This is a genomic window from Paractinoplanes pyxinae (assembly GCF_026626335.1).
Classification (GTDB): domain Bacteria; phylum Actinomycetota; class Actinomycetes; order Mycobacteriales; family Micromonosporaceae; genus Actinoplanes; species Actinoplanes pyxinae.
In genome coordinates this window covers 1-113273 of sequence record NZ_JAPNTZ010000014.1, presented here as the reverse complement: position 1 = coordinate 113273, position 113273 = coordinate 1, and the positions used below count along the sequence as shown (strand labels likewise).

109 protein-coding genes are annotated in these 113273 nt (G+C 70.1%); 58 read left to right on the top strand and 51 right to left on the bottom strand.

What is annotated here, in order from left to right; genetic code table 11:
- Nucleotides 1-51: 51 nt before the first annotated feature.
- On the top strand, nt 52-408 hold the full coding sequence (locus OWR29_RS34450) for a response regulator (RefSeq protein ID WP_267567613.1): 357 nt from the start codon (nt 52-54) through the stop codon (nt 406-408).
- On the opposite strand, the gene OWR29_RS34445 is transcribed toward OWR29_RS34450, so the two are convergent.
- Nucleotides 386-1030, bottom strand: a complete 645-nt coding sequence (locus OWR29_RS34445; protein WP_267567830.1) for a response regulator transcription factor — start codon at nt 1028-1030, stop codon at nt 386-388. The two genes, OWR29_RS34450 and OWR29_RS34445, sit on opposite strands and share 23 nt — an antisense overlap.
- Before the next feature lie 99 nt (nt 1031-1129).
- On the opposite strand from OWR29_RS34445, the gene OWR29_RS34440 reads away from it, so the two are divergent.
- Nucleotides 1130-1396 (top strand): DUF5999 family protein, encoded by a 267-nt coding sequence (locus OWR29_RS34440; protein ID WP_267567611.1) that lies wholly within the window; start codon nt 1130-1132, stop codon nt 1394-1396.
- Here the strand turns inward: OWR29_RS34440 and OWR29_RS34435 are convergent.
- Nucleotides 1378-1767 carry a winged helix-turn-helix transcriptional regulator gene (locus OWR29_RS34435; RefSeq protein WP_267567609.1) on the bottom strand — a complete coding sequence of 130 codons (390 nt, stop codon included), beginning with the start codon at nt 1765-1767 and terminating at the stop codon, nt 1378-1380. The genes OWR29_RS34440 and OWR29_RS34435 overlap by 19 nt on opposite strands.
- 102 nt (nt 1768-1869) lie before the next feature.
- Between OWR29_RS34435 and OWR29_RS34430 the strand changes: the two genes are divergently transcribed.
- Nucleotides 1870-2235, top strand: coding sequence for a DoxX family protein (locus OWR29_RS34430; RefSeq protein ID WP_267567607.1), 366 nt, complete (start codon nt 1870-1872; stop codon nt 2233-2235).
- Here OWR29_RS34430 and OWR29_RS34425 read toward each other — a convergent pair.
- Both OWR29_RS34425 and OWR29_RS34420 read right to left on the bottom strand, forming a co-directional pair.
- A complete protein-coding gene (locus tag OWR29_RS34425; protein ID WP_267567606.1) occupies nt 2185-3603 on the bottom strand; it encodes an ATP-binding protein in 1419 nt (472 codons plus the stop codon). The genes OWR29_RS34430 and OWR29_RS34425 overlap by 51 nt on opposite strands.
- Nucleotides 3604-3612: 9 nt before the next feature.
- The gene (locus OWR29_RS34420; protein WP_267567605.1) at nt 3613-4434 is read right to left on the bottom strand and encodes a DeoR/GlpR family DNA-binding transcription regulator; all 822 of its coding nucleotides are present in this window, start codon (nt 4432-4434) and stop codon (nt 3613-3615) included.
- A gap of 108 nt (nt 4435-4542) precedes the next feature.
- Here OWR29_RS34420 and OWR29_RS34415 point away from each other — a divergent pair, with 108 nt between their 5' ends.
- From OWR29_RS34415 to OWR29_RS34390, 6 genes are all read left to right on the top strand, one after another.
- Nucleotides 4543-5835: an alpha-glucosidase/alpha-galactosidase gene (locus OWR29_RS34415; RefSeq protein ID WP_267567603.1), complete on the top strand. Its 1293-nt coding sequence runs from the start codon at nt 4543-4545 to the stop codon at nt 5833-5835.
- Between the two features lie 136 nt (nt 5836-5971).
- A complete protein-coding gene (locus OWR29_RS34410) occupies nt 5972-6850 on the top strand; it encodes an SIS domain-containing protein (RefSeq protein ID WP_267567601.1) in 879 nt (292 codons plus the stop codon).
- Between the two features lie 94 nt (nt 6851-6944).
- Nucleotides 6945-8249, top strand: a complete 1305-nt coding sequence (locus OWR29_RS34405; RefSeq protein ID WP_267567600.1) for an ABC transporter substrate-binding protein — start codon at nt 6945-6947, stop codon at nt 8247-8249.
- Entirely contained in the window at nt 8249-9181 is a 933-nt protein-coding gene (locus OWR29_RS34400; RefSeq protein WP_267567599.1) for a carbohydrate ABC transporter permease, read from the top strand. The genes OWR29_RS34405 and OWR29_RS34400 overlap by 1 nt, the downstream gene beginning before the upstream one ends.
- Entirely contained in the window at nt 9181-10002 is an 822-nt protein-coding gene (locus tag OWR29_RS34395; protein ID WP_267567597.1) for a carbohydrate ABC transporter permease, read from the top strand. Before OWR29_RS34400 ends, OWR29_RS34395 begins: the two co-directional genes overlap by 1 nt.
- Nucleotides 10003-10062: 60 nt before the next feature.
- On the top strand, nt 10063-10611 hold the full coding sequence (locus tag OWR29_RS34390) for a DUF6518 family protein (protein WP_267567596.1): 549 nt from the start codon (nt 10063-10065) through the stop codon (nt 10609-10611).
- Between the two features lie 39 nt (nt 10612-10650).
- On the opposite strand, the gene OWR29_RS34385 is transcribed toward OWR29_RS34390, so the two are convergent.
- Both OWR29_RS34385 and OWR29_RS34380 read right to left on the bottom strand, forming a co-directional pair.
- On the bottom strand, nt 10651-11385 hold the full coding sequence (locus OWR29_RS34385; protein ID WP_267567595.1) for a hypothetical protein: 735 nt from the start codon (nt 11383-11385) through the stop codon (nt 10651-10653).
- 133 nt (nt 11386-11518) lie between these two features.
- Nucleotides 11519-12424, bottom strand: coding sequence for a carbohydrate kinase family protein (locus OWR29_RS34380; RefSeq protein ID WP_267567593.1), 906 nt, complete (start codon nt 12422-12424; stop codon nt 11519-11521).
- A gap of 200 nt (nt 12425-12624) precedes the next feature.
- Between OWR29_RS34380 and OWR29_RS34375 the strand changes: the two genes are divergently transcribed.
- From OWR29_RS34375 to OWR29_RS34365, 3 genes are all read left to right on the top strand, one after another.
- The gene (locus OWR29_RS34375; RefSeq protein ID WP_267567592.1) at nt 12625-13935 is read left to right on the top strand and encodes a 1-phosphofructokinase family hexose kinase; all 1311 of its coding nucleotides are present in this window, start codon (nt 12625-12627) and stop codon (nt 13933-13935) included.
- Complete coding sequence (locus tag OWR29_RS34370; RefSeq protein WP_267567591.1) at nt 13929-14774, top strand: class II fructose-bisphosphate aldolase; 846 nt, start codon at nt 13929-13931, stop codon at nt 14772-14774. The genes OWR29_RS34375 and OWR29_RS34370 overlap by 7 nt, the downstream gene beginning before the upstream one ends.
- Before the next feature lie 149 nt (nt 14775-14923).
- The gene (locus OWR29_RS34365; RefSeq protein WP_267567590.1) at nt 14924-15910 is read left to right on the top strand and encodes a LacI family DNA-binding transcriptional regulator; all 987 of its coding nucleotides are present in this window, start codon (nt 14924-14926) and stop codon (nt 15908-15910) included.
- Nucleotides 15911-15916: 6 nt separating this feature from the next.
- On the opposite strand, the gene OWR29_RS34360 is transcribed toward OWR29_RS34365, so the two are convergent.
- The 5 genes from OWR29_RS34360 to OWR29_RS34340 all read right to left on the bottom strand — a co-directional run bounded on the left by OWR29_RS34360 (nt 15917) and on the right by OWR29_RS34340 (nt 17587).
- Nucleotides 15917-16327, bottom strand: a complete 411-nt coding sequence (locus OWR29_RS34360; RefSeq protein ID WP_267567589.1) for a hypothetical protein — start codon at nt 16325-16327, stop codon at nt 15917-15919.
- Between the two features lie 9 nt (nt 16328-16336).
- Complete coding sequence (locus OWR29_RS34355; protein ID WP_267567588.1) at nt 16337-16540, bottom strand: hypothetical protein; 204 nt, start codon at nt 16538-16540, stop codon at nt 16337-16339.
- 11 nt (nt 16541-16551) lie between these two features.
- Entirely contained in the window at nt 16552-16740 is a 189-nt protein-coding gene (locus OWR29_RS34350) for a hypothetical protein (protein WP_267567586.1), read from the bottom strand.
- A 96-nt stretch (nt 16741-16836) separates the two neighbouring features.
- On the bottom strand, nt 16837-17166 hold the full coding sequence (locus OWR29_RS34345) for an ArsR/SmtB family transcription factor (RefSeq protein WP_267567585.1): 330 nt from the start codon (nt 17164-17166) through the stop codon (nt 16837-16839).
- The gene (locus OWR29_RS34340) at nt 17153-17587 is read right to left on the bottom strand and encodes an SRPBCC domain-containing protein (RefSeq protein WP_267567584.1); all 435 of its coding nucleotides are present in this window, start codon (nt 17585-17587) and stop codon (nt 17153-17155) included. Before OWR29_RS34340 ends, OWR29_RS34345 begins: the two co-directional genes overlap by 14 nt.
- 139 nt (nt 17588-17726) lie before the next feature.
- Here OWR29_RS34340 and OWR29_RS34335 point away from each other — a divergent pair, with 139 nt between their 5' ends.
- Nucleotides 17727-18413, top strand: a complete 687-nt coding sequence (locus tag OWR29_RS34335; RefSeq protein WP_267567583.1) for a PRC and DUF2382 domain-containing protein — start codon at nt 17727-17729, stop codon at nt 18411-18413.
- On the opposite strand, the gene OWR29_RS34330 is transcribed toward OWR29_RS34335, so the two are convergent.
- Nucleotides 18385-19449, bottom strand: a complete 1065-nt coding sequence (locus OWR29_RS34330; RefSeq protein ID WP_267567581.1) for a class I SAM-dependent methyltransferase — start codon at nt 19447-19449, stop codon at nt 18385-18387. The two genes, OWR29_RS34335 and OWR29_RS34330, sit on opposite strands and share 29 nt — an antisense overlap.
- Before the next feature lie 105 nt (nt 19450-19554).
- On the opposite strand from OWR29_RS34330, the gene OWR29_RS34325 reads away from it, so the two are divergent.
- Nucleotides 19555-23940, top strand: coding sequence for an ATP-binding protein (locus tag OWR29_RS34325; protein WP_267567579.1), 4386 nt, complete (start codon nt 19555-19557; stop codon nt 23938-23940).
- On the opposite strand, the gene OWR29_RS34320 is transcribed toward OWR29_RS34325, so the two are convergent.
- Nucleotides 23937-24284 carry a VOC family protein gene (locus OWR29_RS34320; RefSeq protein WP_267567577.1) on the bottom strand — a complete coding sequence of 116 codons (348 nt, stop codon included), beginning with the start codon at nt 24282-24284 and terminating at the stop codon, nt 23937-23939. The genes OWR29_RS34325 and OWR29_RS34320 overlap by 4 nt on opposite strands.
- A 71-nt stretch (nt 24285-24355) precedes the next feature.
- On the opposite strand from OWR29_RS34320, the gene OWR29_RS34315 reads away from it, so the two are divergent.
- Both OWR29_RS34315 and OWR29_RS34310 read left to right on the top strand, forming a co-directional pair.
- On the top strand, nt 24356-24877 hold the full coding sequence (locus tag OWR29_RS34315) for a Rossmann-fold NAD(P)-binding domain-containing protein (protein WP_267567576.1): 522 nt from the start codon (nt 24356-24358) through the stop codon (nt 24875-24877).
- 22 nt (nt 24878-24899) lie between these two features.
- Entirely contained in the window at nt 24900-25118 is a 219-nt protein-coding gene (locus OWR29_RS34310) for a hypothetical protein (RefSeq protein WP_267567575.1), read from the top strand.
- Nucleotides 25119-25353: 235 nt separating this feature from the next.
- Here OWR29_RS34310 and glpK (OWR29_RS34305) read toward each other — a convergent pair whose 3' ends face one another.
- Nucleotides 25354-26844, bottom strand: a complete 1491-nt coding sequence (glpK, locus tag OWR29_RS34305) for a glycerol kinase GlpK (protein WP_267567574.1) — start codon at nt 26842-26844, stop codon at nt 25354-25356.
- Between the two features lie 9 nt (nt 26845-26853).
- Complete coding sequence (locus OWR29_RS34300) at nt 26854-27606, bottom strand: IclR family transcriptional regulator (RefSeq protein ID WP_267567572.1); 753 nt, start codon at nt 27604-27606, stop codon at nt 26854-26856.
- A gap of 138 nt (nt 27607-27744) precedes the next feature.
- Between OWR29_RS34300 and OWR29_RS34295 the strand changes: the two genes are divergently transcribed.
- From OWR29_RS34295 to OWR29_RS34280, 4 genes are all read left to right on the top strand, one after another.
- Complete coding sequence (locus tag OWR29_RS34295) at nt 27745-28599, top strand: MIP/aquaporin family protein (RefSeq protein WP_267567571.1); 855 nt, start codon at nt 27745-27747, stop codon at nt 28597-28599.
- Nucleotides 28592-30109 (top strand): glycerol kinase GlpK, encoded by a 1518-nt coding sequence (gene glpK, locus OWR29_RS34290; protein WP_267567570.1) that lies wholly within the window; start codon nt 28592-28594, stop codon nt 30107-30109. The genes OWR29_RS34295 and glpK (OWR29_RS34290) overlap by 8 nt, the downstream gene beginning before the upstream one ends.
- Nucleotides 30110-30150: 41 nt before the next feature.
- The gene (locus OWR29_RS34285; RefSeq protein ID WP_267567829.1) at nt 30151-31860 is read left to right on the top strand and encodes a glycerol-3-phosphate dehydrogenase/oxidase; all 1710 of its coding nucleotides are present in this window, start codon (nt 30151-30153) and stop codon (nt 31858-31860) included.
- A 120-nt stretch (nt 31861-31980) separates the two neighbouring features.
- Nucleotides 31981-32859, top strand: coding sequence for an arginase family protein (locus tag OWR29_RS34280; RefSeq protein ID WP_267567569.1), 879 nt, complete (start codon nt 31981-31983; stop codon nt 32857-32859).
- 1 nt (nt 32860) lies between these two features.
- Here OWR29_RS34280 and OWR29_RS34275 read toward each other — a convergent pair whose 3' ends face one another.
- The 4 genes from OWR29_RS34275 to OWR29_RS34260 are packed head-to-tail and all read right to left on the bottom strand — an operon-like array spanning nt 32861 to nt 36358.
- Nucleotides 32861-33466: a hypothetical protein gene (locus OWR29_RS34275; RefSeq protein WP_267567568.1), complete on the bottom strand. Its 606-nt coding sequence runs from the start codon at nt 33464-33466 to the stop codon at nt 32861-32863.
- A 42-nt stretch (nt 33467-33508) separates the two neighbouring features.
- Complete coding sequence (locus tag OWR29_RS34270; protein WP_267567566.1) at nt 33509-34201, bottom strand: hypothetical protein; 693 nt, start codon at nt 34199-34201, stop codon at nt 33509-33511.
- 11 nt (nt 34202-34212) lie between these two features.
- Entirely contained in the window at nt 34213-35169 is a 957-nt protein-coding gene (locus OWR29_RS34265; RefSeq protein WP_267567565.1) for a DUF4261 domain-containing protein, read from the bottom strand.
- 25 nt (nt 35170-35194) lie between these two features.
- Nucleotides 35195-36358 carry an outer membrane protein assembly factor BamB family protein gene (locus tag OWR29_RS34260; protein WP_267567564.1) on the bottom strand — a complete coding sequence of 388 codons (1164 nt, stop codon included), beginning with the start codon at nt 36356-36358 and terminating at the stop codon, nt 35195-35197.
- Between the two features lie 141 nt (nt 36359-36499).
- Between OWR29_RS34260 and OWR29_RS34255 the strand changes: the two genes are divergently transcribed.
- Together OWR29_RS34255 and OWR29_RS34250 are read left to right on the top strand one after the other, a co-directional pair.
- On the top strand, nt 36500-37171 hold the full coding sequence (locus OWR29_RS34255) for a 2-phosphosulfolactate phosphatase (RefSeq protein ID WP_267567563.1): 672 nt from the start codon (nt 36500-36502) through the stop codon (nt 37169-37171).
- A gap of 76 nt (nt 37172-37247) precedes the next feature.
- The gene (locus OWR29_RS34250; protein ID WP_267567562.1) at nt 37248-38333 is read left to right on the top strand and encodes a heme-binding protein; all 1086 of its coding nucleotides are present in this window, start codon (nt 37248-37250) and stop codon (nt 38331-38333) included.
- Here the strand turns inward: OWR29_RS34250 and OWR29_RS34245 are convergent.
- The 4 genes from OWR29_RS34245 to OWR29_RS34230 are packed head-to-tail and all read right to left on the bottom strand — an operon-like array spanning nt 38330 to nt 42369.
- Entirely contained in the window at nt 38330-39466 is a 1137-nt protein-coding gene (locus OWR29_RS34245; protein ID WP_267567561.1) for an RNA polymerase sigma factor, read from the bottom strand. The two genes, OWR29_RS34250 and OWR29_RS34245, sit on opposite strands and share 4 nt — an antisense overlap.
- Entirely contained in the window at nt 39463-39870 is a 408-nt protein-coding gene (locus tag OWR29_RS34240) for a YciI family protein (RefSeq protein WP_267567560.1), read from the bottom strand. The genes OWR29_RS34245 and OWR29_RS34240 overlap by 4 nt, the downstream gene beginning before the upstream one ends.
- Nucleotides 39871-39910: 40 nt before the next feature.
- Entirely contained in the window at nt 39911-40786 is an 876-nt protein-coding gene (locus OWR29_RS34235) for an LLM class flavin-dependent oxidoreductase (RefSeq protein WP_267567559.1), read from the bottom strand.
- Nucleotides 40783-42369, bottom strand: a complete 1587-nt coding sequence (locus tag OWR29_RS34230) for an FAD-binding oxidoreductase (protein WP_267567557.1) — start codon at nt 42367-42369, stop codon at nt 40783-40785. The genes OWR29_RS34235 and OWR29_RS34230 overlap by 4 nt, the downstream gene beginning before the upstream one ends.
- An 80-nt stretch (nt 42370-42449) precedes the next feature.
- On the opposite strand from OWR29_RS34230, the gene OWR29_RS34225 reads away from it, so the two are divergent.
- Both OWR29_RS34225 and OWR29_RS34220 read left to right on the top strand, forming a co-directional pair.
- Entirely contained in the window at nt 42450-42920 is a 471-nt protein-coding gene (locus OWR29_RS34225) for a MarR family winged helix-turn-helix transcriptional regulator (protein WP_267567556.1), read from the top strand.
- A 28-nt stretch (nt 42921-42948) separates the two neighbouring features.
- On the top strand, nt 42949-44553 hold the full coding sequence (locus OWR29_RS34220; RefSeq protein WP_267567555.1) for a serine/threonine-protein kinase: 1605 nt from the start codon (nt 42949-42951) through the stop codon (nt 44551-44553).
- A gap of 585 nt (nt 44554-45138) precedes the next feature.
- On the opposite strand, the gene OWR29_RS34215 is transcribed toward OWR29_RS34220, so the two are convergent.
- Nucleotides 45139-45570 (bottom strand): MarR family winged helix-turn-helix transcriptional regulator, encoded by a 432-nt coding sequence (locus tag OWR29_RS34215; protein ID WP_267567554.1) that lies wholly within the window; start codon nt 45568-45570, stop codon nt 45139-45141.
- A gap of 103 nt (nt 45571-45673) precedes the next feature.
- Between OWR29_RS34215 and OWR29_RS34210 the strand changes: the two genes are divergently transcribed.
- Together OWR29_RS34210 and OWR29_RS34205 are read left to right on the top strand one after the other, a co-directional pair.
- A complete protein-coding gene (locus OWR29_RS34210) occupies nt 45674-46378 on the top strand; it encodes a dioxygenase family protein (RefSeq protein WP_267567553.1) in 705 nt (234 codons plus the stop codon).
- Between the two features lie 103 nt (nt 46379-46481).
- Complete coding sequence (locus OWR29_RS34205; RefSeq protein ID WP_267567552.1) at nt 46482-47267, top strand: SDR family NAD(P)-dependent oxidoreductase; 786 nt, start codon at nt 46482-46484, stop codon at nt 47265-47267.
- Between the two features lie 359 nt (nt 47268-47626).
- Here the strand turns inward: OWR29_RS34205 and OWR29_RS34200 are convergent, their stop codons facing one another.
- The gene (locus tag OWR29_RS34200; protein WP_267567550.1) at nt 47627-48355 is read right to left on the bottom strand and encodes an alpha/beta fold hydrolase; all 729 of its coding nucleotides are present in this window, start codon (nt 48353-48355) and stop codon (nt 47627-47629) included.
- A 168-nt stretch (nt 48356-48523) separates the two neighbouring features.
- Here OWR29_RS34200 and OWR29_RS34195 point away from each other — a divergent pair, with 168 nt between their 5' ends.
- Together OWR29_RS34195 and OWR29_RS34190 are read left to right on the top strand one after the other, a co-directional pair.
- Nucleotides 48524-51448 (top strand): M36 family metallopeptidase, encoded by a 2925-nt coding sequence (locus OWR29_RS34195; protein ID WP_267567549.1) that lies wholly within the window; start codon nt 48524-48526, stop codon nt 51446-51448.
- Nucleotides 51449-51572: 124 nt separating this feature from the next.
- Nucleotides 51573-52274 (top strand): GTP pyrophosphokinase, encoded by a 702-nt coding sequence (locus tag OWR29_RS34190; protein WP_267567548.1) that lies wholly within the window; start codon nt 51573-51575, stop codon nt 52272-52274.
- Here the strand turns inward: OWR29_RS34190 and OWR29_RS34185 are convergent.
- The 3 genes from OWR29_RS34185 to OWR29_RS34175 all read right to left on the bottom strand — a co-directional run bounded on the left by OWR29_RS34185 (nt 52271) and on the right by OWR29_RS34175 (nt 56282).
- A complete protein-coding gene (locus OWR29_RS34185) occupies nt 52271-54121 on the bottom strand; it encodes a M48 family metallopeptidase (protein WP_267567547.1) in 1851 nt (616 codons plus the stop codon). The two genes, OWR29_RS34190 and OWR29_RS34185, sit on opposite strands and share 4 nt — an antisense overlap.
- Nucleotides 54122-54201: 80 nt before the next feature.
- Nucleotides 54202-55008 (bottom strand): SAM-dependent methyltransferase, encoded by an 807-nt coding sequence (locus OWR29_RS34180; RefSeq protein WP_267567545.1) that lies wholly within the window; start codon nt 55006-55008, stop codon nt 54202-54204.
- Nucleotides 55009-55121: 113 nt separating this feature from the next.
- Nucleotides 55122-56282 (bottom strand): epoxide hydrolase family protein, encoded by a 1161-nt coding sequence (locus OWR29_RS34175; RefSeq protein ID WP_267567544.1) that lies wholly within the window; start codon nt 56280-56282, stop codon nt 55122-55124.
- 309 nt (nt 56283-56591) lie between these two features.
- Here OWR29_RS34175 and OWR29_RS34170 point away from each other — a divergent pair, with 309 nt between their 5' ends.
- Nucleotides 56592-57326 carry an MIP/aquaporin family protein gene (locus tag OWR29_RS34170; protein ID WP_267567543.1) on the top strand — a complete coding sequence of 245 codons (735 nt, stop codon included), beginning with the start codon at nt 56592-56594 and terminating at the stop codon, nt 57324-57326.
- Here OWR29_RS34170 and OWR29_RS34165 read toward each other — a convergent pair.
- Nucleotides 57302-58084 (bottom strand): SDR family NAD(P)-dependent oxidoreductase, encoded by a 783-nt coding sequence (locus tag OWR29_RS34165; protein WP_267567542.1) that lies wholly within the window; start codon nt 58082-58084, stop codon nt 57302-57304. The genes OWR29_RS34170 and OWR29_RS34165 overlap by 25 nt on opposite strands.
- Nucleotides 58085-58151: 67 nt before the next feature.
- On the opposite strand from OWR29_RS34165, the gene OWR29_RS34160 reads away from it, so the two are divergent.
- The 3 genes from OWR29_RS34160 (at nt 58152) to OWR29_RS34150 (ending at nt 61277) form a co-directional block, all read left to right on the top strand.
- On the top strand, nt 58152-59333 hold the full coding sequence (locus tag OWR29_RS34160) for an MFS transporter (RefSeq protein ID WP_267567541.1): 1182 nt from the start codon (nt 58152-58154) through the stop codon (nt 59331-59333).
- 148 nt (nt 59334-59481) lie between these two features.
- On the top strand, nt 59482-60609 hold the full coding sequence (locus OWR29_RS34155) for a hypothetical protein (RefSeq protein ID WP_267567540.1): 1128 nt from the start codon (nt 59482-59484) through the stop codon (nt 60607-60609).
- Between the two features lie 149 nt (nt 60610-60758).
- Nucleotides 60759-61277, top strand: coding sequence for a GNAT family N-acetyltransferase (locus OWR29_RS34150; RefSeq protein ID WP_267567539.1), 519 nt, complete (start codon nt 60759-60761; stop codon nt 61275-61277).
- A gap of 82 nt (nt 61278-61359) precedes the next feature.
- Here the strand turns inward: OWR29_RS34150 and OWR29_RS34145 are convergent, their stop codons facing one another.
- Nucleotides 61360-61704 (bottom strand): cupin domain-containing protein, encoded by a 345-nt coding sequence (locus OWR29_RS34145; RefSeq protein WP_267567538.1) that lies wholly within the window; start codon nt 61702-61704, stop codon nt 61360-61362.
- Between the two features lie 75 nt (nt 61705-61779).
- Here OWR29_RS34145 and OWR29_RS34140 point away from each other — a divergent pair, with 75 nt between their 5' ends.
- Entirely contained in the window at nt 61780-62718 is a 939-nt protein-coding gene (locus OWR29_RS34140) for a GlxA family transcriptional regulator (protein WP_267567537.1), read from the top strand.
- Here the strand turns inward: OWR29_RS34140 and OWR29_RS34135 are convergent.
- The 4 genes from OWR29_RS34135 to OWR29_RS34120 all read right to left on the bottom strand — a co-directional run bounded on the left by OWR29_RS34135 (nt 62715) and on the right by OWR29_RS34120 (nt 66505).
- Nucleotides 62715-63647 (bottom strand): NADP-dependent oxidoreductase, encoded by a 933-nt coding sequence (locus tag OWR29_RS34135; RefSeq protein ID WP_267567536.1) that lies wholly within the window; start codon nt 63645-63647, stop codon nt 62715-62717. The genes OWR29_RS34140 and OWR29_RS34135 overlap by 4 nt on opposite strands.
- A gap of 71 nt (nt 63648-63718) precedes the next feature.
- Nucleotides 63719-63970: a type B 50S ribosomal protein L31 gene (locus OWR29_RS34130; protein WP_267567535.1), complete on the bottom strand. Its 252-nt coding sequence runs from the start codon at nt 63968-63970 to the stop codon at nt 63719-63721.
- Nucleotides 63967-65826 (bottom strand): sensor histidine kinase, encoded by a 1860-nt coding sequence (locus OWR29_RS34125; RefSeq protein WP_267567534.1) that lies wholly within the window; start codon nt 65824-65826, stop codon nt 63967-63969. Before OWR29_RS34125 ends, OWR29_RS34130 begins: the two co-directional genes overlap by 4 nt.
- Nucleotides 65819-66505, bottom strand: a complete 687-nt coding sequence (locus OWR29_RS34120; protein ID WP_267567533.1) for a response regulator transcription factor — start codon at nt 66503-66505, stop codon at nt 65819-65821. The genes OWR29_RS34125 and OWR29_RS34120 overlap by 8 nt, the downstream gene beginning before the upstream one ends.
- Before the next feature lie 102 nt (nt 66506-66607).
- On the opposite strand from OWR29_RS34120, the gene OWR29_RS34115 reads away from it, so the two are divergent.
- The 7 genes from OWR29_RS34115 to OWR29_RS34085 all read left to right on the top strand — a co-directional run bounded on the left by OWR29_RS34115 (nt 66608) and on the right by OWR29_RS34085 (nt 73251).
- Entirely contained in the window at nt 66608-67153 is a 546-nt protein-coding gene (locus OWR29_RS34115) for a hypothetical protein (protein ID WP_267567532.1), read from the top strand.
- Nucleotides 67140-68156 (top strand): efflux RND transporter periplasmic adaptor subunit, encoded by a 1017-nt coding sequence (locus OWR29_RS34110; RefSeq protein WP_267567531.1) that lies wholly within the window; start codon nt 67140-67142, stop codon nt 68154-68156. Before OWR29_RS34115 ends, OWR29_RS34110 begins: the two co-directional genes overlap by 14 nt.
- Nucleotides 68153-68815 carry an ABC transporter ATP-binding protein gene (locus OWR29_RS34105; protein ID WP_267567529.1) on the top strand — a complete coding sequence of 221 codons (663 nt, stop codon included), beginning with the start codon at nt 68153-68155 and terminating at the stop codon, nt 68813-68815. Before OWR29_RS34110 ends, OWR29_RS34105 begins: the two co-directional genes overlap by 4 nt.
- Nucleotides 68816-68891: 76 nt before the next feature.
- Nucleotides 68892-70043 (top strand): ABC transporter permease, encoded by a 1152-nt coding sequence (locus OWR29_RS34100; protein ID WP_267567527.1) that lies wholly within the window; start codon nt 68892-68894, stop codon nt 70041-70043.
- Nucleotides 70044-70149: 106 nt separating this feature from the next.
- On the top strand, nt 70150-70758 hold the full coding sequence (locus OWR29_RS34095) for a flavodoxin family protein (protein WP_267567525.1): 609 nt from the start codon (nt 70150-70152) through the stop codon (nt 70756-70758).
- Between the two features lie 76 nt (nt 70759-70834).
- Nucleotides 70835-71608: a cyclase family protein gene (locus tag OWR29_RS34090; RefSeq protein ID WP_267567524.1), complete on the top strand. Its 774-nt coding sequence runs from the start codon at nt 70835-70837 to the stop codon at nt 71606-71608.
- Entirely contained in the window at nt 71605-73251 is a 1647-nt protein-coding gene (locus tag OWR29_RS34085; RefSeq protein WP_267567523.1) for a thiamine pyrophosphate-binding protein, read from the top strand. The genes OWR29_RS34090 and OWR29_RS34085 overlap by 4 nt, the downstream gene beginning before the upstream one ends.
- Nucleotides 73252-73258: 7 nt before the next feature.
- Here the strand turns inward: OWR29_RS34085 and OWR29_RS34080 are convergent, their stop codons facing one another.
- The 5 genes from OWR29_RS34080 to OWR29_RS34060 form a co-directional block, all read right to left on the bottom strand.
- Nucleotides 73259-74449 (bottom strand): molybdopterin-binding protein, encoded by a 1191-nt coding sequence (locus OWR29_RS34080; protein ID WP_267567522.1) that lies wholly within the window; start codon nt 74447-74449, stop codon nt 73259-73261.
- A 180-nt stretch (nt 74450-74629) separates the two neighbouring features.
- Complete coding sequence (locus tag OWR29_RS34075; protein ID WP_267567521.1) at nt 74630-75610, bottom strand: hypothetical protein; 981 nt, start codon at nt 75608-75610, stop codon at nt 74630-74632.
- Entirely contained in the window at nt 75607-76131 is a 525-nt protein-coding gene (locus OWR29_RS34070; RefSeq protein ID WP_267567519.1) for a SigE family RNA polymerase sigma factor, read from the bottom strand. The genes OWR29_RS34075 and OWR29_RS34070 overlap by 4 nt, the downstream gene beginning before the upstream one ends.
- Nucleotides 76132-76192: 61 nt before the next feature.
- The gene (locus OWR29_RS34065) at nt 76193-77524 is read right to left on the bottom strand and encodes an FAD-dependent oxidoreductase (protein WP_267567518.1); all 1332 of its coding nucleotides are present in this window, start codon (nt 77522-77524) and stop codon (nt 76193-76195) included.
- 36 nt (nt 77525-77560) lie between these two features.
- Nucleotides 77561-77914, bottom strand: coding sequence for an STAS domain-containing protein (locus OWR29_RS34060; protein WP_267567517.1), 354 nt, complete (start codon nt 77912-77914; stop codon nt 77561-77563).
- Nucleotides 77915-78185: 271 nt separating this feature from the next.
- Here OWR29_RS34060 and OWR29_RS34055 point away from each other — a divergent pair, with 271 nt between their 5' ends.
- Complete coding sequence (locus tag OWR29_RS34055; RefSeq protein WP_267567516.1) at nt 78186-78329, top strand: hypothetical protein; 144 nt, start codon at nt 78186-78188, stop codon at nt 78327-78329.
- On the opposite strand, the gene OWR29_RS34050 is transcribed toward OWR29_RS34055, so the two are convergent.
- Nucleotides 78330-79145 (bottom strand): MurR/RpiR family transcriptional regulator, encoded by an 816-nt coding sequence (locus OWR29_RS34050; RefSeq protein ID WP_267567515.1) that lies wholly within the window; start codon nt 79143-79145, stop codon nt 78330-78332.
- A gap of 72 nt (nt 79146-79217) precedes the next feature.
- On the opposite strand from OWR29_RS34050, the gene OWR29_RS34045 reads away from it, so the two are divergent.
- Entirely contained in the window at nt 79218-80231 is a 1014-nt protein-coding gene (locus OWR29_RS34045; protein WP_267567514.1) for an ornithine cyclodeaminase family protein, read from the top strand.
- Entirely contained in the window at nt 80228-81922 is a 1695-nt protein-coding gene (locus OWR29_RS34040) for an aromatic amino acid lyase (RefSeq protein WP_267567512.1), read from the top strand. The genes OWR29_RS34045 and OWR29_RS34040 overlap by 4 nt, the downstream gene beginning before the upstream one ends.
- Before the next feature lie 491 nt (nt 81923-82413).
- Here OWR29_RS34040 and OWR29_RS34035 read toward each other — a convergent pair whose 3' ends face one another.
- Nucleotides 82414-83406, bottom strand: coding sequence for a LacI family DNA-binding transcriptional regulator (locus OWR29_RS34035; RefSeq protein WP_267567510.1), 993 nt, complete (start codon nt 83404-83406; stop codon nt 82414-82416).
- A gap of 277 nt (nt 83407-83683) precedes the next feature.
- Between OWR29_RS34035 and OWR29_RS34030 the strand changes: the two genes are divergently transcribed.
- Both OWR29_RS34030 and OWR29_RS34025 read left to right on the top strand, forming a co-directional pair.
- Nucleotides 83684-84571 carry an amidohydrolase family protein gene (locus tag OWR29_RS34030; protein ID WP_267567509.1) on the top strand — a complete coding sequence of 296 codons (888 nt, stop codon included), beginning with the start codon at nt 83684-83686 and terminating at the stop codon, nt 84569-84571.
- Nucleotides 84568-85062, top strand: coding sequence for a cysteine dioxygenase (locus OWR29_RS34025; protein WP_267567508.1), 495 nt, complete (start codon nt 84568-84570; stop codon nt 85060-85062). The genes OWR29_RS34030 and OWR29_RS34025 overlap by 4 nt, the downstream gene beginning before the upstream one ends.
- On the opposite strand, the gene OWR29_RS34020 is transcribed toward OWR29_RS34025, so the two are convergent.
- The gene (locus OWR29_RS34020) at nt 85029-86486 is read right to left on the bottom strand and encodes an aromatic amino acid lyase (RefSeq protein ID WP_267567506.1); all 1458 of its coding nucleotides are present in this window, start codon (nt 86484-86486) and stop codon (nt 85029-85031) included. The two genes, OWR29_RS34025 and OWR29_RS34020, sit on opposite strands and share 34 nt — an antisense overlap.
- A gap of 114 nt (nt 86487-86600) precedes the next feature.
- On the opposite strand from OWR29_RS34020, the gene OWR29_RS34015 reads away from it, so the two are divergent.
- From OWR29_RS34015 to OWR29_RS33995, 5 genes are all read left to right on the top strand, one after another.
- Complete coding sequence (locus OWR29_RS34015) at nt 86601-87611, top strand: ABC transporter ATP-binding protein (protein WP_267567505.1); 1011 nt, start codon at nt 86601-86603, stop codon at nt 87609-87611.
- Complete coding sequence (locus OWR29_RS34010) at nt 87611-88261, top strand: ABC transporter permease (RefSeq protein ID WP_267567503.1); 651 nt, start codon at nt 87611-87613, stop codon at nt 88259-88261. The genes OWR29_RS34015 and OWR29_RS34010 overlap by 1 nt, the downstream gene beginning before the upstream one ends.
- Nucleotides 88258-88914 (top strand): ABC transporter permease, encoded by a 657-nt coding sequence (locus tag OWR29_RS34005; RefSeq protein ID WP_267567502.1) that lies wholly within the window; start codon nt 88258-88260, stop codon nt 88912-88914. The genes OWR29_RS34010 and OWR29_RS34005 overlap by 4 nt, the downstream gene beginning before the upstream one ends.
- An 11-nt stretch (nt 88915-88925) precedes the next feature.
- Nucleotides 88926-89858 carry an ABC transporter substrate-binding protein gene (locus OWR29_RS34000; protein WP_267567501.1) on the top strand — a complete coding sequence of 311 codons (933 nt, stop codon included), beginning with the start codon at nt 88926-88928 and terminating at the stop codon, nt 89856-89858.
- A gap of 142 nt (nt 89859-90000) precedes the next feature.
- A complete protein-coding gene (locus OWR29_RS33995; RefSeq protein WP_267567500.1) occupies nt 90001-91596 on the top strand; it encodes a diguanylate cyclase domain-containing protein in 1596 nt (531 codons plus the stop codon).
- A gap of 8 nt (nt 91597-91604) precedes the next feature.
- Here the strand turns inward: OWR29_RS33995 and OWR29_RS33990 are convergent, their stop codons facing one another.
- Nucleotides 91605-92237, bottom strand: coding sequence for a DUF998 domain-containing protein (locus OWR29_RS33990; RefSeq protein ID WP_267567499.1), 633 nt, complete (start codon nt 92235-92237; stop codon nt 91605-91607).
- Between the two features lie 297 nt (nt 92238-92534).
- On the opposite strand from OWR29_RS33990, the gene OWR29_RS33985 reads away from it, so the two are divergent.
- A complete protein-coding gene (locus OWR29_RS33985) occupies nt 92535-93362 on the top strand; it encodes an SDR family NAD(P)-dependent oxidoreductase (RefSeq protein WP_267567498.1) in 828 nt (275 codons plus the stop codon).
- A 240-nt stretch (nt 93363-93602) separates the two neighbouring features.
- Here the strand turns inward: OWR29_RS33985 and OWR29_RS33980 are convergent, their stop codons facing one another.
- Together OWR29_RS33980 and OWR29_RS33975 are read right to left on the bottom strand one after the other, a co-directional pair.
- Nucleotides 93603-94259 carry a dienelactone hydrolase family protein gene (locus OWR29_RS33980; RefSeq protein ID WP_267567497.1) on the bottom strand — a complete coding sequence of 219 codons (657 nt, stop codon included), beginning with the start codon at nt 94257-94259 and terminating at the stop codon, nt 93603-93605.
- A gap of 147 nt (nt 94260-94406) precedes the next feature.
- Entirely contained in the window at nt 94407-95576 is a 1170-nt protein-coding gene (locus tag OWR29_RS33975; RefSeq protein WP_267567828.1) for a lycopene cyclase family protein, read from the bottom strand.
- Nucleotides 95577-95616: 40 nt separating this feature from the next.
- On the opposite strand from OWR29_RS33975, the gene OWR29_RS33970 reads away from it, so the two are divergent.
- Both OWR29_RS33970 and OWR29_RS33965 read left to right on the top strand, forming a co-directional pair.
- Nucleotides 95617-96636, top strand: a complete 1020-nt coding sequence (locus tag OWR29_RS33970; RefSeq protein WP_267567496.1) for a zinc-binding alcohol dehydrogenase family protein — start codon at nt 95617-95619, stop codon at nt 96634-96636.
- A 9-nt stretch (nt 96637-96645) separates the two neighbouring features.
- A complete protein-coding gene (locus OWR29_RS33965) occupies nt 96646-96957 on the top strand; it encodes a hypothetical protein (RefSeq protein WP_267567494.1) in 312 nt (103 codons plus the stop codon).
- Here OWR29_RS33965 and OWR29_RS33960 read toward each other — a convergent pair.
- The gene (locus tag OWR29_RS33960) at nt 96954-101012 is read right to left on the bottom strand and encodes a hypothetical protein (protein ID WP_267567493.1); all 4059 of its coding nucleotides are present in this window, start codon (nt 101010-101012) and stop codon (nt 96954-96956) included. The two genes, OWR29_RS33965 and OWR29_RS33960, sit on opposite strands and share 4 nt — an antisense overlap.
- Nucleotides 101013-101314: 302 nt before the next feature.
- Here OWR29_RS33960 and OWR29_RS33955 point away from each other — a divergent pair, with 302 nt between their 5' ends.
- Nucleotides 101315-102979, top strand: coding sequence for a glycoside hydrolase family 99 protein (locus tag OWR29_RS33955; protein ID WP_267567492.1), 1665 nt, complete (start codon nt 101315-101317; stop codon nt 102977-102979).
- Here the strand turns inward: OWR29_RS33955 and OWR29_RS33950 are convergent.
- Nucleotides 102967-103926: an NAD(P)/FAD-dependent oxidoreductase gene (locus OWR29_RS33950; protein WP_267567491.1), complete on the bottom strand. Its 960-nt coding sequence runs from the start codon at nt 103924-103926 to the stop codon at nt 102967-102969. The two genes, OWR29_RS33955 and OWR29_RS33950, sit on opposite strands and share 13 nt — an antisense overlap.
- A gap of 87 nt (nt 103927-104013) precedes the next feature.
- Between OWR29_RS33950 and OWR29_RS33945 the strand changes: the two genes are divergently transcribed.
- The 3 genes from OWR29_RS33945 to OWR29_RS33935 are packed head-to-tail and all read left to right on the top strand — an operon-like array spanning nt 104014 to nt 106501.
- Complete coding sequence (locus OWR29_RS33945; RefSeq protein WP_267567490.1) at nt 104014-105030, top strand: hypothetical protein; 1017 nt, start codon at nt 104014-104016, stop codon at nt 105028-105030.
- Nucleotides 105027-105536: a SigE family RNA polymerase sigma factor gene (locus tag OWR29_RS33940; RefSeq protein ID WP_267567488.1), complete on the top strand. Its 510-nt coding sequence runs from the start codon at nt 105027-105029 to the stop codon at nt 105534-105536. Before OWR29_RS33945 ends, OWR29_RS33940 begins: the two co-directional genes overlap by 4 nt.
- 53 nt (nt 105537-105589) lie before the next feature.
- The gene (locus tag OWR29_RS33935) at nt 105590-106501 is read left to right on the top strand and encodes a nucleotide-binding protein (RefSeq protein WP_267567487.1); all 912 of its coding nucleotides are present in this window, start codon (nt 105590-105592) and stop codon (nt 106499-106501) included.
- On the opposite strand, the gene OWR29_RS33930 is transcribed toward OWR29_RS33935, so the two are convergent.
- From OWR29_RS33930 to OWR29_RS33915, 4 genes are read right to left on the bottom strand one after another with little or no spacing between them, the layout of a single operon-like run.
- A complete protein-coding gene (locus OWR29_RS33930) occupies nt 106436-108136 on the bottom strand; it encodes a beta-galactosidase (RefSeq protein ID WP_267567486.1) in 1701 nt (566 codons plus the stop codon). The genes OWR29_RS33935 and OWR29_RS33930 overlap by 66 nt on opposite strands.
- On the bottom strand, nt 108133-109074 hold the full coding sequence (locus tag OWR29_RS33925; protein ID WP_267567484.1) for a carbohydrate ABC transporter permease: 942 nt from the start codon (nt 109072-109074) through the stop codon (nt 108133-108135). The genes OWR29_RS33930 and OWR29_RS33925 overlap by 4 nt, the downstream gene beginning before the upstream one ends.
- Complete coding sequence (locus OWR29_RS33920; protein WP_267567483.1) at nt 109071-110027, bottom strand: ABC transporter permease; 957 nt, start codon at nt 110025-110027, stop codon at nt 109071-109073. Before OWR29_RS33920 ends, OWR29_RS33925 begins: the two co-directional genes overlap by 4 nt.
- A complete protein-coding gene (locus OWR29_RS33915; RefSeq protein ID WP_267567481.1) occupies nt 110024-111685 on the bottom strand; it encodes a type 2 periplasmic-binding domain-containing protein in 1662 nt (553 codons plus the stop codon). Before OWR29_RS33915 ends, OWR29_RS33920 begins: the two co-directional genes overlap by 4 nt.
- Nucleotides 111686-111785: 100 nt before the next feature.
- Between OWR29_RS33915 and OWR29_RS33910 the strand changes: the two genes are divergently transcribed.
- Nucleotides 111786-113033: an ROK family transcriptional regulator gene (locus OWR29_RS33910; RefSeq protein ID WP_267567480.1), complete on the top strand. Its 1248-nt coding sequence runs from the start codon at nt 111786-111788 to the stop codon at nt 113031-113033.
- Nucleotides 113034-113273 lie beyond the last annotated feature (240 nt).

Genomic DNA, 113273 nt, shown 5'->3' with positions numbered 1-113273 from the left:
CTACCGCTAGCAGGAATGTGCCCCCGCAAACGACCTGGAAGCCTGGGAGTCGTGACATTGCGTTGCCTGCTCGTTGACGACAACGACCACTTCCTCGCCGCCGCTCGTGACCTGCTGGAGCGCGAGGGACTGGTCGTCGCCGGCATCGCCTCCGACATCGCCGGCGCCCTCGGGCGGGCCGGTGAGCTCGGTCCCGACGTCGCGCTGGTCGACATCAACCTGGGCGGCGAGAGCGGCTTCGAACTGGCCCGGCAGCTCTCCCCCACCCCTGTGATCATGATCTCCACGCACAGCGGGGACGACTACGAGGATCTGATCGAGGACTCGCCGGCCATCGGCTTCCTCAGCAAGATCGAGCTGTCCGGTTCGGCCGTACGGAGATTGGTCAGCGCGCTTCCAGGAAGGTGAGCACCGCCAGCACCCGGCGGTGGTGGTCGTCGGTCTCGGGCAGGTTCAGTTTGCTGAGCACACTGCGCACATGCTTCTCGACGGTGCCCTCGGTGATCCACAGCCGGCGGGCGATGCCGGAGTTGGACTGGCCCTCGGCCATCTGGGCCAGCACCTCACGCTCGCGGGAGCTGAGCGCGGCCAGGGGGTCGTCGCGGCGGCGGGCGCTCACCAGCTCGGAGACCAGGCCGGGGTCGATGACCGAGCCGCCGCCGGCGATCCGCTCGACCGCGGCCAGGAACTCGGTCACATCGGTGATGCGGCTCTTGAGCAGGTAACCGATGCGCTGCCCGCTCGCCAGCAGCTCCATCGCCTGGTCGACGTCGGCGTAGGCGGAGAGCACGAGCACGCCGGTGGCGGGCAGCTCGGCCCGGATCTGCTGGGCCGCCTGCAGACCCTCGGTGGTGTGGGTGGGCGGCATCCGCACGTCGACGATCACAAGGTCGGGCTTGGTCGCCCGGGCCAGCTTCATCAGCTCGGTGGCCTCGCCGGCCTGGCCGAGCACCTCGAGGCCCTCCCGGGCGAGCAGGCTGGCGATCCCCTCGCGCAGCAGCACGTCATCCTCGGCCAGTACGACCCGCAGCCCCGTCATGGCAGAGATTATGCGGCTACCGGCTAGCCGGTATCGAGGAGTGGGGCTGGCCTCGATGTGTGATCCTCGCCTTTTCACGAGTCTGTTCGTATGTGCGATCACACCCCCGAGTGCCCGGCGATCGACCAGCCGGGGTGGGACACCGCAGCGATGCTCGTTCACCACGAGGACCTGGGCTGGCGCATGTTGTGCAACGGCGCGATCGTCATGGACGCGGCCGTGCAACCTGTCGTGCCGCCGGTCGTGACACCCGTGCCCGCCGCTACGCCACTGCCTGCGCGTCCGGTGCGCGCTCGAACGCGTACGCGCAAGGCCGCACCCGCGCGCAAGCGGACCGCTCAGCCGATCGCCGCCTGAGACCTCTTCTCGTACGCGGCCCGGCTCGCCTCGATGTGCGGCACGTGCTGCAAGGCCCAGCCGGCCAGGGCGAGCGCGGGTGGCAGCAGGCTCTTGCCCGTCGGGGTGAGCTCGTACTCGACGCGCGGCGGAACCTCGGCGTGAACGGTCCGATCGACCAGGCCGTCGCGTTCGAGGTTGCGCAGGGTCAGGGTGAGCATCCGCTGCGAGATGCCGGGGATCTGGTGCTGCAGATCGGTGAAGCGCACGCGGCTCTGATCTAGCGTCGCGACGATCAGAAGCGTCCATTTGTTGCAGATCTGATCGAGGATCGCGCGCAGCGTCTTGCCGCCGTCGCCCCGGATCATGCACGTGTGCTCGTAGTCGGACACGACAACTCCTTGTGCCTCAGGCACATGAATGTGCCTTTTGTAAGCCCCGCATGAGTACCGCATGATGTGGCTACTTACCAACAGTAACCATTGGGGCTGAGCATGGAGATCGCGTACTGGATCGTCGCCGGGCTGCTGGCCTTCTTCTACCTTTACTCAGGCGCGATCAAGGCCCTGCGCAGTCGCGAGCAACTGCGGCCGATGATGGGCTGGGTCGATAGCATGCCCATGGCGCTGGTGCGAACCATCGGCGTGCTCGAGGTGCTGGGCGCGATCGGGCTGATCCTGCCTCCGCTGACCGATATCGCGCCCGCGCTGGCCCTGGCCGCGGCCATCGGACTGGTGCTCGTTCAGGTCGGCGGCATCGTCGTGCATCTGCGGCGCGGCGAGACCAAGGTGATCGGTCTCAACATCGCGCTACTGGTGCTCGCCGCCGTTGCCGCCTGGCTGGCCACCGTCTGGCTCTAGCGGAATCCGCGCGGTGACGGTGGTGCCGGCGCCGGGCGGGCTGGTCACGTCGAGGGTGCCGCCGAGCGCTTCGGTGCGGTCCTTGAGGCCCAGCAACCCGGTGCCGCCCGCGAAGTCGGCGCCGCCCGAACCGTCGTCGTGCACGCACAGGTGCAGGCAGTTGTCCGCCTCGCTCACCTCGATCCGCACGACAGTGGCGCCGGAGTGCTTGACGGCGTTCGTGAGCACTTCCGAAGCGACGTAGTAGGCGCCGACCTCGACCGGTTGCGGCAGACGGCCGTTCAGGCGGACGTCGACCTCGACCGGCAGTGGCGAGCGACGGGCCAGCGCGCGAAGCGCCGGGCGCAGGCCCGAGTCGGAGAGCACGGCGGGGTGGATGCCGCGCGACAGCTCACGCAACTCGTCGATGACCGTCATGAGGTCGGCGCCGATCTCGGCCACGTCGCCCGGGTCGTCGTCGTGCGCGGCCGTCCGCAGGCGCAGGGCGAGTGCGACGAGCCGTTGCTGAGCGCCGTCGTGCAGGTCCCGCTCGATCCGGCGGCGGGCCTCGTCGGCGGCGGCCACGATGCGCGCGCGAGAACTGATCAGTTCCGCGCGACTCTGAGCGTCGGCGACGGCGGTGGCGACCAGTTCGGTGTATTCGCTCATGCGTGCTTCGGTGTCGTCCGGAAGCTGCGATTCGGCCGAGCCGACCGCGAACATGCCCCATAACCGCCCGTTGACGACAACCGGCACCCCGGCTGCGGTGTCGTCGAGGCGCAAAGCCCGGCCGTTTTCACGCACATGCCGGATGAGCTCGGGCCGGACGGCCGGAGCGGGCAGACCGGCGCAGGCCAATTCTGTCGTCGAGCCGTCGAGCTCGTACCGGACCAGGGTTGCTGTATCGCTGCCCAGGTGCGCACGGACCTCGCGGGTCACCGCCTCGAACACCCGCTGCGGCGCCTCGCCCTGGGCGATGAGCAACGCGAGCCGGCGCAGCGACTCCTGCACCTCGGCCATGTCGCCGCGCGCCCGTTCGGCCGCGATCGCCCGGCGACTGGTCACCGTGGCCACCGTGCCGACGATCACGGCCATGCCGAGGAACGTGGCCAGCAGCGTGTACGCGGCCTCGGAGAGCTCCCGCAGCGGCGGCAGGAAGAACCAGTCGTACGCCAAGATCGCGGCCGTGCCGATCGGCAGCGCGTAGAGGATGCCGAGAGCGCGCGCCAGCAACAGCACCACGACGAGCAGAACGATCGCGAACGGGATCGGATGGATGTGGTCGCGCGCGAACGTGCACACCACATGAGCGATCGCGAACGACGCCACACCGGCGATCGCCGCCAGCGCGACCTGCAGCGGAAGAGGGATTCGCGTACGGGAGAGCACGCGCTGAGGTTACCGGCGGAGCGCGCCGTTTTCTGAGGCGCCGATCACCTCGACGCCGTCGCCGGTCGCGACAAGCACCTCGATGCCGGCGTCGCGGATGGCCTCGACCTCACGGGTGTCGGCGCTGACGTCGGTGACCAGCACGGTCACGTCGCTCACCTTGCCGATGCCGGCCAGGCACACCTTGCCCACCTTGGAGCCGTCGGCGACCACGATCACCTTGTCGGCCCGGCGGATCATCGTGGCGTTGGTGTTCGCCTCGATCTCGTCGTGGGTGGTCAGCCCGCCGCGGGCGCTGATGCCGTCGACGCCCACGACCGCGACCTCCATGTTGAGCCCTTGCAGGGCGTTGTCGGCGATGGGCCCGACCATCTCGTACGACTGGGAGCGGGAGACGCCGCCGGTGGAGATCAGCTTGATGCGGGGCCGCGTGACCAGGTCGGTTGCAATGTTCAGAGCGTTCGTGACCACGGTGAGGTCGACCCGGTCGGCGAGCAGGCGGGCGAGCAGGTGGGTGGTCGTGCCCCCGGTGAGGCCGAGGGTCAGCGGCCCCTTGGGGAGCATCGACGCGACCACGCGGGCGATGATGGCCTTCTCGCCCGGGTGCTGGCCGGCCCGGTAGCGAACCGGCACCTCGAGGGGCGATTCCCGGACGACCGCGCCGCCGTGGGTGCGCGAGACCAGGCGCTGGTCCTCCAGCATCTGCAAGTCACGCCGGATGGTCGCGGGAGAGACGGCGAACTCCTCGGCGAGCTCACCCGCGTCGACCGAGCCGTGTTCGTTGACGCGCTCGAGGATGGTGGAGACGCGCTCGGCGCGGCGCAACGACATGGTCACTCCCGGGATCGAATTGATCAAACGCGCAGCCAAAATAGTTCGTTTCTTGTCGAAGCGCCAAGTTCTCTTGTGCGAATGTGAGCGACGACCAAGAATCCGCCCATGACGGTGATCGCTTTTCTGGGCGCCGGCAGCGTCGTCTTCACCCGCGAGCTGCTGGCCGACATCCTGTCCTTCGACGAGCTGCGCGACGTCACGCTGGCCCTGCACGACATCGACCCCGAGCGGCTCGAGACGGCCGAACTGATCGCCCGGCGCACCGCCGATCAGCTTGGCGCGAGCCCGACGATCACGGCCAGCCTCGAACGCCGCGCGGTGCTGGGCGACGCGGACTTCGTGATCAACTCCATTCAGGTGGGAATGTACGAAGCGACCGTCCGCGACTTCGAGATCCCGGCCAAGTACGGGCTTCGGCAGACCATCGGCGACACGCTCGGCGTCGGCGGCATCTTCCGCGCGTTGCGCACGTTTCCCGTTCTCGACGGGATCGCGGCCGACATGCTCGAACTGTGCCCCGACGCCTGGCTGCTGAACTACACCAACCCGATGGCCATGAACGTCGCGTACCTGAGCGCGATTGCGCCGGCGCTGAGAACGGCGGGACTTTGCCACTCGGTTTTTTGGACGGTGCATGATCTGGCCGACCTCCTGGGAGTGCCGCTGGACGAAGTGGATTACACCGGCGCGGGCGTCAACCACCAGGCGTGGTTGCTGCGCTTCGAGCACCGGGGCGAGCCACTGTATCCGCGGCTCGACGCTCTGCTGGCCGGTAATCCACAGCTGCGCCGGCGAGTGCGGATGGATATGTACCAACGGCTCGGTTATTTCCCGACCGAGACAAGTGAGCACTCGTCGGAGTACGTGCCGTGGTATCTGCACAGCGACGAGGAGATCGAGCGACTGCGCATCCCGGTAGGCGACTATTTGCGGATCAGTGCGGACAATGTGGCCGACTATCACGCGACTCGGCGGGCCCTGCTGGCCGGTGAGCCGCTTGATCTGACCCGCGAGGCGACCGAGTACGCGCCGCAAGTTATCCACAGCATGGTGACGGGTGAGCAGCGTCGCATTCACGCCAACGTCCCCAATCATGGGCTCATCTCGAACCTTCCCGAGGGGTACGCGGTGGAGGTGCCGTGTGTGGTCGACCGCCTGGGCGTGCGTCCCGAACGCGTCGGTGCCCTGCCTCCGCAGTGCGCCGCGCTGAACCGGTCGTTCGTGAACGTCGGGCAGTTGACGGTGCAGGCGGCACTCGACGGCGACCCGCGCCTGGTGCGTCAGGCCGCCATGGTCGACCCCAACACGGCGGCCACCCTGACGATGGACCAGATCTGGGCGCTGTGCGACGAACTGACGGCCGCCCACGGCGATCTGATGCCGCCCGCGCTGCGCTGAGCCAACACCGGCACAGCGCTCTGCGAGACGTCATCGCACCTCGCCGCACCGCCAGACTGAACAAACGCTCAGTCGAAAATGCTCGTTTGATGCTCGGATCTTGTTAAGCGATCAGAAACGAGCATAATCCGCAGACATGAATGTCACCGCCGCTGAGGTTGCCAGTCAGCCGGACGTCTGGAGCCGGGCCCTCGATCTCACGGATCCGGCGCGGCGCGAGTTGGCCGCGCCGGGCGAGCGAATGCTGGTGCTCGGCTGTGGCACCTCGTGGTTCGTCGCGGAAAGCATCGCCGAGCTGCGGGAGAGCGCCGGACTCGGCGAGACTGACGCGCTCTGCGCGTCCGAGTACGTTCCGCGCCGTAGGTACGACCGCGTGGTGGCGGTGACCCGGTCGGGCACTTCGACCGAGGTGCTCGAGGCGCTGCGGCAGGTGCCGGCCGGCACCCGTCGCGTCGCGGTCACCGCGGTCGAGGGCGAACCCGTCGACGACCTGACCGACGCGCGCCTGCTGCTTGATTTCGCCGACGAGCGCAGCGTCGTGCAGACACGCTTCCCGACGTCGGTGCTGGCTCTGGCCCGGGCCGCGTACGGCCAGGAGCTTGCACGAACGATCGAAGACGGCCGCCAAGCCTTGCGCGCCGAACTTCCGGTCGACGCCGCCGGCATCGACCACCTGGTCTTCCTCGGCACTGGCTGGACGGTCGGACTCGCGCACGAGGCGGCGCTCAAAGTACGCGAGGCCGCTCAGGCCTACTCCGAGTCCTACCCCGCCATGGATTTCCGGCACGGTCCGGTGGCTGTGGCCGGTCCGCGCAGTTTGGTCTGGTCGCTCGGCGACGTGCCGGCCGGCCTGGACGACGTGGCCCGCGGCGCGGGGGCCACTCCCTATCGCGATGCTCTCGACCCGCTGGCCCAGCTCATCCTGGTCCAGCGGTTCGCGCTGGCGCTGGCCGCCCACCGCGGCCTCGATCCCGACACCCCTCGATTGCTCACCCGTTCCGTCGTCCTCACCTGATCAGCGACTCCGTTCCGTCGCTCGCATCCGAACCACCACATCGCTTCGTCGTCACCACCTGAACCGCCCATTCCACAAGCGGAGGTGCCACGAGATGACCAAACCCCTTCGACTGCTCGCCGGCGGCGTCGGCGCGGCGCTGCTGCTTTCCGCCTGCATGGGCGGGACGTCCGACGACGGCAAGGACTCGGCCGCCGGCTACGACCCGGCCGCGACCGTCGAACTCACCTGGTGGACCGGCCAGACCGAGGAGGCCGAAAAGGTCGCCGAGGCGCTGGCCGCCGAGTATCACACCGCGCATCCGAACGTCACGATCAAGACCTCACCCGGCGCCCCGACGACCGACGACCTGCTCACCAAGTTGTCGGCCGGATTTGCGGGAGGCAGCTATCCCGACATCTCGTACGCGTACGGCAACTGGGCCGGCGACCTCGGAGCGAGCGGCAAGACGCAGGACCTGACCGCGTACGTCCAGGACCCGTCGTTCAAATGGACGGAGATGCCCGAGGCTGCGCGAACCGTCGCAACCGCCAACGACAAAGTGATCGGCATTCCGGCGCTCGTGGACAACCTGGCGGTCATCTATAACAAGTCGATCTTCGACAAGGCCGGCGTCGCCTACCCCACCGACGAGTGGACGTGGGAGGACTTCCGATCAGCGGCCAAGAAGCTGACCGACCCGGCAACCAAGACGTACGGCACCGCCTACTCCGTCTCGGGCAGCGAGGACACGACCTGGCACCTGTGGCCGTTGCTCTGGCAGAACGGCGGCAAGATCCTCGACGGCACGAAGCCCGCCTTCAACTCCGACGCCGGCGTCACCGCCCTCGAGACGCTGCGGCAGATGGCCGTCGACGACAAGTCGATGTACTTGGACCAGACCGACGAGAAGTACCACCCCTTGTTCAACAGCGGCCGCGTCGCCATGATCATCACCGGCCCGTGGGCGCTGCTCGAGATCAAAGAGGCCAAGCTCTCGTACGGCGTCTCGAACCTGCCTGGAGTGAACGGCGACCACCAGACCGTCTCCGGCCCCGACCTGTGGGTGCTGTTCGACCACAACGACGCCAACCGCGCAGGTGCCGCACGCGACTTCATCAAGTGGCTCACCAGCGCGCAGACGGACGCCAAGTGGAACCTCGCGGTGGGCAACCTGCCGCTGCGCTCGTCGGAGCAGAGCACGCCGGAGTTCGCCGCGTACGTGAAGGAGTACCCGGGCGGGCAGAAGTTCTTCGACAATCTCGCCAACGCCAAGCAGGCCCGGCCGACCGTGCCCGGCTACGAGGTCCTGTCGCGCAACGTCGGTGACGCGATCGCGTCGGTTCTGCAGGGCAAGACATCGTCCAAGGACGCGCTCGACGCGGCGGCCAAGAAATCGGCCGACGCCGTGGTGAACTGATGGCGCTGACGTTCGCGGCGTCGTCGCACGCCGCTGTCCGGAAGGCTTCGCCGCTCGGTCGCGCCGTGCGGCGAAGCCTGACCGGCTGGGCCTTCGCCGGCCCGGCCACCGTCCTGGTCGTGGGGCTGTCGCTGTTCCCGGCGATCTGGGCATTCTTCATCTCGCGAGCCCGGTGGAACGGCATCTCCCCCGGCGTCCCGGTCGGCTGGAGCAACTATCAACGCCTTGCGACCGACCCGGACATGCTCGCGGCGGCCCGGCACACCCTGCTGCTGACCGTTCTGTTCGTTCCGTCGTCGATCATCCTGGGCATCGTGGTCGCGATCGCGCTCAACCAGCGCATCCGACTGATCGGGTTCTATCGAACGTGCATCTTCGTTCCGTACGTGGCGTCGGCCGCCGCCACCGGCATCCTGGCCGGCTTCGTCTTCAACCCTCAATTCGGCGCGGCCAACGACGTGTTGCGCCACCTCGGCATCCCCCAGCAGCAATTCCTAGAGAGCCCCACCCAGGCCCTGTACGTCATCTGCCTGATCGCGCTCTGGGGCGAGGTCGGCTTCTGCACCGTCATCTACCTGGCCGCGCTGCAGGACATCCCGCGCGAACTGGTCGAGGCGGCCACCATGGACGGCGCCTCCCGCTGGCGGGTGTTCCGGCACATCACTCTGCCGGAACTGCGCCCGGTCACCGTGTTCACCGCCGTCTGGCAGACCATCACGGCCGTCCAGCTGTTCGACCTGATCTACACGACCACTCGCGGCGGACCGCTCAACAGCACGCAGACAGTCGTCTACTACATCTATGAGCTGGCGTTTCAGACCCAGCGGCTCGGCTACGGGGCCGCGGCCGCCTATCTGCTCTTCGCGGTCACGCTCATGCTGACCATCGGCATCATCTGGTACAGCCGTCGCCGAGGCTCGGAGGTCTTCTGATGCGTCGCTGGTTGCCGTTCAGCCCCTGGCACCTGCTGCTGATGCCGCTGGCGCTCCTGTTCGTTCTGCCGCTCGTGCAGATGGTGCTCACTTCGTTCATGAGCAGCGCCGAGATCAATCAGTTCCCGCCCAAGTTGCTGCCGACGTCGTTGCATCTCGAGGGCTATCGCGCGTTGCTGACCGAAACGCCGGCGCTGCGCTGGTTCGGGAACACGGTGCTGGTGTCCGCCGTCGCGGTGCTGGCTCACCTGGTGTTGTGCTCGATGGCCGGCTACGGCTTCGCCCGCCTCAAGTTCGCCGGCCGCGGCGTCGCGTTCCTGGTCATCGTGGCTACGGTGATGATCCCGATCCAGCTCCTGATGATCCCGACCTACCTGATGTTCGCCCGCATCGGCATCGTCGACACACTCGCCGCGGCGTTCGTGCCGTGGCTGGCCTCGGCATTCGGCATCTTCCTGATGCGCCAGTTCTTCCTGGCCCTGCCGGTCGAGCTGGAGGAAGCCGCGCGCATCGACGGCTGCGGAACATGGCGCACCTTCCGCAGCATCGTGCTGCCGCTGGCCAAGCCCGCCCTGGCCACGCTGGCCGTCTTCACGCTTCTCTCCAGCTGGAACGACCTGCTCTGGCCGCTGGTCGCCATCTCGGACGACAACCGCTTCACGCTTCAAGTCGGCCTGGCCAACTTCCAAGGCATGCGCCGTACGGAATGGTCCCAGCTCATGGCCGGCAACGTGCTGGCCACGGCGCCGCTCATCCTGGCCTTCCTGTTCGCCCAGCGGAAGTTCATCGCCACCATGACGTTCACCGGCCTCAAGGGCTGAGGAAGGGTTGTTGATCTCCGTACGGCTATAGTGCGCAGCTATGACCGCGGCGTCCACACCATGACGCCTCTTCGCCGGCTGCTGGCCGTTATCGGCGCCGGACTGCTGTTCGGGGTGCTCGCCGCGCTCGTCAAGGGACACCACGACGGCGTCCGCGACACCATCGGCAACCTGAGCACGCCGTGGCTGCTCATCGCGTTCGCCGCCGGATTGCACGTTCGCTCACTTCCGCGCGGCGCAGCGCTCGGATTGGCGGCCACGCTCACCGCCCTGCTCGGTTTCTACGTCGTCGTTGCCGTAACCGCCGACGACGGCCATCTCGCTCACGTGTTGCGCGAGAACCGTCGCTGGTTGTTCTCGGGGCTGCTGAGCGGACCGGTACTCGGCGCCTTCGGGGCCTGGCTGAACCGCCGGGCTGGCGACCTCAGGTTCGCCGTCACTGCAGTTGTCGGCCTGCTGCTAGTGCTCGAGCCCATCGTGATCGTGAGTGCGCGCGTCGTGCCCGGCTGGCGCGAAGTCATCCACTGGCACCTCTCCCCCGGCGTTTACGCAGCCGAAGCAGCACTCGGCCTCTTCATGCTTGTCCTCGCTTGGCGCCGGACCAGGTAGCGGGCCGGTGGCCGGTCAAGATTGCGGGGCGGCTACTGCTCAAGATTGCGGGTTGGATCGAGTGGGCGGAGCGGGGTTCGGCAGCGACGGGCGGCCGGCCACCAGGTCGGCGATGTCCAGACCCCAGCGGCCGAAACGCGCGTCGAAGCCGTCGGCGCGGGCTCGGGCGCGGGCGATCTTCGCCGAGTCGTAGCGGCTGCGGGCCCACTTCGAGTTCGGCCGGGCCAGCCGGATCGCCCCGGCCCAGGCCACCGGCGGCAGGAAGACGCCGAGCACCGCCGTCGAGTACTTGCCTTTGCGCACACAGACGAGCAACGCGCACAAATGCACAACGGCCGACACAACGATCGCAAGGTGGCCGAGCCCGAACCCGCGGTCCGAGGTGAGCGGGTTCAGCCCGAGCGACACGAGCCCGAGCACGCTCAGTGTGAGCGCCACCAATTGCACCGAGAGCTGCCCCTCCGGCGACCAGTACACGTCCTGCAGATGCAGGATCAGCGCGAACTCGTCGAGGATCAACGACGACCCCACCCCGATCAGCACCCCGGCCATCTCGGCCCATGGCCGCCGCCCACCGACGGCCACGGACAGGTACGCGCCGATCAACGTCAGGACGATCCCGGGCACGGCGTGGTGGATGTGCACGCCACCCGCGACGTTGTTGCGGAACGGCCCGACGCCCGCCCGGATCATGCGCGTGATCGTCCGCGTCGCCACGAAGGTGACCAGGAACGACAAGAACAGCAGCAGGAACGGCAACTGCCCGGCGCCCATGCGGCCTCCTCGCGTCCGGCTTCAACCCGCCAGCCGATGAGGCGAATCTTTGTTCGCACCGTACCGAAAGATCGAGGACAGGCCACGTAACGGAAGGCGCGCAGCATCGCGCAACCGAGCGACGTGTTGCGGCTCAGGGCATCAGGTCGGCTCGCGTGGCCTGGGCGGCGGTACCCCCGGCGGCGCGCGTGCTGAGCGAGCCGGCCACTGTGGCCCAGCGCAGCGACTCAGGCAGGTCGTGGCCGCCGAGGCGGCCGGCCAGGAAGCCGGCGTTGAAGCTGTCGCCGGCGCCCGTCGTGTCGACGACGTCGACGGGACGGCCTGGGGCGGCTGCCTCGCCATCGGGCCACCAGGCGCGGGCGCCACGAGCTCCGTCCTTCATCACGACCGTCGTGCCGAGCGCGACCAGTTGGGCGGCGGCCGTGTCCGGGTTCGCGGCACCGGTCACCGCCGACAGCTCAGCGGCGTTGGGCAGGAACACGTCGGTATGCGCGAGGATGTCGTCGAGTGACGCCCATGCTCCTGACGGGTCCCAGTTGGTGTCGAGCGAGGTGGTACGACCCAGGCTGCGGGCACGCTTGAACACTTCGGCCAGTCCACCAGCCAGGCCGGGCTGCAAGTAGAGGGCCGAAACGTGGACATGGCGGGTCGACTGGATCAACGCGTCGGTCACGTCCTGGGGCCGGAGTGCGGCGATCGTGCCGGGCAGCGTGAGCATCGCACGGTCGTCCGGTTCGGACAGGATCACGGTCACGCCGGTGGGCACCCCGCCGGCGGCGTACGGCATCAGACGTACACCCGCGGTCGTGAGCTGATCGCGCACCAGGGCGCCGAAGAAATCGTCGCCGACCGCCGCGAGCAGCGCGGTGCGCAGCCCGAGCGTGGCGCAGCCGACTGCGGTGATCGCGGCGGATCCGCCCAGCACCAGGTCGGCCGCGGTGAGCAGCTGCTCCTCCTGACCGAAGCGAGGCCGGACGTCGCCGCGCAGGAGCAGATCCGGATTGGCTTCGCCGACCACCAGGATGTCGAACTCGGTCATCTCCGCGCCCTAACTGTCCATATGAACACTCCGACGGCACCATACGCGCATGATCGGCTATTGACACCTGCGCGTTCGATCAGTTGGAATCGAGACAACGATCGCCGCCCAGCCGGTATCCAGTCCGGCAGTCCGGTCGCCAGGGCCCGGTTGAACCGAGGGACCCGAGGCGGGGCAGATCCTCCCTCCGGAGCCTGCCCATGATCGTCACTGTCACGTTGAATCCGGCGCTCGATCTCACGTACGGGATCGACGCGCTCGTCCCGCACGGCACCCACCGGGTGGCCAGCGTGGCCGAACGAGCCGGCGGCAAAGGCCTGAACGTCGCCCGCGTGCTGCACACGCTCGGCGAACCCGTCCTGGCCACGGGACTCCTGGGCGGTCCGACCGGCGCACGTGTGTCCGAACTGCTGGCCGCCGAGGGCGTCGCGGCGTCGTTCGTGCCGATCGCCGGCGAGACCCGGCGCACGGTCGCGGTTGTCGATCTGCACGACGCGACCGGCTTCTGGGAACCCGGCCCGACAGTCTCCACGGCCGAGTGGTGCCGCTTCATCGGCCACTTCCAGGATCTGATGCGCACCGCGCGGGTGGTGACGCTGAGCGGTTCGCTTCCACCAGGCCTGCCTTTCGACACGTACGCGGTTCTTGTGCGCATCGCCGCGGCGGCGGGCGTTCCCGCAATTCTCGACACGAGCGGCGAGGCCCTTCGGCACGGCCTCGCCGCCAGCCCCGCCATGGCCAAACCGAACGCGAACGAACTACCCGACCTGCTCGCCGACGCGACTCCGGCCGGCGTTCGCGCATTGACGAGCGGTGCCGTCGTCGTTTCGCGCGGACCAGACGGACTGCAGGCCATCACCCCCGACGCCGTGCACGTATGCGCACCTCGCACGGCTCTACCCGGCAATCCCACCGGCGCCGGCGACGCCTGTGTGGCCGCCTTGGCACGCGGTCTGCGCGACGGCACACCTTGGCCGCCGTTGCTCGCCGATGCCGTAGCGCTTTCGGCCGCCGCAGTGGCCGCTCCCGTAGCCGGCGCCTTCGACACCGTCGTTTACCGCCGCCTCCTGACCGAATTGAGTGCCGACGAGCTCGAACAGCGCGTGTCTGTCGCCGGCGCGAGCGGCAATCAGCCGGAACGGCGCGCTTCGGCCGCCGGCACAAGCGGCAACCAGCCGGAACGGCGCGCTTCCGTCGCCGGCACAAGCAGCAGCCAGCCGGAACAGCACGCTTTCGTCGCCGACACAAGCAGCAGCCAGCCGGAACAGCACGCTTCCGTCGCCGACACAAGCGGCAACCAGCTGGAACGGCGCGATTCCGTCGCCGGCACAAGCGACAACCAGCCGGAACAGCACGCTTCCGTCGTCGGCTCAAGCAGCAGCCAGCTGGAACGGCGCGATTCCGTCGCCGGCACGAGCGCCGATCGGGATCCGGCTCTATCCGGCACAGCCGCGCAACCACGTGCCGTCGCCTCGTCACCCGCCGCCGTCGAAAGGGGTTCGCTGTGCTGACGCCGACCGGTGAGCTGGTGAGCGCCGCCCAGGCCGCGGGGTGCGCCGTCGGGGCGTTCAACGTGATCACCGTCGAGCACGCCGAGGCCATCGTCGCCGGGGCCGAGGAGGCCGGTCGGCCGGTGATCCTGCAGATCAGCGAGAACGCTGTGCGCTTCCACCACGGCCGAGTCGCGCCGATCGCCGCAGCCAGCCGAGCCGTCGCCGCCGCGGTGACCGTGCCCGTGGCCCTGCACCTCGACCACGTCGAATCCGACGAATTGCTCGCCCAGGCTGCCGCTAACGGCTTCGGTTCGGTGATGTACGACGCCTCGAAGTTGCCCTACGAACGGAACGTCGCTGCGACTCGGGCCGCCGCAGAGATGTGCCGCTCGTCCGGGCTATGGCTGGAGAGTGAACTGGGTGAAGTCGGCGGCAAGGACGGCGCTCATGCACCCGGCGCCCGGACCGATCCGGCCGAGGCAGCGGCTTACGTGGCGGCGACCGGTGTCGACGCTTTGGCAGTTGCTGTCGGTTCTTCGCACGCGATGCACGAACGAACAGCACGACTCGACCATGACTTGATCGCTCGACTGCGCGATTCTGTCCAAGTGCCGCTCGTTCTGCACGGTTCGTCGGGCGTGCCGGACGACGAGCTGACGTCCGCCGTCCGGGCCGGCATGGCGAAGATCAACATCGGCACGGCGCTCAACCTAGCCTTCACCGGCGCGGTCCGCACCACGCTGGGCACCCGCCCGGACCTGGTCGATCCGCGCCGCTACCTGGCCCCCGCCCGCGAGGCGATGGCCACGACCGTCGCCCAGGCCCTGCGCCTGCTCGCCGTGCCGGTCCACGGCTGACAACGGGCGATCGGTGATGCCGGCACCCGAAACGGACACGATGGGCGACGCTCGGCGTACGACCAGCTCGTTCGAGGTCGGCCGGAGGCGCCTCCGGGCTGGCTGAAATCTCGATTCGTCGAGCGGGCCGAATTTCCTACACTGGGCCGATGGTGCAGAGGAGACCCACGCTGGCCGACGTCGCCGGGAAAGCCGGCGTGTCGAAAGCCGCCGTCTCCCGCGTGATCAACGACGCCCCGGGCGTCTCGGCCCAGACCCGTGAGCACGTGCGCGGCGTGATCGCCGAGCTGGGTTACCGGCCCGATCCGGTCGCCCGCGCGCTCGCCTCCGGGCACGGGGACGTCGTCGAGCTGGTGATCGTCGACGACACGTCCGTCTTCGGCACCAGCCCCTACTACGGGCGGGTCACCGCCGGCATCCTGCAGGAGCTGGCCGGCAGCAATGCGCAACTTCGCGTGCACGTCGTCGACGAGCTGAGCACGGCCGCGCTGCTGAACCGGATCGCCGCGTCGGTCAGCCTCGGTGTGCTGCTGGTCAACGTACCGACCGCACTTGCCTCTGACTTTTATCGCCGCTGCGATCGGGTGGTGACGATCGGCCCGACGGTGCCGGGTCTGCCCTTTGTCGGCCTCGAGAACCCTGAGGGCGCGTACGCCGCGGTCAAGCACTTGCACGAAACCGGCCGCCGCCGCATCGCCGCCCTGCATGGTCCGGAAGGCAACTCATGCGCCGAGGGCCGCCGCGAGGGGTACCGACGCGCCGTCCGCGACTTCGGGTTGCCCGAGATCTCCGCGACCGGCAAGTTCCGGCGTGAGGCTGGCTACGAGCTCACCCAGCGTCTGCTGGCCGAGGAGCCGAAGATCGACGCCATCTTCGCCGGCTGCGACCTGCTCGCGACCGGCGCCATGCAGGCCCTGGGCAACGCCGGCCGCCGCATTCCGGATGACGTGGCCGTGGTCGGCTTCGACGACAGCGTCATTGCCGAGTGCGCCAACCCGCCCATGTCGTCGGTCCACCAGCCGGTCGAGCAGATGGCTGCCGCGGCCACCCGGGCCCTGATCAACCGCCAGATCGCCCCGCACTGGCGCGTCGTCTTCCCGGCCCACCTGCAGATCCGCCAGAGCACGGCGGCCTGAGGGCGGTCAGTCCCAGTAGTTGAAGAGGGCCTCGCCCAGCGTGTCCGGCTTCCATGACTTAATGTCGTAGTCGCTCAGTTCCGGCCATCCCGCGGCGTCGAAAGGACCGGCCAGTTCGGCCGCCGTGAGCACCGTGAACTTCGCGTTGTCCTTCAGCGCACCGATCAGTTCGGGGAAGTCGATGAACGTCAGCGGGCCGGCCTCGAGGAAGCGGCCGGTGACGACGCGCGGCTCGGCCACCGCGACGGCGCCGGTGTCCCGGGCCAGCACCACGGCCACGGACCGGTCGCGGTAGTCGATGATCCCCTGGTGGAAGTTCGGCGTCACCTGATCGGCGATGCGGAACTCGGCCACCCGGCCGCGGGTGCGGGTCGCGACCAGGTGGCAGGTCCGGCGGAACACCTTGAGATCGGGCATGGCCGCACTCTACGAGTTGGAAACGCACGCATTCGTGCTGCGAGGCTCCAAACGGTCGGCCAACCGCCGTAGAACGAACACCATGCGACGGCGTACGGCGTGGTTCGGCCGTTTCGGCGGAGGGTCGGGGACCACGGGCGCGTCGGGGCGGGCGGACAGGATGTGACGCTTCATGGCCTTGTCGGCCTGGATCACGGCGGCGGGATCGAACATCGGTGCCTCCTTCAATCGGCCGCCGCTTCACGGGGAACGACGACGGAAACGTGCAGCAATGCGCAGTCGGCGACGTCCAGCGATGCGCAGTGGTGAACGCTCGGCAGCGCGCGGCCCGCAACGTCCAGCGATGCGCAGTGGTGAACGCTCGGCAGCGCGCGGCCGGCATCGTCCAGCGATACGCAGTCGTGAACGCACACCGGCGTGCAGCCAGCAACATCCAGCGACGCGCGGCCTTAAACGCTCAACAGCGCGCAGTCGGCAGCGATCAGGAAGTGTGCGATCGGGGCCGGGCGCTATTTGAGCTGGTCTCGCAGGGCGGCCAGTGGGCCGTCCCAGTCGCGGGCCAGGACGCCGAGGAACTGCTGGGCCACCTTCATCGGGGCCGAGTCGAGGCGGTAGCGCACGCGGCGCCGCTCGCCCGGCTCGGGGATGACCAGGCCGGCCTCGGCCAGCAGGGTCAGGTGCTTGGCGATGGCTTGGCGGGTGATCGGCAGCTGGGCGGCGAGGTCGGTCGCGGTGGCCGGGCCCCGGGCCGCCAGAGCGGCGAGAATCGCCCGCCGGCTCGGGTCGGCCAGGGCCGCGAAGACCTCCTGCGCCACCGACTCCAGGTCAGAGTTTTCCATCGAGATACGCGACCAGCTCACCCAGTTCGTTCTTCCAGCCCTCGGTGTTGCCCGAGAATGCCGCCTTGTGCTCGTCCCCGTTCGTTTGCGCGAACCCGGACTCGACCACGGTCAGCGTAGTGCCGCCGCCCGAGGGCACCAGCGTGAACTCCACATAGGTGCGCCTCGGGTCGCCGTCGGGCAGCCCGTGGATGGGCCAGGTGTAGGCGAACACGGTCGGCGGCTCGACCCGCTCGATCGTCAGTGTCGCGGTGTCGCCGCTCGTCCACGCGAGCTTGGCTTCTCCCCCGACACGCAGGTCGACCTCGGCTGTGTTGCCGAACCAGGTGCCCAGCCCTTCGGCCGTGGTCAGCGCGGCCCACACCTTCTCGACCGGCTGGGCCAGCTCCATCGTCCGCTCGATGCGATCCGGAAAGCTCATGTCCGCTCCTTCAGTAGCAATCACTTAGTTGCTATGAACGTTATAGCAATCACTTGGTTGCGTCAACGGAAGGAGGGAACAGAGGTGAGATGACCGTCGGCGCGGGTACGGAAGAGGAACGGCCGACGAAGGGAACACAGTGATCAGCCAGGACGACCTCGGTCATCTGCAGGGCCTTGAGGTGTTCGACACCAGCGGCGAGCGGGTCGGGCCGGTCGAGCAGGTCTACGTCGATCCGGAGAGCGGCGATCCACTCTGGGTGACGGTGCGGACCGGCACGCTCAGCTTCCAGGAATCTTTCGTGCCGCTGACCGGCGCCCGGCTCGACGACGGCCGGCTGATCGTGGCCGTCGATCGCGAGCGGGTGACGCAGGCTCCGATCCGGCAGACCGACGTTCCCCTGAGCCGTGAGGACGCCGACCGCCTTTCCGCCTACTACGGTCTCGGCGGCGCGGACGACGCCATGACGCGGTCCGAGGAACGGCTGGTGGCCGGCACCGTGCGGGAGCCGACCACCAAAGTGCGTCTTCGCAAGTATCTGGTCACCGAGGAAGTCCAGGTCACCGTGCCTGTCACGCGCGAGGAGGTACGCCTAGAAGAAGTGCCCGTCACGGCGGACGACGAGCCGACGGGCGACGACGGCGTGGCGCCCGACATGATCCTGCATGCCGAGCGCCCGGTCGTCACCACCGAATCCGTGCCGGTCGAACGAGTCCGTCTGAGCAAGGAAACCGTCCGGGACGAAGAAGTGATCAGTGCGCCCGTACGCCGGGAGCGCATCAACCTCGAGACGGAGCCTACTGACGAACCTGGAAGACCAGGTTGAACGGCGTCTCGGCCACCCGCTGGAACCGGGTGAAGCCGGCCTGCGCCGCGACCTCGCGCAACCGGGCCTCGCCGGCTTGCGCGCCCAGCGCCGTCCCGACCTCTTGCGACAGCGAGTTCGGCGTACACAACAACGTCGACGCTCCGTAGTAGACCGCCCCCACGGGGTTGAGGTTGTCACTCACGGTGTCTCCCGCGTACGGCTCGACCAGGAGCACGCTGCCGTCGGCGTCCAGGTGATCGCGCAGGTGGCGCAGCACGCCGACCGGATCGCCCATGTCGTGCAGGCAGTCGAACAGGCAGATCAGGCCGTAGTCGCCGCTCAGCTCCTTGGCCCGGCCGGCCTCGAACCGCGTCCGGTTGCCGACGCCGGCTGCGGCTGCTCGTTCTTGCGCGGAGGCGATCGACGCTTCGTGATAGTCCGTGCCGACGAAGGTCGACGCCGGGTAGGCCGCGGCCATCAGGATCGTCGAGGCGCCGAAGCCGCAGCCCACGTCGGCGACCCGGATCCCGTTCCCCAGGCGCTCGGCGACCCCGTCCATGGCCGGGATCCACGAAGCGACCAGGTTCCCGTTGTAGCCGGGGCGGAAGAACCGCTCACATCCCTCGAACAGGTCGGCGTGGTGCTCGTGCCAGCCGACGCCCACTCCCGTGCGGAACGCCGTCACCAGCCGATCGGTCGACCGCGCGGCCGCCAGCATGAGCTCGAACCCGCCGATCACGCACGCGGGGCTGGTCTCGTCGGTGAGCGCGATCGCGTGCTCGGCCGGGAGCTCAAACCGGTCGTCGCCGACATAGTCGACGTAGCCCGCGGCCGCTTGCGCGCACAACCATTCGCGTACATAGCGTTCGGCCGTTTCCGTGCGGCCGGCCAACTCGGCCGGGGTCATCGGCCCGGCGCCGGCCATGGCTCGGTACAGCCCCAGCTTGTCGCCGATCACCGCCATCGACCCGGCCAGCATCGCGCCGAAGTCGCCGACCGACTTGAACACGAATTCCATCAGTTTCTGCTCGTTCACTGTCGTCGTAGTGCTCACTTCTGTTCCTTCCGTCAGTTTTCGACGGCAAACTAGCGACGACGATTTCCCATCTGTGTCCGTTTGCTGTCCGCACCGCGCAAGTGAACGGCGCACAATCATCGGATGCCCGCCGGCCTGCGTGTCTGGACGCTCGGCGACTTCCGGGTGGAGGTCGCGGGCCGGCTCGTGCCCGACGGCGAGTGGCGGCGCAGCGGCGCCACCGCGCTGGTGAAGCTGCTGGTTCTGCGTCGTCGGCTGCACCGCGAGGAGGCCGTCGACCTGCTCTGGCCCGAGGCGGACGCGGATGTCGGCGTCCGGCGGCTGAACAAGGCCCTGCACTTCGCGCGTCGTGTTCTGGGCGCCGACCGTCTTCGGCAACGCGACGGCATGCTCGCTCTGGCGCCGGCCGACCTGTGGACAGATGTGGACAGTTTCGAGGACGCCGCGCGGCGCGGCGACGTCGAGGCCGCTCTCGCCCTCTACGTGGGCGACCTGCTCCCGGAGAACCGCTTTGACGACTGGACAGAACCGCGCCGCACGCAACTGCGCGACAGTGTCGTTTCGTTGCTGTTTGAGCGTTCCGCCCGCTCCGAACCACACCGGGCCGAAGTCGATCTCGTCCGGCTGATCGCGTTCGATCCGCTGCACGAGGAGGCGTACGGGCGGCTGATCCGCCTCGAAGCGGAACGCGGCCACCGGCATCTCGCCTTGCGCTGGTACGACCGGCTGGCCGCGCGGCTACGGGCCGACCTCGGCGTCGAGCCGCGCCATGACTTGCAGCGACTGCACCGCTCCCTCATCGAGAGCCGCCCCGCCGACGCCACCTTCACCAGGGCCGAGTCCGCTCCCGGCACGACGATCCGGCCGCGAGAACCTGGCATCGGGAACCCCATCGAACCCGGCTCTGCCCGCCGCCCGCACGAGCACGGCAACGCGGGCCATCCGCCCGAAACCGACACCGCCCGCCACCCACACGAGCACGGCAACGCAGGCCATCCACCCGAAACCGACTCTGCCCGCAGCCCGCACGAGCACGGCAACGCAGGCCATCTACCTGCCCTGACCCACTCCGGGGCAGGCGGCCCTCCACCCGAAACCGACTCTGCCCGCAGCCCGCACGAACACGGCAACGCGGGCGATCCGCCCGAAACCGACACCGCCCGCCGCCCGCACGAACCCGGCGGTGTGAGTCGCTCCACGCAGAAGGGCGCTCGCATCTCTGAGGAACGCAAGCTGGTCACCGTCCTTGATGCGGACCTCAGGGGCGTACGCCGAAGGGACGCCGATCCCGAGAACGCGCGGCGGGAAACGGCCGAGTGGACCGCCTTGCTGCGCGAGATTGTCGTTCGGTGGGGTGGCGCCGTGCAGCCGGTGGTCGGCGGGGGTGTGATCGGGGTGTTCGGCTATCCGACCGCCCGTGAGGATCACGCGGATCGGGCGCTGCGGGCCGGCGCCGAGATTCTGCGACGGTTCGATGGGCCGATCCGGCTCGGCGTTGATTCCGGTCAGATCATTGCGCCGGATGAGCTGTGGCTGATCGGTGGCGCTGTCCTCGACACTGCGGCGCGGCTTCGGGCGGCGGCCGCACCTCGTACGTTGCTCGCCGCCGAACGCACCCGGCGCGCGGCCGACCAAACGCAATTTCGGTTCGGTGAAGCACAGGAACTGAGCGATCCGCAGGAAGTGATCGAACGACGGCAGGTCGGCGAACTGCAGGAACTGACCGATACGCAGGAAGTGATCGAACGGCAGGAAGTCGGCGAACCGCGGGAAGTGAGCGAACCGCAGGGTGGCCGCGTGGTCGGCGAACGCCATCACCCCAGACCACCGGATCGGCGCCCCGGCCAAGATGCGGGAGAGCTGCTGAAAGCCGGCCATCCACAGATGGCTGGCGTCCCGCCGAAAGCCGGGAAGCTCCCGCAAGCCGGCGAACCACAGAAACCCGACGGACCGCAAGAGGCCGGAGCCCCGCTCATCGCCCGGCGGCTGCTCTCGGTTGCACCGGACGGCAGCACGGACGCCCGTCGCCAGCATGAAGCCCCGATGATCGGCCGCGCCGGTGAGCTGACTGCCGTACTCGGATTGATCGACGAGGCCGTGACGACCCGCCAGCCGCGCCTGATCACGGTCACCGGGGTGGCTGGGATCGGTAAGACGCGGCTCGTTCGGGAGGCGGTGGCCTGCCGGCCGGGTCTGCGCGTCCTGCATGGTCGCTGCCTCGCCGCCGGGAGCGGGATCACGTACTGGGCTCTGGGTGAGATCTTGCGCGAAGCCTGCGGCATTCCGCTCGGCGACACCGCCGGGGCTCCGCAGCGTCTGCGGTCGCGGCTGACGCAGGTCTTCGCTGGTCAGCGGCTCAGCCCGGACGAGCTCGAGGCGACCGTGTTCGCGCTGGCCACCACCGCGGCGATTCGGCTGCCGGACAATCCGCTCGACCAGGCCGACCCGCGGGACGTCGCCGACGAGCTGGGGCGCGCCTGGCCGCGCCTGGCCACCGCGTTCGCCGACCGCGGGCCGTTGCTGCTGGTGGTCGAGGATCTGCACTGGGCCGGCGCCCCGCTCGTCGGCATGCTGTCGCGGCTGGTCACGCGCTCGGCCGGGCCGGTGGTGCTGCTGACGACCGCGCGGCCTGAGTTTCTGGAGAGCCGGCCCGACCTGCCCGACGTCTCGATGGTGTCGCTGCGCTCCCTGCCTTCCGACGACAGCCGCGCCCTGCTCGACGCGCTCCCCCAGGCCGTCCGGCTCGATCCGCGGCGGCGCACCGAAATCCTCACGCGGGCCGAAGGCAACCCGTACTTCCTGGGTCAGCTGGCCGCCCACCTGGCCGAGAACGCCGGCGGTGGCCTGCCCGACACGTTGCACGCCCTGCTGGCGGCCCGGGTCGATGCGCTGCCCGCGGGCGAGAAACGGCTGCTGCAGGCGGCCGCCGTGATGGGCCGGGTCTTCTGGACGACACCATTACGCGTACGACTCGGGCCTGACCTGCCCGGCCTGCTGTCCGCCCTGGAGAGTCGCGGACTGGTCCGGGCGCGCCCGTCGGCGCTGGTCACCGGCCAGGACGAGTACGCGTTCCAGCACGCCTTGCTGCGCGATGTCGCGTACGCCAGCCTGCCCGTCGCCGAACGCGCGGCCGGTCACGCCGAGGTCGCCGCCTGGCTGGAGGAAGTGTCGCGGGAGCGCATCGGCGAGGTGATCGAGCTGGTTGCCGTCCACTACGCCGCGGCGGCCGACGTCGACGAGTGGACGCGCGGCAAGGCCTTCCGGTCGCTGATCACGGCCGGGGTGAGCGCCCGTCGGCGGTACGCCGTTCCGCGCGCGCTCGACCTGCATCGCACCGCCTTGCGGCACGCGTCGAACCCGGCCGAGCGGGCCACGGCGCTCGAAGCCCTCGGCGACGACCACGAGACCGCGTACGACGGGGACAAGGCCGTGCGGGCGTGGCGTGACGCGATCACCGCGCTCCGGGACGCGCCCGGTCACGGCGACCGGCGGGCCGCGCTCTGCCTGAAGACCGCGCAGATGGTCGTGGCGCGCTGGGGCGGTTTCCGGGAGCCGGCCGATCCGGCGCTGGGCGACCGGGTGATCGACGAGGGGCTGGCCGTGGTCATCGATCCGCCCACGAAGGCGCAGCTCCTCGCCCTGCGGGCGCTCTGTGGTGGGCGCTGGGCGTGGACGGGCCGCATTGATCCCGTACGCGTGGAAGGCCGGCGCCGAGCCGCGGCCGACGCCGAGACCCTGGCCGGACAGGTCGGTTCGCCCACACTGCGCGCGATGGCGCTGCTCGGCCGGGCCGCCGTCCATTTCCAGGAGGGCCGCTACGACGACGCCGTCACCGCCGTGCTGGACGAGGTGAAGCTGGTCGAGCAGGAGGGCAGCCAGCGCGACCGTGCGCTCGGGCACCTCATCGCCAGCCTGGTCGTCGGCGACGTCCGCGGCGACTACCGGACGGCCCTCGACCACGCCCATCAGTCGTACGGCCTGGCCCGCGAGCTCTCCCCGCACGACCGCCTGCACGGCACCGCATTGGTGATGATCTGCCTGGAACAGCTGGGCCGGGACGCCGAGATCGACCCGTACGTGGATGAGCACCTGCGGCTGCGTCAGGGCCCGGTGGCCGCCATGAGCTGCCCGTACATCCGCAGCGGCCCGCTGGTTGCCGCGCTCGTCCTGGCCCGTCGCGGCGACCGGCCGGAGGCCGTGAAGGTCGCCGCCACCGTCGAGCCCGACCTCGTCCACCCCGGGAACGCCGAAGTGCTGCGGGCTCGCCTGGCCCTGCAGCGCGGTGATATCCCCACCGCCCGGTCGCTGGCCGAGCGGCTGGTCGCGCTGGACCGGCGGCCCGGCCCCGAGGAGATCCCGCACGAAGCCCTGATCATGCTCCAGGTGCTCGAGGCGGCCGGCGACCACGACGCGTTGCGCCGCTTCCTGCCCCGCGCTCGACGCGCGTCCGGCTATCTGGCGCTGCTCGAACCGGCCTGCGACCGGGCCGAAGCGGCCGCCCGCGCCTAAGGCTTGGCCTCGACCAACTCGTACACGTTGCCGTCGGGGCCGCGGAAGTGCTGCCACGTCGGGCCAGCCTCGCCGACGAGCTCGACACCGGCCGCGCGCAACTCAGCCACGGCGCCGGCCAGATCACGGACCGCGAAGCCACCGACCGGCCCGGTGTCGAAGTGCTCCTTCCCGGCGTACGACTCGTCGAACACCTCCACGTTGTAGCCGCTGGGCAGCGTGAACACCCAGAAGCCGGGCTCGGTGTGCGTCGGGCGCAGCCCCAGCACGTCTTGATAGAAGGCGGCGAGCGCGTCCGCATTGCGCGTTCGTGTTCCCAGCCATCCCAAACCGACAATGTCCATCACCACATCGAACACCGATGACGCACGATCGTGTGACTGTTGACGTCGGCGGGCGCCGTTATGGTCGCGGAATGAGCTTTCGACGCGAGGTGGTCGTCCGCATCGACGGCGGTGGCGACGCAGCCGGCATCGCCCGCCGGCTGGCCGATGCGCTCGTCGAGCTGAACATCGTCGTCGACCGGCGCGGGCCCGACCTGCCCTACGAACCCGGGCCTGCCGCGGCGACCGTCCTCGAGCCCGGAGTGCAGTGGGCAGACCACGAGGACAACGGAGTGAAGATCCACACCGAGCCCTCGATGTACCACTCGTTCAGCAACTGGGCCCGGCCGAACTGCGACCGGTGCGGGGCGCGGGTCGGCACCGATGCGGTCAAGGCCGCCTTCGACACGTGGCTGGGCGCGACCGAGCCAGCGTTGAGCTGCCAGGAATGCGGCTGGAGCGCGCCCATCGGGAACTGGCCGGCGCCGTGGCCGTTCGCCTTCGGCGCGCCTGCCGTGGCCTTCGAGAACTGGCCGCCGCTGGATCCGCAATTCCTCGGAGAGGTACGAGAAGCGCTCGGCGGGCGGACGCGGGTGATCCGCACCTTCCTCTGACCCGGCTGCGATCATGGACCGCGTGGAAAGACTCGAGGTCGACGGCGAAGTGTTCGAGGTCGAGGCGCAGCCGGGCCGTTCCGGCGTGCACGACTACAAGTGGGTCTCCGGCCGTGATCCGGATTACGGCTTCACCTCGGCGCGATCCGACGGCTCGACACCGACGACGGCCGAGCACGTCGAAGCCGTCCGCGACTTCCTGGCCGAGATCGACCCGGACACCGGCTACATGCGCGACTGATGCGCCGCCGCCGGCCTTCGCCATGGCCGACCCTGCGCGAGTGTGCACGTTTGCGCGACTGAGGCGCCGCCGCCGGCCATCGAAATGGCCGACCCTGCGCGAGTGCGCGACTAATGCGCCGCCACCGGCCAACGACATGGCGACCCTGCGCGAGTGTGCACGTTTGCGCGACTAATGCGCCGCCACCGGCCAACGCCATGGCGACCCTGCGCGAGTGTGCACGTTTCGGGTTGCCTCAGGCCTGGATCCAGTCGAAAGTGCGCGACACTGCTCGCTGCCAGTTGGCGTATTCGGTTTCTCGCTTCGTGGCCTCCATCGTGGGCAGCCATTGGGCGGCGCGGTGCCAGTTCTGGCGCAGGCCCTCCAGGTCGGGCCAGTAGCCGACGGCCAGGCCGGCGCCGTACGCCGCGCCCAGTGAGACGGTCTCCGCAGCCAGCGGGCGGACGACCGGCACGTCGAGCACGTCGGCGATGAACTGCATGAGCAGGTTGTCGGCCGTCATTCCGCCGTCGACCCGCAGGGTCTTCAGGGCCAGGCCGGAGTCGGCGTTCATCGCGTCGACGACCTCGCGGGTCTGCCAGGCGCTGGCCTCGAGCACCGCCCGCGCCAAGTGGCCCTTGGTGATGTACGAGGTCAGGCCGACAATGACGCCTCGGGCCTCACTGCGCCAGTACGGGGCGTACAGGCCGGAGAACGCCGGCACGATGTAGCAGCCGCCGTTGTCGGTCACTGTGCGCGCCAGCGTCTCGATCTCGGGGGCGCTGGTGATCAGTTCGAGCTGGTCGCGGAACCACTGCACCAGTGAGCCCGTGATGGCGATCGACCCCTCCAACGCGTACGCCGCAGGTTCGCCCTTGATTTGATAGGCGACCGTGCTGAGCAGGCCGTGGGTCGAGCGCACCAGCTCCGACCCCGTGTTGAGGAGCAGGAAACTGCCGGTTCCGTACGTGCATTTCGCCTCGCCCGGTGCGAAACAGGTCTGGCCGAAGAGGGCGGCCTGCTGGTCGCCGAGTGCGGCCCCGATGCGTACGCCCGGGAACGCCGCCGTGGCCGTGCCGAACACCCCGATCGACGGGCGGACGTCGGGCAGCATCGCCCGCGGGATGCCGAAGAACGCGAGCGACTCCGGCGACCAGTCGAGAGTGTGCACATCGAGCAGAAGTGTGCGACTGGCGTTCGTCACGTCCGTGACGTGCAACCCGCCGGTCAGCTTCCAGATCAGCCAGGTCTCCATCGTTCCGAAAAGAACTTCGCCGCGTTCTGCACGTTCCTGCAGTCCCGGATGGTGATCGAGCATCCATCGGATGCGCGGTCCTGAAAAGTACGTCGCCAACGGCAGAGCCGACCGATGCCGTACGCCGTCCGCCCCCGGCTCCGTGTCGAGCTCACTGACCATCGTGTCGGTGCGGGTGTCCTGCCAGACCACGGCGTGCCCGATCGGCTGGCCGGTCACCCGGTCCCACAGCACGGTCGTTTCACGCTGATTGGCGATGCCCACGGCCGCGACCTGGTCGACCGTGGCCCCGGCACGCCGCAGCGCCTCCGGTCCCAGCCGTTCCACGTTGCGCCAGATCTCGGCTGCGTCGTGCTCGACCCATCCCGGTTTGGGGTAGTACTGCTTGTGCTCCTGCTGGGCGAGGGACACGAGCTGGCCGCGCCGGTCGAAGACGATGCACCTCGTCGAGGTGGTGCCCTGGTCGATGGCGACCACGTAGCGCTCGGTCATATGTCCCTCCTACCGTCGGGCCGCTCCCAGATCGCGCGACACCGCACGGGCGGCGTCGCGCACGTTGGCCACCAGATGCGGCCGCGGGTGATAACGGCTGTCGCAGAGCCGTTCGACGTGACCGGAGATGCCGATGGCCCCGACCACCAGCCCGCCGTACGCCCGGATGGGCGCGGCGATGGACGCCTCGCCCGGGGTCAGTTCCTCGATGTCGGCGCTCCAGCCGCACTCGCGCACGGCACGCAGGGCCGCGGCGAGCTCCCGCTGGGTGCCGACGGTCCGGCTGGTGAAGCGGTCGAGCGAGGCCGGCGGGGTGGCCCCGTACGCCAATAAGGCCTTGCCCAACGCGGTCGCGTGCATGGGCAGCAGGCTGCCGACGTCGAGTGTCTGGAACGTGTCGTCGGGCCGGAAGACGTGGTGGACGACGAGCACCTGTCCGTCCAGGACCGTACCGATGCGCACAGCTTCGCCACTGCGCGCCGCGAGCGGATCGGCCCAGTTGATCGATCGTGAGCGCAGCTCGTTCACGTCCAGATAGCCCGTACCCAATCGCAGCATCGCCGCACCCAGCTGATACTGACCGGAGACCCGGTCCTGCTCGACGAAGCCAACCTTGCGCAGTGTCTGCAGGATGCCGTGCGTGGTGCCCTTGGCCAGGTCGAGCGAGCGCGCGATCTCACCGAGCGACAGCCGGCCCGCGCCGCCCGCGAGCAGGCGCAGAACGGCCGCAGCCCGCTCGATGGACTGCACTGTTCCCGGCACGTTTCGACACTATGACGGCCCGTAGACGGACCAGTAGCTCAGCGTTCGACATTGTCGAATGGCGTTCATTGTTCGTGCTCGGGCGCCTACCTAGCGTCGCTCGAAGAACCAGCTCTAGGAGGCACTTCAGGAGGGCAGATGGCAGCACGACTGAAGATCCCGGGTGGGATATGGGCGGAACTGGCCGCCGAGTTCGCCGGGACCATGATCCTCATTCTGTTCGGTGTCGGCGTGGTGGCCCAGGTGGTCGGCGGCGGCATCGGCGATCACGACAGCATCGCCTGGGCCTGGGGCCTCGGCGTGGTGCTCGGCGTGTACGTGGCCGGGCGCATCAGCGGGGCGCACCTCAACCCCGCCGTCACCGTGGCACTCGCGGTCTTCAAGGGCTTCGAGTGGCGCAAAGTTCTCCCGTACAGCCTCGCGCAGTTCCTCGGCGCGTTCGTCGCCGCGCTCATCGTGCGCTGGAACTACACCGAGGTGCTGCACGCGGCCGACCCCGGCCTGACCATCAAGACCCAGGGTGTCTTCTCGACGCTGCCGGGCAACGGGGCGCTGCCGGTCGGCGAGTGGGGGGCGTTCCGCGACCAGATCATCGGCACGGCGATCCTGCTGTTCCTGATCCTGGCCGTCACCGACGTCATGGGCACTCCCCCGCAGGCCAACCTGGCGCCGTTCATCATCGGCCTGATCGTGGTGGGCATCGGCATGGCCTGGGGCACCAACGCCGGCTACGCGATCAACCCCGCGCGTGACTTCGGCCCGCGACTCGCCAGCTTCCTCACCGGCTACGGCGGCGCATTCCGCGACCAGACCGGGTATCTCTATTTCTGGATCCCGATCGTGGCGCCCATCATCGGCGGTGTGCTCGGCGCCGGCCTGTACCAGGGGCTGGTCGGCCGGTTCCTGCCCGGGTTGAGCGGTGGCGGTCCCGAGGAGCCAGGACGGCTGCCCGAGCAGCCCACCCGAGACAACGTGGAGGCACGCAATGGCTGACTTCGTCGGCGCCGTGGACCAGGGAACGACCAGCACCCGCTTCATGATCTTCGATCACGGCGGCAACGAGGTGGCCCGCCACCAGCTCGAACACGAGCAGATCCTGCCCCAGGCGGGCTGGGTCGAGCACAATCCGGCCGAGATCTGGGAGCGGACGGTCACCGTCGTCCGCACGGCCATGCAGAAGGCCAACCTGGGCGCGAAAGACCTGGCCGCGCTGGGCATCACGAACCAGCGCGAGACGGCGGTGGTGTGGGACCGCAACAGCGGGCGGCCGTACTACAACGCGATCGTCTGGCAGGACACCCGTACCGACCGGATCGCGTCGGCCCTGGACCGCGACGGCCGGGGCGACGTGATCCGCCGCAAAGCCGGGCTGCCCCCGGCCACGTACTTCAGCGGCGGCAAGATCCAGTGGATCCTGGAGAACGTCGACGGGGTGCGCGAGGCGGCCGAACGCGGCGACGCCATCTTCGGCAACACCGACAGCTGGGTGCTGTGGAACATGACCGGCGGTGTCGACGGGGGCAACCACCTCACCGACGTCACCAATGCCAGCCGCACGATGCTCATGAACCTCGAGACCCTGGACTGGGACGACGAGCTGTTGAGCTTCTTCAACATCCCGCGACAGATGCTGCCCGAAATCAGGCCGTCGTCCGATCCCAACACGTACGGGGTGGCGCGGTGGCCCGGCTCGCTCGGGGGCGAGGTGCCGCTCACCGGTGATCTCGGCGATCAGCAGGCGGCCACGGTCGGACAAGTGTGCTTCTCCCCCGGCGAGGCCAAAAACACGTACGGCACGGGCAATTTCATGCTTCTGAACACCGGCACCGAACTCGTACGGTCGGAGAACGGCCTGCTCACGACGGTGTGCTACAAGTTCGGCGACTCCGCCCCGATCTACGCGCTCGAGGGTTCGATCGCGGTGACCGGATCGGCCGTGCAATGGCTGCGCGATCAGTTGCACATCATCAACGACGCCGCCGAGAGTGAGCGGCTGGCGTCTCAGGTCGACGACAACGGCGGTGTCTATTTCGTGCCGGCGTTCTCGGGGCTGTTCGCGCCGTACTGGCGGTCGGATGCACGCGGCGCGATCGTCGGGCTGTCCCGTTTCAACACCAGCGCGCACATCGCCCGGGCCACGCTCGAATCCATCTGCTACCAGAGCCGCGACGTCGTCGACGCGATGGCGCAGGACTCGGGCGTGACCCTCGACGTCCTCAAGGTGGACGGCGGGATCACGGCCAACAACCTGGCCATGCAGATCCAGGCCGACGTGCTCGGGGTGCCGGTCAGCCGGCCGGTCGTGGCCGAGACGACGGCGCTCGGGGCGGCGTACGCGGCGGGGCTGGCCGTCGGTTTCTGGAAGAACACGGACGAGCTGCGCGAGAACTGGAACGAGTCGCAGCGCTGGCAGCCGTCGTGGTCCGAGGAGCAGCGCTCCGAGGGTTACGGCAAGTGGAAGAAGGCCGTCGAACGCACTCTCAACTGGGTGGACGTGGACTGAGCAGAGCCTGCCCGCCGCGGAAAACCGAAAGGAACCGAGAAGTGGCTACTGCACTCTCCCCGCAGTATCGGGACTCGGCGCTGGCCGCGCTGGCCGGCGCCGAGCTCGACGTCCTCGTGGTCGGCGGCGGAGTGGTGGGCGCGGGGGCGGCACTCGATGCCGTCACCCGCGGCCTGTCCACCGGCCTGGTCGAGGCGCGCGACCTGGCCTCCGGCACGTCCAGCCGATCCAGCAAGCTGCTGCACGGCGGTTTGCGCTACCTCGAGATGCTCGACTTCGCGCTGGTCAAAGAGGCGCTGCACGAACGCGACCTGATCGTGGCGACGCTGGCGCCGCACCTGGCCCGGCCGCTGCGGTTCCTCTATCCGCTCAAGCACCGTGCGTGGGAACGGGCGTATGCGGGAGCGGGTGTGACGCTGTACGACACCATGGCGCTGGGTGGCGGCATGCCGCGGCATCGGCAATTGACGCGTACGGGGGCGTTGCGCGCCTGTCCGGCATTGCGCAAGGACGCGTTGGTCGGGGCGATCCAGTACTACGACGCGCAAGTGGACGACGCCCGGCACACCATGTTCCTGGCGCGCACGGCTGCGGCGTACGGCGCACATGTCGCTTCGCGCACTGAAGTTGTCGGTTTTCTGCGCGAAGGTGAGCGAGTCACCGGCGTACGCGTGAAGGACCTCGAATACGACCGGGTCTTCGAAGTTCGCGCGCAACAGGTCATCAACGCGACCGGGGTGTGGACGGACGACACTCAAGCGCTCGTGGGTGAGCGCGGGCAGTTCCATGTGCGCGCCTCCAAGGGCATCCACCTGGTGGTGCCACGCGACCGCATCCAGTCGACGACCGGGCTGATCCTGCGCACCGAGAAGAGTGTGCTGTTCGTGATCCCGTGGGGGCGGCACTGGATCATCGGCACGACGGACACCGACTGGTCGCTCGACAAGGCGCACCCGGCGGCGTCGAGCACGGACATCGACTACCTGCTCGAACATGTCAATTCGGTGCTCGCTACGCCGCTTTCGCGCACAGACGTGCAAGGTGTGTACGCGGGGTTGCGGCCGTTGCTGTCCGGCGAGTCGGAGGCGACCTCGCAGTTGTCGCGGGAGCACATGGTCGGCTCGCCGGTGCCGGGGCTGGTGGTCGTGGCCGGCGGCAAGTACACGACTTATCGCGTGATGGCGCGTGATGCTGTGGACGCTTGTGTGCACGGGTTGGGGCGTTCGGTGCCGAAATCGTGCACTGACCGGGTGCCGCTGGTGGGGGCCGAGGGGTATCCGGCGCTGTGGAATCAGCGGCGGATCCTGGCGCAGAAGTCGGGGCTGCACGTGGCCCGGGTCGAGCATCTGCTGGGCCGGTACGGGTCACTTGTGCACGAAGTGCTCGATCTGATCGCTCAATCGCCGTCGTTGGGCGCCGCCTTGGGTGGGGCTGACGACTATCTGCGAGCGGAGGTTGTGTACGCGGCGGGTAATGAGGGGGCCCGGCATCTCGAGGATGTGCTGACCCGGCGTACACGGATCTCGATCGAGACGTTCGACCGGGGGGTCAACTGTGCGCAGGAGGCTGCGGAGTTGATGGCTTCTGTCCTCGGATGGACTGCTGATCAGACTGCCCGTGAAGTGGAGAACTACCGGGTTCGGGTTGAAGCCGAGCGGGAGTCCCAGGAGCAGCCTGATGACGAAACCGCCGATGCGACTCGTCTGGGGGCGCCGGATGTTGTTCCAGTGACCGCTACGGACGTTGCCTGACTCTTGCGGTGCGACGGTCGGGCTCGAGGGTGACCATGCTGGGCTGAGCGATACGCCCTGCATGGTCACCCTCGAGCAGTACCGTGCCAGTTGCGCGTGTGGGCGGCAGACTTTGCAGCTATGTGGTTCCTATTGGGCGCGCCGTGGGACTCGTCGGGGACGGGGCGTGGGGAGGCTCGGGCGCCTGCGGCGTTGCGGCGGGCTGGGCTTTCGCGGCTCGCCGACGTGGACCTGGGCGATGCGGCCACTGTCATTACCAGCACTGAGCGGGATTCGGCGACTGGTGTTCGCGCGTTGTCCGATACTGTCGCTGCCGCTCGGACGTTGGCGAAGGCGTTGCGCGACGGGATGGCTGAGCATCCTGGTCACCGGCCGCTTGTTGTGGGCGGGGACTGCAGCTTGTTGCTCGGGGTCTTCACTCACCTTCGGGCAACCATTGGCGACGTGGGGCTGTGGATGTTCGACGGGCATCCCGACTACGTCGATCCGCTCGACTCCGACACCGGTGAGACTGCGGACTCGGAGTTGGCCATCCTCACCGGCAATGGGCCGGCCGTGCTGACCGGCGTGGGCCCGATGGCCGAAAGTCGCCACGCGTCGGACGATGGGCCGGCCGCGCTGAAGGGCGCCGCGCCGATGGTGGCGAGTCGACACGTGGCGCTGATCGGGCATCGCACGGCTGACCTTGATGCGGAGTCGGCTGCCGAGCTGGCTCGCCTTCCGGCTGATGTTGTCACCGGGGCTGATGCGTTGACCGTGGATTTCGGGGTGCCGACGTGGCTGCACATTGATGTTGATGTGCTCGATCCGGTGGTTATGCCGGCGGTGACCTATCCGCAGGCGGGCGGGCCGGACTTCGAGCAGTTGGCGGCCATGATGGCACCGCTTGCAAGCTCGCCGTCGTTGGTGGGCGTCAGCGTCGCCGACTATCGGCCGGATCTGGACCCGGACGGCACGTGCGCGGCAAGGCTGGTGGCGTTGCTGGAAGCGGTGCTCTGACTCAGGGGGTGGCCAGGTCCCACTGCGCCTGCGGGAAGAAGTCGCCGAGGCGGCGGGAGATGATCAGGCCGGTGGGGCGGAAGGTCGCCGGCTGGGTGAAAGACATTTCGAGCAGGAGCTCGGCGCCGGGGGCGAGCGCGGTCGGGTCGACGTTGCCGGACGACAGAAGGCGGATCTGCGGCGCGTAGAGCGTTTCGCCCTGGTCGGACTCCAGCCAGGCGCCGCCGCCGGAGGTGAGCGAACCGTTGACGGGCTGGTCGCCGATGTTGCGGACCAGGATGGTGAAGGCCGCCGGGCCGTGGCCGGGGCCGGCCTGGATCAGCGCCGCCTGGCCGGGGCCGCCGCTCAGGACCACCGACTCACCGAGCGGAACCGGGTCGAGCAGGGGCGCCTGCCGGCGCAGGTACTCGCCGAAATCAACCGAGTAACCGCCGGGGGCACCCGGATACTGCTCGATGGCCGGCTGGAACGCCCGGCTGGGCGCCGCGGGGTAGGTCGGTCGCAGCGCGTCCCTGACCTTGTCGGCCACCACCGCCAGCATGACCGCGACAGCCACGACGCCGGCGATGGTGGCGGCCAGCCGGCTCCACGGGTGTCTGCGTGTCACAGCAGCGCCACATCGGCAGCCGGCTTCCCGACCTGAGGATTTTCAGGAACGAGAAAGGGTCACCGTCGCCAAGGCATGGGGTGTCATGCCATTGGCGGCGAAACGCCATCGGGCCAGCTGCACCTCGTTCACGACCACGGTGGCGATCTCGCGGTGGCGGCGGTCGGCCACCCACTCGATGAGCCGGTCGGGCGCCTCGATCGGCCCGGCGAAGTGGATGAGATTGAGGTACCAGATGTCCCGGTCGAACTCGTTCTCGTGCCACCCGTCGGCGCCGAGCGCCTTCCCGTAGGCGTCGGCCAGCCGGTCCGCACCGGCGTCCGCCGGCACCGCGCAGGCCATGACCGAGCCCGGCGTCAAGGTCAGCCCGACAATGCTGAACGTCAACGGACCGACGCTGTCGGCAGCAACGGCGAGAGCGCGGGCATAGCGCCGAACCAGCGGATCATCGTCCTCGACCTTGTCCCGCCACGGCTCCAGCGACCGCAACGTCAGATGCGAGCTGACCGCCGCTCCCGTCAACCAGTGATGCCCGCCCGCTGCCTCCAGAGCCTCGCGCGCCACGCGGTCCAGCCTCACGGCCGCGCGAGCGTCCGCGCGAGCGTCCGGCCGCAGAAGGGCGGACATTCCCCAGCGGAAGCCCCCTTCGACGGGCGGTGTCTGCACACGGTGGTCACCCGTCGACACCGCCGCCCGCCCCTCGGCGTACAGGCGGTCGAAGGCCTCCCGGCTCACCAACCGCTCCATCACGAGCCCCCGGCCGGACGGCTCCGAAACTCGGCCACCGTCTGCCACTGCGCCCAGGCGTGCTCGGGGTCGAGGTCGGCGTAGCCGCGGCGGCGTTCGAGCGTCTGCGCGTCGGCATGGGGCATCATCATGCAGGTCCCATCGCCGGTCAGGCGTTCCACCTCGTCTCGGCGCAAGGGGCGGCCGGCCTTCTGCTCGGCGGCGGTGAGCAGGGCCATCAGGGCGGGGACGAACACAGGCCGGAGCTCGCTCCGTGGGTCGGCTTTCCCTCCCGCAGGGCCCAGACGCCAGACACCGAACGGGTTGTGGCAGGGGTGGCCGGGCGGATATCCATCGTCGGGCCAGCGGACCAGGCGGCGGCGCGGGGTGTCCGGGTCGGGGCTGAAGGTGTCGCCGCTGACCAGGACGGGATCCTCCGCCAGTTGGTACACGTTGAGCGAGCTGAGGATTCGGTCGGCCTCGTCCGGCGGGGCCTCGATCTGCGCGTCAGGCAGACCGAACGCGTGCATACCGCAGGACTGCGAACGGCCGCCGCCTTGAAGGACGACGACGGCGGTGCGGTACAGCATCCACGGGTCGCCGTCCTGGAGGCTGCGAACCCAGTGTGAGACCGGCCAGCCCAGCTTCGACTGTTCAAGTCGTACGCCCAAGGCCCCGGCGTCGCCCAGCGCGGCGATCACCGTCGCCACCTCGGCCGCCGCCTCGTGCAGGTACACCGGCAGGTCCAGCACCAGTGCGCTCCCGGCCGCGGCGACGGCGCTCTGATCCCGTACGGACATAGTGCCGTGACTGAACGCCGGACCGAACGAACCGTCATTCTCCACCCACTGCGCGCGGGCGCCCAGGCCGAGATCCAGCGTCAGGCCGGAACCGCCCAGCGAGTCCTGCCAGTCGGCCATCGTCGCGGCGGATCCGGGAACGAAGAGCCGTACGCCGTATGCGTGATCATCAGGCATGCAGCGGAGAGTAGTACCGCGTGGCTCAGGGGGCGTAAACGGTCACCGCTGAGGCGGTCCTGCCGTACAGGCGGCCGTTGGCCACCATCGGGGCGCTTCGGAAGGTCGCGGTGGTCGCGTCGAGCTTGATCTCCTTGCCCGTACGCGTGTCGAAGGCAGCCACGGGATGGGCGTCGCCGCGGTAGCCGTAGACGACTCCGCCGCCGATGGCGAACTCGAAGGGGGCGTCGTCGGTGAAGGAAGCCGTCCAGACACGGTGGCCGTCGGTGGCGTCGACGGCGATCACCTGGTTGGCGAAGGTGTGCAGATACACGCGTTCGCCGTCGGTGGCGAAGCCGTACGTCGAGCCGTGGTTCGGGAAGGTCTTGACGACGGCTCCGGTGTCGGCGCTGACGCGGCGGATGAGGCCGTCGGGATCGCAGCGCATATAGAAGGTGCCGCCGTCGGGCGAGGCGCCGATCGGGGTGAAGCAGCCGGTGCCGGCCGACCACACCGTCCGGCCCGTCGTGACGTCGACCGCGGTTGTCGAGGTGTCGTCGACCACGAGGATCTTTCCGCCGGCGGCAATCGTTTCACCGGCGATCGATGATCCCTGGCGGGCCCACACACGGGAGCCGTCGGCGATGCGGTACGCGCGGATGCCGTACTTGCTGATCGTCGCGTCCCACACGCTGCCGAGCACCACGCCCTTGTCGACCAGTACGCCGTACATAGTTTCGGGAATTCGCTTGGAAAAGAGCACCTTGCCGGTGGTCACGTCGTAGGCGGTGAGGAAGGTCTTGCCCGATCGGCAGTCCCGGGACTGGGCCACGAGCCTGGTCCCCACGACGGCGGCCAGGGTGATGCTGGTCTTCTTGGTCGTGTCCGCGGTCTGCCAGGCCAGTTTGCCGGTCGTGGCGTCATAGGCCCTGATCCGGTACGACTCGGCAGTGACCAGCCGGCCGGCGGCGATCAGGGGCGCGGCCGGGAAGGCGCATTTCGCCTCGCGTAGCGGCACGCTCCAGCGCGGCTTCAGCTTGGCCGCGGTGGCCGGGGTCAGCCGGATCTCGCCGGGATTGAAGTGGTCGCCGGTCGCGTGAGCCGCTGCCTGCGCCCAACTGTCGGGCACCGATGCGGCGGCCGGCGCCCACAAGGGCCCACCCAGAGCGGTTGCGGCGACCACGGCGACGGCAAGGTAGCGACTCTTCACGACCTCACCGTAGGGACGAAGATCGACTACGACCGTACGCGCGGCGGTGCGCTCACCCGGTCGGGTGAACCCGCCCGGCGACCGCCGAGCCGAGGAAACGGCGTTGCGGCAGACAATACCCATGCCGAAGGATCGGTGCTCGTGTCGATCGTGGGTATGGACGCCGAGGTGCCACCCGGCCGGGCGGTCGTCGTCATCGACGTCATCCGGGCCTTCACGACCGCGGCGATCGCCTTCGCGCGGGGCGCCACGGACATCGCCTGCGCAGCTTCGGCCGGCCTCGGCCGGGAACTGCGGCGACGGCACCCCGACCGCCTGCTCGCCGGCGAGGTCGGCGGGCTCAAGCCCCCCGATTTCGACCTCGGGAACTCGCCGTTCGAGATGTCGGCCGCGCTCGTCGACGGCCGGCGCCTCATCCAGGCGACCTCGAACGGGACCCGCGGGCTGGCGAGGTGCCCGGAGCCGGTGGCGCTGCTCGCGGCGTCGGCCGTCAATGCCGGCGCCACCGCCGACTGGATAACGACCCACCATCCGGGTCGCCCCTGGACACTTTTGTGCACCGGGCGCAGCGCCGAGGACTGGGCCTGCGCCAGGTATCTGGCCGGCCTTCTCGGCGGACCGCCTTCGAGCCGGGCCGATCTGATCGCCGGCATCAGGCAGGGCGCCGCCGATCGCCCCGATCTGACGCTGGACCTCCCTTTCTGCGAGGACGTGGACCGATTTCCGTTCGCCATGGTCGGTGCGGTCCGCGAGGATCACGTCCTGCTCACGAGAGCGAGTCGGCGTTCCGACGTGGACAAATCGAGGACATGAGGGCGCGGATTTCCTCCATATGGTTGCCCCGGGTGAAGCATCGGCCCTTTCGTCATTCGCATCACGGGGAGAATTCATGACCGATCGCCGGACTCGTCAATTCGCTGATGTCGTGCCGCCTCTGGCGACCGCGAGCTTGACCAACCGCGGAGCTCCCGCGCCGCCGGATCTCGGGCCGTTGCAGAACCTGCCCGGTGTCTGGGTCGCCCGCGGCACCGGCTGGAACATGATTGCCCTGCCGTTCGATCAGGCTCCGGCGCCGCCGGCCGGGTTCAAGTTCCGGGTGCTGATGAACCAGTACGACGAGGAGCTCCGCTTCACTTTTGTCGACGACGACGTACCCAATAGGGGTTTGGTCCGGCCCGGCACCACCGATTCCGATCAGCTCGTGGCCACGCTCGACTACCAGCAGAAGATCGCCCAGGTGGCGGCCGAGGACAGGCCGGACAGCGGCGGTCTGGCCGGATTGCCGGGCCTGCCGATCCATCACGAGCCGGGGCTGTGGCTGTACGAGAAGAACCGCCGGACGAAGGACGACAACATCAAGGGAGCCGACGTCACCGAGGTCGACCTGGATGTCGCCCGACTCGCTTCCATTCCGCACGGGAACTCGGTGCTGGCCATCGGCCGGTCCGAAGTTCACGAGGGAATGCCGGACATTCCGGCGGTCAGCGGATTGCCGTCGGGCCGCTTCGAGGACGTCAGCACGCCGGACTACGACTTCAAATCCGACCCGTACCTCGAGCCGTACAAGCACTACATCGACAACCCGTTCATGGGGAACGTCGGCTTTCCGGGCTTCCCCGGCTTCAGCCCGGCCGACATGAACGAGATTCTGCGTTTCGCCAATCGCGGCGTCGACATCGTCCGGACGACCACGCTGACCGTCGATTCCACGCGCAAGAGCGCCGGCGTCATGAACGCGCCGTTCTCGGTGCGCGAGGCCGAGTCGGTCAGCATGAAGTCGACGTTCTGGATCCAGGAACTGGCCGAGCGGGACGAGCTGGGAAACCCGCGCCTGCGGCTGCAGTATTCGCAGATCGTCATGCTCGAATTCTTCCGGCCCCGCGAGGATGAGCACCCGGGCCGGGCGGTGTGGCCGCACATCAGCATCGCCACCCTGGAGAAGGTGCCGGCCGACTACCAACTGGTCGAGGCCTAGGTTGCATGCAGACGGGCCGCCTGGCGGGTCAGGTGGTCGCGTTCGGGCAGGCTCGTGGCGGCGCGGGCGGCCTCGGCGTACAGGCGGGCCGCCGTGACCGCGTCGCCGGCCCGCTCGTGCAGGTAGGCGGCGGCCGCGGTGTGGCGGGGCAGGGCCGGGTCCAGCTCGGCCAGGGCGGCCAAGCCGGCGTGGGGGCCGTCCGCCTCGCCGACGGCGACGGCTCGGTTGAGGCGGGCCACCGGGCTGTCCGTCAGGCGTACCAGCTCGTCGTACCACTCGACGATCTGCACCCAGTCGGTCTCGGCGGCGGTCCGGGCGTCGGCGTGCAGGGCCGCGATGGCGGCCTGGGCCTGGTATTCGCCGAGGCGGTCGCGGGCCAGCGCCGCCTGCAGGATGTCGACGCCCTCGGCGATCAGGCGGGTGTCCCACAGCGTGCGGTCCTGCTCGGGCAGGGGCACCAAGCTGCCGTCGGCCTTGGTGCGGGCCGGGCGTCGGGCGTGGTGCAGCAGCATCAGCGCCAGCAGGCCCGCCGCCTCCTCGTCCTTCGACGAGGCAGCCACCTGACGAGCCAGCCGGATCGCCTCCGCCGACAGGTCCACCTCGCCGGAGTAGCCCTCGTTGAACACCAGGTAGAGCACCCGCAGGACCGTCGCGAGGTCGCCCGGCTGGTTGAGGCGGACGCCGGCGACCGTGCGCTTGGCCCGGCTGATCCGCTGGGCCATCGTCGCTTCGGGCACCAGATAGGCCTGCGCGATCTGACGCGTAGTCAGGCCGCCGACCGCACGCAACGTGAGCGCGACGGCCGACGACGGGCTGAGCGACGGGTGCGCGCACAAAAAGTACAGCTGCAGGGTGTCGTCGAATTCGGTTCCCGGTACGGGCGTGAGCTCCGCCTGGACCCGGTCCTCGCGCTGCCGGCGCGAGGCGTCGGCCCGGGTGGCGTCCAGGAATTTGCGCCAGCTCACCGTGATCAGCCAGCCCTGTGGATCCCGCGGTTCCTCGGCGGACCACACCCGTACGGCTTCGATCAGGGCTTCCTGTACGGCGTCCTCGGCCGCTGCGAAATCGGCGCCCCGGCGGACGAGGACAGCGATAACCGTGGGCGTCAGCGTCCGCAGCAGGGCGGCGTTCACTCGGTGCCGGTCAGGGACACGTCGAGCAGCGGGCGCACCTCGAGCCATTCGTGGAGCGGCTCGCCGCCCGCGCCCGGCGCCGCCGACAGCTCGGCCGCCAGTTCCAGCGCCCGCTCGTAGGTGTCGACGTCGATGATCATCCAGCCCGCGATCAGATCTTTGGTCTCGGCGAAGGGACCGTCGGTGACCGGCGGCCGGCCGGGACCGCCGGAGCGGACGAACGTGCCCTCGGGCGAGAGGGCGCGCTCGTCGACGAACTCCCCCGTGCTCACGAGCTTGGCCGCGAAATCCTTCATGTACTGGATGTGGGCCGTCACCTCGTCCGGTGTCCACTGATCCATCGGCACGTCGTTGACCGCCGCCGGCCCACCCCGGTAGTGCTTGAGCATCAGGTACTTGGCCATCTCGTCTCCTCGGTGCGAGTCGGCCCATTCTGGCCGCCTGTCACCGCTGGGACGCAGCGCCACGCTCTTTCTCGACAAGCTCCCGGGTGGCCGGCGCCACTTCTTCGGCCAGGGTCTCGGCCAGCTCGTGACTGTCGCCGCCGAGGATGAAGCCGCTGATGCCGTGGTTGAGGGCCAGGTCGGCGAATTGCTCGGCCCACTGGGCGGGGCCGCCGTCGAGGCGCATGAAGTTGAGCAGGCGCCGGATGTCCTGGGGTTTCCGGCCGGCGGAGAGTGCACCTTCGTCGATCCGGGCGTTCATCTCGGGCAGCGAGTCGGCGCCCTTCGGCAAATAGTCCATCGACGGGAGCCAGCCGTCGCCCAGGCGACCGGTCAGGGCGAGCATCTTCGGCTTGTACGCGCCGATCCAGATGCCGATGTCGTGGGCCGGCTTCGGTCCGCGCTTGGCTCCGACCACCTTGTAGTACTCGCCCTGGTGGTTGACGCGCTCGCGGGTCGTGGTGTCCCACAGGTCACGGATGATCGGGATCGCCTCGGCCAGCGCCTCGATGCTCTGCCCGGGAGTCAGCCGCCGTCCGCCCATCGCGGCCACGCCGTCCGGGAAGGCGCCCGATCCCAGCCCGAGCTCGATGCGGCCGCCGCTGAGGACGTCGAGCGAGGCGGCCGCCCGGGCCAGCACGGCCGGCGGACGCAGCGGCAGGTTGAGCACGTTGCCGGTGATCCGGATGCGTGAGGTCTTGGCGGCCACGTACGCCATGAGCGTCCACGTGTCGACGAACGCCGGCTGGTACGGGTGGTCCTGGAAGGTGACCAGGTCGAGGCCGGCCCGGTCGGCGGTGACGGCCAGGTCGACGGCCTGCGCACCGGTGGGGGTCACGAACGTACCGAAAAGCAGGTCGTGCCCGTAGTCGGTCATTTCTTCACCTCGGGATCGATGTTGAAGTTGTCGCGGAACAGGTTGGCCGGGTCGTAGCGCCGCTTCAGATCGCGCAGCCGGGCCAGCGTGGCCGGCGGGAAGGCGTCGGTCAGGCGCTCGGGCCGCTGGTCGGTCTCGAAGCTCAGGTAGAGGCCGTCGAAGTGGCGGGACAACGGCTCCCAGGCCTCGTCGATGCCCTCTCGGGACGTGCCCATCGCAGCCACCGAGAACTCCGGCGTGCGATGGGCGAAGGCGGTGGCGTCGGCGGGGGTGTCGGCGATGGCGCCGCCCATGTGGCGCAACTGGAAGAAGTAGACCTCGCCGGAGTTCAGCAGCTTCACGGCGTCCCGGGCGAACTCGGGAGTCAGGCGAGTCAGGAAGGCCGAGCGCGAGACGGGGTCACCGGCGCCGTGGTGCCCGCCGGGGCCGATGTCGGCGGCCTGGCCCATCACGTCGGCGTAGCGGGTGACCACCACCTGCTGCTGAGCCAGCAGGCCGGTCTGGGCGAACGGGGTCAGCCGCTCGATGATCGTGTCCGGGTCGCCGGAGTCGACCATCCCGTACAGCTGGACGACCGACTGGCCCTGGCGGGGCGGGCCGGCGATCAGGAAGACCGTCGTGTCGCGCGGCGCCGACCGGGCGACCTCGCCGAACTGGGTCAGGGTCTGCTCGAGGTCGGGACTGACCAGGGTGAGCTGGGCCCAGCCGACCTCGGCGGCCGGCGCGGCCTCGAACTCGAAGGCGGTGGCCACGCCGAAATTGGCGCCGGCCCCGCGTACGGCCCAGAAAAGGTCTTGATTCTCGTCGGCGCTCACCCGGATCGGGGTGCCGTCGGCCAGCACGAGCTCGACCGCGCGGAGCTGGTCGATCGTCAGGCCGTGCTCGCGGGACAGGAAGCCGATGCCGCCGGCGGTGGCCAGACCGCCGACGCCGACGCCGCCGTAGTCGCCGGAGCCGATGGCCCAGTCGTACTTGTCGAGGACGGCCGCCACCTGCTTCCACGTGGCGCCGGGGCCGGTGCGGATGAGGCGGCGCTCCTCGTCCAGCACCTGGACGTCGTTCATCAGGCCGACGTCGATGATGAGGCCGCCGTCGTTGGTGGAGCGGCCGCTGATGCCGTGGCCGCCGCTGCGCAGGCCGAACGGCACGGTGCGGTGCCGGCTCGCGAACTCCAGGGCGTCGGCCACCTCGGCCGGGGTACGCGGGCGAAGGATGAGGCCGGGCGAGCCGCCGCGCATATATGTCGACTTGCGGCCGCGGTAGCGCGGGTCGCCGGGCGCGATCGCCACGTCGGCCAGCGAGGCCGGGATGCTGTCGTAGTCGATGCCCTCCCGCCGCTGGATCTCCGCGGTGAGCCGGGGCCCGGCCAGAATTTCCAAGCTTTCGTAGGCCTTGTCGCGCATCTCGGTCGTTGCGGCCGCGACGGGCTGCGCCAGGCTTATGCGTACGTCGTCGTTGCGCCCGGCCAGCCAGACCGCCGCCGTCCACGGGTCGAGGCCGCCGTCGTCAGTCTCGTGCAGAACCACGGTGCCGCCGGCCCGCTCCGCCTCAGCCGCGAACGCGTCGGGATCGAGCGAGATCATGTGATCCTCCGGATTTTCCATCGTCGTCTGCAGAGATAGTATTGCGGAAAGACGATCTGGCCAACAGATAGGATGGACGGGTGAGCGAGACGACAGCGGACCTTGGGGCGGCCCTGGGCACCCTGCTGCGGTCGTACGCCGACATGGTCGGCCCCAAACTCGACGGCTTCCCGCACGGCGCCCGCGGCTACCAGACGCTGTGCGAGGTCGTGGCGGGCCGCCCGCCCAGCCAGGCGGCCCTGGCGGCCAAGCTCGGCATCGACCGCACGATGATGACCTACCTGATCGACGACCTGGTCGAGGCCGGTTACGCCGAGCGGCAGCCCAACCCGCACGACCGCCGCCAGCGGCAGATCGTCGCCACCACCCGGGGGCGTGAGGCGATCGGCGCCCTGTGCGGCCAGGTCGCCGAGGCCGAGGATGCGGCGCTGGGCACCCTCGACGAGCAGGAGCGGGCCCTGTTCCGCCGCCTGCTCAACAAGGCCGCCGGCAACGGCCCCCTGCACACGGCCGAGGCGTGCGCGATCGTTACCGAGGCGCTCGAGGTCTGAGGTTTCGGCCCTCCGTCACGGGGCATCGGTGATCCTCGTGATGAGCGGGCACCTGACCGGCGGGCGGTACCGGCTGCGCGAGCGGCTCGGGCACGGCGGCATGTCCGTGGTGTGGCGGGCCACCGACGAGGTGCTGGGCCGCGACGTGGCGGTCAAGGTGCTGGCCCCGCAACTGGCCGACGACCCCGACGTCCTGCGCCGCCTGCGCGACGAGGCCCGCGCCGCGGCGGCGCTGCGGCACCCCAACATCGTCGAGGTCTACGACTACGGCGAAGACCTTATGCCGTACGTGGTGATGGAACTGGTCGACGGCCGGACGCTAGCCGATCTGCTGCGCGACGGCCCTTTGCCGTGGCGCACGGCCGTGGCGATCGGCGCCCAGGTGGCGGCGGCGCTGAGCGCGGCCCACGCCCAGGGCGTAGTGCATTGCGACGTGAAGCCGGCCAACGTGATGGTCACCGAGACCGGCGTCAAGCTGGTCGACTTCGGCATCGCAGCCGCCGCGGGCGAGGTCGAGGACCCGGAGGCCGAGGTGCTGGGCACGCCCGCCTACCTCTCGCCCGAGCGCATCGCCGGCGGCCCGATCGTCGCCGCCACTGATGTGTACGCCGTTGGGCTGCTGCTGCACCTGGCGCTCGCGGGCCACCCGCCCTGGCAGGCCTCGACCGTCACGCAGATGCTGCGAGCCCATGTGTACGCCGAACCGGCCCCGCTGCCGCCGGTGCCCGGGCTGCCGGCCGCGGCGAACCGCCTGATCCGCCGCTGCCTGGCCAAACACCCGCACGACCGCCCCGCCGCGGCCGAGGTGGCCGACCGCCTGGGCGCGCTGGCCGGCCTGCCCCCGGCGCGACTTCTGGACGTCGGCCGCCCCGCCGGCCTGACGACGGCCGACGCTTTGACGGCGGTAGTGCGCAACGGAATCGGGGCCGCCCGGCGCGCCTCGGCCGCCCGCTCGTTCATCCCGCTGCCCGCCGGCCGCCGCCGCCTGGTGGTCGGCGCGGTCGCAGCGGTCGGCCTGGTCGGCGGCGGCCTGGCGGTGCGGGCAGCCGGCGACGAGGGCCCAGGCGCACCGGCCGCAGCCGTGGCCGCCACCCCCGCCACGACCGCGCCAAATCCCGCCGCCGCCGCCGCTTCCGCTTCCGCCCAGCCGGTCGTCTCCCGCCCGCAGGCCTGCACAGTCCACTACGCCCTGCGCGGCACCACCACTGGCAAGGCCTCAGCCAAGGTGACCATCCACAACACCGGCAAGGTGCCCGTACCCACCTGGAAGCTCTCTTTCGCACTCCCCTCCGGCCAACACTTGATCAAGGGCTCATCAGCCACCTGGCGCCAGGACGGCCGAGCCGTAGAGGCCACCGGCGGCAAACTCCCAGCCGGCGCCAAAGCCGCCACCACCTTCTCCACCACATACGGCGACGTAGCCGCCCTACCCATCACGTTCCGCCTGAACGGCACCACCTGCCAGGCCCAAATGTCAGTCCAGGCCGCTCCCCCACAGCCACCCGCCGCCGCCCCACCTGCCGCTGCTCCGCCCGCCGCCAAGCCGAAGCCCAAGGCAGAAACAAAGCCCAAGCACCAGGGTAGCGACGACAGCGAAGAGGACGAGGACGAAGGCGGCGACGAGGACGAGTAGTCCTCAGCCCAGCCGCAAGCTGAGCGAACGTGCACGACGACGAGCGAACGCACAACGCCGTCAGGGACTGCTGAACGAACAGCGTCAACTCGCGCACACAATGAGCGCCCTGCACGACGGCGAGCGAACGCGCAGAGCGATCAGCGACTACTAAACGAACAGCATCGACTCGCGCACACAACCAGCGACCCTCACAACGACGAGCGAAGGCACAAAGCGGTCAGCGACGACTGAACCCACAGCTTCAACTTGCGCCAACGATGAGCGACACTGCACGACTATGAGCGAACGCCCGAAGCGGTGGGCGACTGTTGAATGAACTGCTCAAATCGTGCGCCGACTGAGCGAACGTGCACAGCGTCGAGCGAATACGCAATGCGGTCGGCGACTGCTGAACCAGACGCCTCGACACGCCAGCACGATGAGCGTACTTGCACGACAGCGAGCGAACGTGCAGTGCGGGCGGCGATGTCGAACAAACAGCGTCGGCTCGCATGTCAGCTGAGCGAAGGTGCGCTGCGACGAGCGAACGCGCGGAATACCTGGCGGATGGTGAGCGAATGGCGCAGCAGGTTGCTCGTTCGCTCAGGTGGCGCCGGCGGCCGTCATGGCTTTGGTCAGCAGGTCGTGCAAGGTCAGTTGTTCGGCGCGGGTCAGGGCGGCGATCGGGGTGCCGGTGGTGGCGGCCTTGACCAAGCGTTGGCGGGCGTTGCGGCCCGCGGCGGTCAGTGCGAGCACCTTCGTGCGTCGGTCGTGGGGGGCGGGGGCTCGGGACACGAAGGAAAGTTGCTCTAGGCGATCGGCCAGGAATGTCACCGTGGACGGGTCGCAGCGTAGGCGGGTGGCCATTTCGCGCATGGTGGGCGGCTGCGCGTCCGGGTCCAGCTGCCATAACGCGTCGGCCAGGGCGTGCGTGAGGCCGAGTTCGGCCATCACGTCGCGGATGCCGTCGTTGGTGGCGTCGTCCATGGCGTGCACCAGGCGCAGCAGGCGGTAGGTCAGCGACTCGTCGGTCACATCGGCATGATACTTGGATTATCCAATACTTGACCGATCCAAGCTTCTCCATTCACTATGGCAATGCTTGGACACTCCAAGCATTGATCGGACGGAGGAGAGCATGACCGTGCGCGATCTGGCGCGCCGCCGGGTGCTGACGACGGCGCTCCGGCTCATCGACAACCGGGCGGCCATGCGTCGCGCGGTGTCGATCGGGCCGGACGAGCCCACGGCCAACCAAGGGCCGGGGCCGTACTACGTGGGCGGGTCGCCGCGGCGGCGGGATGTCCGCGAGGACCGCGACGGCGCACCCTTGACGCTCGCCGTCCGTACGGTGCTGGCGGGTTCGCTCGAGCCGCTGGGCGATGCGCTGGTCGAGATCTGGCACTGCGACGCCGACGGCATCTACTCGGGGTATCAGCGCTACGGCGCCGACAAGTTCCCGGCCCTGGTGTCGCTGACCCTGCGTCGGTTCCGGCCGAGCGACGATGCCATGTTCCTGCGCGGCGCCCAGACGACCGACGCGGACGGGCGCGTCGAGTTCCGCACGATCGTGCCGGGCTGGTACACGCCGCGCACGCTGCACATCCACGTGCGGGTCAGCCGGGGCGGGCGGTCGCTACTCACCACCGAGCTCTATTTTCCGGACGAGTTCGCCGCCGAGATCCAGGCCCAGGCACCGTACGCCCGTCGAGGCCGCAGCCCGTTCATTAACGCCAACGACATCGAGATCCGCCTGGCCAAGGGCTCGCCCGGCAGCTGGCTGACGATCAGTTCCACGCCGGACGGCCACCGCGCCGCCATCACCCTCCAGGTCCGCTCGTGAGCGCGCCCATCACCGGCGCGACCCGGCGACGGCGGCCGGGCCCGGCGAGTCCATTCGTGAGCTCGCGCGCCACCGGCGTCGGCCGAGTATTGGGGGTCCGCTCGTGAGCGCGCCCGTCGCCGTCGTTACCGGCGCGGCTGGTGGGCTCGGCCAAGCCCTGGCCGCTCAGCTGCGCGAAGCCGGCTTTCAGGTTGTCGCCGTGACGCGCGAGTGCGCGAACCTGCTCGTTCGCAAGGAAGTGGACGATCTGGCCGACCAACTGTGCAACTCTGTTCAGAAAGTCGACGTGCTCATCAACAACGCCGGGGCGGCTTTCGCTCACTATGCGGAGACGGTGGACGGTGTTGAGCGCACCCACGCGCTCAACCACCTGGCGCCCTTTCAGCTGACGCACCGGCTGCTGGCTAACGGCTCGCTCGCGCCGGGCGCGCGCATCATCACCATCGCGAGCGATCTGGTCGGCCGGGGGCGGCTGGACGGCAGCTCGCCCGACGTCACCGGCACTTCCTGGCGTACGAACTATTCGCAGCTCGCCGTCTATGGCACGGCAAAGCTCGCTGCCGTCCTGGCCACCTCGGCCCTCGCCGAGCGGCTTCCCGACGGGATGACGGCCTTCAGCGCCAACCCGGGCGTGATCCGGACCGGATTCAACGCCAAGGCGGGCGGCCTGCTCAAACTTGTCTCGGCGGTCAGCAACCTGTTCGCGGCCTCGCCCGAGAAGGCCGCGCGCACGCCGACCATGCTCGCCACGGCCGCCACGCCTCCCAGTCCCAGCGGCAGCCTCTTCGTGAAGGGCGCCGCCGTGACCCCGCCCGCCGATCCCGGCTTGGCGGACGAGGTCTACGAACGCACGGCCTCAGCACTCGGCCTCCAGCCACTCAGCCGATGACGTGGACGCCGGCCGACGACACCCACAAAAGCGCCAATCCACTCAGCCGGTGACGTGGACGCCGGCGGACGACACCCACGAAAACGCCGACCCACTCAGCCGGTGACGTGGACGCCGGCGGACGACACCCACGAAAACGCCGACCCACTCAGCCGGTGACGTGGACGCCGGCGGACGAAGGACACGAAACGTCGACCCGCAAAGCCGGTGACGAGGACGCCGACCGACGACACCCACAAAAGCGCCGACCCACTCAGTCGGCGACATGGACACCGGCGGACGACGGCTGCCAAAGCGTCGATCCGCTCAGTCGGCGACATGGACACCGGCGAACGACGGCTGCGAAAGCGTCGATTCGCTCAATCGGTGACGTGGGCGGCGGCGGCCAGGATGGTGTCGATGGTGACCTGCGGGTGGGAGACCATCGAGACGTGGGAGCCGGCCACGTCGGTGATCTTTGCGCCTGCTCGTTCGGCCATGGAGCGCTGGGTGGCGGGTGGGATGACCTTGTCCTCGGTGCCGATGACGGCCCAGCTGGGCAGGGTTCGCCAGGCCGGCGGGCCGGACGGGGTGGTGTTGGCGCTGAGCGTGATGGGGCGCTGGCCTTCGGCGATCAGCCACCTGTCCGCCTCGGGCAGGTCTTGCGCGAACGACTCGTGGACGGTGGCCGGCTTGAGGAACGCCTCGGCGTCGCCCTCGGGGGCGCCGGGGTAGCCGGCCAGGTCGAAGACGGTGCTGGGGTCGGGCACGGCCAGCGCCGAGCCGGAGCCGCCCAGGATCTGGAAGACGTTCTCGCCCTCGTCGGGGACGAAGGCGTCGACGTAGACCAGCGCCCGCACGTCGCCGCCGCCCAGGGCTGCGTTGGTGATGACGAAACCGCCGTACGAGTGGCCGACCAGCACGACCGGGCCACTGGTGCGCTGGGCCAGGAACGACGAGATGTACGGCGCGTCGATGGCCACGCCGCGCAGCAGGTTGGTCGGCGAGTAGATGGTGAAGCCCTGGTCGCGCAGGGCGTTGGCGACGGCGTTCCAGCTGGACGCGTCGGCCCAGGCGCCGTGCACGAGGACGATCGAAGGCTTGGGCATGACAGTTCCCCCCTGTCGTCGGACGATCACCCTCATCCTCGTCCGGCGGCGGTCGGCGCGGAACCCATCACGTCCTTATAGATGTATTTAGATGTTTGGCCCATGTTGTGCCGGTCAGGGGTGCGATCGGATGGCGGTGGTAACGGTGAAATCCACAGAGGAGGTACCGTGCGCACCCCACCCCGTGCGTTGGCGGGAACCGCGGCCGGTTTTCTGGCCGCCGCGATCGTGTTGACCGCTTCATCGAGCGGCACCGCGGCCCCCGTCACCCCGGCCCAGGCCCCGCCCCAGAAGGTGCAGGGCGACGACCACCACGAGCACGTCGTCGACAACCGGCAGGGGCTCGTCGCCCCGACCAGCAGCCAGCGATCGGCTGCCGTGGGAACATCCGCCCGCTGGAACGCCCTCGGCACGCCGGCCACGCTTACGGCGACCGGCGCCGCCCTCGAGACCGGGCTCCCGGCCGACCCGGTCGCGGCAGCTCGGGCGTACGTGGAAAAGAACTTGGACGTGCTGGGGCTCACCGCCCGCGGCGCGCAGGCGTTGGAGTTGCTGACCACCTCGCCGATCGGGGAGGGCGCGGCGGTCATCTTCCGGCAGAAGTTCGGTGATCTGGTCGCCGGGCGCGACGGCCTGCTGTCGGTCGGCGTCCGCGACGGCAAGGTGTGGTTCGTGAGTTCGTCGCTGGCCCGCGACGTCGTGGCGCCCGAGCCGGCCACCCTGAGCGCCGAGCAGGCCGCGGCCAATGCCGCGCGTGAGGCCGGCGTGACCAACCCGACGGTCATCGCGAACAAGCTGGTGGCCGTGCCCACTCCCACCGAGGGCGCCCGCGCGGCCTGGCAGGTCACCTTCGGGGCCGACCTGTCCGGCGCCGAACCGGTCGCGTACACCTCGTACGTCGACGCCCGCGACGGCGGCATCCTGGTCCGCGAGGACATCGTCGACCACGACAGCGACAACCCGTCGTGGGACGTCTTCCCGAACTCGCCGCCCACCGATTACTCGTCGCGGGACACCCGCAAGACCTGGTGCTGGGCCCCGCAGCGCGGCTGCGACGAGGTCGTCGCCACCAGCGCGTCCCCGCTGGCCTGGGACGTCGACCCGGCCACGAACGAGCCCACCTTCACGACCCGCGGCAACAACGCCATCGCGGTCGAGAACTGGAACTCGAACGACCCGTTCACGGTCGGCACCGAGACGGCCACCCCGAAGCCGGACCGCGACTACAACTACCCGTGGACCAACCAGTGGCACCGGGAGCGCTGCTCGCCGGACGTCTTCACCACGCCGCAAGAGAACGACATCGACGCGGCCCGGGCCAACCTGTTCGGCATGCACAACCGCATGCACGACTGGTCGTACCACCTGGGCTTCACCGAGGCGACCTGGAACATGCAGGACGACAACCTGCGGCCGGGCGGCCTGGCCGACGACTACGAGCAGGGCAACGCGCAGGCCGGCGGCATCAGCGGCGGCCCGCCGAACTTCGAGGCGCGCAACAACGCCAACCAGATCACCCCGCCCGACGGCGAGGCGCCGATCACCAACATGTACCTGTGGCAGCCGGTCGCGGCCGCCTTCTACGGCGCCTGCGTCGACGGCGACTACGACATGTCGGTGATCGGGCACGAGTACACCCACGCCATCACCGGCCGCATGATCGCCGGGCCGGACGCGGGTGTCAGCACGCCGCAGGGCATGAGCGAGAGCTGGTCGGACCAGCTGGCCATGGAGTACCTGAACGAGCACGGCTACGCGCCCAAGGGCGAGCGGGCGTACACCATCGGCCAGTACGTGACGACCGACCCGGTGGCCGGCATCCGCAACTACAACATGAGCAACAGCCCGCTGAACTACTCGAGCATCGACTACGACTTCGTCGGGCTGCAGGTGCACGCCTCGGGCGAGGTGTGGACGGCGACCAACTTCGACATCCGGCAGGCGTTCATCCGGAAGTACGGCGCCGGCACGCCTGCGCTGAACAAGTCGTGCGCCAACGGGAAGACGCCGGTCACCAAGTGCCCGGGCAACCGGCGCTGGGTGCAGCTGGTGTTCGACTCGTTCCTGCTGATGGCCAACAGCCAGAACAGCATGGTCGACGCGCGTGACGCCATGCTCGGGGCCGACCTGGTCCGCTTCAACGGGGCCAACCAGGGCCTGCTGTCGAACGCGTTTGCCAAGCGCGGTCTCGGTGAGGGCGCGGTCAGCGTGGGAGCGGGCGACGCCAACCCGACGCCGAGCTTCTCCTCGTCCTACGCGACCGAGGGCACGTACAAGTTCCGCCCGATCGACGAGAACGGCCGCCCGGTCGCCGGGGCCAAGCTCTTCGTGGGCGACTACCAGGCCCGTGCGGTTCCGGTGGCCGACACCGACCCGGCAACTCCGCTCACCGACGAGGTCAAACTCGTTCCCGGTACGTACGGCTTCATCGCACAGGCGCCGGGGCACGGCCACACCCGGATCAGCCCGAAGCCGGTGCTGCCCGGGCTGACCCTGCCGCTGATCGTCCGGATGCCGGCCAACCTGGCCTCCACCGCCGCGGGCGCGGTGGCCACCGGCGACGGGATCAACCTGGCCCGGATCACCGACGACGACGAGGCCACCAACTGGGCCTCGCTGGGCAGCCCGGTGGCCGGCAAGCAGGTCACGGTCGACCTGGCCGGTGGCGCCCAGACCGTCCGCCGGGTGCAGGTCAGCGCCCAGCTCCGGCCGCCGGTCACCGGAGACCCGGACGCCGGCACGCAGAACCGGTACACGGCGCTGCGCCAGTTCAAGGTGCTCGCGTGCACCGCCACGGCCACGGTGACCTGCTCGAACGCGGCCGAGTTCAAGACCGTCTACACGAGCCGGCCGGACGCCTTCCCGTCGACCGCCCCGCGGCCGCGCGTGAAGGACCTGGTCGTGAAGTCCTTCGACATCAAGGACACCAAGGCCACGCACCTGCGCCTCGAGGTCGTGACCAACCAGTGCACCGGCGGGCCCGACTTCGCCGGTGAGCAGGACGCCGACCCGCGGGCCAACACGGACTGCGGCACGGCCAGCCCGCAGGCGCTCAACGTCCGCGTGGCGGAGTTCCAGGCGTACGCGAAGTAGTTTCACCTCGAAGTGGGCGGGCCGACCCTGGTCCGCCCACTTCTGACGTCTCCGGGATGATGGTGGCGCCGGGCCCTTACGGTGGGAACGGCGCGTGTGGATCTCGACTGCGGAGACTGGAACCTTGACGACCGAGAACGGCGATCGGCAGGTCGCGCGCTGGAGCGGCGCCGGTCATCCGTTACCGGCGACGGCGGGCGAAATCGACCCCTTCCGGGGCATGACCGACGAGTTGACCCATTTCATGCTGGTCTACAAGTTCGGGCTGGCCGAGATCGGCACCAAGATCAACATCTTGTCCGAGGAGCTGGCCCACCGCGGCCGGGGCAACCCGATCGAGCACGTGCTTCCCCGGCTCAAGACCCCGGCCAGCATCAGCGCCAAGGCCCGGCGGATCGGCTGCCCCCTCACGATCGACGACCTGCGGGCCCGGATCCGGGACATCGCCGGCATCCGGATCGTGTGCAGCTTCGTCTCCGACGTCTACACGGTCGCCGAGATGCTGACCCGGCAGCCCGACATCACGCTGCTGCAGACCAAGGACTACATCGCCCAGCCCAAGGTCAACGGCTACCGCAGCCTGCACCTGATCGTCGAGATCCCGGTCTTCCTGTCCGAGCAGGTGGTGCAGGTGCCGGTCGAGATCCAGCTGCGCACCGCGGCCATGGACTTCTGGGCCAGCCTCGAACACAAGATCCATTACAAGTACGATCCCCGGGTGCCCGAGTCGCTGCGGGACGAGCTGGCCGCGGCCGCCGAGGACGCCGCCCGCCTCGACAAGCGGATGGAGCTCCTGCACCGCGAGATCCACGGCCCCCGGCGCTAGCGCCCGCTGCGCTCGTTGATCCGGGTGAGCACGGCCTCCAGGGTGTCGCGGCTGTCGCCGACGGTGTCGCCCGACCAGCGCTCCTTGATCGTCACCGTGGCGCCGCCGTGCAGGGTGAGCTCGGCGTTGATCGGCACTGACTTGAGCACCTTGGCCCCGGCGACCTCTTCGAACGGCAGGAAGCGGTAGGTCTTGGCCAGCTCGGCCGGGTCGTTGGCCGAGAGCATCCGGCCGATGCGCTCCTCGCCCTTGTCGCTGCTCTTGGGCGCGGGCACGAAGACGAAGCCCCGGCTGAGCAGGATCAGGTCGGTCTCCTGCCCGTCGACCTTCACGTTAGCCATGGCCCCGATCACGTCGGCGCCGGTGGCGGTGGCCCGCGCCTCGACCACCTGCGCGTTCTCGACCCGGATGCCGGCCTGGTCGAGCCGGGCCCTGGCCAGGTCAAGCGTCTCGGGCGCGACGGCCAGCTTGGCGATCTCGGTGAAGTCGAGCGGCTGGCCGTGCCGGTCGACCAGCCGGGCCGGCTCCGACCACGAGTGCATCCAGTAGGCGACGCCGCTGCGCAGGGCGGCCAGCGCGATCAGGTCGTCCATGATGTCGGTGAACTCGGCCGCCGCCTCCCGGCGGTTGGACTCCGGGAAGAACTCGGCCGCCAGCTGGCCCAGCCGGCCCGCCGCGACCAGCCCGAACACCTCGGCCAGACCGGCTGCGGGCACACCGGCCAGCCGGGCCGCCGAACGGAAGACGCGGTCGGCCCGGTCCTGCACCAGCTTGGTCATCGCGGCCGCCGTGAACTGCGGCCAGGGCAGCACCTGCCGGTCGCCGAAGTCGACCACCTCGCGCTGCAGGGCCAGGCCGGCCTCGTGCAGCTGCGGCAGCACGATGCCGGCGGGCCGGTTGTCGGCCGGGTGGTGGGCCGGCGGCAGGGCACGCATGGCGGCGATCCGCTCGCCGGTCGACGGGTGGGTGTCCCAGCGCGAGGTCTCGTCGTCGGGCTCCTGCTCGCGCATCTCGGCCAGCTCGTTCGCCCGGGCCGCGTACAGGTGGCGGAACCCGCCGAAGACGTCGTCGGGGGCGAAACCCTGTTCCCAGCCGTACGACAGATAGCGCCCGAAGTAGAAGTTCCAGGCCGCACTGACCACGGGGATCTCACGCATGGCCGAGGTGGCGGCCCCGACACCGGCCACGCGCACCGAGACCTCGTCCGCCTCGAGCTCCTGGCGGCGGGTCACCGCATTGCTGACCAGCAGAAACAGCCGTCCGTAGCCCTTGAAGACCCAGCCCGCGACGTTGAACCGGCCGACCCGGCTGAGCGTCTCGTGCAGGGCCATGCGGCCGCGGTAGGTGATGGCAGCCAGCCGGGTGTGCGAGCCCGAGTAGTGGCCGAGCTCGTGCGCGATCACCGAGCGGAGCTGGTCGAGAGTGAAGGTCTGCAGCAGCGGTACGCCGAGGTAGAGCCGCCGCGTGCCGGCGACCAGGCCGAGCAGCTTGCTGTCCTCGCTGACGGCCGCGTTGACCTCGGGCACCAGCCGGATCTCGTCGGGGGCGCGGGTGCCGGCCGCCCGGGCCATGTCGCCGACCAGGCGCCACAGGTCGGGCGCCTGCTGCGGGGTGACGACCAGGCCCTCGGGCTCGCCCGGCTTGGCCCGCAACGCCTTCCACAGGCCGACCGCCACGGCCCCGAACGCGGCGATGACCAGCCAGCTCAGCTTGGCTGCGCCCGCGCCGTGGACGTGGGTCCAGATCTCGTACAGCAGAAAGCCGGCCACGACGAGCTGGAGCAGGCCCAGCACATAGAAGCCGATGAGCATGGCGACGGACAGAGCAGCGCGGAACGCTGTGTTCATGACGGTTCCTTCCCCCGTGGTGCCGGGGCAAGATACCGGTCTGTGAACTTGCTGAGCAACCCCTGTGATCGGCGTCCGGCTCAGGGCTTGCGGGCGACCACCGCGTAGATGCCGAGGTCGTCGCTGACCGGGCGGTCGGCCGGGTCGTCGTCGGCGCGCCAGTCGCTGACCAGCGTGAGGCCCGGCTCGACGACCTCGAGGCCGTCGAGCCAGCCGAGGATCTGCTGCCGGCCGCGGGCGCGCACATCGGTGCCGCCGGCGGCGAACATTTTCTCGTACGCGGCAACGCCCTCGGGCGAGCTGAAGTCCATGGTGCCGTGGGTGATCGCCACAAAGCTGCCGGCGGGCAGGGCGTCGATCAGGGCCCGGACCGAGGCGGCGGCCCGGGCGTCGTCGTGGATGAAGTGCAGGATCGCGATGAGCAGCAGGCCGACGGGCTCGTTCAGATCGAGGGTGTCGCGCAGGGCCTCGTGCTTCAGGATGGCGTCGGGGTCGCGCAGGTCGGCTTCGAGATATGCCGTACGGCCGCGGGGATCGCTCTGCAGCAGGGCCCGGGCGTGCACCATGACGATCGGGTCGTTGTCCACATAGACCACGCGCGCCTCGGGAGCGATGCGCTGGGCGACCTCGTGCGTGTTGTCGGGGGCCGGCAGCCCGGTGCCGACGTCGAGGAACTGGCGTACGCCTTCGCCCGCAACGAAAGTGACGGCCCGGCCGAGGAACTTGCGGTTGGCCCGGGCCAGCGCGACGACTATCGGGAACGCCTTCGCGATGGCGTCCCCCGAGGCCCGGTCGGCCGCGAAGTGGTCCTTGCCGCCCAGCCAGTAGTTGTAACGCCGAGCCGGATGCGGCACCGACGTATCGATCGACTCCCCTGCCTCGCCCACGGCGTGATCATAGAGGACGGACGCCCGTCTACTTCGAACTCCATGAAACAGTTGCGCAACCATCGGTCGCTGGCCGTCGGCCGCCCCCGCCCGGAAGCGGGGGCGGCACAGGCTCAGCGCAGGGCGCGGAAAGCGTTGCGGAGCTCGGCTGCGAACAGCTCGGGCTCTTCCCAGGCGGCGAAGTGGCCGCCGCGCTCGGCGGCGCCGTAGTAGGTGAGGGTGGGGTACGCCTGCTCGGCCCAGCTGCGCGGCGTCTTCCAGATCTCGCCGGGGAACGCGCTGAAGCCGACCGGAACCCGCGGGTCGGGCAGGGGCGCGCTGCCCGCGGTGGGGGCGTCCGCGCCGTAGGCCTCCCAGTACGAGCGGGCGGCGGACGTGCCGGTGCCGGTCAGCCAGTAGGCCGTGATGTTGTCGAGGACGTGGTCGCGGGTCAGGCCGCCCGACGGCTGTCCGTCGACGAAGGCCCGGGCGATCTTGTAGTAGGCGTCGGTGTCGTGGTCGATCATCCAGGCGGCCAGCGCGGCCGGCGAGTCGAGCAGCGCGTAGCCGATGGTCTGGGGTCGGCTGGCCATCTCGACGAAGTAGCCGTTGCCGGTGGTCTGGAAGAGCTTGATGGCGGCCAGCGCGGCCTTCTCGTCGTCGGCGGTGTTGGGCAGCACGGATGGGTCGTTGAGCGCGGGAACCAACAGGTTGGTGTGGATGCCGGCCAGGCCGTCGGGGCCCAGGCGGCCCATCGCGTCGGTCACGCCGGCGCCGACGTCGCCGCCCTGGGCCACGTACCGGTCGTAGCCGAGCCGGCGCATGAGCTCGGCCCAGGCCTTGGCGGTGCGCGCGAGGTCCCACCCCGTCTCGGTCGGCTCACCCGAGAAGCCGTACCCGGGAAGGGACGGCAGCACGAGGTGGAAGGACTCGTTGCCCTGGGTGAGCGGGCCGACGGAGTCGATCATCTCGATGACCGAGCCCGGCCAGCCGTGGGTCATGATCAGCGGCAGGGCGTTCTCGTCCTCGGAGCGCACGTGCACGAAGTGGATATCCACTCCGTCTATCTCGGTGACGAACTGGGGCAGGGCGTTCAGGCGCGACTCGACCCGCCCGCTGTCGTACTCGGCGGCCCAGTAGCGGTGCAGCGCCTGCATCGTGGCCAGCTGCACGCCCTGTTTGCGGTCGTCGACGATCTCGCGGCTCGGCCAGCGGGTCGCGGCCAGGCGGCGCTGCAGATCGTCGAGCGCGTCCTTGGGAATCTGAACGGTGAACGGTCGGATGTCGGTGCTCATGTCGCTTACCCCTGCCTGCCGTAACCGGATATCCACTTCGTTTTCAGCCTCGCCGTTTCCGAAGTGGCTCGCGCCCGTGGGACACCCTGGTCGCCCCGGGGCCCGGGCGACCGGGATCACACCGGGCCATCGCTGCGGCGAGTTGTCGCGGCCCGGGCCGGGATCGTCGCGGCCCGGGCCGGGATCGCCGCGGCCCGGCGACCGGGATCACAGCGGGCACGCCGCTCCGGCGAGTCGGATGACGGATGCGTTCGCATGTCGCCGCGCCGCACGCTCGGACTCACAAACGGCGTTGCAGGGGGAATCGGGATGGCGACGGAGACGGCGCGGCGGAGCGAACTAGGGCTGCACGGGCACGACCTGCGGAGCGAGGCCGGGCGGGCGACGGTCGCCGAGGCGGTGGGAACGTTCGTGCTCGTACTCGCGATCACCGGCGTGGTGGCGGCGGGTACGGCGTACGGCGGGGAAACGGTCGCCCTGGCCGGCGGCGGAGCGCTGGCCGTGGTGGTGGCGGCGCTGGGGCCGGTGAGCGGGGCGCATCTCAACCCGGCGGTGACGGTGTCGCTGGCGCTGACCGGACGATTCCCGTGGGGGCGGGTGCCGGCCTACGTGGTCGCTCAACTGGTGGGCGCGCTGGTCGCGGCGGTCACGGTCTGGGGTGTGTACGGGAATCAGGCCCGGACCGTGGCGAAGCTGGGCGCCACCATGCCCGCTCCCGGCGTGGGCGGTGTGCGCGTGCTGCTCGTCGAGGCGCTCGTGACGTTCCTGCTGGTGCTCGTCGTCGTGCTGGTGGCCAACGACACGCGGGTCTCGCGGGGTGGGGCGGCGCTGGGCATCGGCCTCGCGCTGGGGGTCGCGATCCTGGTGAGCGGTCCGGTCACCGGGGCGGGCGTGAACCCCGCCCGGGCGCTCGGACCCATGATCGCCGCCGGCCAGTTCGCGGACTGGTGGGCGTACGCAATCGGACCTTTGCTGGGCGGGGCGGTGGCCGTTTTCCTGTACGAGCGTGTGCTGAACGGTCAGGGCAGGATCGCGTCGACGTAGCCGCCGTCGACGCGCAGCGCGCCGCCCGTGGTGGCCGAGGCCAGCGGCGACGACAGGTAGACGACCATGTTGGCGATCTCCTCGGGCTCGATCAGCCGCTGGATCAGCGACTGCGGCCGGTGCAGGCGCATGAACTCGTGCTGCGCCTCCTCCCACGGCAGGTCCTTGTCGACCAGGGAGTAGACGAAGTCCTCGACGCCGCCGGTGTGGGTCGGCCCGGCGATGACGCTGTTCACGGTCACGCCGGAGCCGGCCGCCTCCTTGGCGAAGCCGCGCGAGACGCCGAGCAGGGCCGTCTTCGACATGCCGTAGTGGATCATCTCGGCCGGGGTGACCACGGCGGAGTCGCTGGCGATGTAGAGCACGCGACCCCAGCCACGCTCCTGCATGCCCGGCAGCACCTCCCGGGTGAGCCGAACGGCGGCGAGCACGTTGACCTCGAAGTAGCGCCGCCAGTCGTCGTCGGTGATCTCGAGGGCGGGCTGCGCTCCGAAGATGCCGAGGTTGTTGACCAGGATGTCGACCGGCCCGATGGCGCCGAGCGCGGCGGACGCCCCCTCGGCCGTACTCACATCGGCCGGAACCGCGACGAAGTCGCCCTCGCCCAGCTCGCCGATCGCCCGGTCGACCGACTCCTTCGAGCGGCCGTTGACCCCGACCCGGGCGCCGGCCGAGGCCAGCCCGGCCGCGATGGCTTGTCCGATGCCCTGGGTGGAGCCGGTGACCAGGGCGGTTTTCCCGTGAAGATCAAGGCGCATGGGTGTGAGCTTTCCCAACTCGTACGGCGGTAACACTTGCGGGGTGCGCTGTGTACGTTCGTACGCAATGAACACCGCACGCCGCCGCCTCGCCCTGTTCGCTCTCTTCTTCCTGCCCGGCCTGGGCATCTCGTCGTGGGTGACCCGCACGCCGGACATCCGCGACCTGCTCGGGGCGTCGACGGCGCAGATGGGTCTGGTGCTGTTCGGGCTCTCGGCGGGCTCGATGATCGGCATCCTGGGCTCGGGCCGCGTCGTGTCCCGCTTCGGCACCCGCCCGGTCGTCACCGCCGGCATCCTCACCACGGTGGTCAGCATCCCGGTGATCGGCGCCGGGGCCGGCTTGTCGCTGATCGCCCTGGTCACGGCGGGCCTGTTCCTGTTCGGCTTCGGCATGGGCAGCGGCGAGGTAGCCATGAACATCGAGGGCGCCGACGTCGAACGGATCACCGAACGCCCCGTCCTGCCGACCATGCACGGCTTCTTCAGCCTGGGCACGGTGGTCGGCGCCGCGATCGGCATGGTGCTGACGGCGGCCGAGTTCCCGGTGACGTGGCACCTCGTGCTGATCGGCCTGGTCAGCGTGCCGGTCGCCCTGGCCGCGGTCCGCCTCATCCCGTACGGCGTGGGTCTGTCCCCGTCCGGCGCGGCCAAGGCCACCGGCCGCGAACCGGTGTGGCGCGACAAACGCCTGTGGCTGATCGGCGTCATCGTCCTGGCGATGGCCCTGGCCGAGGGCGCCGCCAACGACTGGCTGCCGCTCATCATGGTCGACGGCCACGGCCTGGACGCCGCCTGGGGCTCGGCCGTCTACACGGCCTTCGCCGCCGCGATGGCCCTCGGCCGCTTCGGCGGCGGCTGGTTCCTGACCCGCTTCGGCCGCGCCACGGTCCTGGGTGCTAGCGCCGTCCTGGGCGGCATTGGCCTGCTGCTGGTCATCGCCGTCGACAACCAGATCGTCGCCGGCGCCGCAGTCCTCTTGTGGGGCGTCGGCGCCGCCCTCGGCTTCCCGGTGGCCCTCTCGGCCGCCGGCGACTCCGGCCCCGACCCCACCGCCCGCGTCTCGCTGGTCGCCACCGCGGGTTACGTGGCCTTCCTGGTCGGGCCGCCCGCCCTAGGCTTCCTGGGCGAGCACTACGGCCTGCGCAACGCCATGATCGCCGTCCTGGCCCTACTGGCCCTGGCCGCCGCCTGCGCCCCGTCCCTCAACCACCGCCCCACGCCCGAGAAAGAGCCCGTAGCTTCCTGATCCGCGCTTGGCCTGACGTTCATGGAACAAGCACGGCTCGGTAGCTCATCTGACCCGGGGTTGTGTGGCCTGTCTACTATGTGTGACCGAACACAAATTGCCCAGTATTCGACAGTGTGCGTGCGAAACGTTCTGACGGGACTCGGGGATGAAAGAACTCGGCTCAATCATCGTGGACACGTCCACGCTTCTGAATCTGGACTCCCCCTTCCACTATGGCCTTCTGGACCACGAGGAAGGCGGAGCTTTCTTCCCAGCATCGGTCAGTGGATCCATCGAGGCCCTGGTCCTCTTCGACCGAGTATTTCTCGATGGCCCTTCCGTGGCCGAGAACGAAAGGTCCCTGGGCTGGCTGCTGGAGATTCCGCACGGCGTACAGATCTGCGACTTGAGCCGGAACGACACGAAGCAGCTCTATCTCCAAGCGGCCGGCCTGTTCGAGGCCGTCGATTGGTCATCCCCCCACTCGGGCGGACTCCACTCATACCCCGGCATATATACGAGACGTGAGATCCCGGGGGACAAGGAGGAACTTAACAGAACGTTCTCGAGCTGGAGGAACGTAATTCGATACCTGGGCGAGAATGAATCAGAAGAAGTCGCTCAGGCCTTTACCCGGGTCTTCGAGCGCTACGAACCTATCGACCGCGTCGAGCGCTTCAACGCTCCGCAGCGCGTATATGAGGACAGCGACACTTTTATCACGACGGTTCGCCACTTCTACTATCTGGCCCTGCAAGCCCGTCTGGGAGGAAGCCTTCTCCTCCATCCCGAGAAGGCGATCTGGCAACCCAGAGTCGCTCCAGAGTATGGGTTCTCCAGCAGAATTTTTGAGGCTTTCGACAGGCAGGTCCACCAGGCGTACACCGACCGGCGGCGGAAGTGGCTCGGCGATCAGCCGATTGACATACCGTTTCCCCTGCTGACTCGGTTTGTCGTCAAGCAATCGAGGCGTCGCGGCTGGAGTATCGGCAGGACCGTCTCGTGGCTACGAGAACAACCCGAAGTACACAAGTTCCGCCGCGGAATGAGCAACCTCATGGCCAGCATCGACGCCGGAGACAACGTTGCGATCGACGGTGTACTGAGCGAGTTGGATGCGGCTGCGACTCAATGGAGCGTTCATCTCGGCAGCCCTCTGAAGAACAACAAGATCTCTCTGCAGGTTGCACTACCCTTGGTGCAGCCGGCATTCGATGTTCCGATGCCTCTGCCCGCTCACTCACCGGCCCAGAAGATGCTGGTATTCATCAAATGGATGCTGAGAACTTACTGAGTAGCGTCATTCATCGCGATTGACGTGCAGTAGCACTGACCCGACGGGCTGGGCGGTCACGGCGTGCGGGTCTGGGTTCGTCAGCACCACGTCGGTGGAGCTGACCCAAGTGTATGCCGGACCAGCTGACGACTACCTTGATGTTCATCATGAGAACCGCACGCCTGCTGGTCCGGCGCTTCACGCCGGCCGACCTGGACGACTTCCTCGGCTATCAGGCCGACCCCGAGGTGCGTCGCCACATGCGCGGCGAGCCCATGACACCGGAGCGAGCAGCCGACTACCTGAAGGCTCAGTCCGTCCTCGACGACCATGCGCCGGGAGCGTGGCACGCCTTCGCCGTGCAGCATCTGGCTGATGACCGGGTCATCGGCGACATCGGGGTCTGGCTGCCGGCCGAGCCCGAGGCGATCCCCGACATCGGCTTCCAGTTTCATCCCGCGTACCACGGCCGGGGATACGCCCGCGAGGCCGTGGAAGCCTTCCTGCACCACGTCTTCGAGACGCTGGCGCTACCGCAGATCACGGCTACCTGCGCCCCGGCCAACACGGCGTCGCAAGCCCTGATGAAGCGCCTGGGCATGCGCCTCACGTCGGCCACGCCCCAAGACGTCCAGTACAGCCTCACTCGTGATCAGTGGCGAGCCGCTGGTTGCGAGAGCGCGTAGTGATCCGGTTCGCGTACCGCATCGCTTCCACGAGCGCCGCGATGACAATCTCGTGCATCGCCGGGAACTGTGGCAGGCCGAGTCAGCTCCAGTCCGGCTTGCCGCCGGCCGCATTCGAGGTGACCGAGGGGCCGATCAGCAGGAAGTGGGCCTCGTCGCCGTCGACTCGCGGGCAGTGTTCGACGCCGCGCGGGATGACCAGAAGGTCGCCCGGCCGCAGGTCGACGTCGCCGTCGCGTAGCTGGATTGTCATACGGCCGGACAAGAGCAGGAACGTCTCGTCCTGGTCGTCGTGGGCGTGCCAGGTTGTCGACCGCGTGCCTTTGGCCACCTTGAGCAGGTTGCCGTTGGCCTCGGCCAGCACCCGCTGCGACCAGAACTCGGTGAGGCCGGCCGCTTCCTCAGCCACCGCGTATTTCTTGAGCATGCTCCGATCCTGATCGGCGATCGAGCGCAACGGCACTGGTAGAAATGACCAGTGCCGCAAGGATCCTCACACCGGGTGGTGCTCGTCGTCGACGAGCAGTCCAACCCGTTCGAAGTGGGCTGCGCCTGCGAGATCTTCGGCGGGCCGCTCCGGCCTGAGATCGGCTTTTCCCTGTACGACCTCCGCGTGGCCGCCCCGCGCCGGTCGACGCCGATGCGTGACTCCCTGTTCAGCATCGGTGCGGTAGGCCGCCTCGACGAGATCGACCACGCCGACACGGTGATCGTTCCCAACCGGCCGTACGTCGAGACCCCGTCCCGCCCGGCGCTGCTGGCCGCCCTGCGCCGCGCCCACCACCGAGGGGCCCGCCTGGTCGGCCTCTGCACCGGCGCCTTCACCCTGGCCGAGGCCGGTCTGCTCGACGGGCGCCGCGCCGCGGTTCACTGGAACCTGGCCGACGAGTTCCGGCTGCGCTTCCCCGCCGTACAGCTGGAACCAGATGTTTTGTTCGTCGACGACGGCGACGTCCTCACCTCGGCCGGCAGTGCCGCCGCGCTCGACCTGGGCCTGCACATCGTCCGGCGCGACTACGGCGCCGAGATCGCCAACCACGTCAGCCGCCGGCTGGTCTTCGCCGCCTACCGGGACGGCGGCCAGCGCCAGTTCGTCGAGCGCCCGGTGCCCCCGGCCGTCGACGAGTCGCTGACCCCGGTGCTGGCCTGGGCCCAGCACCGCCTGGACGAGCCGATCACCGTCGCCGATCTGGCCCGCCGGGCCGGGATGAGCACCGGCAGCCTGCACCGCCGCTTCCGGGCCGAGCTCGGCACCACCCCGCTGGCCTGGCTCACCGTCGAACGCGTCACCCTGGCCTGCCGCCTGATCGAGCAGGGCGGCCACGGCCTGGAATCCGTCGCCCACCGGGCCGGCCTGGGCACCGGCGCCAACATGCGGGCCCTGTTCAAGCGTCACATCGGCGTCAGCCCGGCCGAGTACCGCCGCCGCTTCACCGCCTAGACGACGTTGAGCACGATCTTGCCGCGCACGTGGCCGTCGGCGATCAGGCGGTGCGCCTCGGCGGCCTCGGTGTACGGGAGTTCGTGGGAGACGTGCACCCGCAGGCGGCCGTTGGCGGCCAGCGCGCCCAGCGTGCTGAGCTCGGCGCCGTCGGGGCGCACGAACACGTACCGGCCGCCCTGTTCCTTGACCGAAGGGTCGACCACCGAACAGTGCCGCACCGGGTGCCGCACCAGCGACGGGCTCTGGGCGAGCGCCTCGCCGCCGTGGAAGTCGGCCGCCGCGTCGACCCGGCCGTCGCCGCCGACCAGGTCGGCCAGGCGTTTGGGCAGGTCGTCGCCGTATTCGATGGGTTCGGCGCCCAGGCTGCGGATGAACTCGTGGTTGGCCGGGGACGCCGTGCCGATGACCCGCTGGGCCCCGACCGCGCGGGCGATCTGGATGGCGAGGTGGCCCACTCCCCCGGCCGCCGCGTGCACGAGCACCACGTCGCCGTGGCTGACGCCGATGGCCGAGAGTGCCTGCAACGCGGTCAGGCCGGCCAGGGGCAGCCCGCCCGCCTGCACGAGCGTCATCGCGGCCGGCACGTGGGCGACCACCCGCTCGTTGACGGAGACCAGTTCCGCGTACGTGCCGTGCTGCACGCTCTCTTTGCGGGCGTACGCCATGACCTCGTCCCCGGGCGCGAAGCGGGTGACCGCCGCGCCGACCCGATCGACCACGCCGGCCACGTCCCAGCCCGGGATGAGCGGGAAGTGGTGAGGGTAGAGGCTCTCGAGGTAGCCGGCCCGGATCCCGTTGTCGACCGGGTTGACCCCGGCCGCGTGCACCCGGATGCGGACCGCGTCGGGTCCGACCGGCGGGTCGGGAAGCTCCCGCAGGGTCATGACGTCGACGTCACCGAACTCGTCCAGCGCGATTGCCCTCATGAGGGGCATTTTGCCCCACTCGGGCGACAAAAAACGCCCGACGTCACAAGGACGCCGGGCGTTGGCTGAAGTTACTTCGAGAACTTCGCGTACTTGGCGTTGAACTTCTCGATGCGGCCCGCGGTGTCGAGGACCCGGGTGCGGCCTGTCCAGAACGGGTGGCTGCCTGCCGAGATCTGCACGTCGATGACCGGGTACGTCTTCCCGTCGCTCCACTCGACCGTCTTCTCACTGGTCTCGGTCGACCGGGTGAGGAATGCGTAGTCCGCGTTGCGGTCGCGGTAGACGACGGTGTTGTAGGCGGGGTGAATGCCGTTCTTCATGTCTCTGTCCTCCCGAGGAGTGCATCGGTCTCAACCACGGTCGGGCCCCTGTTATTTCCGGCTTCGGGAAGACTTATCGTGAAGGTCGAGCCACGCCCATAAGTGCTGGTCACGGTGGCTGTGCCGCCGTGCGCCTCGGCCAGTTTGCGGACGATCGAGAGACCCAGGCCACTTCCGCCGGTCCGCCGGTTGCGGCTCTTGTCGGCCCGCCAGAAGCGCTCGAAAATCAGCTCCCGGTGTTCCGCCGCGATCCCTTCGCCGGTGTCGGCCACGTCGATCCGAACCAACCCCTTTCCCGTACGGGCGGAAAGCGTCACCCGGCCGCCGGCCGGCGTGTGACGGATGGCATTGGCCACCAGATTCCCGACCGCCTGGCGTAAACGCACCGGATCGGCGTGCACCGATCCGTTCGACGGTTCCACCACCATTTCCACCCCGGCCCGGTCGGCCGACGCCGCGAACGCATCCGATGTCGCCCGCAGCAGCTCGTCCACCCCGACCAGCGACCGCGACAGCCGCAACTCGCCCGCGTCGAACGCCGCCAGATCCTGCAGGTCGTCGATGACGTGCTGCAGCAGCAGCGCCTCCTCGAGCAGGGACGCGGTCAGTTCCCGGTCGAGCGGCACCACGCCCTCGTCGGCCGCCTCGAGCCAGCCCCGGATGTTGGTCACCGGGGTGCGCATCTCGTGCGCGACGTCGCCCACCATGGCCCGCCGCAGCTGCTCGACCTCGTGCCGACGCTCGGCCATGGCGTTGAAGGCCGTGCCGAGCCGGGCGATCTCGTCGCGGCCGGTCACCGCGACCCGGGTGCCGTCGTCGCCGTCGCGCATCCGCCCGGCGGCGGCCGTCAGCGCCCGCAACGGCCGGACCATCCGCACGCCGACCAGCGTCGTCACCCCCACCGCGACCAGCAGCACCAAGCCGGCGACGCCGATGACCCGGGCGCGGTTGGCCGGCGACAGGTCGAAGCCGGGGGCGGCCGGCGCGCCCGGGGTGGTGACGAAGAGCAGCGCGGCGGGGGCGACGTAGCCGGCGAGCTGTTCGCGGCGCGACGCGGCCAGGCAGTCGGCCACGGCGCCGGCTCGGCTCTCACCGGCGCGCGCCGCGTCCTGGTCGGCCCAGGTCCAGGTGTTGTCCAGACCCACGCGTACGGCGGGAAGCCTTTGACGTTCGAGGCAGGCCGCAACCAGGGTGTCGAGCCGGCGCAACGCGCGTTTCTCGGTGGCGGTCGGCTCGGCCAGCACGGCGCGGGGACGGGCGCAGGCCAGATCGGTGGAGAGATCACTGCCCGGGGTGTCGACGCGGGGACGGCCGCTGGGCTGCTCGACGACGACGGCGTTGCGGAAGACGGACCGGGCCTGGTCCGGAGCCGGCCCGGGCGGGGGTTCGCGCAGGCAGCCGGCCACCTGGGAGGCGACGGCCCGCAGGCCGGCACGTTCGGCCGGGGTGAGCCGGAACGGGCCGACCGCGCGGGCGTCGATGCGGTCGTCGTGGGCCGCCGGCAGCAGGGTGGTGTCCACGCCAAGTGCGTCCACGGTCGCCGAGACCCGGGTGGGCAGTGCGCCGGGCGCCGAATCGGCCAGTGGAGTGCGGACCCGGTCGGTCAGGGCGATGCGATGGCCCGTACGGGAAGCAAGGTCTTGAACCAACGGCCCGACGCCGGACCAGTCACGGTGCGTCGCCGCATAGCCCAGCAGGGCGTCGTAGACGCGCGCGTCGTCGGTCAGCGCCTGCACCTGCTCCTGCTGAATGGCCCGCGTGGTCGTGCGGACGGCGAGCCAGGCCGTCGCCGCGATGGAGAGCACCGACACGACGGCCGACAGCGCGAGCAGGCGAAGCAGCAGGTGGCTACGCATCGGCGAGCTTGTAGCCGACGCCGTAGACGGTCACCAGCCGCACGGGGTTCTGCGGGTCGGCCTCGATCTTCCGGCGCAGATTCATCACGTGCACGTCGACCGTGCGGGTCGTCACGTACGAGTCGTAGCCGTGCAAGTGGCGCAGCAGTTGCTCACGGGTGAAGACGCGGCCGGGCTCGGTGACCAGCGCGCACAACAGCTGGAACTCCCCCGGCGTGCAGGTCACCGGCCGGCCGTCGGCCCGCACCTCGTGCCGTACGGGATCGACCTGCAGATTGCCCAGCCGGAGCACGGGATCGGCGGGCCGGGCGGCCGGCTTGGTGCGGCGCAGCAACGTCCGAACGCGGGCCGCCAGCTCGCGCGGGCTGTACGGCTTGGTCATGTAGTCGTCGGCGCCCAGGTCGAGACCGAGCAGCAGGTCGTCCTCGGCCCCGCGGGCGGTCAGCACGAGGATCGGCAGGTCGGAGTCGCGGCGCAGGATCCGGCACACGTCGAGCCCGTCCACCCGGGGCATCATGACGTCGAGGATCAGCAGGTCGGGCGGGTTGCGGCGGGCCTCGTCGAGCGCGGCCCGGCCGTCCGGGACGACCAGCACGGCGTGGTTCTCGTGCTCGAGGTAGCGGCGCAGCAGTTCGGCCTGTTTCGGGTCGTCCTCCGCCACCAGCAGGTATGCACACACGGCGGCGAGTCTAGGACCGGCCGTCAGCCGCGAACCGGCACGGAACGGCAGCACTACGGGATCACAACAGGTCTCTGACAAGTCGCGGCCAGAGTGCTCGCCATGTCCCCACGACGATTGCTTCTGGCGGCCGCGCTTCTGACGACAGCCTGCAGTGCCACCCCGGCCTCGCAGGATCAGGTTGCGACGCTGGAGAGTGCCGCCCCGCCACCTGCTTCCACCGCGCCCGCGTCCGATCGGAAGGGCCGCCCCCAACTGCGGCTCGACACGAGTGACGAAGAGGCGCAGCGGTTCTGGACCGCGTACGAGGACTGCCTCGTCGCGCACGGGGTCAAGGTCAACCCGGTGGATCAGCCGGGGCCGGCCGGGCCGGGGCGGCGCCTCGACCAGAGCGGCGAGCCCAAGTCGGCGTACACGGCCTGTCAGGGGAAGTTGCCGTTGCCGCCGCCGGAGTTGGACGACGAGATCAACCCGCGGTACGCGGCCCAGTGGAACGACAACGTCCGGTGCCTGCGCGAGCACGGACTCATGGTGCACGTGACCGAACCCGGTTCGTGGACGTACGACGACGGTGACCACCCGATCCCCGGCAACCAGGACGAGCTGGAGAAGTCCTGCCTGCTGGAGGCCTTCGGTGCGAAGAAGTAGCGTCGTCGTCCCGGTGGCGGCGGCGCTGCTGGTGGCCGGGGGCGGCACGTACGCGGTGGTGCGGCACCGGCCGGCGCCGGTCGAGGCCGCGAGCGACCCGGTCCTGGCCACCACCCGGGTCAGGCGGGTCGACCTGAGCGACACCCGGACCCTGCCGGGGACGCTCGGCTTCGGGGCGGCCCGCACGATCAAGGGCACGGGCGACGGGGTGCTGACCAAGCTGCCCGCGGCCGGTTCGTCGATCGTGCGCGGCAAGCGGCTCTTCCGCGTGAACGACCAGCCGGTGACGGTGTTCTACGGCAGCACGCCGATGTTCCGCGCGATCGACAAGACCGGCCTGACCGGCAGCGACGTGCGGCAGCTGCGGCGGAACCTGGACGTGCTCGGGTACCGGACGTGGGCGCGGCACCGGGAGGTCGCCGACCAGCCGCTGCTCGACGCGCTCAAGCGCTGGCAGAAAGACCTGAAGCTGCCCGCGCCCGGGGTGCTGCGGCCCGGCCAGGTCGTCGTGGTCGACGGGCCCGGGCGGGTCGACACGGTGACGGCCGCGCTGGGCGACCCCGCGGCGGGTCCCGTGCTGACCATGACGAGCACGAGCAAGGTCGTCACCGTGCCCATGAGTCCCACTGATGCGGGCACCGTGCGTACGGGAACGAAGGTGACGGTCGTGATGCCGGACGGGAAGCCGGTGGCCGGGAGCGTCACCGCGGTCAGCCGTACGGTGAGTGAGTCCGAGGACGGCGCGCCACCCAAAGTCACGGTGGTGGTGAAGCCGGCGCGAGCCGACTACGACGCGGCGCCGGTCCAGGTGAAGCTGACGACGATCACCCGCAGGAAGGTGCTCGCGGTTCCGGTCGGCGCTCTCGTGGCCCTGCGCGAGGGCGGGTACGCGTTACAACGGCCCGACGGCTCGCTGGTCCCGGCCCGGACCGGAGTCTTCGCCCGCGGCATGGTCGAGGTCAGCGGCGTCGCCGAAGACACCGCGGTGGTGACCACCCCATGACCGCCGTCCTCGATCTGGCCGGCGTCAGCCGCGTCTACCCCGGCGGCGTGACGGCCCTCGACGATGTCACGCTGACGATCGCGAGCGGCGACCTGGTGGCCGTCGTCGGCCCGTCCGGGTCGGGCAAGTCGACGCTGCTCAACATCATGGGCACGCTCGACCGCCCGACCAGCGGCACCATCCGCATCGGCGGCGACGACGTCACGGGCTTCTCCGACCGCGCGCTCTCGTCGCTGCGGGCCCGCCGCCTCGGCTTCGTCTTCCAGCAGTTCCACCTGACCGAGACGCTCACCGCGGCCGACAACGTCCAGGTCGGCCTTCTGTACGCCGGGGTGCCGCGCCGCCGTCGCCGGGCGCTCGCCGAGCAGGCGCTCGACCGGGTCGGCCTGGCCCACCGGTTGGATCACCGCCCGCACCAGCTCTCCGGCGGAGAGAAGCATCGGGTGGCGATAGCGCGGGCCCTGGCCGGCTCGCCCGACCTGGTGCTGGCCGACGAACCCACCGGCGCGCTCGACTCGGCCACCGGCGAATCGGTGCTGTCGCTGCTCATGACCCTGCATGCCGAGGGCGCGACCATCGTGGTGATCACCCACGACCGTGACATCGCCGCCCGCCTGCCCCGCCAGGTGGTCATGCACGACGGCCGGGTGGTCCGGTGATCGCCGACCTGCTCCAGCTGGGCCTGCAAGGGGTGCGCTCCCGCAAGGCGAGGGCCGCGATGTCGGCGGTGGTCCGGTGATCGCCGACCTGCTTCAGCTCGGCCTGCAGGGGGTGCGCTCCCGCAAGGCGCGGGCCGCGATGTCGGCGCTGGGCATCGCCATCGGCGTGGCCACGATGATCGTCGTGACCGGCATCCCGGCCGCCAGCCAGCGGGCTCTGGACGAGCGGTTGGCCGCGCTGGGCAGCAACATGCTGCGCGCCGCTCCCGTGTCGGCCGGCGGTCAGCCGTCGCCGCTGCCCGCCGAGTCGGTGGACATGGTGGCCCGGGTCGGCCCGGTGACCCAGGTCAGCGCGGTGGCCAACGTGCACGCCGTGGTGCGCCGGTCCGACCTGGTCGACCCGTTCGACGGCTCGGGCCTGACCGTCCTGGCCGGCCGCACCGATCTGCTGGCGGCGGTCAACGGCCGCGTCGCCGCCGGCACGTTTCTTTCGGCGGCCAGCTCGTCGTTTCCCACGGTGGTGCTGGGGGCCGAGGCCGCCGCCCGGCTGGGGTCGCCGCCGCAGGTGAGCATCGGCAACCGCTGGTTCACGGTGATCGGCACGCTCGCGCCGGTTCCGCTGGCGCCCGACATCGACCAGTCGGTGATCGTCGGCTGGGACGCCGCCCGCTCGTGGCTGGCCTTCGACGGTCATCCCACGGTTATTTACGTACGCTGCCACGAGCGCGCCCTGGAAGACGTGCGCACGGTCCTGCCGGCCACGATCAACCCCGCGCTGCCCGGCCTGGTCCAGGTCAGCCGCCCGTCCGACGCCTTGACCGCCAAGCGGGCCGCCGCCGAGACGTTCGGCTCGCTGCTGCTGGCCCTGGCCGCCGTGTCCCTGCTGGTCGGCGGGGTCGGCGTGGCCAACACGATGATCGTCGCCGTGCTGGAACGCCGCCGCGAGATCGGCCTGCGGCGGGCGCTGGGCGCTCACCGCTCGCACATCCGCCTGCAGTTCCTCACCGAGTCCACGATCTTGTCGCTGCTGGGCGCCGCGGCCGGCACGCTCATCGGGATGATGGCGACATCCGGATACTCGGTGTATCTGAGTTGGCCCGTCGTCGTGCCGGTCTGGACCATCGCCGCCGGTCTGGCCGGCTCCGTCGTCATCGGGGTAGTGGCCGGCCTGTTCCCCGCCATGCGAGCGGCCCGCCTCCTTCCGACCGAGGCGTTGCAAGCCCCTTGACCACCCCGTCGGTGTCTTGGCGGGCCGCTTCACCGTCATTCGGGCGCCCGCCTCTGCCCCGACCGGCTCGGGGTTTGGCCACACCGGCACCGGGCACGCAGGGGCCATGACGACATTGCGTGCCCTGGTGCTGGGCTGTTCTCTCAAATCGGGTTCGCAGGAGTCGAGCAGCGAACTGCTGGGCCGGCAGATCCTGGACGCCCTGGCCGACCACGACGTGGACGGCGAACTGATCCGCGTAGTTGACCAGAACGTCAAGTTCGGCGTGAGCACCGACGAAGGCGACGGTGACGGGTGGCCCGCCGTACGGGAAAAGATTCTGGCTTCTCAGATTCTGGTGATTGCCACCCCCATCTGGCTGGGTCAGCCGTCCAGCGTCACGAAGATGGTTCTCGAGCGCCTGGACGCGGAACTCTCCGAGACCGACGCCCAGGGTCGTCCGTCCATGTACGACAAGGTCGCCGTGGTTGGTGTGGTCGGCAACGAGGACGGCGCCCACCACGTGATCGCCGAGGTCATCCAGGGCCTGAACGACGTCGGCTTCACCATTCCGGCCGCCGGCTCGGCCTACTGGGTGGGCGAGGCGCTGGGCAAGGTCGACTACAAGGACGCCGGCCCCAAGCCCGACACCACCGGCGAGTCGGTCAAGAGCCTCGCCGCGACGGCCGCGCACTTGGCCCACGCCCTCGCCAAGACGCCGTACCCGGCCGAATAGATCCACCCTCGCGCCGGACGCCGCACCGGTCGTAGTCTGCTGGCGTCGTGGCGGTGATCACAGGGGTGGAGATGCTGTGGGCATTCTGAGTCAGCTTGTGGACGCGGTGCGGACCGGATCGGTGGAAGTGGTGGACCTGACGGCTCCGCTCTCGAGCGAGACGCCGATCCTGCAGCTGCCGCCGCCATTCGCCAACACGGTGAACTTCAAGCTCGAAGAGATCAGCCGCTACGACGACCGCGGGCCGGCCTGGTACTGGAACGACATCCACACCGGCGAGCACACCGGAACCCACCTCGACGCGCCCGTGCACTGGGTGACGGCCAAGGACGGCAAGGACGTATCGCAGATCCCGCCGATGGAACTGGTGGCGCCCGCGGCCATCATCGACGTATCCGAGCGGGTCGCCGGCGACCACGACTTTCTGCTCGAGATCGACGACGTCCGTGCGTGGGAGGCCGAGAACGGGTCGCTTCCGGTCGGTGGGTGGCTCCTGGTGCGTACGGGATGGGACGCGCGCTCGGCCGACCAGGCCGACTACCTCAACGCGAACGAGACCGGGCCGCACACGCCGGGCATCTCGGTCGAGTGCGCGAAGTGGCTGGCCGAGGAGGCGCCGGTGATCGGGGTGGGCGTCGAGACAGTCGGCACCGACGCCGGGCAGGCGTTCGGGTTCGACCCGGCGTTCCCGTGCCACTCGTACGTGCTGGGAGCGGGCAAGTACGGCCTGACCCAGCTGCAAAATCTGGCCGTGCTGCCGCCCACCGGCGCCGTCGTGATCGCGGCGCCGCTGCCGATCGTCGGCGGGTCGGGCAGCCCGACGCGCGTGCTGGCCCTGGTCGAACGGTGACCACCGTCGCCGAGGTGGTCGGCGCGACGTTGGCCTCGCTGGGCGCCACGCACGTGTTCGGGGTGGTCGGCAGCGGCAACTTCCACCTCACCAACGCGCTGGTGGCGCACGGGGCCCGCTTCGTGGCCACCCGGCACGAAGGAGGCGCGGCGACGGCTGCCGACGCCTTCGCCCGGGTGTCGGGGCAGGTCGGCGTGGTCAGCGTGCACCAGGGGTGCGGCCTCACGAATGCGATGACCGGACTGACCGAGGCGGCGAAAAGCCGTACGCCATTGGTTGTTCTGGCCGCCGAGCCGGCCGCCACTGCGCTGCGCTCGAACTTCCGGGTCGATCAGGACGCGCTGGCGATCGCCGTCGGAGCGTCGAGCGAACGCGTGCACGGCGCGGCCACTGCTGTCGCCGACACCGTGCGGGCGTGGCGCCTGGCCGCCGACCAGCGCCGTACGGTCGTACTCAATGTGCCTTTGGACGTTCAAGCCTTGCCCGCGGAGCTGACCGCGCCGCCGGCGGTTATACGGACCACGCCGCCACGGGCCTCCGACGAGGCGGTTGCGGAACTGGCCGAACTGCTCGCCGGAGCGGCACGCCCGGTCTTCATCGCCGGCCGGGGCGCTGTGGAAGCCCGCGAGCCGCTTCGGGAGCTGGCGGCCTCGTGCGGCGCGTTGCTGGCGACCTCGGCCGTGGCGCGCGGGCTGTTCGCGGGCGACCCGTGGAGCCTCGATGTGTCGGGCGGGTTCGCCACACCGCTCGCGGCCGAACTGATCAGCGACGCCGACGTCGTGGTGGCGTGGGGCGCGTCGCTGAACATGTGGACCACCCGGCACGGCGCGCTCGTCTCCCCGGACGCGACGGTGATCCAGGTCGACCTCGACCCGGCGGCGCTCGGGGCTCACCACCGCGTGGACCTGGGCATCACTGGCGACGTGGGCGCGACCGCCCGTGCCCTGCTGCAGTCCGGCACGGATGAGCGGTTCCCCACGGTTCCGGGCTATCGGACGGTAGAGACACTTGACCGGATCGTCGCCGAGGGCCGGTGGCGCGACGTGTCGTACGACGACGAGGGCGACGACACCCACGTCGACCCGCGGACGTTCAGCATCGCCCTGGACGACCTGATCCCGCGCGAGCGCGTGGTGGCCGTCGACTCCGGCAACTTCATGGGCTACCCGGCGGCGTACCTGTCCGTGCCCGACCGCCACGGCTTCTGCTTGACCCAGGCGTTCCAGTCGATCGGGCTGGGCCTGGCCACCGCGCTAGGCGCCGCCTTGGCCGCGCCGGACCGAGTCCCGGTGGCGGCTTGCGGCGACGGCGGCTTCCTGATGAGCATCGCCGAGCTGGAGACCGTCCGAAGACTGGGCCTCGGCATGCTGATCGTGATCTACAACGACAACGCATACGGCGCCGAGGTGCACCACTTCGGACCGCACGGCCATCCGCTGTCGACGGTCGTGTTCCCCGAGACGGGCCTCGCCAGCATTGCCCGGGGTTATGGCTGCGAGGCCGTGACCGTGCGCCACCCGGCCGACCTGGCGCCGGTAGCCGCCTGGCTGGCCGGCCCCCGCAAGGTGCCGATGCTGGTGGACGCCAAGGTCGCCGCCGACCGCCCGTCGTGGTGGCTGGAGGAAGCGTTCCGCGGCCACTGACCCGACCTCACGGCACGGCCAGGAGCTGGGCTGGGCTGCCGTCGGTCCAATGGTCGGGCAGGACGGCGAGGGCGTCGGCTCCGGCCGCGGCGGCCAAGCCCGCGGAGCCGCCGCCGGGCAACAGCTCGGCTACTGGCCCACTGAAGCGGACGGGCGCGATGCGCGTGCCCCCGGGCACCAGCTTGGCCGAACCGGTCACGGACGCGGTCGGTAGCGGGCGGGATGGACGACCGGCCAGCGCGGCCAGCAGGGGTTCGAGCAGGGTGAGGGCGGCGACCAGTCCCGCGTAGGGGTTGCCGGGCAGGCTCACCACCCACCGCCCATCCGGGAACACGGCCAGCCCCTGCGGATGCCCCGGTCGGCAAGCGACCCCACGGACCAGCCACTCGGCGCCCATCTCGTCAAGCAGCGAGTGCAAGTGATCGGCGGCACCCGCCGACGAAGAGCCGCTGACCACCAAAACGTCGCCACGCCCAGCGCCCAGCGCGGTTCGCATGTGGCCGGCGTCGTCGCTCAGATGCCGGCTGATTCCCACGGCTCCACCGGCCCGATCGGCGACGGACTGCACGATCCCGGTGAAGCTGTCGCGCACCTGCCCATGCCCCGGCCGCCCCGACATGACGACCTCGTCCCCGGTAACCAGCAGCTCGACCACCGGCCGCCGATGCACCCGCACAACCTCAACCCCAGCCTGAACCGCGGCCGCCGCCACAGTGGCCGTGACAACGCGCCCCGCCTCGGCGATCAGCGCCCCCACCGCCACGTCGTCCCCCGCCCGCCGGATGTGCTTCCGCGGCCCCCGAGTCCCGGTGACCACCACCCCGTCCCGACGGCAGTCCTCGTAGGGCACCACAGCCTCAGCCCCTCCCGGAACCGCCGCCCCCGTGGCGATCTCCACCGCGAATCCCGCCCGCAGCCCGCTTCTCCGGTTCCCAGCATCAATCTCGCTCTCGGCTCCGGCCAGGATCAGGCCGATGACGGTCCAGGGGCCGCGGCCGGCGACGGCGTAGCCGTCCATGGCGGCCGCGTCGAAGGCCGGAACGGGCGAGCAGGCGTGGACGGGAGCGGCCAGGATCCGGCCACGGGCTGCATCCGGTGAGACTTCCTCCGGCGGCAACGGGTGGGCCGAGTCGCGCGCGGTTGTGTGGGCGTCGGCCCAGGAGAGGCCGGTCACGGGGCGGCGCGAGGTGGTCTGCACAGCGTCAGTAGACGGGCCGGTCGTGTCGAACCCGTGCCCGGGCGACTGCGGCGTTGCGACCAAGAGCTCACTTCCCCATCGCGGCGTTTGTGATCGCCCCGCCGGCGACCCGTTCCGCCCGGTGTTCCCCCAACACCACGCCGCGAACCTCGAACCGGTATGCGTCGCAAGTGCGATGACTCAAGGCTGCACGTGGATGCTGGTGGCGAGGCGCAAGATCTCGTCCGAGGTCGGTGACGTCGGCTCGTCGGGTTGCCACTCCACCCGCAGGGTGCGGTCACCAGGGAGCTCGACGTTGAGGACGCCGGTGCCGCTGAAGTAGATGGCCGGGTTCCCGTTGACCGTGGTGCGCTCGCCCGGGGCGCCGGCGTCGTCGTCCTCGCCCGGGCCGCCCAGGTGGATGCAGATGCCGGTCGGCTGACGTTCCTTGGCGACGTCGGCGGTGGGGGCCAGACACATGAGGTCGGCGCTCTGGTGCTGCAGCGTGTAGCTGGGCGGAATGACGTCGAAGACGAAGGGCGGCAGCCCGGCGTTGACGCTGCCGCTGGTCAGGCCCCGGGCGAACCGGAGGACGTCGGCCTCGGTGCGCTTGCCGAAGCTCAGCACCTGCACCCACCGCTTGTCGGCCAGCTGCCAGCGCACGCCCACGTACCGCTCGCCGGCGGCGGCCCCGTCGAACGAGCCGGACGCGTGTACGGAGGCCGGCCGCCCGTTCACCGTGGTCTCGTGGACGTCGGTGGCCTCGACCTCCCAGTCGGCCTGCAGCGGGCCGACCTCGGCGCTCAGCACAGACGTGCCGCGCTCGTAACTCAGGTGAGAGTTGGGCCCGAGGCGGCTCACCGTCCGCTCGCCGGCATCGGCGGGCACCCAGCTCGGGCGCAGCGGGAAGTCCGGCTTCGACCAGGACGGGTGCACCCACTCGACGGTCGGCGTGACCGCGGGCGGTTCGGGCGTGCGCTGATCGCGCTGGGACAGCAGCGGTGGCAGCGCAGCGACGGCGGCCAGCGCGACCGCGGCCGCGCCGACAGTGGCGGCCCGCTGCCGGCGACGGCGGCGCCACACCCCGGCGGCCACGCTTTCCCACAGGTCGGGGTCGGGCGAGGAAGCGGGCCGGGCGGCATGCTGCTGCAGAGTCACCCGCAGGTCGTCTTCGATGGTCACAGCTTCGCTCCCGGCAACGTGGACGACTCGGCGGACGGGTGCGCCGGCGGCGGCGCGAGGTCGGTGCGCAGGCGGGCGAGGCCGCGGGCCGCGTGGACCCGGACCGTGCTGGCTGTGCAGCGCAGCACCTCGGCGATCTGGCGGTCGTCGAGATCTTCGTAATAGCGCAGCACCAGGACGGCCCGCTGGGCCCGGGTCAGGCCACCCAGGCGCGTCCACAGCTCGTCACGGGCGGCCTGCTGATCGGCGAAGTCGCCACGGACCTGATGGTCGTCCGGAATCTCGGCCGGAGTCTCCGAACTGGAGCGCCGGCGCAGCCACGACACATGCGACCGCACCAGCGCGGTGCGTAAATAGTGGTCGGGCTGATCCATTCTTATCTTGGGCCAGCGCCGGTACGCCTTGACCAGCACCTCTTGCACCAGATCCTCGCCGAGGTGGCGGTCGCCGCAGAGCAGGAACGCGAAGCGGCGCAGCGAGTCACCCCGCGCCCGCACGTACTCTTCGAACCCGCTGTGCACTGGCCCTCCCCCGAGGTTTTCGCCCTTCACCGGGAAAGACGCCGCGAGCCCCCGAAGTTGCTTACCTGGCTCCGAAATCCGCCAGAACAGAAGCGAGTTCGTCGCGGGTGGGGCCGGGATGGGCCGGGGCCCGCCAGCCGCTCGCGTAGATCTCCCGCACCCGCGGTTCCACCTCGTCGAGCGAGCCCGGCAGCGCCTCCATCGCCATGTACGGGCCGACCACACGCCACAGCGACGGGTCGGCCTCGGTCGCCTCCATGATCAGGTCGCTCGGCAGGCGGCGTGTCACGTCGACGTCGCCGCCGTCCCAGCGGCGCAGCAGGTCGGCGTCCCAGTAGACGTGATCCTCGTACCAGGGCCGGACGTTGGCCGTGCACCACACATCGAACGCCAGCGCCGCCGCCTCCGGGTCGCCCGGATGCTCGTCCAGCTGCAGCAAGAGATTGACCGCCTGCCGCATGGCGACCGCGATGCCCCGCCCGGCCGACGGATTGGTCGTGCAGACCGTGTCGCCCACGTGCAGCAGCCCCGGCAGTCCCACCCCGCCGTTCCCGTCCAGTTGCCCTCGGTACGTGTTGTGGAGCCGTCCACCCGGCAGGACCGGCGTGATCGGGTGGCTCCGGTCGGGGGTCACCCAGCCGGCCAGCGCGGGCACGGCCAGGGCGGCCGCCTGGAACGCGTCGTCGAAGCGGAGCGCGGAGAACCGGCGGTCGTCCGCGGGCCGGATGAACAGGGCCGAGAACGTGCGGTTGTCCTGCAGGAACACCGCGACCAGGTAGCCGCTCAGCGTCTGGATGATGCCGACCGGTGCGTTCATCGGCCCGAGTTCGGCGCCCGGCAGCAGGCTGTACTGCCTTGACACGTACGCCAGACCGCAATCGCCGCCGTCGGCCGGCCCGCGCAGATCAGCCGCCAGCCGGGCCGACCGGCCCGACGCGTTGATCACCAGCTCGGCCGGCAGCTCACGCCCGTCCACCCGCAAGCCCGCCGCCCGCCCACCGGCCCGAAGCACGTCGTCGACGTGGCCGCGCACCAGATCGACGCCCGGCTCCCGCTCGGCGAAGGCGCGCAGCACCCGCTCGAACACCGCCCGCCGGCAGCGCAAACCGGGCGGCGGCGCCGGCAGCCCGTTCCCGCCCTGGAAGACGACCAGCTCGGCCCCGGCCGCCGTCAACGCGTCCAGCACCTCGGGCATCTCGGCCTGGAAGGCGGCGCCGATCTGCGGCCGGAACCCGTGCGGGTGGTGGAACTGCATCACGCCGCGGCGGTCCCAGCTGCCATCGGCGGCCGGCCCGCCGTCGCGATCGACCACCGTGACCCGTTGCCCGCGACGGGCGAGCGCCACCGCGCAGAACAGCCCGGCCGGCCCGGCCCCCACGACAGCGACTTCCATCGGGCGAGCCTAGGCCCGTACGAGCTCAGATCCTGCTCACCGTCGGATGACCGACCCCTCGGGCACCCCGGCCAGCGCCAGCCGCGACGCCAGCTCGGGGCCGGGATTGACGATGAAGACGGCCACGGCGTGGTCCTCGCCGACGACGCAGGCCGCGATGAGCGTGCCCACGTTGATCGGGTCCAGGGTGGTGACCTCGGTCAGATCGAGGACGAGCCGCAACGGCCGGACCCGCCGGACGGTGCGCACGACGAGCTGACGCAGCTCGACCGCACAGTCCACTCCGACGTCGCCGCGCAGGGCGATGATCACGCTGCCGTCGTCCGCCGTGCTGGACTCGACGTCTCCGGCGCGCGCGGGACCGCCAGCCGTAACCGGCTGTTCACTCACGCGACCACCATAGGAGACCTTTCGTCCCGTCAACATCCACCGGGCAGCCGATGGAGATGGGGTGGCATCAATGGGGGATCAGACTCGCCGACACCGTCCGTAGCGTCACCGGCATGGACTTCAAGCGGGGATCAGCACTGCTGGCGGCGGTCGCCGTCCTGGCCACCACCGGGTGCGCGGATGACGCACGAAGCGGATCGGCGAGCCGCTGCTGACCGAGCGCCACAAGGAGGACGAGCCCGTAGTCACCGGCCTGAGCATCAACGCCGGGATGATCGGGGTGAAGGCGTACGGCACAAGCACGAAGGGCACCCGCGCCTGCCCCGACCTCAAGCTCTTCTACCGGTACGAGTTCCAGGGCGACGGCTTCAAGCTGGCCTGGCGCGACTGGGGCCCCGGCGAGAAGTGCGAATGATCAGTGCGTCCAGCGCTCGGTGAGCGCCTCGTGCGCCTCGAGCCGCTGCTGGGTGCGCTGCGGGTCGGTGCCGGCGATCGCGTCGAGCAGGCTGATCGCCAGCACCACGACGGCGGCGTGCGAGTCGAAGATGAGCCCGGTGCCGACCGGTGCCACCAGCAGCACGTCGGTGTCGTCGGCGAACGGGACCAACGGGCTGTCGGCAACTACGACCGTGGCCAGGCCTAGTTCGCGCGCCAAGCCGATGGCGGCGACCGTGGCCGCCGGGTAGCGCGGCATCGCGAAGAACAGAGCCGCGCGGGCGCCCTGCTGATGCAGTTGCAACACGGCATCGTCGAGGCTGCCGGCGTCCGTGTGCACCGAGACAGCCGGTAAAGCCCGCCGCGCGAAGTAACCGAAGTACTCGGCCAGCGCCGCCGAGGCCCGTACGCCGATGACACCGAGGGGCGACGTCGAGGCCAGCAACCGTACGGCCGAAGCCATCGCATCGCCGCCGAGCTCACGCCGCAGACCGGCCAGATTGTCGAGCTCCTGCCCGAGGGCGTCGACGCCACCCTGCCGGGGCTCGGCCGGAGCGGTCAGCACCACCTCGCGCATCGCCGCCCGGAATTCGGGATAGCCCGCGAAGCCGAGCGCGGTCGCGAGCCGTGTGACCGTCGGCTGGCTGACGCCGGCCTGCTCGGCGATCTCGATCGTGGACAGGAAGGCCACGTCAGGGAACATGCCCAGCATGCGCTGCACGATCTGCCGCTGACTGGGCGAGAGGCGATGGCGCTGCGCGAGGTCGAGAAGCCAGTCCTCGGCGCGATACGTCACAACACCCCGCCTCAGCCGAACCATCATGAGAAGCTGAATACTCTCAAACACCTAGGCTATATGGTGCATCACATGATTCAGGAGATCTGGCTCCGGTTTCTCAACGGCGCCGACATCGACGGCCTGAACCTGGGCTCCGCCGACGTGATCGGCGCGGTGGAGGACGTCGTAGCTGCGCACGGCCGCGGCGAGACGGTTTTCGAACCCCGTACGCACCTCGTCCCCAACAACGGCGGAGCCGGCCACTTCAACGTGCTGCGCGGCCACGTCGACACCCTCGGCGAGCGCGGACTGAGCGGTGTGAAGGTGGTCGGCGACTTCGTGCCGAACTACCTGCAGGGCCTGCCCAGCGAGCTGGCGATGATGACCGTCTTCGACCCCACGAACGGCGTGCCGCTCGCGGTCATGGACGCCACGCTGATCACCGAGGTCCGGACGGGCGCGATGACCGCCGTCGGCGCGAAATACCTGGCCCGCAAGGACTCGAAGGTGCTCGGGCACGTCGGCGCGCGGGGCACGGCGTTCGCCAACGTCACGATGCTCGACAGCCTGTTCCCGCTCGAGGAAATCCGGATCACGAGCCGCCGTCCCGAATCGCGGGAGGCGTTCGCGGCACGGCTGCGCGAGGTCACGTCGACGCCGGTGCGCGCCGTGGCCACCGCCGACGAGGTGTTCGACGGCGCCGACATCCTGGTCGAGGCTTCCCGGCTCGAAGAGCCAACCCCGCTTCTGCGTACCGCGGCAGTGCGGCCCGGTGCTTTCGTGGTTCCCTACGGCACGGTCAGCGCCGTCGAACTCGACCTGCTCGACGTCATGGACAAGGTCGTGGTGGACGACTGGCGCGAGTCCCGCTCGGGCCGGTTCGGCAGCCTGCGCGCGCACGTCGACACCGGCCGCCTGACCGAGCAGAACCTGTACGCACAGATCGGCGAGATAGTCAGCGGCCAGAAGCCCGGCCGCGAACGCGACGACGAGCGCATCCTGTTCTGGCACCGCGGCCTCTCGATCCTCGACGTGGCCCTGGCCCACCTGATCCTGACCCGAGCCGAGGCCGCCAACGTCGGCACAACGCTGCGCTACCGATGAAGCACGTAGTCATCCACAAGCGGCAAGAACTTGACCGTACGGTCATCTTGGCGGTCGCCCGGGGCAACTGCCAGCTGGAACTGGCCCCCGAGCTGATCGCCGCGCTCACCGAAAGCCGCCGCTCCGCCCTGGCCGACCTGGCCGGCCGAGTCGTCTACGGCGTGAACACCGGCATGGGCGCCATGTCCGGCCTACGCCTGGACGCCGAAGCCCAGCGCCGCCACCAGGACAACCTCATGCTCGGCCGCGCGGTCGGCTCCCCACCCTGGCTACGCCGCGACCATGCCCGCGCCCTGTTCGCCGCCCGCCTGCGCACCTTCCTCGACCCGGCCGCCGGCGTCTCGCCCGAGCTGTGCCGCCACCTCACCGCCGTCCTCAACGCCGACGTCATCCCCGCCATCCCGGCCCACGGAAGCGGCGCCGCCGGCGAAATCATCCCTCTGGCCCACGCAGGAGCCGCTCTCTTAGGGGCCGGCCAGGTCCTCGAGGACGACCCGCTTCCCGACCCGAGCCCGGCTTCCAGCCAGTCTGAAGCCGCCAACCCAGGCCAAGCCGGTGGCGCGGGGCAGATTGGCGGCACAGGGCAGGCCGGCGGGTCAGGGCGGGCCGACGGCGCAGGGCAGGGCGGCGGCACAGGGCAGACCGAACGCGCGGGCCAAACCGGCGGTGTAGTCCAGACCGACGGCGCAGGGCGAGCCGGCGGTGCGCCGCAAGTTCGCTGGGCGGGCCCGCCTCGGGACGCCAGTCCGGTGGCGGTCGACGCGGAGCCGGCGCTGACGAAAGCGGGTCTGGCGCCGACTTCGTTCGGGCCGAAGGAGGGCATCGCCTTCCTGGAGGGCGTGCCCGGACTGACCGGGCTGGCCGTGCTGGGAAGCGCCGCCGCTCACACGCTCATCGGGCAGCTCATCGTGGGGGCAGCTGCCTCGCACACGGCGATCCGGGCCAGCCTCGATCCGTTGCAGGCCGCGCTGGCCGACAGCGACGAACTGGGGGCTGTGCTCAACGAGCTGCGGCGTCGGCGGGGCGAGGGCGAGCCCGGGGCGCTGCAAGCTCCGGTCTCGTTCCGGGTCACCGCACCCGCCCTGGCCGTGGCTCAGCGAGCGGTCGAAGCGCTCGACGCCGCCATCGACCGTTCCCTGAACGCGGTCACCGACTCCCCCGCCCACCTCGACGGCGAGTTCGTCGGCACCTTCGGCTTCGCCGGCACCGACCTCACAGCGGCCCTCGGCGCGCTCACCACAGCTTTGGTGCACCTGGCCGAGCTGGGCGCGGCCCGCCTGCACCGCCTGCTCGACCCGAGAGTCACCGGCCTGGCCCCTCAGCTCTCCCACTCCCCCGGCCTGCACGCCGGAATGGCCGCCGTCCACAAACGCGCCGCCGGCGTGACCCACCGCCTACGCCGCTTCGCGCTACCAACTCTGACCGGCGCCATCGAGACTTCGCTGGGCCAGGAGGACGTGCAGAGCTTCGGCTTCGAGGCCGCCGAATGCCTGGACGAGGTGCTGACCGGCCTACGCGACGTCTTGGCCGCCGAGTTGCTCGCCGTCATACAAGCCCAGCGCCTGGGCGCCCCGCGGAGCCCCGCGCTGAACGACCTGGACGCCGCCCTACCGCCCGGAACCGCCGACCGCCCCTTCGGCCGCGACATGGACCACATCATCGACCGCCTGGCCGGCGGCTGGCCAACCTGAGCCCCGATCAGCACCACGGCAGCGTCCAGACGGCGAACCCCCGCCACGGCGTCCACGCCCGAGCGATGCCCTCATCCGCGGCAAGGCGCTGGACGCAACGACACACACGGATGACACGGCCCGCCGATGTCCTAACCCCACGGCTGCCGGCAGGGTCGCCCTCTTGCTGACGAGCTCGTCCGGGTGATCGACGAGCTCACGCAGACCCAGCGCCGTGCTCACCCAGATCAGCCAGCGATCCCGTCCAGCCTGTCAACAAGTCCAGGCGTGCGCCCGCGCACAGGTAGATCTGGCAGCAAGCCCGTCCGGCCTGTCACAAAGCTCGCGCACCGCTCACGACGAGCCCGCCCTGTCTGTCGACCCGGCTCGTGCGGAACTGGGCGCCGAGCTCGTCCTGGGCGGCATCGAGCGGCTTCGCGAGCGACATGTTGATTGCTCATGTGTACGTGTTGACGTGTGTATCAACATGTACATGTCGTCAATATTGACCGTCAATATGACTGGTGCGGGACGCCGGTGGAGCCGCGGACTACCAGCTCGGGGCGGAACAGCGGCGCGCCGCCGGGTGACTCGAGTTGCTCTACCGCCGCGGCCACTATGGCGTCCTCGTCCCAGGCCATGGTGGTCAGGCCGGGCTCGACCAGGACGGCCAGCTGATGGTCGTCGTAGCCGATCACCGACAAGTCTTCGGGGATGCGCAGGCCGGCGTCCCGGGCGGCACGGTAAACCGCGAAGGCCAGCGAGTCGCTGAGGCAGAACACGCCGGTCGGGCGGTCGCGGGCCGCCAGCAGCGACGACACCACGTCGATGGCGTCGGCGGTGGCGGCCGGCGCGGAGATCGCCACCAGCTCGATGCCGAGTGTGCCGGCGATCGTCGGTGCGAGCAGTTGGGCCGGTCGGCCCGGCGTCGACGGCAGCGCGGGCGCGAGCAGTCCGACCCGCTGGTGGCCGAGGTCGGCCAGGTGCGCGAGGGCCGCGCGTACGCCGAATTCGTTGTCGAACAGGACGCTGCCGCTGCCTGCCCGGGCCGTCAGGGCGTCGCCGATCGACACGACTGTGACCTCGTCGCCGAGCAGTTGCCAATAGCTTGCCGTGGGGTCGACCGGGGAGACCAGCGCACCGTCGACGCGCTGGGCGGCGAACTGCTCGACGATCCGGCGTTCGAGCTCCGGGTCGGCGTCAGCGTCAGCGATCGTCGCGAAGCGGCCCTCACGGCGCAGAGCGCGGGTGAGCAGCACCGAGAAGTCCTGCTGCCACAGGTCGCGCAGCGAGCCGGAAACCCCGACCCAGCCCGTACGCCCCGAGGCGAGCGCCCTGGCGATCGGGTCGACTGTGTATCCGAGCTCGTCAGCCAGTTCGCGAACCCGCTGAATGGTGGCCGGCGACCCACGCAGGCCTCGCAACGCGTACGACGTGGCAGCGAGCGACAGCCCGGCCGCTGAGGCCAGGTCCTGAAGCGTCCGTCGCCCCGGCTGCCTCGACACCGGCCGACAGTAACACCGGCCGGCCCGCCCCCACGCCCCCTAACCGCCCGACTCACCTGCGGGTCGACAAGCGCCCGTTTTCACATCCAGGGGCCAGCCAATCCCGTGAGCAGCACTCGTGGACGGCCCACCCGTCCGAGGACCGCCATTGCGGTGAGCCGCCAGCTGCGAGCAACCAAGTGAAATCCCGGTGCCCGGGAACACATTGCCAAAGTGGGGAGGGAAGCGCTTCACTTAGAGCCGGAGTGAAGCGCTTCCCTAGCCGTGAGGAGGGCCTATGGTGATCGACTGCCACCAGCACCTGTGGCCGCCTCGGCTGGTTGAGGCCCTGCGGCGCCGCGAGGCTTTTCCGTATCTGCGCGGGTGGACGCTTCATCTGGCCGGCGAAGATCCGTACGAAGTGAACCCCGCAGCCCACGACGTCGAGCTTCGCCGTCGGCGGGAGCCGAGCGATCGGGCCCTCATCTCGCTCTCCTCCCCGCTCGGCATCGAGCGCCTGCCCGCCCACGACGGCCGCGAGCTGATCGACATCTGGCACGAGAGCGCGCTCGAGCTGGGCGAACCCTTCGAGGTCTGGGCGGCCGCCTCCGTCACCGAGCTCGACCCGGACGGGCTGGCCAAGGTGCTGCGGGAGGATCGCGTGGCCGGGCTGCAGCTGCCGGCCACCGCGCTGGCCGATCCGGCCGGCATCGCGCACGTCGGCCCGCTGCTCGCCGAGGCGGAAAGGGCGGGCAAACCGGTGCTCGTGCATCCGGGGCCCGCGCCCGCCAGCGATCCGGGTCTGCCGGCCTGGTGGCCCGCCCTGGTCCCGTACGTGTCGCAACTGCACCAATCCTGGCTGGCCTGGCACGTCTGCGGCCGCCCGCTGCATCCACAGTTGCGCATCGGTTTCGTCGCTCTCGCCGGGCTGGCGCCGCTGCATCACGAACGTCTGGCGGCTCGTGGCGGCGCCTTGGGTGCGCTCGACACCGGCGTTTTCTACGAGACCTCGTCGTACGGCACGCGCGCGATCGACGCGATGGTGCGCGTTGTCGGTGTCGACCCGCTTGTCTCCGGCTCCGACCGCCCGTACGCCGAAGCCGTTGACCCTGACCTGGGCGCGGCCTTCACGCATGCGCTTTTCCGCGCCAACCCGCACCGCTTTCTCACAGGAGGGCTGCCATGACCGTGTTGCCGGCTCCGCCCGGTCGCGTGCTCGACACGCGGGAACTCAAGCGCTGGGTCGCCGATTTCGCGGCGCAGCCGGAGTTGTGGGAGCACCTGGTGCGGCACGACACCGGCGGACGGCACTACGCGTCGGTGTACCGCGACAGCGACATCGACGTCTGGGTGCTGTGCTGGAACGTCGTCGACGACACCGGCTGGCACGACCACGACACGTCCTCGGGCGCGGTCGCCGTCACCCGGGGCGCGGTCACCGAGGCCACCCCGCGCATGGGCGGCGAACCGGTCACGCGCGTGGTCGACGCCGGCCGGACGTTCGCGTTCGGGCCCGACCACATTCACCGCATGGGCGGGGCGGTCGACGGCTCGGTGTCGATCCACGCGTACTCGCCGCCGCTGTGGCGCATGGGGCAGTACTCGATCAGCCGCTCGGGCGTGCTGCGCCGCAAGGCGGTCAGTTACGCCGACGAGCTCAGGCCCATCGACGAGTAGTCGAGCACCGCACCCAGCCTCGGCAACAGTTCGGCCGCCCGTTCCAGGTCGGCGCCCAGCGGACGGTCCTCCTCGGACGGGTCGAGCGCCTCGTTGGCCATCTCGAACGCGTCGCGCAGCGGCCCGGCGGTGAGCCGGCCGGGCGCCATGCGCAACGCGCGAACAGCTGCGAGCAGTTCCGCCGCCAGCAGCGTCGGCGCAAGTTGCGTCATAGTGCGCAACGAACGTGCACCTTGCGTCGCAAAGCTTGCATGTTCCTCCAGTCCGAGCGAGATGCTGAGCGTGCCGGCCGCGGTCGGCGTCATGCCCACGCGGATCTCGGTGAGCAGGTCCTGGACGACGTACTCGCTGATCATCAGGCCGGAGCTGCCGGCCGGACCGGCCGCCAGGAACGCCCGCAGACCGGTCAGATCGGGGCGCATGAGCAGACCCAGACGCGCAGTCGAGAGCGACAACACGGGCAGGAAAGCCCCGCGCACCGCGTCCAGTTGCGAGGCCAGCGTCGCCGTGTGGAACTGCCCGTGATGCCGTACGCCGTCCGGGGTGACCAGCGGGTTCTCGACGGCCGCGTTGAGCTCGGCGGTCACCGCGTCGTCCAGGGACCGGGCGGCGTGGATGGCGGGCGCCGTGACCTGCGGCAGAACGCGCAGGCCGAACGGGTCCTGGATGCGCACGGGAGCCACGCTGCCCGCCACGAGCCGGCTCATCAGCCGCGCCACCTCGACCTGGCCGGGATGCGCCCGATTGCGGTGCACGTTCACGTCGTACGCCTCGGGGTTGCCCCGCAACGCCAGGAAACTCAGCGCCGCCACCACCACTGACGCCCGTACCTGGCTCTGCATCTTCTGCAGCGCCCGGGCCGCCGTCGCCACGGTGAGCGCACTGGAACTGATCATGGGCAGCGCGTCGGTGGCGCCGAACGTGGTGACCGGCCCCTTGCCGTCGCGCCACGGCCGCTCGCCGGCCAGCGTGAGGCTCAGCTCGGCCAGCGCGGCCAGGTCGCCGGTGCCGATGGCGCCCCACGAGTGGATGGCCGGCACCGCGCCGTCGTGCAGCGCCGCGGCCAGCGCCTCCGCCACCTGACGAGACACCCCGGAACCGCCGGCCAGGATCTGATTGAGGCGTACGGCCATCATCGCCCGGGCCGTGATGTCGTCCTCGAGCGGTCCGACCGCCGCACAGTGACTGCGCAACAGCCGCAGGCCGCGCTCCTCGTCGTCGGCCGTCCGTTCGTGCCGATTGGCGCCGACGCCCGTGTTCGCGCCATAGACTGCGCCCTGCGCCCGCGCTTGCTGCAGCATCGCGTGCCGACCCTCGACCCGGCGCAACGCGGCCGGATCGACCTCGACCCCGGAACGTCCGGAAGCGATCGCCAGGAGGGCGGTCACGGTCAGCCCGCGGCCGTCGAGTCGTTCTACCTGCATAACGCCACCATCAACGCTTGTTTCTGAACCGTAACGGCTCCCCCGGGCCGTTGACATCCTATTCACTACCCCTGAAGTATGAATAGTGGTATTCACTCGCTAGCCTGGAGCGCCATGATCACATTCGATGACGTCGTGAAGGTCTATCCCGGCGGCGGCACCGCAGTCGATCACGTCTCGCTCGAACTCCCCACCGGTAAAACTACGGTGTTCGTCGGGCCGTCAGGCTGCGGAAAGACCACATCCCTCCGCATGATCAACCGAATGATCAGCCCCACCTCGGGCCGCGTGCTCATCGACGGCCAGGACGTCGCCGGTCAGGACGAGGCCCTGCTGCGGCGCGGCATCGGCTATGTGATCCAGCACGCGGGCCTCTTCCCGCACCGTACGGTTCTCGACAATGTCGCCACCGTGCCGGTGCTCCTGGGTAAGACGCGCCGCGAGGCCCGTACGGCTGCCCTGGAGCTGCTCGAGCGCGTGGGTCTCGCCCCCGAGTTCGCCAAGCGTTATCCCGCCCAGCTCTCGGGCGGTCAGCAGCAGCGCGTCGGCGTGGCCCGGGCGCTGGCCGCCGACCCGCCCGTCATGCTGATGGACGAGCCGTTCAGCGCGGTCGACCCGGTCGTCCGCGAGCAGCTGCACCGCGAGTTCCTGCGCCTGCAGAAAGACCTGGGCAAGACCATCGCCATGGTCACGCACGACATCGACGAGGCCATCAAGCTGGGCGACGTGGTCGTGATCTTCCGTCAGGGCGGCGTCGTGGCGCAGGTCGGCACCCCGCAAGAGCTGCTGGCCGACCCGGCCGACGAGTTCGTGGCCGAGTTCGTGGGCCGCGACCGCGGTCTGCGCAGCCTCTCCTTCGACACCGCCGCCGAACTGCCGGTGTTGCCCGTACCGGCCGAACTTGTCCTTGACGAAGCAGGGCGCCCGCTCGGCTGGAAGACCGGGGCCGACGACGTACGACCGACCGGTGGCACCTTCACCAGCGCCGACACGCTGCGCCTGGTGGCCGACCTGGCCATCCTGTCGCCGGTCGGCATCGCCGTCCGGGTCGACGCCGACGGGAAGGCCGACGGCATCACGCCGCACCACGACCTGGCCGACTACCTGGCGGCGCGGCGCGGCTGATGATCACTTACCTGTCCAACAACTCCGAGGCCGTGCTGGCCGCGCTGCGTCAGCACATCTGGCTGGCGCTGCTGCCGGTGCTGCTCGGGTTCGTCATCGCGCTGCCGATCGGCTACCTGGGCGTCCGCGTCCCGTGGCTCTACCATCCGCTGGTCAACGTGGCCGGCGTCCTCTACTCGATCCCTTCGCTGGCGCTGTTCGTGTTCCTGCCGGTGGTGCTGGGCACCAAGATCCTGTCGCCGCTCAACATCGTCGTCGCGCTCACTATCTACACCGTGGCACTTCTGGCGCGTACGGTCGCGGACGGCCTGCGTTCGGTCGACCCCCTGATCACCGAGTCGGCCACGGCCATGGGCTACCGCCGGTTCCGGCGGCTCGTCGACGTCGAGCTGCCGGTGGCGCTGCCGGTCATCCTGGCCGGCCTGCGGGTGGCCACGGTGGCCAACATCAGCCTGGTCAGCGTGGGTGCGCTGATCGGCGTGGGCGGGCTCGGGCAGCTGTTCACCCGGGGCTTCCAGCTGTTCTACATCGAGCCGATCCTGGTCGGCATCATCCTGTCGGTGCTGCTCGCGGGCATCGCCGACGGGGTGATCGTGCTGATCCAGCGGGCGGTCACCCCGTGGACCCGATTCCAAGGGGGCCGGGCGTGAACCTCGACTACCTGTTCGACGCGGCACACTGGGACTTCAGCGCGGGCAGCATCCCGCAGCTGATCCTCTCCCATCTCTGGTACGTGTTGCTGGCGCTGGCCATCGGCACGGTGATCGCGCTGCCGATCGGCCTGTACATCGGGCACACCGGGCGCGGCTCGTTCATCGCCATCAACGCGGGCAACGCCGGCCGGTCGCTGCCGACGCTCGGCCTGCTGATGCTCATGGTCACGCTGCTCGGCCTGGGCCTGCTCCCGGTGCTGATCGCCTTGACCGTCCTGGTCATTCCACCGATCCTCACTTCCGCGTACGCCGGTCTGCGCTCACTCGACCAGCGGGTGGTCGACGCCGCCCGTGGCGTGGGCATGCGGCCGTGGCAGGTGCTCACCCGCGTCGAGCTGCCGATGGCGCTGCCGGTGCTGATGAGCGGCTTCCGCAGCGCGGCGCTGCAGGTGGTTGCGACCGCGACCGTGGCCGCCGCGGTCGGCCTGGGTGGCCTGGGCCGCCTGCTGATCGACGGCCTGGCCGTCAACGACTACTCCCGTGTGCTGGCCGGCGCCATCGTCGTCGCGGTGCTGGCCGTTCTGCTCGATCTGGTTCTGGCGTTCGCACAGCGCTGGATCGTTTCGCCCGGTCTCCGGGTATCCCGATGAAAGGTCTGTTCATGAAGCGTTTTGGCCGTTTCTCAGCGGTGACCGCAGCTCTGGCGCTCACCGTTGCCCTCACCGCCTGCGGCGCCGACGAAGACCCGCTGGCCAACGACAACGGCGGCGGCAGCGCCGCACCGGGCACCATCACCATCGGCTCGGCCAACTTCGCCGAGAGCGAGCTGCTGGCCGAGATCTACGCCCAGTCCCTGGAGGCGAAGGGCGTACAGGTCAAGCGGCAGTTCAACATCGGCGCCCGCGAGCTGTACCTCAAGGCGCTGCAGGACGGCTCGATCGACCTGCTGCCCGAGTACAACGGCGCACTGCTGTCGGCGCTGCAGCAGGGCGGCGCGCCCGAGGGCGTCAGCAAGCCCGAGGACGTGCTGGCCGCGCTCAAGAAGGTGCTGCCCGCGGGCACCGAGGTGCTCGAGCAGTCCCCCGCCGAGGACAAGGACACGCTGACCGTCACGCAAGAGACGGCCACCAAGTTCAACCTCAAGACGATCGACGACCTCAAGCCGGTCGCCGGCCAGCTCGTGATCGGCGCCGGCCCCGAGTGGCAGGAGCGCTACCAGGGCCTCAAGGGCCTCAAGGAGCTCTACGGCATCACCTTCAAGGAGTTCAAGCCGCTCGACGCGGGCGGCCCGCTGACCGTCAACGCGCTGGTCAAGAACCAGATCCAGGTCGGCAACATCTTCTCCACCGACTCGTCGATCGCGACCAACAAGTTCGTCGTGCTCGAGGACCCGAAGAACCTCTACCTGGCCGAGAACATCATTCCGCTGATCCGTTCCTCGGCCAACAACCCGACCGTGAGCGGCGCGCTCAACGCCGTCTCGGCCAAGCTGACGACCGAGAACCTGACCACGACGCTGGCCAAGGTGCAGGTCGACAAGCAGGACACGGCCGCGGTGGCCAAGGGCTGGCTGACCGAGAACGGGCTGGTCTGACCGTCAGGTTCAGCTAGCTTCGGCTGGTGAAGGGGGTCGCTTCGGCGGCCCCCTTCGTCTTGCTCCGGCGGCGCCCTCATACGAGGCTGCTTCCCGCCGAATAAGTAGGGGACGCCCGCCTGCGACCCCGAGGACCAGCATGATGGCAACCGGCCTCCGCCGTTGGCTCGGCGTTGCCCTGGTGCTGGCCGTGCTCGTGGGCGGTGGAGTGGCGACGTTGCTGGCGACCTTCGAGGTCCAGCAGGTGCAGCACCGGCAGGCCGCCCTGCTGATGGATCACAACGCCGAGGCCATCCAGCGCGCGGTGGCCAACGAGGCGTCCCGCTACACCGAGACCCTGGCCGACATCACGGCGGCTGTGGGCTCGCAGACCGACTTCAACGCGGCCGACTTCGAGGCCGTCACCTCGCGACTGACCCGCGACCGGCTGCCTGGGGCCAGCACCGTCGGCTTCATCGTGCCGGCCCAGGTCAGCGACGTGGACGAGGTGCAACGGTTCTGGCGCGCCCGAGGCGCCGACAAGATACGGCTGAACGCCACCGGCGACGCGCTGGAACACCAATTCCTGATCTTCAGCCGGTCCCTCGACCGCGTGACGCTCACCTCCGGCCTCGACGTCACCCAGGCCGAGGAGCCGGCGGCCGCGCTGCGTTTCGCGCGGGCCAGCGGCGAGGTCACGGCAAGCCACCCGTACGTGCTTCTGAAGGACCGCAATCTGCCGGCCGCGCAGCGTCAGCAGGCCTTCCTGCTGGCCGCCCCGGTGACCGGAGCGGTCGGTACGCCGGCCGCCGGGCAGTTCCTGGGCTGGGTCACGCTGTCGATGCGCGGCAGCGACTTCGTCGAGGAGACCCTGCACGCCTACGCGGGTGAACTGGTCAAGGTGACGCTGAGCGACCTGGAGGGGTCGAAGCTGACGCCGGTCGCCTCGACCAGCGCCCCCGCGAAGCTGCTGGCCGACCGCAGCCTCGGCCGGGTGCGATCGGTGTACGTCGGTGAGCGCGAGTGGCAGATCGACATCAAGCCGACCGAGCGCCTGATCAGCGAGACCGACCGCCGGCTGCCGTTCGCCACGCTGGCCATCGGGGTGCTGGTCACCGTGCTGGCCGGGGTGCTCGCCGACTCGCGGCGACGCGCGCTCAAGAAGGTCGCGGACGCGACGGCCGCCCTGCGTCACGACATCGAGCGACGCAAGACGGTCGAGGCGCGCCTGCTCGACCGCGAGGACGAGCTGCGCCACCTGGCGATGCACGACGCGCTCACTTCCCTGCCCAATCGCGCACTTTTCCGTGAGCGCCTCGATCAGGCCGACCCTGGCGAGCCGCGCGCAGTCTTTTTCATCGACCTGGACGGCTTCAAGGCAGTCAACGACGGCCTGGGCCACGCCGCCGGCGACCAACTGCTGGTCGAGGTCGCACGCCGACTGACGCAATGCGCACGCTCAGGCGACACCGTTGCGCGTCTGGGCGGCGACGAGTTCGCAGTCCTGGCGGCGACCCCGGCTGCCGAGCCTTTCGCCGAGCGCATCGTGACCAGCCTGCGAACCCCGTTCGACATCGACGGCCAGCCCGTGACAATCAGCTGCAGCGTCGGTGTCGCAGTAGCCGACGCCGACGCCGCCCCCACCGACGCCGAACGCCTGATCCACGCCGCCGACGAGGCCATGTACGCCGCCAAGGCCGCCGGCAAGAACCGCTACACGGTCGCCCTCCCCGAGCCGGCCACCCTCCCCACCAACTGACCGTAGAACTACGTTCGCGGTCGCTGGAGCGGGCGGGATGTTCGGCGGTGGGTCGGGGTGAGCGCGATGGTCAGGCCCGTGCCGACCAGCCAGAAGACTGCGACTATCAGGGCCAGGCGCTCGACGAGGGCGCCGAAGTCGCTGCGGCCGACGAACAGCATGGTCAAGCCTAGGGCGGCGCCGATCGGCACGATCAGGATGGCGCTGACGGCGGAGAGGCGGGTCAGGGCTGGGCGGGGGTGCGCGAACCAGACGGCGGCCATGGCGCCGGCCAGGACGATCATGCCGACGACGCTGGCTGAGGCGTGGATGATGTCGGCTGCTGTGGCGGGCTCGTAAGGAGGTAGGGGGCATGTGTCGCTGCATGCGACCAGGCCCGAGGTGGCCGCCAGCACCGCCGCGATCAGCAGGCAAGCGCTGACCAGGCGCAGGTCGCGCAACGCCCACCCGAGCAGGGCGACACCGGCGGCTAACAGGACCAGACCGCTTCGGTACGGGATCGCGTAGGGCTGCCCGGCCGTGCCGGCCTCGCTGACATAGCCGTCCCACCAGCTGCCCGCCGGGGCGACCAACGCGAACAACATGACGACGGCCCCGGCGGTCACCGCCAAGGCGGCAGCAAAGCCGGCCAGTCTCGTCACGCCTCCCATCATGATCGATAGCGACCAGCACGACGACGGCCACCCGAACTCACGGCCGGTGCGACAACGAAACCGGCGGGGTCCGGCACGGCGGCCAGCATGATCTATACCGTCCAGCACGACGACGGCCGCCTGAGCTCACGGCCGGTGCGACAACGAAGCCGGCGAGGGCCGGCACGGTGGCCAGCTTGATCCATAGCGATCAGCATGACTTCGGTCGCCTGACGTTACGGCTGGTGGGACGGCGAAGCCGGCTAGGTCCGGCGCGGTGGCCGGCATGATCGATAGGGTCGGAAGATGCCTCGTACGGTTGTCGTGACCGGCGCCAGCTCTGGGATTGGGCGGGCCGCCGCTGTGGGCCTGGCGCGCCGCGGCGATGAGGTGATTCTGCTGGGGCGCGACCCCGTTCGTCTGGCCGCGGCTGCTGCTGAGGTGCGCGAGGCGGGTGGGGGCACGCCGCCTACCTATCGGGCCGACTTTGCCGTGCTTGACGAGGTTCGCGCGGTCGGTGCTCGCATCGCGGGCGAGCATGAACGCATTCACGTGCTGGCCAATAACGCGGGGCTGCTGACCGGGGTGAGGCCGATGACGGTTGATGGGCTGGACCCGACGATGCAGATCAACCATCTGGGCGGCTTCCTGCTCACGCACCTGCTGCTCGATCGTCTGCGAGCCGCCGCTACGCCGTCGTCGCCGGCTCGGATCGTCACCACGTCGTCGGCAGCCGAGGCGTGGGGTGCCCTGGACGTCGACCAGCCCGGGCGGCGGCAGCACCTGCGCTGGCTGGCGTACGGCGCCAGCAAGCAGGCCAACATCCTGTTCACCGTCGAGGCGAGCAGGCGCTGGTCGTCGTACGGGATCGTCCCGACCTGTTACTTTCCGGGCCTGATCCGCAGCGGCTTCGGCATCAAGAGCCCTACCTTCAGCCTGGCGCGCCACGTCTTTCGGAGCCCCGTCGAGGGCGCCGACACCCTGCTCTGGCTGGCCACCGACCCGGCTGGCCTCGCGCCCGGCGGCTACTTCGCCTGGCGCGCGCCCTTCCGGGCGACCCCACGCTCGACGGACCCGTCCCGCGCGGCCCGGCTGTGGCGATCCAGCCTTACGGCAGTCGGCCTGCCCGCCTGAACCCTCCCCGCTGGGGCTACTCATCACCGATCCGCACGCCCAGTGACCGCCTCGCCGCACCAGGCACCCGATGCCGCACCATGAATGCGCGGCGATCACGCACGACTCCCGCCGATGTCGGCGAGGCGCATGCCGCACCAACCGGGGCGGCCGAACTCGACCGCGCACCTGCGATCTCACCGGCATGGCGAGGTCGGCGGAACGACCGAATCCGCCCCGGCGCAGCGTTTGTCGACGGCGCTAGGCCGGCCGCAGGTGGCGTTGGAAGAAGCGGACCGCGCTGTCCGCCTCGTGCCGGGGCAGTTCGGTGTGGCGGCCCGGGTTGGCGTGCAGAGACTTCTCGGCGGAGGCGAAAGCGTCGAACAGTGCCAGCGCCGACTCCCGCGACACCAGCTCGTCGTCCCACTGCAGGGCGAACTCGATCGGGACGGTGATGCGTCTCGCCAGGTCGGGGCGGGCGCCGGTCAGGCCGAGCACTCCCGCCGTGATCCGGGGTTCGGCGGCCAGCACCTCCAGGCCGATCACCGCGCCCATCGAGACACCCCAGAAGCCGGCCGGCCCGTCCGGCGCGAGCAGGTCCAGGGCGGCCTTCCATTCCGGGACGGCGCGCGCGGCCACCTCGGCGTTGATCCGGTTCAGACGCTCAGCCAGACCTTCGGCCGGGCCCTGCATCGGGGATTCAGATCCAGGCGCGTCCAGTGCGGCCACCCGGAACCCCGCCGCGACCAGCATCCGCGCCCGGCCGACCACCGCCGGCGAGCCCCGGTGCTGCCCACCGCCGTGCGCGACGAGGATCAACGGCCCGTCGCCACCGTCCGGTTCCCACAGCGTGCCCGGAACAGTGCCGTTCAGAAGAAAATCAGGTTCCCACAGCGTGCCGGGAATCGTTTCGTTCACAAGAAAAGAAGCGTCCATGACTTGCCTCCGGCTCAGCCCGCTCTACACAGAGCGCATCGCCGGCCGACAACCGGGAAGCGCCCGACCACCACGTACGTTGATCGGTCTCACCTCCTCGAGTCGCAGCTGCCGGAAACCGTAACAGCCTCAGCGCCGCACCCGGGCGACGGCGTCGCCGAAGGCCGCCCGCGTCATCGGCAGCAGGGGCGTCGAGGCCATCAGCGCCAGGTCCTCGCGCAGCGTCGTCGTGCCGTCGAGGAAGCGCAGCACCCGCTCGGCCGGGTTGCGCGCGAACAGGCGGTCGAAGAAGGCGACCCCGTCCACCAGCCCCCGGTCGAGGGCCCGCAACTGCACGGCGTCCATCCACCTGTGCCGCGCCGGATAGGCCGGGCCCGGCACCGGCGGACGGCCGGCCGCGACCGCCCGGGCGACGTCCTCGGCCTGGCGGGCCATCGCTGAGAACGTGAAGCCGGTCGACGGCCGGGTCGCGCCGCCCGCGGTTCCGAGGCGCACCACCCGGGGCGACGGGTGCGAGTCGAACGGCCCGTCGGTCATCGGGATGACGCCGTCCTCGACCTCGCGCACCCGCAGCGAGGTGAGGTCGAGGCCGAGCAGCCCGGCGTAGCCGCGCAGCGCCGCGTCGTACTCGTCGCCGGTGAGCACCGCCGGCGAGAACTCGGTGTACTCGACCAGCGCGAAGCGGTCGCTGACCGGCAGCACGTAGCCGAACGACACCCCGCGGGCCGGCTGCGGCGTCCGGAAATCCATCAGCACCGCCCGGCCGGGGTCGAACGCCGGCCCGTCCGCCTCGAGCCACCAGCCCCGGAAGTGCTGCAGCCAGCTCGTGCGCCCGGGGCGCCGGGGCGGCCGCGGCCGCGAGTCGAGCGCCCACCCGGCCCGCACCAGCGGCACCCCGTCCGGCCCGGTGACCAGCACCCGCTCACCGTCGTCGAGCACTTGCGAGGCGGGGGCGGTGACCCGTACGGCGGAAAGGTCTTTCTCGGCCTGCCCGGCCAGCTCGTACAGCGGCGCCGAGCGCAACATGGCGTACCGCAAGGGGTTCAGCGGCAGCACCCGGCGGCCGCCCGGCGTCACCACGTCGGCCTCGTCCCAGCTCGCGCTCAGCAGCGGGTCGAGGAACGTGCCCGGCGTGCCCCAGAAGGCCCAGGTGCGGTCCTGCCCCCGCTTGTGCACCGGGTCGACGATCGCCACCCGCACATCGGGTCTCCGCCGTCCCAGCGCGGCCAGCACCAGCGAGGCGGCGCCGCCCCCGCCCACCAGCACCAGGTCCACATCCACGGGTTCGCTCACCGGCAAAGCCTGCCACGCCGCGTCAGGATGGGTACGGAGGTGGGTCATGCTGGGCTGGCAGGTGACGAATCCGGGCGCCGACGTGCGCCGCGCGGTGAGCCGGGTCGAGATGGCGACGCCCCGGCCCGGTGCCGGCGAGTTGCTGGTCGCGGTGGACGCGTGCGGCGTGTGCCGCACCGACCTGCACGTGGCGTCGGGCGAGCTGCCGGTGCATCGGCGGTCGGTGGTGCCGGGGCACGAGGTGGTCGGGCACGTGGCCGAGGTCGGCGCGGACGTCACCGGATGGCGGGCGGGCGACCGGGTCGGCGTGGCTTGGCTGCGCGAGACCGACGGCACCTGCCACTTCTGTACGCGCGGCAACGAGAACCTGTGCCCGGCCTCGCGATACACCGGCTGGGACGCCGACGGCGGGTACGCCGAGTTCACCACGGTCCGGGCCGATTTCGCGTACGCGCTTCCGTCCGGCTACACCGACGCGGAGCTCGCGCCGCTGTTGTGCGCCGGCATCATCGGCTTCCGCGCACTCCGCCTGTCCGACCTGCCGCCCGGCGGCCGCCTGGGCATCTACGGTTTCGGCGGTTCCGCGCACCTCACCGCCCAGGTGGCGATCGCCCAGGGCGCCGAGGTGCACGTGCTGACCCGCTCACCCCGCGCCCAGCAGCTGGCACTCGACCTGGGCGCCGCCTCGGCCCGCGACGCCGGCGAAGGACCGCCGGTGCCGCTGGACTCGGCCATCATCTTCGCGCCGGTGGGCACGCTCGTGCCGACGGCGCTGCGGGCCTTGGATCGGGGCGGCACGCTGGCCATCGCCGGCATCTACCTGACCGACATCCCGTCCCTGCGCTACGAGGAAGAGCTGTTCCAGGAACGCACGGTGCGCAGCGTCACCGCCAACACCCGGCAGGACGGCCGCGATCTGCTCGACTTCGCCGAACACCACCGCCTCGAGGTCGCCGTGACCCCGTACGCGTGGGAGAACGCCGACGCCGCGCTGATCGACCTCGCCGAGGGACGTGTGCGCGGGGCCGCCGTTCTCGGAACTTTCGACCCCGCCGAAGGGCCGTAAACTGCGGAAATGATCGCGCGGATGTGGCGGGGCTGGGTGCGGACCGAGCGGGCCGGCGAGTACGTGGCCTACATCGAACGGACGGGGCTGGCGGGCTATCGCGAGACACCGGGCAACCGGGGCGCCGAGATGTGGGTGCGCGACCTCGGCGACGGCCGGTCCGAGGTGACCACGCTGAGCTGGTGGGACTCGCTGGACGACATCCGCGGGTTCGCCGGGGACGACATCTCGGTGGCCGTCTTCTACGCCGAGGACGACGAGTTCCTGGTCGACCGCGAGACCACGGTGACGCATCACGAGGTCGCCCGCCAGATCCGTTAGAGGCTCAGGCTGATCGCCAGCGCGCCGGCCGTGGTGCCGACGATCAGCTCGTCGGCCACCGAGGCGCACGCGGTGGCCTCGTGGTGCACCGGGATGGTGAGCTCGCACAGGCCGGTGGCCGGGTCCCACAGCCGTACGGTGGCGTCGTGCGAGGCCGAGGCCAGCAGCATCCGGTCACCGGCCCGGACGGGGCACACGGCCGTGATCCGTCCGGTGTGGCCCTGCAACGCCAGCACCTGCTTGCCCGTCCACGGATCCCACACCCGGATCACCTGGTCGTCCCCGGCCGAGGCGATCAGTTCGCCCTCGCCCGAGGGCAGTACGCAGGCGGCACGGATCCGCCCGGTGTGCCGGCTGAAAACCGTCTCCTGCCGCCCGCTTTCGACGTCCCACACCCGCAGCGTGCAGTCGGCGCCGCCCGAGACGACCCGCGGCCCGTCGTGCGTGGGCAGCGCTAACAGCACCGAAATCGGTCCTCCGCTTCGGTTCCCGCGCCGCCACGGTCGTCGGCGGCGCCGCCGGCCGGTGAACGGGTCCCACAGCCGTACGGTTCCCTCCTCGCCCGCGCAGGCCATCCACAGGTGACGGTTGACAAAAACCGCGCACACGGCGGCCGACCATCCCGGCCGGGGGTGGAGATCGGCGCGCTGCCGGGCGTTCTGCAGCTTCCAGATGCCCACGGTCCCGTCGGCGCCGGCCGAGGCGAGCAGAATTTTCCCGTACGCGAAAACCGGCGCCAGCCCCGTGATGGCGTCCCGATGGCCGGTGAGCTCGTCCACCGCGTCGCCCGTGGCCGCGTTCAGCAGTTGCACCGTGCCGTTGCCGTAGGCGACCGCCACCAGGTCTTTGCTGCCCTGCCACACCGCCGCCAGCGCGGTGACCGAGGTGGCCGCCGCCCCCGTGCGCGGGCCGAAGGCGAAATCCGGGTCCCACAACCGCACGACCGCGTCCCCGACCGTGGCGATCAGCACCCGCCCCTGCACCTCGACCGCGCACAGCCGCCGGATCGGACCGCCGTGCGTGGCCACCGCCCGCAGCAGCTGCCCCGAGCGCACGTCCCACAGCCGGATGATGCCGTCGTCGCCGGCCGTCGCCAGCAGCGGTGCGCCCTGCCGGGTCATCGGGCACAACGCCCGTACGGGATCGCCGACCTCGATCTTGACGAACGGCATGCCCGTGGCGGCGTCGCCGATGCGGACCGTGCCGTCGGCGCTGCCGCTCACCACGATGCCGTGCTCGGGCAGCAGGCAGAGCGCCGTGATGGCCCGGCTGTGCGCGGCGGCCGCCCAGCCCGGCTCGGGCGCGCCGAGCTTCCAGTACTGCAGCGATCCGTCGGTGCCCGCGCTGATCACCCGGTCCGGCCCGCACAGCACGGCGGCCGACACCTTGCCGGTGTGAATCATGCTGCGCCGCGTGGTGCGCCCGACCGGGGACCAGACCGTCATGCTGCCGTCCGCGCAGACCACGCCGAAGCCCTCGTCGCCCGCCATGGGAGCCGGGGTCAGCGAGCGGATCTGGTCGGGCTCGCAGCGCACGCTGTGCCGCAGCTGCCCGCTTTCCGGGTCCCACAGCAGCACCGTGCCGTCGGCGCCGGCCGAGGCGACCAGCGTGCGCCCGTCCATGCGGACGGGCACCAGCTCGACCACGTCGGCGCCGGCCAGCATCACCTTGCGCTGCTGCCCGGTGCTCGGATCCCAGGTGCGGACCGTGCCGTCGGTGCCGCCGCTGACCACGATCAGGTCGCCGTTGCGGGCGTGCAGCACGCAGATCGAGCCGGCCGCGCCCGTGTGTCCTTCGAGGACGGCCCATTCCCGCCGCTGCTGCACCGCCGCCCAACCGGCCCGGTAGGGCGCCCGCCGGTTGACCGCGACCCGCGAGTCGAGCCCTTCCAGCACGGCGGTGACGCTGAACTGGGCGGCCCGCTCGGACGGGCTGGCCGTGGCCGCCTGCGGAGTGAGGCGCAGCAGCCGGGCGCGCTGCTGGCCGAGAATGGTGCGGGCGTAGTCGGCCGGCGGCACGAGGCGGAGCAGATCGGCGTACAGCAGGTACTCGTCGTCGACCAGCAGGTCGTCGATGAGCCCGGCGGCCACGGCGTGCTCGGCCAGCGACCGCAACAGATACTGGTCGGCCTGGGACCAGCCGTGCACGCGGCCGTGCCGGATCAGACGGTGGCTGATCGCGCGCTGGTCGGCCACGGTGGCCCCGCGGAAGCGCCTCTCGCGCAGCAGCGCGTCGTTGAGCGCCTGGTGGAACAGCCGGAACCGCCGCCCGGGCAGCTCGCCGCTCGACTCGACCAGGAAGTTGGCCGCCGACGACCGCGCGAAGTCGGCCAGCTCGTCCTGCTCCACAGCCACCCCGAACGCGGCCAGGAAGGCGTGCCACAGCTCGAGCGACAGGCCGGGCGCCTTCGCGTAGGCCAGCGCGGTCAGGGCCAGTTTGGCGGCCAGCCGGCCCGCCTCGGGCAGGCGGTCGACGTACGCCTCGAGCGCGTCGTCGACGTCGGGCGCGAAGGCCAGATCCTCGGGTCGTACGGCGACGTGGTCGTACAACCCGTGCCGGCGCGCGGTCAGTCCGGCCACCAGGAAGTTGCGGTCGGCCAGTTCCGCTATGCGCGCGGCGACCGGACCGGCGATGTGGTTCGGCGCATACGGATTGCCCATCCGTTCCGCACCGGTCAACTGCAGGGTCGCCCACGCGTACGCGGTCAGGTCCTCGACCTCGAAGTAGTGCTCGCTGTCGAGGTCGGCCACCTCGCAGTCGGATCCGAACAGCTGCACCAGGTCGCCGCCGTCGTCGCTGCGCCGCGTGCCCACCACGACCTGCGCGCCCACCGAGCCGCAGGTGCGCACGATCGGCAGCACGATGTCCTCGACGATCTGCTGGGCCTGCTCGGGGCTGACCGCCTCGTCGAGCGCGTCCACGACCAGGTTGAAGCGGGACGTTCGCCGGTCGGCCAGGCGCCGCCGCAGCGTGGGCGCGAGCTCGGCCGGGCTCTGCGGAATCCGTACGGCCGCGGCGCGCGCGATCTCCACGGCCACGTCCAAGGCGGTCTTTCCCTTCACGTGTACGGCACACGCGACCGAGCCGAGGTCGGCCCGCAGGGCGTCGTCGCCGGCCGGCAACAGATCCCGGAACCCCGGGTCGGCCGTGGTGACCACCCGGCCCAGCACCGCCGACTTGCCGACACCGGGCGAGCCGGTGACCACCAGCACCCGGTCGTCGACGGCGGGCCGCCGCAGCCACTCCACCACGACGGAAAGCGCGGCCCGGCGACCCCGGAAGCGGTAGCCGGGCTCGGAATCGACGGCCACGCCCCGCGAGCGGGGCGACCAGTGCCGCGCTGCCTCCACATCGGACGCCAGCGACCAGCCCCACGCGGCCAGCGCCGATTCGCCGGCGTCGGCGGCCGACCAGCCGGCCAGGTCGTGCAGGCGCTCGTCGGGCAGGGCGCTCGTGGCCTGGGCGACGGTCAGCGCGATCGCCTCGCCGGCACGCCCGCCGACCACCTGGACGCGGCCGATGAGCCCGACGACGGCCTCGAACCGGGGCGACCACACGGCGGCGCCGACGAAGCCGTCGGTCAGGCCGATGTCCGGGTCGGGCTCGAGCCGCATCCACCCGTACGACAGAGCCGCCCCGACGTGCCCGCGCCCGTCGCCGCCGAACGCCGTGTCGGCCGGGAAGCCGAACGACCACCAGCGCTCGCCGACCAGATCGGCCGCGTCCGGACGGGACAACGGCGCGGGCACCACGCCGTCCGGTGCCGGCCGTTCCAGCACCAGCACCGCGACGTCGGCCGCGGCATCCGCCCGCACCGAGACGACCCGCAGCCGGACCGTCCACGGCACACCCGCCTTCGGGAACGCCGCCCACAACTCGTCTTCCGTACCGAACCGATTTTGCAGAACGGACGAGCACGTCAGCACCCGCCACGGATCGATCAGCACGCCGCACCCGAGCGGCCGGTCCCCCGCCGGCCGTCCGTGCGGGTCGGCCGGACCCGCATGCAACGCCACTGTCCACGGATCCCGCTTGGGCCCCGGATATCCCCCCATTGCCCCACCCGACATGTTGCGGACGGCCCCCCGCCGTCACTCACCGTCAGATTAGGAACATGCGGCCCTCGATCACCATCAGTAACTTGAGCTTGGCATATACCGAGGTCACGCAGCATGAATGTCACTCATAGTGCACTCTTCATGCTTCAAGTTTGCCAATCCCGCGACTCAGAGTTACTTGTCGTTTACGGCTGTTCAAATATTTCGCGTGGTGGTCCAAGTATTGCGCTCTCGTGAACAGAACTGTCACGATGACCGTCGATCCGTTCCCCGTATCCCCCGGATCCTCAGGAGTCCCCATGCCTGTCACTCGCCGCACCTTGCTGTCCACAGCGGCCCTCTGCTCGGCCGCCGCGCTGGTCACCCGTCCCTCCCCCGCCGGCGCCGCCTCCCCGCCCGGCGATGTCGTCGGCAAGATCAGCGTCGGCTACCAGGGCTGGTTCGCCTGCCCCGGCGACGGCGCCCCGATCGGCGGCTGGTGGCATTGGAGCCGCGACCGCTTCCAGCCGCCCTCGCCGGCCAACACGACGATCGTGTCCTGGCCCGACATGCGCGACTTCACCCGCGCCTACCCCACGGCGTACCCGAATCTGGGCGACGGCCGCCCGGCCACCCTCTTCTCCTCGTACGACCAGCAGACGGTCGACACGCACTTCCAGTGGATGCGCACCTACGGCATCGACACCGCGGCCCTCCAACGCTTCAACCCGATGGGCGACGAGGGCCCGACCCGCGACGCCATGGCGAGCAAGGTGCGCACGGCGGCCGAGGCCACGGGTCGCAAGTTCTATGTCATGTACGACGTCACGGGCTGGACGTCGATGCAGGGCGACATCAAGACCGACTGGACGAACAAAATGGCGGCGCACACGTCGTCCTCGGCCTACGCCCGGCAGAACGGCAAGCCGGTGGTGTGCATCTGGGGCTTCGGCTTCAACGACGACGGCCGCCCGTTCGCCCCGGCCGCCTGCCTCGACGTCGTCAACTGGTTCAAGGCGCGCGGCTGCTACGTGATCGGCGGCGTGCCCACGTACTGGCGTGAGGGCAAGAACGACAGCCGCACCGGGTTCGAGGCCGTCTACCGCGCGTTCAACATGATCTCGCCGTGGATGGTCGGCCGCACCGGAACGCTGGACGGGCTCGACTGGTTCCTGGCCAATGTGAACACCGCCGATCAGGCCGAGTGCAACGCGTACGGGATCGACTATCAGCCCTGCGTGCTGCCAGGTGACCTCTCCACGGGCGCCCGACGCCACGGCGACTTCTACTGGCGCAGCCTCTACAACATGATCAAGCTGGGCGCCCAGGGCTTGTACGTCTCGATGTTCGACGAGTTCAACGAGGGCAACCAGATCGCCAAGACCGCCGAGACGGCCGCCTCCGTCCCGGCCGGCAGCGGGATCCGCGCGCTCGACGAGGACGGCACCTTCTGCTCGTCCGACTACTACCTGCGCATCACCCAGGACGGCGGGCGGATGCTGAAGGGACAGCTGGCCCTCACCGCCGTACGCCCGACGCAGCCCACCACCGGCACGACGCCGCCGCCACCGCCGACGGGCGATCTGGCCCGCGGCAAGCCGACGGCGGAGAGCGGCCACACGCAGACGTACGGGGCCAATAACGCCGTCGACGGTGATGCCGGCACCTATTGGGAGAGCACGAATCACGCCTTCCCGCAGTGGATCCAGGTCGACCTGGGCTCGGCGCTGCCGGTCGGCCGGCTCGTCCTGAAGCTGCCGCCGGGCTGGGGCGCCCGCACGCAGACGCTCACCGTCGCCACCAGCACGAACGGCAGCTCGTTCGCGACCTTCGCCGGCGGCGCCCGGACCTTCGACCCGGCCACCGGAAACACCGTCACGGTCACCGGCTCGTCCGTTCAGGCCCGGTTCGTACGCGTGACCTTCACCGCCAACACCGGCTGGCCCGCCGGGCAGCTCTCCGCCCTGGAGGTCTACTCCGCCTGAGGTGTCGCGGCCCTGGGACGCAGCCCGGCCAGATCGGTGGCTTCGACGCCGCCGACGATCTCCTCGGCGATCAGCCGGGCTGCCTTCGCCGCCAGCGTGACCCCGGAGTGCATGACCGCCACATAGACGCCCTCGACGCCCGGGACGGGGCCGATGTGCGGCATCCCGTCGGCCGGCATGGGACGCTCCCCGGTCCGTACGCCCAGCAGGCGCACGCCCGGGGCATCGAACGCCGTGGTGAGGCGGCGCAGCATCTCCGGCCCCGGGTCCGGGGTGTCCCCGGCGGCGGCGACCAGCAGCTCGCCGTCGGCGGCCTCGCGGACCTCCAGATCCGGGGTGACGAAGATGGTGCGGACCAGGCCGGGCGGCGCCGCGAAGCGGACGAGATGAGCCGGCGAGGATGTCACGGGCAGCTCGAAGCCCAGCGGCCGAAGCAACGCGGGAGCGCCCACCCCGGCCGCGATCACGACCACGTCCGCGTCTCCCCAAGCCGTCAGCGGGTCGACCACAGTGTGCGTCTGCAGGCGCGCACCGTGGCTCTGTGCCGCGCGTATCAAGGCCTGCGTCACCGCGACGGGATCGACTGCGCCGTGGGTCTTGAGGAAGACCGATCGTACGGGCGGCTGGCGCAGGTTCGGCTCGAGCTCCGACGCATCGGCGTCCCCGTCCTCGCCGCACAGCAGGGCGCCGCGCCACTGCACGCGAACGCCCGGCACCTCCCGCTCCCAGCGCCGCCAGTCCGTGAGGGCGCCGCGCCGCAGAGGCGTGCTCGCGTCCTCCTTATCGCCGTCGCGGGGCTCACCGATCCAGGCGAACGAGTCGGCGGTGACTCCCGACCCGGGCTCCGCCTTGTCGACGAGCACGACGTCGCCGCCGGCCCGGGCGATCTCATAGGCGATGGCGGCGCCGACGATGCCCGCCCCTACGACGGCAGCCCGAATATTCATCTCGACAGCTTTTCACGATGGAGGAACCCAGCGGGCGGCCGATGTCTTTGGGAGGGTGACGGGAGTTCATCGGGGACAGGGATACGGATGGCGCAGCGCATCAAAGATCTGCTCGACGAGGCGGTTTCCGGGGTGGAGCCGCGCACGCTCGACCCGGCGGCGGCGGTCGCCCGGCGCCGCCGCGCCCAGCAGCGCCGGCGGCTCGTAGCGGGCACGTTCGCCGTGCTGGGTGTGCTGGCCGGCGGGGCGCTGGCGGTGCCGCAGTTCCAGAGGGATTCGTCGCCGCCACCGGTGAGCGTCATCGACCGGCCGCTGCCGGTGCCGCACTTCGCCGACGGAGTGCTGGTGTCGGGCGGTCTGCGCCTGCCGGTGCCGCCCGGGTGGCAGGGCATCACCGGCGGCCGCGACCGGTCGTGCGCCGACCCGGACCGCACCATTCTCATCCCGGACACCACGGGCGACCCGGAGAATTCGTGGTCGGCCTGTCCCCGCGCCGTGATCAGAGTCGTGGTCGAGGACGGCGAGATGCGGGCGCCCGCCGGCGCTGTCATGACCGACGACGGACTCGTCATGACGCCGCCGATCTCTCTGACGCTGCCGGGCGGCGAACCGGCCTGGGTCTCCAACCGGATTTCCGAGGCCGACACCTCGCGGGGCGACTACGACCTCCAGGTGGTCCTGCCGTGGTCGCGCACCACCGTCTATCTGGGAACGAGCCTCGCCGAGACCCGCCAGATCCTCGGCAGCATCCGCACCGAGCCGGTCGACGCCGGACGGCTGATCGTGCCCGATGTTCCGGCCGTCGCGGAGCTGATCGCATCCGACCCGGCCGACCCGGTCCATCCGCTGCGGGGCAAGACCACCGAGACGACGAAGCTGTTCGAGATCGTTCGTGTGCTGCAAGACCAGCGGGATCCTGTGCCCGACAGCGAAGCCTGCGCAGGGCCCGAACAGCCGGGGATGCGGCTCGACATCGGCACGGCTCACGTGGTCATCACCCTAGGCGGCAAGTGCCAGGAGGCGGTCTCGTCGCAAGGCGGCCGCGTACGCTTCGACGACGACGCCGTGGCCGAGCTGAAGCAGATCTTCGGGATCGAGCGGTGAACGGCTTCACCGACTTCGTCAGCGCCCGCTATCCCGCGCTGGTCCGCTACGGCACGCTGCTCACCGGCGACCGCGGCCACGGCGAGGACCTGACCCAGGAAGCCTTGGTGAAGACCTATCGCGGCTGGCAGCGCCTGGGCTTCCCGGCCGACGGCGACCCCGAGGCCTACACCCGCCAGGTGATGGCCCGCGCCGCCTGGCGAGCCGGCCGCCGCCTGTGGCGCCGCGAGGTCCCCGCGGCCGCGCCACCCGACCGTCCCACCCCCGGCGACGCGTACGCCCATCGAGACACCGCCGAGGTGGTGCTGGCCGCCTTGCGCGAGCTCCCACCCGGCCAGCGCGTGGTCCTCGTGCTGCGCTACTGGGCCGGCCTCTCCGAACAAGAGATAGCCACCCAGCTGGGCTGCTCCCCCGGCACCGTGAAAAGCCGAGCCAGCCGAGCCATAGCCACGATGCGCCGCACCCCCGCCCTGGCCGACGCCTTCACCCTGACCGAAACAAGCTGAAGTGTTGCAAGCCGACAGACACGCCTCCGCGTTGCGGCGTAACGTCGGCCGACATGCTGATCACCCGCCGTGTCTATGTGAGCCTGCCGGCCGACATCTGGCTCGACGATCAGCAGAACCGTCTGAAGTGGGGCATCGTCGACGAGATCGCCAAGCTGGGCTACACGCCGGAGATCTTTCACAATCCCCGGGGGCAGCCTGGGCTCACGTCAGCCAAGTCCTGGAGCCCCGAGCTCGCTGACGAGATCGCCCGGCGTTGCTGTGGCGCGGTGATACTCGGTATGCCCCGGTGGCATTTCGGGGACGGCGACGGCAACTCGGTGGTCCTGCCTACGGAGTTCAACCATTACGAGGGGGCATTGGCCCGCACCCTGGGCCTGCCGATCCTGGTGCTGGTGCAGCGCGACGTGCGCAACCGCGGGGTCTTCGACTTCACGTTCGGCGGCTATCTGGGCCGGTTCCCATCGGACGCTGACGTCTCCTGGCTGCACACCGACGACTTCAAGGTGCCGTTCGGCTACTGGAAAGCTCAGATGGACGAACGCCACGACCTGTTCCTCGGCTATTGCGGCAGCTCGACCGAGACCGCCGCTGCCGTCAAGCAGTACCTGCAGTGGCTGGGGGTACGGGTGCTCGATTGGCGAACCGACTTCCTCCCGGGGCGGTCGATCATCGAGCAGATCGAGGCCGCGTCGGCGCGATCGACCGGCGGGGTCTTCCTCTTCACCAAGGATGACGACCTGGCTGACGAAAGCCGTGAGGACAGCGCCGTGCCTCGCGACAACGTGGTCTTCGAGGCCGGCTACTTCATCGGCCGCAAGGGCAAACACAACGTCCTGATCGTGCGTGAGAGCGGCTCCAAGATGCCGGCCGATCTGGGTGGTGACATCTACGCCGCCCTACCCGACCGCACCGACATCTCCCCGATCCACCGGACGCTCAGAGCCTTCGTCGGCGCGCTCTGACCGGAGACTGAACCAGAGGCCGGGGTTGTCCAGGTCGGTGGCGAGGAAGCGGACCAGGCCGCGGCCGTAGTGGTGTTCGGTGACGATCGGGCGGTCGCCGAAGCCTCGTAGCAGGACTTCGGCGGTGGTGGGTTCGATGTCGTCGAGCCACAAGTGGCCCTCGCCGGGTAGGTGGCGGATTGTGCGTACGCCGAGCAGGTCGTCGAAGGCGCCGGGGGTTACGCGGCAGTGTTCGTCGGTCAGGCCGCAGCCGAAGGTCAGCACCAGGGTGCCGCCGGCCTCGACGTATGAACGCAACGCGCGGTGGGTCGCGGCGGACGTCAGGTAAAGCAGCGGCGCGGCCACCAGGCGGTAGCCGTCCAAGGGTGCGTCCACCGGGAGCACGTCGACCGGGTGGCCCAGGGCGCGGTGCCAGCGGCGGCAGGTCGCCTCGTAGTCGATCTGCCTCGTCGGCAGATGGGGGGACTGCCAGGCCCACATTGTCTGCTCGTCGTACAGCAGCGCGCGGGTGGCGGTCGGGCTTTGCGGCGTGCGGTCGGCGAGCGCGGCGCCGACGGCTGTGATCTCGCGGAAGATCGGGGTGTCGGGGCCCTCGTGGGGGACGATCGCCGGGTGCCACTGTTCGGCGCCGCCGCGGCTGGCTCGCCACTGGAAGTACATGACGCCGGTGGCGCCGCGGTCGGTGTAGGCCTGGGCGGCGGCCATCGCCTCGCCGTCGGCCAGCGTTCGGACTTCACTCTGTTCGAGCACGGCGCCCGGGGCGTGCTCCATCACCATCCAAGACTTGCCGACGGCCCAGCCGCGGGCCAGGTCGGCCACGAAGGCGCGGTCGTCGAGGTGGCCGGCGACCGTGGCCGGGTAGTCGTCGACGGCCACCACGTCGACCTCGCGGGACCAGCGCGCGTGGTCGACCGGCACCCAGCCGCCGAGCGCGAAGTTCGTCGTCACCGGCCGGCCCGTCGGGCGCAGGATCTCGCGCTGCAGCACGTAGTGGTCGAGCATCGCGTCCGAGACGAAGCGGCGGTAGTCCAGCACGTGGGCGGGATTGCTCAGATACTGGGTCGCCCGCGGTGGCCGCACTTCGTCGAAGGACGCGTACCGCTGCGACCAGAAATCGGTGCTCCAGAAAGCGTTGAGCGCCTCCGGATTCCCGTACGCGCGGGCAAGCCACCGGCGGAAGGCGGCCGCGCAGTGGTCGCAGTAGCACGTCGTGCCGTACTCGTTGTGCACATGCCACATCCGCACGGCCGGGTGGTCGCCGTAGCGGTCGGCCAGCGCCTGCGCGATCCGCTCACTCGCCGCGCGATAGGGCGGAGCATTGACGCAGTACGTGTCTCGGGAACCGTACGACAAAGGGACACCCGCCGCCGTGACCGGCAGCCCGTCGGTGAACCACGGCGGCGGCGAGGCCGTCGGCGTGGCCAGGCAGGCGCCGATCCCGTTGGCCTGCAACAGGTCGAGCACCTCGTCGAGCCAGCTGAACTCGAACTTCTCCGGCGCCGGCTCCAGCCGCGACCACGAGAACACCCCGACCGTGACCAGGTTGACGTGGGCGCGGCGCATCAGCTCCACGTCCTCGGCCCACACCGGCGGCGGCCACTGCTCGGGGTTCCAGTCCCCGCCGAACCAGATCATCCCTTGATCGCCCCGAGCAGGACGCCCTTCGTGAAGTGCCGCTGCACGAACGGATACACCAGCAGGATCGGGATCAGCGTCAGCGTCACCACGGCCATCTGGATGGCCAGCGGAGTGATTTCCTGCGTGCCGAAGTACTGGCCGGTCGTGTTCTGGCCGGTGCCCGGCATCGCGTTGCCCTGCAGGGTGTACGTGTAGATGACCATCTGCAGCGGCCACTTCTGGTTGTCCGGCAGGAAGAGCAGCGCGTTGAAGAACGTGTTCCAGTAGCCGACGGCATAGAACAGGGCCACCACTGCGGTGACGGCGCGCGACGTCGGCAGCACGACCGACCACAGAGTGCGCCATTCCCCGGCGCCGTCGATGGCCGCCGCGTCGATAAGGTCCTGCGCGGTGTTGGAGAAGAACGCTCGTACGACAAGGATGTTGAAGACACTCACGGCGGTCGGCAGGATCATCGACCAGTAGCTGTCGTACCCGCCGAGGGCCGAGACGACCAGGAACGTCGGGATGATGCCGCCGCTGAAGAACATGGTGGCCACGAGCAGCAGCAGAATCGGGCGGTGGGCGAACGATCCGTGCCGCGAAAGCCCGTACGCGCAAAGGATTGTCACCACCATCGACACCAGAGTGCCGACGATCGTGATGCCCAGGCTGACCACGAGCGAGTGCATCACCAACTGGTTGGTGAAGATCTGCCGGTACGCCTCGAAGGTCACGCCGTCGGGCACGAGCACCATGCCGCCGGCCCGGTTGACCGCGCTCTGCGTGGAGACGCTGGTGAGCAACACCATCCAGAGCGGGATGGCGACCACGGCCACCACCAGGAACAGAACGATGCCCTTGCCCGTCTGGCCGGCCGCGGTGGGCGGCTCCTCCCAGTTGGGCCGGTTGCTGGCGCGGCGGTTGGGATCCGCCAGCGGGGTCACGACAGTCATCGCCGATACAGTCCGTCCTCGCCCAGCAGGTGCGCGATTTTGTTGGCGGCCAAGAGGAACAGCAGCGACAGCACGCCCTTGAACAGCGAGGCGGCCGCGCCGAGGCTGAAGTTGGCGTTCACGACGCCGTAGTAGTACGCGTACGTGTCGAGCACTTCGGCGGCGTCCCGCCCGACCGCGCCCCGCTGGATCAGCATCTGCTCGAAGCCGACGGTGAGCACGTTGCCCAAGCGCAGCACGAGCATGAGCACGATGACGCCACGGATGCCGGGAAGCGTGATGTGCCAGAGTCGCCGCCAGCGCCCGGCTCCGTCGGCCGCTGCTGCCTCGTACAGCTGGGTGTCAATTGCCGCCAGGGCGGCCAGGAACACGATGATGCCCCAGCCCGCTTCCTTCCAGATCACCTGCGAGGTCACCAGCAGCGCGAAGGTGTCCGGGTTGGTCATCACGTCGAAGGTGCCCAGATCGTGCTGACGCAGGAACTGGTTGAGCGCCCCGGCCCCGCCCAGCATCTGCTGGAAGATGGTCACGGCCAGCACCCACGAGAAGAAGTGCGGCAGATAGACGACCGACTGCACGATCGTGCGCACCTTGGTGCTCATGATGGAGTGCAGCAGCAGGGCCAGCGCGATCGGGATCGGGAAGTAGAAAATGAGCTGGATCAGGCTGAGCTCGAGCGTGTTGCCGAGCGCGCTCCAGAAGTACGGATCCGAGAACAGCTGCCGGAAAGTCTCCAGGCCGGACCACGGGCTGTGCCAGAAGCCGGCGTAGATGCTGTAGCGCTGGAAGGCCGTCGCCGTGCCGAACATGGGCACGTAGTTGAAGACGATCAGCAGCAGGACGGCCGGGATCACCATCAGCAGCAGCGACCGGTCCCGGCGGAACCGGCTCTTCTTGACCGGCTTCGGATCCGGTGTTCGAAGAGCCGGCGTCGCGTCGCGGAGCGCTGTCACTGGCCGGTGCCGTACTTGCTGCGGATGTCCTCGTAGAAGGCGCGCAGCTGATCGCCGCCCTGCGCCTTCCAGGTCTTCAACCCTTCCTGGTACGCCGAGATGGGCTTGCGGCCGTAGCGGATGTCCTTGACGAGGTCGACCATCGGCTGATTGATGCTCGCGTACTGGGCGGGCTCGGTGACATTCATGCCGTAGAAGGCCGGCTTGGCCGCGTACTTCACCATGTCGGCCTCCCAGGCGGCGTAGTCCTTGACGACCTGGGTCTGCCCGGCGATGACGGTGGTCGGGCTGATCGGCGTGATGAGGAACTGGTACGTGGTGGCCACCTCTTTGCTGCCGCGTTCGGTGAGCACCGGGTTGCCGTCGACCATCGTGTAATCGGTGCCCTCGACGCCGAAGTTGACGGTCAGGTACTCCTTCGACCCGTACGGCGCGGCCAGGTAGTTGGCGATCGAGAGGCATTCCTTGATCTGGTCGGCGCTCAGCTTCGCGTTGAGGAAGCTGTACATGCCGGCGCTCGGGTTCATCCAGATCTGCGGCTTGCCGTCGGTCGACAGCAGCTTGAAGGCCTGCCGGTCGTACGAAGGGTTGGCGGCCTTTCCGCTCTTGGCGTCGTCGCCCTTCCAGGCGCCCGGGCCGTCGCCGGTGACGACCACCTTGCCGCTCCAGAAGCGCTGCTTGGCGTCCTCTTTCTTGTCGGCCAGCGCGTCCGGGTGCACGTGCCCCGCCTTGGCCTGCGTCTGGTACCACTCCAGCGCCTCGAGGATGCCCGGGGTCTCGTACCGGTGAATGATCTTCCCGCCCTCGTCGATGACCCAGCGGTTGGGGTCGACCGGGAACTTGTAGATCTGGCCGAGGGAGTCGAAGACGTCATCGAACGCCCACCGGCCGGCCGCGGCGCTGGTGAGCTGCTTACCGAGCTCGGCCAGGTCGGCCGGGGTCTTGATGTCGTCGGGGTTGATGCCCTCCTTGGCCAGGATGTCCTTGCGGTGGAAGAGCGTGCCGGCGATCGTCGCGCCGCTGTAGTACACGGGCAGGCCGAACAGCTTGCCGTTCCAGATGCAGCATTGCCAGGCGCTGGTGGGGATGGCGGCGAGATTGGGGTACGCCTTGATGGCGTCTCCGGACAGGTAGGGGCCCAGGTCGGCGAACTTGTTGACCGCGTCCGCGAAGCCGAGGTTCCCCATGTTCCAGCTCGGGATCTGCACCCAGTCGGACAGCTTGTCCCCGGCGAACAGGGTGGGCAGCACCTTGTCGTAGTTGGAGCCGTCGGCCGGCTGCAGCTTGAGCGTGGCACCGAGCACCTTGTTGACCTCGGCGTAGTACGCGTTGCCGCTCGCCGACGGAATAGCGCCCCACAGCGGGGTCATCGTGGTGTAGCTGCCGCCCTTGCCCGGCACCCCGTTCACCGTGGTGACGGGATTGGCCGGGTACTTCAGGAACGCCGGGTTGCTGAAGAAGCCGTTGGCGCCGTTGACGCTGGGGATGTCGGCCTTCACCAGCTCGTTCGGGGCGTACGCGGGAAGCAGTTTGGTCAGTTGATCCTGAGTGGTCGTGCCCGGGCCGCTGGACGTCTTGGCGTCGCCGCAGGCCGCCAGAACCGTCGACGCCGCGCCCAGCCCGGTCAGCGCGAGCAGCTGCCTTCTATCGAGTTTCATCGTTGACTCCTTCGTCTTTAGTTGGGACGGTAAACGAACTAAGTGCGGCCCGGCAAGGCCCACCGGGTTTCGGTGCCGTACGCTGCCGAAGGGAATGTTCGTGGGGCGGGGGTCGTCGGTGCTCACCAGGGAGAACGGGCCGCAACCGGCCGATTTCGCCGACGTCCGGGCGACGAATCTGGCCGTCGTGCTGCGCCATCTGCGCACCCACGCGCCGTGCTCCCGGGCCGACATCGCGGCCACGACGGGCCTCAACAAGGCCACCGTGTCCAGCCTGGTCACCGACCTCATCGACCGGCGTCTGGTGCGCGAGGTCGGCATGACCGAGAACCGCATCGGCCGGCCCGCCGTGATGCTGGTGCTGGACGGTTCCCCGTACGCGGCAGTGGGCCTGGAAATCAACTCGGACTACCTGACCGCGGTGGCGCTCGACCTGGCCGGCGAGCGCTTGCTGTCCTGGCGGCGCGCCTTCTCCGGCACGGCCGGGCAGCCGGGACAAGCGATCGCGGCATTGGCGGCGCTGGCCCGGCGTACGGTGTCGAAGCTTTCCCACGACGGACGGCGCGTGCTGGGCCTGACGGTCGCCGTGCCCGGCCTGGTCGACGCGGACGGGGTCGTCGAGCTGGCGGCCGGGCTCGGCTGGCAACGGGTCGACGTGCGCAAGTCGCTGCTGGCCGCGCTGGGCGAACCCGGCTATCCCCTGCTCGTCGAGAACGACGCGAACCTGGCCGTCCTGGCCGAACAACGGCTGGGCGCCCAGAACGGAACGGGCGACCTGGTGTACCTGACCGGCGGCGCGAGCATCGGCGCCGGCATCATCAGCGACTTCCGCCTGCTGCGCGGCGCCCGCGGCTTCGCCGGCGAATTCGGCCACCTGCCGCTCGATCCGGCCGGCCCGGTGTGCGGCTGCGGCCGCCGTGGCTGCCTCGAGGCGTACGCCGGTGTGGGCGCCGTGATCAGGCGGGCGTTGCCGGACGTGGGCATCGAGACGGCCCTGTCCCCCTCGGAGTTCGGCCCGCACATGGACGAGATCCAGCGCCTCGCCAAGGCGGACGACGCGCACGTGCTGGACGCCCTCACCGAGACGGGCGCCCACCTGGGCCACGGCATCGCCATCCTGGCCAACCTCATCAACCCGGCCTGCGTGGTGCTGGGCGGCTACTTCACCGACCTGGCGCCGTGGCTGATCCCGTCCGCCGCGCGCGAGCTGGCCGCCCGCTCAGCCGCCGCCGACAGCGGCGGCACGGTCATCGTCACCTCAGCCCTGGACTCCAGCGCAGCCGCCGCCGGCGGCGCCACCCGAGTCCTGGACGCCATCGACTCCGGAGCCCTGCCGACGCCGCGCTGAAGGCCCGCCCGCTCACCCAGCCAGCACGACATCCCGCAGCGAGTCCGCTTTTGGCCCGGCACCCTGCCTACGCCGCGCTGAAAGCCCTTCCACTCACCCAACTGGCACCGCGCTTTGCGGCGGGTGCGCTTCCCGTCCGGCGCCCCCCCACGCCCCCCCCCCCCGCCGCACCTGCCCAACCGCATCGGCCCAGGCGGCATCCCGCGGCCACCCGATCTCGGCCCGGCCCGGCTGCGGCCC

Coding starts and splice junctions, on each gene's coding strand:
- OWR29_RS34440 (WP_267567611.1), top strand. CDS start 1,130: ATGTGCGATCACACCCCCGAGTGCCCGGCGATCGACCAGCCGGGGTGG.
- OWR29_RS34430 (WP_267567607.1), top strand. CDS start 1,870: ATGGAGATCGCGTACTGGATCGTCGCCGGGCTGCTGGCCTTCTTCTAC.
- OWR29_RS34420 (WP_267567605.1), bottom strand. CDS start 4,434: ATGTCGTTGCGCCGCGCCGAGCGCGTCTCCACCATCCTCGAGCGCGTC.
- OWR29_RS34415 (WP_267567603.1), top strand. CDS start 4,543: ATGACGGTGATCGCTTTTCTGGGCGCCGGCAGCGTCGTCTTCACCCGC.
- OWR29_RS34410 (WP_267567601.1), top strand. CDS start 5,972: ATGAATGTCACCGCCGCTGAGGTTGCCAGTCAGCCGGACGTCTGGAGC.
- OWR29_RS34405 (WP_267567600.1), top strand. CDS start 6,945: ATGACCAAACCCCTTCGACTGCTCGCCGGCGGCGTCGGCGCGGCGCTG.
- OWR29_RS34400 (WP_267567599.1), top strand. CDS start 8,249: ATGGCGCTGACGTTCGCGGCGTCGTCGCACGCCGCTGTCCGGAAGGCT.
- OWR29_RS34395 (WP_267567597.1), top strand. CDS start 9,181: ATGCGTCGCTGGTTGCCGTTCAGCCCCTGGCACCTGCTGCTGATGCCG.
- OWR29_RS34390 (WP_267567596.1), top strand. CDS start 10,063: ATGACGCCTCTTCGCCGGCTGCTGGCCGTTATCGGCGCCGGACTGCTG.
- OWR29_RS34385 (WP_267567595.1), bottom strand. CDS start 11,385: ATGGGCGCCGGGCAGTTGCCGTTCCTGCTGCTGTTCTTGTCGTTCCTG.
- OWR29_RS34380 (WP_267567593.1), bottom strand. CDS start 12,424: ATGACCGAGTTCGACATCCTGGTGGTCGGCGAAGCCAATCCGGATCTG.
- OWR29_RS34375 (WP_267567592.1), top strand. CDS start 12,625: ATGATCGTCACTGTCACGTTGAATCCGGCGCTCGATCTCACGTACGGG.
- OWR29_RS34365 (WP_267567590.1), top strand. CDS start 14,924: ATGGTGCAGAGGAGACCCACGCTGGCCGACGTCGCCGGGAAAGCCGGC.
- OWR29_RS34360 (WP_267567589.1), bottom strand. CDS start 16,327: ATGCCCGATCTCAAGGTGTTCCGCCGGACCTGCCACCTGGTCGCGACC.
- OWR29_RS34355 (WP_267567588.1), bottom strand. CDS start 16,540: ATGTTCGATCCCGCCGCCGTGATCCAGGCCGACAAGGCCATGAAGCGT.
- OWR29_RS34345 (WP_267567585.1), bottom strand. CDS start 17,166: ATGGAAAACTCTGACCTGGAGTCGGTGGCGCAGGAGGTCTTCGCGGCC.
- OWR29_RS34340 (WP_267567584.1), bottom strand. CDS start 17,587: ATGAGCTTTCCGGATCGCATCGAGCGGACGATGGAGCTGGCCCAGCCG.
- OWR29_RS34325 (WP_267567579.1), top strand. CDS start 19,555: ATGCCCGCCGGCCTGCGTGTCTGGACGCTCGGCGACTTCCGGGTGGAG.
- OWR29_RS34320 (WP_267567577.1), bottom strand. CDS start 24,284: ATGGACATTGTCGGTTTGGGATGGCTGGGAACACGAACGCGCAATGCG.
- OWR29_RS34315 (WP_267567576.1), top strand. CDS start 24,356: ATGAGCTTTCGACGCGAGGTGGTCGTCCGCATCGACGGCGGTGGCGAC.
- glpK (WP_267567574.1), bottom strand. CDS start 26,844: ATGACCGAGCGCTACGTGGTCGCCATCGACCAGGGCACCACCTCGACG.
- OWR29_RS34295 (WP_267567571.1), top strand. CDS start 27,745: ATGGCAGCACGACTGAAGATCCCGGGTGGGATATGGGCGGAACTGGCC.
- glpK (WP_267567570.1), top strand. CDS start 28,592: ATGGCTGACTTCGTCGGCGCCGTGGACCAGGGAACGACCAGCACCCGC.
- OWR29_RS34280 (WP_267567569.1), top strand. CDS start 31,981: ATGTGGTTCCTATTGGGCGCGCCGTGGGACTCGTCGGGGACGGGGCGT.
- OWR29_RS34265 (WP_267567565.1), bottom strand. CDS start 35,169: ATGCCTGATGATCACGCATACGGCGTACGGCTCTTCGTTCCCGGATCC.
- OWR29_RS34250 (WP_267567562.1), top strand. CDS start 37,248: ATGACCGATCGCCGGACTCGTCAATTCGCTGATGTCGTGCCGCCTCTG.
- OWR29_RS34240 (WP_267567560.1), bottom strand. CDS start 39,870: ATGGCCAAGTACCTGATGCTCAAGCACTACCGGGGTGGGCCGGCGGCG.
- OWR29_RS34235 (WP_267567559.1), bottom strand. CDS start 40,786: ATGACCGACTACGGGCACGACCTGCTTTTCGGTACGTTCGTGACCCCC.
- OWR29_RS34230 (WP_267567557.1), bottom strand. CDS start 42,369: ATGATCTCGCTCGATCCCGACGCGTTCGCGGCTGAGGCGGAGCGGGCC.
- OWR29_RS34210 (WP_267567553.1), top strand. CDS start 45,674: ATGACCGTGCGCGATCTGGCGCGCCGCCGGGTGCTGACGACGGCGCTC.
- OWR29_RS34200 (WP_267567550.1), bottom strand. CDS start 48,355: ATGCCCAAGCCTTCGATCGTCCTCGTGCACGGCGCCTGGGCCGACGCG.
- OWR29_RS34185 (WP_267567547.1), bottom strand. CDS start 54,121: ATGAACACAGCGTTCCGCGCTGCTCTGTCCGTCGCCATGCTCATCGGC.
- OWR29_RS34175 (WP_267567544.1), bottom strand. CDS start 56,282: ATGAGCACCGACATCCGACCGTTCACCGTTCAGATTCCCAAGGACGCG.
- OWR29_RS34170 (WP_267567543.1), top strand. CDS start 56,592: ATGGCGACGGAGACGGCGCGGCGGAGCGAACTAGGGCTGCACGGGCAC.
- OWR29_RS34165 (WP_267567542.1), bottom strand. CDS start 58,084: ATGCGCCTTGATCTTCACGGGAAAACCGCCCTGGTCACCGGCTCCACC.
- OWR29_RS34160 (WP_267567541.1), top strand. CDS start 58,152: ATGAACACCGCACGCCGCCGCCTCGCCCTGTTCGCTCTCTTCTTCCTG.
- OWR29_RS34155 (WP_267567540.1), top strand. CDS start 59,482: ATGAAAGAACTCGGCTCAATCATCGTGGACACGTCCACGCTTCTGAAT.
- OWR29_RS34150 (WP_267567539.1), top strand. CDS start 60,759: ATGAGAACCGCACGCCTGCTGGTCCGGCGCTTCACGCCGGCCGACCTG.
- OWR29_RS34145 (WP_267567538.1), bottom strand. CDS start 61,704: ATGCTCAAGAAATACGCGGTGGCTGAGGAAGCGGCCGGCCTCACCGAG.
- OWR29_RS34135 (WP_267567536.1), bottom strand. CDS start 63,647: ATGAGGGCAATCGCGCTGGACGAGTTCGGTGACGTCGACGTCATGACC.
- OWR29_RS34130 (WP_267567535.1), bottom strand. CDS start 63,970: ATGAAGAACGGCATTCACCCCGCCTACAACACCGTCGTCTACCGCGAC.
- OWR29_RS34125 (WP_267567534.1), bottom strand. CDS start 65,826: ATGCGTAGCCACCTGCTGCTTCGCCTGCTCGCGCTGTCGGCCGTCGTG.
- OWR29_RS34115 (WP_267567532.1), top strand. CDS start 66,608: ATGTCCCCACGACGATTGCTTCTGGCGGCCGCGCTTCTGACGACAGCC.
- OWR29_RS34105 (WP_267567529.1), top strand. CDS start 68,153: ATGACCGCCGTCCTCGATCTGGCCGGCGTCAGCCGCGTCTACCCCGGC.
- OWR29_RS34095 (WP_267567525.1), top strand. CDS start 70,150: ATGACGACATTGCGTGCCCTGGTGCTGGGCTGTTCTCTCAAATCGGGT.
- OWR29_RS34065 (WP_267567518.1), bottom strand. CDS start 77,524: ATGGAAGTCGCTGTCGTGGGGGCCGGGCCGGCCGGGCTGTTCTGCGCG.
- OWR29_RS34055 (WP_267567516.1), top strand. CDS start 78,186: ATGATCGGGGTGAAGGCGTACGGCACAAGCACGAAGGGCACCCGCGCC.
- OWR29_RS34045 (WP_267567514.1), top strand. CDS start 79,218: ATGATTCAGGAGATCTGGCTCCGGTTTCTCAACGGCGCCGACATCGAC.
- OWR29_RS34040 (WP_267567512.1), top strand. CDS start 80,228: ATGAAGCACGTAGTCATCCACAAGCGGCAAGAACTTGACCGTACGGTC.
- OWR29_RS34030 (WP_267567509.1), top strand. CDS start 83,684: ATGGTGATCGACTGCCACCAGCACCTGTGGCCGCCTCGGCTGGTTGAG.
- OWR29_RS34025 (WP_267567508.1), top strand. CDS start 84,568: ATGACCGTGTTGCCGGCTCCGCCCGGTCGCGTGCTCGACACGCGGGAA.
- OWR29_RS34020 (WP_267567506.1), bottom strand. CDS start 86,486: ATGCAGGTAGAACGACTCGACGGCCGCGGGCTGACCGTGACCGCCCTC.
- OWR29_RS34015 (WP_267567505.1), top strand. CDS start 86,601: ATGATCACATTCGATGACGTCGTGAAGGTCTATCCCGGCGGCGGCACC.
- OWR29_RS34010 (WP_267567503.1), top strand. CDS start 87,611: ATGATCACTTACCTGTCCAACAACTCCGAGGCCGTGCTGGCCGCGCTG.
- OWR29_RS34000 (WP_267567501.1), top strand. CDS start 88,926: ATGAAGCGTTTTGGCCGTTTCTCAGCGGTGACCGCAGCTCTGGCGCTC.
- OWR29_RS33995 (WP_267567500.1), top strand. CDS start 90,001: ATGGCAACCGGCCTCCGCCGTTGGCTCGGCGTTGCCCTGGTGCTGGCC.
- OWR29_RS33985 (WP_267567498.1), top strand. CDS start 92,535: ATGCCTCGTACGGTTGTCGTGACCGGCGCCAGCTCTGGGATTGGGCGG.
- OWR29_RS33970 (WP_267567496.1), top strand. CDS start 95,617: ATGCTGGGCTGGCAGGTGACGAATCCGGGCGCCGACGTGCGCCGCGCG.
- OWR29_RS33965 (WP_267567494.1), top strand. CDS start 96,646: ATGATCGCGCGGATGTGGCGGGGCTGGGTGCGGACCGAGCGGGCCGGC.
- OWR29_RS33960 (WP_267567493.1), bottom strand. CDS start 101,012: ATGGGGGGATATCCGGGGCCCAAGCGGGATCCGTGGACAGTGGCGTTG.
- OWR29_RS33955 (WP_267567492.1), top strand. CDS start 101,315: ATGCCTGTCACTCGCCGCACCTTGCTGTCCACAGCGGCCCTCTGCTCG.
- OWR29_RS33950 (WP_267567491.1), bottom strand. CDS start 103,926: ATGAATATTCGGGCTGCCGTCGTAGGGGCGGGCATCGTCGGCGCCGCC.
- OWR29_RS33945 (WP_267567490.1), top strand. CDS start 104,014: ATGGCGCAGCGCATCAAAGATCTGCTCGACGAGGCGGTTTCCGGGGTG.
- OWR29_RS33935 (WP_267567487.1), top strand. CDS start 105,590: ATGCTGATCACCCGCCGTGTCTATGTGAGCCTGCCGGCCGACATCTGG.
- OWR29_RS33930 (WP_267567486.1), bottom strand. CDS start 108,136: ATGATCTGGTTCGGCGGGGACTGGAACCCCGAGCAGTGGCCGCCGCCG.
- OWR29_RS33925 (WP_267567484.1), bottom strand. CDS start 109,074: ATGACTGTCGTGACCCCGCTGGCGGATCCCAACCGCCGCGCCAGCAAC.
- OWR29_RS33915 (WP_267567481.1), bottom strand. CDS start 111,685: ATGAAACTCGATAGAAGGCAGCTGCTCGCGCTGACCGGGCTGGGCGCG.